At 57.5% G+C, this 112,004-nt stretch carries 113 protein-coding genes and 1 pseudogene (1 of these 114 running past the window's edge); 54 read left to right on the top strand and 60 right to left on the bottom strand.

Features of this window, described 5'->3' with window-relative positions:
* A protein-coding gene (ubiB, locus tag AC2FFA_RS18105) for a 2-polyprenylphenol 6-hydroxylase (RefSeq protein ID WP_496852632.1) crosses the window boundary here: on the top strand, window positions 1-208 show its end. The gene continues 1,322 nt to the left of window position 1, outside the view; the window shows 208 of its 1,530 coding nt (coding positions 1,323-1,530); its start codon lies off the left edge, out of view; it ends in the stop codon at window positions 206-208.
* 96 nt (window positions 209-304) lie between these two features.
* Here ubiB and AC2FFA_RS18100 read toward each other — a convergent pair whose 3' ends face one another.
* Window positions 305-1,480 (bottom strand): acetyl-CoA C-acyltransferase family protein, encoded by a 1,176-nt coding sequence (locus AC2FFA_RS18100; RefSeq protein ID WP_496719428.1) that lies wholly within the window; start codon window positions 1,478-1,480, stop codon window positions 305-307.
* Window positions 1,481-1,596: 116 nt separating this feature from the next.
* On the opposite strand from AC2FFA_RS18100, the gene AC2FFA_RS18095 reads away from it, so the two are divergent.
* From AC2FFA_RS18095 to AC2FFA_RS18070, 6 genes are all read left to right on the top strand, one after another.
* Window positions 1,597-2,160, top strand: a complete 564-nt coding sequence (locus AC2FFA_RS18095) for a helix-turn-helix domain-containing protein (protein ID WP_496852631.1) — start codon at window positions 1,597-1,599, stop codon at window positions 2,158-2,160.
* A 110-nt stretch (window positions 2,161-2,270) separates the two neighbouring features.
* Entirely contained in the window at window positions 2,271-3,458 is a 1,188-nt protein-coding gene (locus tag AC2FFA_RS18090) for a glycine C-acetyltransferase (protein ID WP_496719429.1), read from the top strand.
* Window positions 3,455-4,405 (top strand): PLP-dependent cysteine synthase family protein, encoded by a 951-nt coding sequence (locus tag AC2FFA_RS18085; RefSeq protein WP_496852630.1) that lies wholly within the window; start codon window positions 3,455-3,457, stop codon window positions 4,403-4,405. Before AC2FFA_RS18090 ends, AC2FFA_RS18085 begins: the two co-directional genes overlap by 4 nt.
* Window positions 4,406-4,424: 19 nt before the next feature.
* Entirely contained in the window at window positions 4,425-5,453 is a 1,029-nt protein-coding gene (gene tdh, locus AC2FFA_RS18080; RefSeq protein ID WP_496719489.1) for an L-threonine 3-dehydrogenase, read from the top strand.
* A 64-nt stretch (window positions 5,454-5,517) separates the two neighbouring features.
* Window positions 5,518-6,402, top strand: a complete 885-nt coding sequence (locus tag AC2FFA_RS18075) for a tryptophan 2,3-dioxygenase (protein ID WP_496852629.1) — start codon at window positions 5,518-5,520, stop codon at window positions 6,400-6,402.
* Between the two features lie 3 nt (window positions 6,403-6,405).
* Complete coding sequence (locus AC2FFA_RS18070; RefSeq protein ID WP_496852628.1) at window positions 6,406-7,233, top strand: alpha/beta hydrolase; 828 nt, start codon at window positions 6,406-6,408, stop codon at window positions 7,231-7,233.
* A gap of 68 nt (window positions 7,234-7,301) precedes the next feature.
* Here AC2FFA_RS18070 and infB read toward each other — a convergent pair whose 3' ends face one another.
* The 6 genes from infB to pip all read right to left on the bottom strand — a co-directional run bounded on the left by infB (window position 7,302) and on the right by pip (window position 14,595).
* The gene (gene infB, locus AC2FFA_RS18065; RefSeq protein WP_117870935.1) at window positions 7,302-9,776 is read right to left on the bottom strand and encodes a translation initiation factor IF-2; all 2,475 of its coding nucleotides are present in this window, start codon (window positions 9,774-9,776) and stop codon (window positions 7,302-7,304) included.
* 8 nt (window positions 9,777-9,784) lie between these two features.
* Window positions 9,785-10,408 (bottom strand): RNA-binding protein, encoded by a 624-nt coding sequence (locus AC2FFA_RS18060; protein WP_496852627.1) that lies wholly within the window; start codon window positions 10,406-10,408, stop codon window positions 9,785-9,787.
* A 22-nt stretch (window positions 10,409-10,430) separates the two neighbouring features.
* Entirely contained in the window at window positions 10,431-12,050 is a 1,620-nt protein-coding gene (gene nusA, locus AC2FFA_RS18055) for a transcription termination factor NusA (protein WP_117870939.1), read from the bottom strand.
* On the bottom strand, window positions 12,050-12,640 hold the full coding sequence (gene rimP / locus AC2FFA_RS18050; RefSeq protein WP_117870941.1) for a ribosome maturation factor RimP: 591 nt from the start codon (window positions 12,638-12,640) through the stop codon (window positions 12,050-12,052). Before rimP ends, nusA begins: the two co-directional genes overlap by 1 nt.
* 159 nt (window positions 12,641-12,799) lie before the next feature.
* Window positions 12,800-13,621: an ABC transporter substrate-binding protein gene (locus AC2FFA_RS18045; RefSeq protein WP_117870943.1), complete on the bottom strand. Its 822-nt coding sequence runs from the start codon at window positions 13,619-13,621 to the stop codon at window positions 12,800-12,802.
* Window positions 13,618-14,595 carry a prolyl aminopeptidase gene (gene pip / locus AC2FFA_RS18040; RefSeq protein WP_496852626.1) on the bottom strand — a complete coding sequence of 326 codons (978 nt, stop codon included), beginning with the start codon at window positions 14,593-14,595 and terminating at the stop codon, window positions 13,618-13,620. The genes AC2FFA_RS18045 and pip overlap by 4 nt, the downstream gene beginning before the upstream one ends.
* A 48-nt stretch (window positions 14,596-14,643) precedes the next feature.
* On the opposite strand from pip, the gene ubiG reads away from it, so the two are divergent.
* Window positions 14,644-15,390, top strand: coding sequence for a bifunctional 2-polyprenyl-6-hydroxyphenol methylase/3-demethylubiquinol 3-O-methyltransferase UbiG (gene ubiG, locus AC2FFA_RS18035; RefSeq protein ID WP_496852625.1), 747 nt, complete (start codon window positions 14,644-14,646; stop codon window positions 15,388-15,390).
* 10 nt (window positions 15,391-15,400) lie between these two features.
* Window positions 15,401-15,982: a hypothetical protein gene (locus AC2FFA_RS18030; RefSeq protein WP_496852624.1), complete on the top strand. Its 582-nt coding sequence runs from the start codon at window positions 15,401-15,403 to the stop codon at window positions 15,980-15,982.
* A 100-nt stretch (window positions 15,983-16,082) separates the two neighbouring features.
* Here the strand turns inward: AC2FFA_RS18030 and AC2FFA_RS18025 are convergent, their stop codons facing one another.
* Genes AC2FFA_RS18025 through AC2FFA_RS18010 form a run of 4 tightly spaced genes read right to left on the bottom strand, consistent with a single transcriptional unit; the run spans window position 16,083 to window position 18,426 of the window.
* Window positions 16,083-16,523: a MarR family winged helix-turn-helix transcriptional regulator gene (locus tag AC2FFA_RS18025; protein ID WP_117870951.1), complete on the bottom strand. Its 441-nt coding sequence runs from the start codon at window positions 16,521-16,523 to the stop codon at window positions 16,083-16,085.
* A gap of 12 nt (window positions 16,524-16,535) precedes the next feature.
* Window positions 16,536-17,366, bottom strand: a complete 831-nt coding sequence (locus AC2FFA_RS18020; protein WP_496852623.1) for a carbon-nitrogen hydrolase family protein — start codon at window positions 17,364-17,366, stop codon at window positions 16,536-16,538.
* Window positions 17,366-17,623, bottom strand: a complete 258-nt coding sequence (gene grxC / locus AC2FFA_RS18015) for a glutaredoxin 3 (protein WP_117870955.1) — start codon at window positions 17,621-17,623, stop codon at window positions 17,366-17,368. Before grxC ends, AC2FFA_RS18020 begins: the two co-directional genes overlap by 1 nt.
* 38 nt (window positions 17,624-17,661) lie before the next feature.
* Complete coding sequence (locus tag AC2FFA_RS18010) at window positions 17,662-18,426, bottom strand: double zinc ribbon domain-containing protein (RefSeq protein ID WP_496852622.1); 765 nt, start codon at window positions 18,424-18,426, stop codon at window positions 17,662-17,664.
* Between AC2FFA_RS18010 and AC2FFA_RS18005 the strand changes: the two genes are divergently transcribed.
* Window positions 18,407-19,237, top strand: a complete 831-nt coding sequence (locus tag AC2FFA_RS18005) for a methyltransferase domain-containing protein (protein ID WP_496852621.1) — start codon at window positions 18,407-18,409, stop codon at window positions 19,235-19,237. The two genes, AC2FFA_RS18010 and AC2FFA_RS18005, sit on opposite strands and share 20 nt — an antisense overlap.
* Window positions 19,238-19,293: 56 nt before the next feature.
* Window positions 19,294-20,343 carry a ferrochelatase gene (gene hemH, locus AC2FFA_RS18000; RefSeq protein ID WP_496852620.1) on the top strand — a complete coding sequence of 350 codons (1,050 nt, stop codon included), beginning with the start codon at window positions 19,294-19,296 and terminating at the stop codon, window positions 20,341-20,343.
* 72 nt (window positions 20,344-20,415) lie between these two features.
* Here hemH and AC2FFA_RS17995 read toward each other — a convergent pair whose 3' ends face one another.
* Together AC2FFA_RS17995 and AC2FFA_RS17990 are read right to left on the bottom strand one after the other, a co-directional pair.
* A complete protein-coding gene (locus AC2FFA_RS17995; RefSeq protein ID WP_117870963.1) occupies window positions 20,416-20,598 on the bottom strand; it encodes a hypothetical protein in 183 nt (60 codons plus the stop codon).
* A 139-nt stretch (window positions 20,599-20,737) separates the two neighbouring features.
* The gene (locus AC2FFA_RS17990; protein WP_496685907.1) at window positions 20,738-21,337 is read right to left on the bottom strand and encodes a L,D-transpeptidase; all 600 of its coding nucleotides are present in this window, start codon (window positions 21,335-21,337) and stop codon (window positions 20,738-20,740) included.
* Window positions 21,338-21,506: 169 nt separating this feature from the next.
* On the opposite strand from AC2FFA_RS17990, the gene dalA reads away from it, so the two are divergent.
* Window positions 21,507-22,022: a divisome-associated lipoprotein DalA gene (dalA, locus tag AC2FFA_RS17985; RefSeq protein WP_117872899.1), complete on the top strand. Its 516-nt coding sequence runs from the start codon at window positions 21,507-21,509 to the stop codon at window positions 22,020-22,022.
* 58 nt (window positions 22,023-22,080) lie between these two features.
* On the opposite strand, the gene ptsN is transcribed toward dalA, so the two are convergent.
* The 7 genes from ptsN to AC2FFA_RS17950 all read right to left on the bottom strand — a co-directional run bounded on the left by ptsN (window position 22,081) and on the right by AC2FFA_RS17950 (window position 26,863).
* A complete protein-coding gene (gene ptsN, locus AC2FFA_RS17980; protein WP_117872900.1) occupies window positions 22,081-22,545 on the bottom strand; it encodes a PTS IIA-like nitrogen regulatory protein PtsN in 465 nt (154 codons plus the stop codon).
* 58 nt (window positions 22,546-22,603) lie between these two features.
* Window positions 22,604-23,167 (bottom strand): ribosome hibernation-promoting factor, HPF/YfiA family, encoded by a 564-nt coding sequence (gene hpf, locus AC2FFA_RS17975; protein ID WP_117870967.1) that lies wholly within the window; start codon window positions 23,165-23,167, stop codon window positions 22,604-22,606.
* 252 nt (window positions 23,168-23,419) lie between these two features.
* On the bottom strand, window positions 23,420-24,178 hold the full coding sequence (lptB, locus tag AC2FFA_RS17970) for an LPS export ABC transporter ATP-binding protein (RefSeq protein WP_299900130.1): 759 nt from the start codon (window positions 24,176-24,178) through the stop codon (window positions 23,420-23,422).
* Window positions 24,178-24,669 carry an LptA/OstA family protein gene (locus AC2FFA_RS17965; protein WP_299637141.1) on the bottom strand — a complete coding sequence of 164 codons (492 nt, stop codon included), beginning with the start codon at window positions 24,667-24,669 and terminating at the stop codon, window positions 24,178-24,180. Before AC2FFA_RS17965 ends, lptB begins: the two co-directional genes overlap by 1 nt.
* A gap of 3 nt (window positions 24,670-24,672) precedes the next feature.
* Window positions 24,673-25,272: an LPS export ABC transporter periplasmic protein LptC gene (gene lptC, locus AC2FFA_RS17960; RefSeq protein WP_496852619.1), complete on the bottom strand. Its 600-nt coding sequence runs from the start codon at window positions 25,270-25,272 to the stop codon at window positions 24,673-24,675.
* Between the two features lie 11 nt (window positions 25,273-25,283).
* A complete protein-coding gene (locus AC2FFA_RS17955) occupies window positions 25,284-26,252 on the bottom strand; it encodes a KpsF/GutQ family sugar-phosphate isomerase (RefSeq protein WP_496852618.1) in 969 nt (322 codons plus the stop codon).
* The gene (locus AC2FFA_RS17950) at window positions 26,249-26,863 is read right to left on the bottom strand and encodes a ribonuclease D (RefSeq protein WP_496852666.1); all 615 of its coding nucleotides are present in this window, start codon (window positions 26,861-26,863) and stop codon (window positions 26,249-26,251) included. Before AC2FFA_RS17950 ends, AC2FFA_RS17955 begins: the two co-directional genes overlap by 4 nt.
* A 133-nt stretch (window positions 26,864-26,996) precedes the next feature.
* Here AC2FFA_RS17950 and AC2FFA_RS17945 point away from each other — a divergent pair, with 133 nt between their 5' ends.
* From AC2FFA_RS17945 to AC2FFA_RS17910, 8 genes are all read left to right on the top strand, one after another.
* Complete coding sequence (locus AC2FFA_RS17945; protein WP_117870976.1) at window positions 26,997-27,254, top strand: metal-sensing transcriptional repressor; 258 nt, start codon at window positions 26,997-26,999, stop codon at window positions 27,252-27,254.
* A 3-nt stretch (window positions 27,255-27,257) separates the two neighbouring features.
* Entirely contained in the window at window positions 27,258-28,577 is a 1,320-nt protein-coding gene (locus tag AC2FFA_RS17940; RefSeq protein ID WP_496852617.1) for an MFS transporter, read from the top strand.
* 52 nt (window positions 28,578-28,629) lie between these two features.
* Window positions 28,630-29,058: an Lrp/AsnC family transcriptional regulator gene (locus AC2FFA_RS17935; RefSeq protein WP_496675185.1), complete on the top strand. Its 429-nt coding sequence runs from the start codon at window positions 28,630-28,632 to the stop codon at window positions 29,056-29,058.
* A gap of 73 nt (window positions 29,059-29,131) precedes the next feature.
* On the top strand, window positions 29,132-29,830 hold the full coding sequence (locus AC2FFA_RS17930) for a transglycosylase SLT domain-containing protein (RefSeq protein WP_496852616.1): 699 nt from the start codon (window positions 29,132-29,134) through the stop codon (window positions 29,828-29,830).
* Window positions 29,831-29,899: 69 nt separating this feature from the next.
* Window positions 29,900-31,927 (top strand): flagellar biosynthesis protein FlhA, encoded by a 2,028-nt coding sequence (gene flhA / locus AC2FFA_RS17925; protein ID WP_496852665.1) that lies wholly within the window; start codon window positions 29,900-29,902, stop codon window positions 31,925-31,927.
* Entirely contained in the window at window positions 31,924-32,697 is a 774-nt protein-coding gene (locus AC2FFA_RS17920; protein WP_496852615.1) for a flagellar biosynthetic protein FliR, read from the top strand. Before flhA ends, AC2FFA_RS17920 begins: the two co-directional genes overlap by 4 nt.
* Complete coding sequence (flhB, locus tag AC2FFA_RS17915; protein WP_496852614.1) at window positions 32,694-33,782, top strand: flagellar type III secretion system protein FlhB; 1,089 nt, start codon at window positions 32,694-32,696, stop codon at window positions 33,780-33,782. Before AC2FFA_RS17920 ends, flhB begins: the two co-directional genes overlap by 4 nt.
* Window positions 33,779-34,165 (top strand): hypothetical protein, encoded by a 387-nt coding sequence (locus tag AC2FFA_RS17910; RefSeq protein WP_496852613.1) that lies wholly within the window; start codon window positions 33,779-33,781, stop codon window positions 34,163-34,165. Before flhB ends, AC2FFA_RS17910 begins: the two co-directional genes overlap by 4 nt.
* A 33-nt stretch (window positions 34,166-34,198) precedes the next feature.
* Here AC2FFA_RS17910 and AC2FFA_RS17905 read toward each other — a convergent pair whose 3' ends face one another.
* Genes AC2FFA_RS17905 through AC2FFA_RS17865 form a run of 9 tightly spaced genes read right to left on the bottom strand, consistent with a single transcriptional unit; the run spans window position 34,199 to window position 38,743 of the window.
* Window positions 34,199-34,705 carry a flagellar basal body-associated protein FliL gene (locus AC2FFA_RS17905; protein ID WP_496852612.1) on the bottom strand — a complete coding sequence of 169 codons (507 nt, stop codon included), beginning with the start codon at window positions 34,703-34,705 and terminating at the stop codon, window positions 34,199-34,201.
* Window positions 34,706-34,714: 9 nt separating this feature from the next.
* Entirely contained in the window at window positions 34,715-35,446 is a 732-nt protein-coding gene (gene flgH / locus AC2FFA_RS17900; RefSeq protein ID WP_496852611.1) for a flagellar basal body L-ring protein FlgH, read from the bottom strand.
* Window positions 35,446-35,862, bottom strand: a complete 417-nt coding sequence (gene flgA, locus AC2FFA_RS17895) for a flagellar basal body P-ring formation chaperone FlgA (protein ID WP_496852610.1) — start codon at window positions 35,860-35,862, stop codon at window positions 35,446-35,448. The genes flgH and flgA overlap by 1 nt, the downstream gene beginning before the upstream one ends.
* Entirely contained in the window at window positions 35,862-36,647 is a 786-nt protein-coding gene (gene flgG / locus AC2FFA_RS17890) for a flagellar basal-body rod protein FlgG (protein WP_496852609.1), read from the bottom strand. Before flgG ends, flgA begins: the two co-directional genes overlap by 1 nt.
* A gap of 21 nt (window positions 36,648-36,668) precedes the next feature.
* Complete coding sequence (locus AC2FFA_RS17885) at window positions 36,669-37,379, bottom strand: flagellar hook-basal body complex protein (protein ID WP_496852608.1); 711 nt, start codon at window positions 37,377-37,379, stop codon at window positions 36,669-36,671.
* A complete protein-coding gene (locus tag AC2FFA_RS17880) occupies window positions 37,379-37,651 on the bottom strand; it encodes a flagellar biosynthetic protein FliQ (protein ID WP_496852607.1) in 273 nt (90 codons plus the stop codon). The genes AC2FFA_RS17885 and AC2FFA_RS17880 overlap by 1 nt, the downstream gene beginning before the upstream one ends.
* Before the next feature lie 4 nt (window positions 37,652-37,655).
* Window positions 37,656-37,946: a flagellar hook-basal body complex protein FliE gene (fliE, locus tag AC2FFA_RS17875; RefSeq protein WP_117871007.1), complete on the bottom strand. Its 291-nt coding sequence runs from the start codon at window positions 37,944-37,946 to the stop codon at window positions 37,656-37,658.
* Between the two features lie 12 nt (window positions 37,947-37,958).
* Window positions 37,959-38,345 carry a flagellar basal body rod protein FlgC gene (gene flgC, locus AC2FFA_RS17870; protein WP_496675207.1) on the bottom strand — a complete coding sequence of 129 codons (387 nt, stop codon included), beginning with the start codon at window positions 38,343-38,345 and terminating at the stop codon, window positions 37,959-37,961.
* A gap of 11 nt (window positions 38,346-38,356) precedes the next feature.
* On the bottom strand, window positions 38,357-38,743 hold the full coding sequence (locus AC2FFA_RS17865) for a FlgB family protein (RefSeq protein WP_117871011.1): 387 nt from the start codon (window positions 38,741-38,743) through the stop codon (window positions 38,357-38,359).
* Window positions 38,744-38,848: 105 nt separating this feature from the next.
* Between AC2FFA_RS17865 and AC2FFA_RS17860 the strand changes: the two genes are divergently transcribed.
* The 6 genes from AC2FFA_RS17860 to AC2FFA_RS17835 all read left to right on the top strand — a co-directional run bounded on the left by AC2FFA_RS17860 (window position 38,849) and on the right by AC2FFA_RS17835 (window position 46,065).
* The gene (locus tag AC2FFA_RS17860; RefSeq protein WP_496852664.1) at window positions 38,849-40,168 is read left to right on the top strand and encodes a FliI/YscN family ATPase; all 1,320 of its coding nucleotides are present in this window, start codon (window positions 38,849-38,851) and stop codon (window positions 40,166-40,168) included.
* 85 nt (window positions 40,169-40,253) lie between these two features.
* Entirely contained in the window at window positions 40,254-41,093 is an 840-nt protein-coding gene (locus AC2FFA_RS17855; RefSeq protein ID WP_496852606.1) for a flagellar motor protein MotB, read from the top strand.
* A 91-nt stretch (window positions 41,094-41,184) separates the two neighbouring features.
* A complete protein-coding gene (locus AC2FFA_RS17850; protein WP_496852605.1) occupies window positions 41,185-42,480 on the top strand; it encodes a flagellar hook protein FlgE in 1,296 nt (431 codons plus the stop codon).
* 32 nt (window positions 42,481-42,512) lie between these two features.
* Complete coding sequence (flgK, locus tag AC2FFA_RS17845) at window positions 42,513-43,964, top strand: flagellar hook-associated protein FlgK (RefSeq protein WP_496852604.1); 1,452 nt, start codon at window positions 42,513-42,515, stop codon at window positions 43,962-43,964.
* A 2-nt stretch (window positions 43,965-43,966) separates the two neighbouring features.
* Entirely contained in the window at window positions 43,967-44,974 is a 1,008-nt protein-coding gene (locus tag AC2FFA_RS17840) for a flagellin (RefSeq protein WP_496852603.1), read from the top strand.
* Window positions 44,971-46,065 carry a flagellar basal body P-ring protein FlgI gene (locus tag AC2FFA_RS17835; protein WP_117871024.1) on the top strand — a complete coding sequence of 365 codons (1,095 nt, stop codon included), beginning with the start codon at window positions 44,971-44,973 and terminating at the stop codon, window positions 46,063-46,065. Before AC2FFA_RS17840 ends, AC2FFA_RS17835 begins: the two co-directional genes overlap by 4 nt.
* 54 nt (window positions 46,066-46,119) lie before the next feature.
* Here the strand turns inward: AC2FFA_RS17835 and AC2FFA_RS17830 are convergent, their stop codons facing one another.
* The 7 genes from AC2FFA_RS17830 to AC2FFA_RS17800 form a co-directional block, all read right to left on the bottom strand.
* On the bottom strand, window positions 46,120-46,764 hold the full coding sequence (locus tag AC2FFA_RS17830) for a DUF1523 family protein (protein WP_496852602.1): 645 nt from the start codon (window positions 46,762-46,764) through the stop codon (window positions 46,120-46,122).
* A gap of 10 nt (window positions 46,765-46,774) precedes the next feature.
* Window positions 46,775-47,041: a hypothetical protein gene (locus AC2FFA_RS17825; RefSeq protein WP_117871028.1), complete on the bottom strand. Its 267-nt coding sequence runs from the start codon at window positions 47,039-47,041 to the stop codon at window positions 46,775-46,777.
* Window position 47,042: 1 nt separating this feature from the next.
* Window positions 47,043-48,380 carry a DUF6638 family protein gene (locus AC2FFA_RS17820; protein WP_496852601.1) on the bottom strand — a complete coding sequence of 446 codons (1,338 nt, stop codon included), beginning with the start codon at window positions 48,378-48,380 and terminating at the stop codon, window positions 47,043-47,045.
* Window positions 48,377-49,210, bottom strand: coding sequence for a hypothetical protein (locus AC2FFA_RS17815; protein ID WP_496852600.1), 834 nt, complete (start codon window positions 49,208-49,210; stop codon window positions 48,377-48,379). The genes AC2FFA_RS17820 and AC2FFA_RS17815 overlap by 4 nt, the downstream gene beginning before the upstream one ends.
* 4 nt (window positions 49,211-49,214) lie before the next feature.
* Window positions 49,215-51,146 carry an AAA family ATPase gene (locus tag AC2FFA_RS17810; RefSeq protein ID WP_496852599.1) on the bottom strand — a complete coding sequence of 644 codons (1,932 nt, stop codon included), beginning with the start codon at window positions 51,144-51,146 and terminating at the stop codon, window positions 49,215-49,217.
* A 53-nt stretch (window positions 51,147-51,199) separates the two neighbouring features.
* Window positions 51,200-52,318 (bottom strand): hypothetical protein, encoded by a 1,119-nt coding sequence (locus AC2FFA_RS17805; RefSeq protein WP_496852598.1) that lies wholly within the window; start codon window positions 52,316-52,318, stop codon window positions 51,200-51,202.
* 277 nt (window positions 52,319-52,595) lie between these two features.
* Entirely contained in the window at window positions 52,596-53,675 is a 1,080-nt protein-coding gene (locus AC2FFA_RS17800) for a coiled-coil domain-containing protein (RefSeq protein ID WP_117871040.1), read from the bottom strand.
* 284 nt (window positions 53,676-53,959) lie between these two features.
* Here AC2FFA_RS17800 and AC2FFA_RS17795 point away from each other — a divergent pair, with 284 nt between their 5' ends.
* Window positions 53,960-55,435, top strand: coding sequence for an NAD-dependent succinate-semialdehyde dehydrogenase (locus tag AC2FFA_RS17795; RefSeq protein WP_496852597.1), 1,476 nt, complete (start codon window positions 53,960-53,962; stop codon window positions 55,433-55,435).
* Between the two features lie 109 nt (window positions 55,436-55,544).
* On the opposite strand, the gene AC2FFA_RS17790 is transcribed toward AC2FFA_RS17795, so the two are convergent.
* The 7 genes from AC2FFA_RS17790 to AC2FFA_RS17760 form a co-directional block, all read right to left on the bottom strand.
* Window positions 55,545-57,770 (bottom strand): HEAT repeat domain-containing protein, encoded by a 2,226-nt coding sequence (locus AC2FFA_RS17790; RefSeq protein WP_496852596.1) that lies wholly within the window; start codon window positions 57,768-57,770, stop codon window positions 55,545-55,547.
* A 144-nt stretch (window positions 57,771-57,914) separates the two neighbouring features.
* A complete protein-coding gene (locus AC2FFA_RS17785; RefSeq protein ID WP_117871046.1) occupies window positions 57,915-58,382 on the bottom strand; it encodes an Hsp20 family protein in 468 nt (155 codons plus the stop codon).
* Between the two features lie 123 nt (window positions 58,383-58,505).
* A complete protein-coding gene (locus AC2FFA_RS17780; RefSeq protein WP_496852595.1) occupies window positions 58,506-59,321 on the bottom strand; it encodes a trypsin-like serine peptidase in 816 nt (271 codons plus the stop codon).
* Window positions 59,318-60,109: a trypsin-like serine peptidase gene (locus AC2FFA_RS17775; RefSeq protein ID WP_496852594.1), complete on the bottom strand. Its 792-nt coding sequence runs from the start codon at window positions 60,107-60,109 to the stop codon at window positions 59,318-59,320. The genes AC2FFA_RS17780 and AC2FFA_RS17775 overlap by 4 nt, the downstream gene beginning before the upstream one ends.
* A 119-nt stretch (window positions 60,110-60,228) precedes the next feature.
* Window positions 60,229-61,542: a glycolate oxidase subunit GlcF gene (glcF, locus tag AC2FFA_RS17770; RefSeq protein ID WP_496852593.1), complete on the bottom strand. Its 1,314-nt coding sequence runs from the start codon at window positions 61,540-61,542 to the stop codon at window positions 60,229-60,231.
* A 4-nt stretch (window positions 61,543-61,546) separates the two neighbouring features.
* Entirely contained in the window at window positions 61,547-62,647 is a 1,101-nt protein-coding gene (gene glcE, locus AC2FFA_RS17765; RefSeq protein ID WP_496852592.1) for a glycolate oxidase subunit GlcE, read from the bottom strand.
* Between the two features lie 29 nt (window positions 62,648-62,676).
* Window positions 62,677-64,119 (bottom strand): FAD-linked oxidase C-terminal domain-containing protein, encoded by a 1,443-nt coding sequence (locus AC2FFA_RS17760; protein ID WP_299900229.1) that lies wholly within the window; start codon window positions 64,117-64,119, stop codon window positions 62,677-62,679.
* Window positions 64,120-64,199: 80 nt separating this feature from the next.
* Between AC2FFA_RS17760 and AC2FFA_RS17755 the strand changes: the two genes are divergently transcribed.
* A complete protein-coding gene (locus AC2FFA_RS17755; RefSeq protein ID WP_117871054.1) occupies window positions 64,200-64,910 on the top strand; it encodes a DUF599 domain-containing protein in 711 nt (236 codons plus the stop codon).
* A 35-nt stretch (window positions 64,911-64,945) separates the two neighbouring features.
* Window positions 64,946-65,293 carry a hypothetical protein gene (locus tag AC2FFA_RS17750; protein WP_496852663.1) on the top strand — a complete coding sequence of 116 codons (348 nt, stop codon included), beginning with the start codon at window positions 64,946-64,948 and terminating at the stop codon, window positions 65,291-65,293.
* Between the two features lie 3 nt (window positions 65,294-65,296).
* Here AC2FFA_RS17750 and AC2FFA_RS17745 read toward each other — a convergent pair whose 3' ends face one another.
* From AC2FFA_RS17745 to AC2FFA_RS17730, 4 genes are all read right to left on the bottom strand, one after another.
* A complete protein-coding gene (locus tag AC2FFA_RS17745) occupies window positions 65,297-65,782 on the bottom strand; it encodes a flavodoxin family protein (protein WP_299900233.1) in 486 nt (161 codons plus the stop codon).
* A gap of 1 nt (window position 65,783) precedes the next feature.
* Window positions 65,784-66,254 (bottom strand): 23S rRNA (pseudouridine(1915)-N(3))-methyltransferase RlmH, encoded by a 471-nt coding sequence (gene rlmH / locus AC2FFA_RS17740; protein ID WP_496852591.1) that lies wholly within the window; start codon window positions 66,252-66,254, stop codon window positions 65,784-65,786.
* A gap of 44 nt (window positions 66,255-66,298) precedes the next feature.
* The gene (gene rsfS / locus AC2FFA_RS17735; protein ID WP_496852662.1) at window positions 66,299-66,661 is read right to left on the bottom strand and encodes a ribosome silencing factor; all 363 of its coding nucleotides are present in this window, start codon (window positions 66,659-66,661) and stop codon (window positions 66,299-66,301) included.
* A gap of 161 nt (window positions 66,662-66,822) precedes the next feature.
* Window positions 66,823-68,175 carry a mechanosensitive ion channel family protein gene (locus AC2FFA_RS17730; protein ID WP_496852590.1) on the bottom strand — a complete coding sequence of 451 codons (1,353 nt, stop codon included), beginning with the start codon at window positions 68,173-68,175 and terminating at the stop codon, window positions 66,823-66,825.
* 13 nt (window positions 68,176-68,188) lie between these two features.
* Between AC2FFA_RS17730 and AC2FFA_RS17725 the strand changes: the two genes are divergently transcribed.
* The 6 genes from AC2FFA_RS17725 to AC2FFA_RS17700 all read left to right on the top strand — a co-directional run bounded on the left by AC2FFA_RS17725 (window position 68,189) and on the right by AC2FFA_RS17700 (window position 73,261).
* Window positions 68,189-68,386: a hypothetical protein gene (locus AC2FFA_RS17725; protein ID WP_496675251.1), complete on the top strand. Its 198-nt coding sequence runs from the start codon at window positions 68,189-68,191 to the stop codon at window positions 68,384-68,386.
* A gap of 43 nt (window positions 68,387-68,429) precedes the next feature.
* The gene (leuC, locus tag AC2FFA_RS17720; RefSeq protein WP_496852589.1) at window positions 68,430-69,833 is read left to right on the top strand and encodes a 3-isopropylmalate dehydratase large subunit; all 1,404 of its coding nucleotides are present in this window, start codon (window positions 68,430-68,432) and stop codon (window positions 69,831-69,833) included.
* 37 nt (window positions 69,834-69,870) lie between these two features.
* Entirely contained in the window at window positions 69,871-70,425 is a 555-nt protein-coding gene (locus AC2FFA_RS17715; RefSeq protein WP_299900241.1) for an HdeD family acid-resistance protein, read from the top strand.
* Window positions 70,426-70,467: 42 nt separating this feature from the next.
* Window positions 70,468-71,073, top strand: coding sequence for a 3-isopropylmalate dehydratase small subunit (gene leuD / locus AC2FFA_RS17710; RefSeq protein WP_117871067.1), 606 nt, complete (start codon window positions 70,468-70,470; stop codon window positions 71,071-71,073).
* Between the two features lie 332 nt (window positions 71,074-71,405).
* Window positions 71,406-72,236 carry a hypothetical protein gene (locus AC2FFA_RS17705; RefSeq protein ID WP_117871069.1) on the top strand — a complete coding sequence of 277 codons (831 nt, stop codon included), beginning with the start codon at window positions 71,406-71,408 and terminating at the stop codon, window positions 72,234-72,236.
* Window positions 72,233-73,261 (top strand): endonuclease/exonuclease/phosphatase family protein, encoded by a 1,029-nt coding sequence (locus AC2FFA_RS17700; protein WP_496852588.1) that lies wholly within the window; start codon window positions 72,233-72,235, stop codon window positions 73,259-73,261. The genes AC2FFA_RS17705 and AC2FFA_RS17700 overlap by 4 nt, the downstream gene beginning before the upstream one ends.
* Here AC2FFA_RS17700 and AC2FFA_RS17695 read toward each other — a convergent pair.
* Entirely contained in the window at window positions 73,253-74,161 is a 909-nt protein-coding gene (locus AC2FFA_RS17695) for a Rossmann-fold NAD(P)-binding domain-containing protein (protein WP_496852587.1), read from the bottom strand. The genes AC2FFA_RS17700 and AC2FFA_RS17695 overlap by 9 nt on opposite strands.
* 84 nt (window positions 74,162-74,245) lie before the next feature.
* Between AC2FFA_RS17695 and AC2FFA_RS17690 the strand changes: the two genes are divergently transcribed.
* Window positions 74,246-75,139 (top strand): LysR family transcriptional regulator, encoded by an 894-nt coding sequence (locus AC2FFA_RS17690; protein ID WP_496852586.1) that lies wholly within the window; start codon window positions 74,246-74,248, stop codon window positions 75,137-75,139.
* Window positions 75,140-75,142: 3 nt separating this feature from the next.
* Here the strand turns inward: AC2FFA_RS17690 and AC2FFA_RS17685 are convergent, their stop codons facing one another.
* On the bottom strand, window positions 75,143-75,670 hold the full coding sequence (locus AC2FFA_RS17685; protein ID WP_496852585.1) for a peroxiredoxin-like family protein: 528 nt from the start codon (window positions 75,668-75,670) through the stop codon (window positions 75,143-75,145).
* 91 nt (window positions 75,671-75,761) lie between these two features.
* On the opposite strand from AC2FFA_RS17685, the gene leuB reads away from it, so the two are divergent.
* Window positions 75,762-76,865, top strand: coding sequence for a 3-isopropylmalate dehydrogenase (gene leuB, locus AC2FFA_RS17680; protein ID WP_117871079.1), 1,104 nt, complete (start codon window positions 75,762-75,764; stop codon window positions 76,863-76,865).
* A gap of 74 nt (window positions 76,866-76,939) precedes the next feature.
* Here leuB and AC2FFA_RS17675 read toward each other — a convergent pair whose 3' ends face one another.
* Window positions 76,940-79,114: a transglycosylase domain-containing protein gene (locus tag AC2FFA_RS17675; RefSeq protein ID WP_117871081.1), complete on the bottom strand. Its 2,175-nt coding sequence runs from the start codon at window positions 79,112-79,114 to the stop codon at window positions 76,940-76,942.
* 257 nt (window positions 79,115-79,371) lie between these two features.
* Here AC2FFA_RS17675 and AC2FFA_RS17670 point away from each other — a divergent pair, with 257 nt between their 5' ends.
* The 3 genes from AC2FFA_RS17670 to AC2FFA_RS17660 all read left to right on the top strand — a co-directional run bounded on the left by AC2FFA_RS17670 (window position 79,372) and on the right by AC2FFA_RS17660 (window position 81,540).
* On the top strand, window positions 79,372-79,710 hold the full coding sequence (locus AC2FFA_RS17670; RefSeq protein ID WP_117871083.1) for a P-II family nitrogen regulator: 339 nt from the start codon (window positions 79,372-79,374) through the stop codon (window positions 79,708-79,710).
* A 34-nt stretch (window positions 79,711-79,744) separates the two neighbouring features.
* Window positions 79,745-81,067 carry an ammonium transporter gene (locus AC2FFA_RS17665; protein ID WP_496852584.1) on the top strand — a complete coding sequence of 441 codons (1,323 nt, stop codon included), beginning with the start codon at window positions 79,745-79,747 and terminating at the stop codon, window positions 81,065-81,067.
* 104 nt (window positions 81,068-81,171) lie between these two features.
* Window positions 81,172-81,540 carry a hypothetical protein gene (locus AC2FFA_RS17660; RefSeq protein ID WP_496852583.1) on the top strand — a complete coding sequence of 123 codons (369 nt, stop codon included), beginning with the start codon at window positions 81,172-81,174 and terminating at the stop codon, window positions 81,538-81,540.
* A 22-nt stretch (window positions 81,541-81,562) separates the two neighbouring features.
* Here the strand turns inward: AC2FFA_RS17660 and AC2FFA_RS17655 are convergent, their stop codons facing one another.
* From AC2FFA_RS17655 to AC2FFA_RS17640, 4 genes are all read right to left on the bottom strand, one after another.
* Entirely contained in the window at window positions 81,563-82,747 is a 1,185-nt protein-coding gene (locus AC2FFA_RS17655) for an amino acid aminotransferase (RefSeq protein ID WP_117871087.1), read from the bottom strand.
* Entirely contained in the window at window positions 82,747-83,601 is an 855-nt protein-coding gene (gene sseA, locus AC2FFA_RS17650; protein ID WP_299900267.1) for a 3-mercaptopyruvate sulfurtransferase, read from the bottom strand. Before sseA ends, AC2FFA_RS17655 begins: the two co-directional genes overlap by 1 nt.
* A gap of 93 nt (window positions 83,602-83,694) precedes the next feature.
* Window positions 83,695-83,964, bottom strand: coding sequence for a CBU_0592 family membrane protein (locus AC2FFA_RS17645; RefSeq protein WP_299900269.1), 270 nt, complete (start codon window positions 83,962-83,964; stop codon window positions 83,695-83,697).
* Entirely contained in the window at window positions 83,961-84,524 is a 564-nt protein-coding gene (locus AC2FFA_RS17640; protein WP_299900271.1) for a helix-turn-helix domain-containing protein, read from the bottom strand. Before AC2FFA_RS17640 ends, AC2FFA_RS17645 begins: the two co-directional genes overlap by 4 nt.
* A gap of 107 nt (window positions 84,525-84,631) precedes the next feature.
* Here AC2FFA_RS17640 and ilvD point away from each other — a divergent pair, with 107 nt between their 5' ends.
* Window positions 84,632-86,464 carry a dihydroxy-acid dehydratase gene (gene ilvD / locus AC2FFA_RS17635; protein ID WP_496852582.1) on the top strand — a complete coding sequence of 611 codons (1,833 nt, stop codon included), beginning with the start codon at window positions 84,632-84,634 and terminating at the stop codon, window positions 86,462-86,464.
* Window positions 86,465-86,663: 199 nt separating this feature from the next.
* On the opposite strand, the gene AC2FFA_RS17630 is transcribed toward ilvD, so the two are convergent.
* Window positions 86,664-87,482, bottom strand: coding sequence for a sulfotransferase family protein (locus tag AC2FFA_RS17630; protein WP_496852581.1), 819 nt, complete (start codon window positions 87,480-87,482; stop codon window positions 86,664-86,666).
* A 143-nt stretch (window positions 87,483-87,625) separates the two neighbouring features.
* Between AC2FFA_RS17630 and AC2FFA_RS17625 the strand changes: the two genes are divergently transcribed.
* Window positions 87,626-89,203: a DUF5928 domain-containing protein gene (locus AC2FFA_RS17625; protein ID WP_496852580.1), complete on the top strand. Its 1,578-nt coding sequence runs from the start codon at window positions 87,626-87,628 to the stop codon at window positions 89,201-89,203.
* A 391-nt stretch (window positions 89,204-89,594) separates the two neighbouring features.
* The gene (locus AC2FFA_RS17620; RefSeq protein ID WP_496852579.1) at window positions 89,595-93,119 is read left to right on the top strand and encodes a flavoprotein; all 3,525 of its coding nucleotides are present in this window, start codon (window positions 89,595-89,597) and stop codon (window positions 93,117-93,119) included.
* On the opposite strand, the gene AC2FFA_RS17615 is transcribed toward AC2FFA_RS17620, so the two are convergent.
* From AC2FFA_RS17615 to AC2FFA_RS17605, 3 genes are all read right to left on the bottom strand, one after another.
* Entirely contained in the window at window positions 93,116-94,279 is a 1,164-nt protein-coding gene (locus tag AC2FFA_RS17615) for a hypothetical protein (RefSeq protein WP_496685692.1), read from the bottom strand. The two genes, AC2FFA_RS17620 and AC2FFA_RS17615, sit on opposite strands and share 4 nt — an antisense overlap.
* A 20-nt stretch (window positions 94,280-94,299) precedes the next feature.
* On the bottom strand, window positions 94,300-97,575 hold the full coding sequence (locus AC2FFA_RS17610) for an adenylate/guanylate cyclase domain-containing protein (RefSeq protein ID WP_299900286.1): 3,276 nt from the start codon (window positions 97,573-97,575) through the stop codon (window positions 94,300-94,302).
* A 108-nt stretch (window positions 97,576-97,683) separates the two neighbouring features.
* Window positions 97,684-98,577, bottom strand: coding sequence for a LysR family transcriptional regulator (locus AC2FFA_RS17605; protein ID WP_496852578.1), 894 nt, complete (start codon window positions 98,575-98,577; stop codon window positions 97,684-97,686).
* A 102-nt stretch (window positions 98,578-98,679) separates the two neighbouring features.
* On the opposite strand from AC2FFA_RS17605, the gene AC2FFA_RS17600 reads away from it, so the two are divergent.
* The 6 genes and pseudogenes from AC2FFA_RS17600 to AC2FFA_RS17575 form a co-directional block, all read left to right on the top strand.
* Window positions 98,680-100,122, top strand: coding sequence for an aldehyde dehydrogenase family protein (locus AC2FFA_RS17600; protein WP_205511855.1), 1,443 nt, complete (start codon window positions 98,680-98,682; stop codon window positions 100,120-100,122).
* Window positions 100,122-101,096 (top strand): membrane dipeptidase, encoded by a 975-nt coding sequence (locus AC2FFA_RS17595; protein ID WP_496852577.1) that lies wholly within the window; start codon window positions 100,122-100,124, stop codon window positions 101,094-101,096. The genes AC2FFA_RS17600 and AC2FFA_RS17595 overlap by 1 nt, the downstream gene beginning before the upstream one ends.
* A 4-nt stretch (window positions 101,097-101,100) precedes the next feature.
* Window positions 101,101-102,789, top strand: a complete 1,689-nt coding sequence (locus AC2FFA_RS17590; protein ID WP_496852576.1) for a hypothetical protein — start codon at window positions 101,101-101,103, stop codon at window positions 102,787-102,789.
* A complete protein-coding gene (locus tag AC2FFA_RS17585) occupies window positions 102,786-103,415 on the top strand; it encodes a DUF3726 domain-containing protein (protein WP_496852575.1) in 630 nt (209 codons plus the stop codon). Before AC2FFA_RS17590 ends, AC2FFA_RS17585 begins: the two co-directional genes overlap by 4 nt.
* An 11-nt stretch (window positions 103,416-103,426) precedes the next feature.
* Window positions 103,427-104,443, top strand: a complete 1,017-nt coding sequence (locus AC2FFA_RS17580) for an Ldh family oxidoreductase (RefSeq protein WP_496852574.1) — start codon at window positions 103,427-103,429, stop codon at window positions 104,441-104,443.
* Between the two features lie 63 nt (window positions 104,444-104,506).
* A pseudogene (locus tag AC2FFA_RS17575) lies at window positions 104,507-104,803 on the top strand (transposase); the annotation flags it as partial.
* 61 nt (window positions 104,804-104,864) lie between these two features.
* Here AC2FFA_RS17575 and AC2FFA_RS17570 read toward each other — a convergent pair.
* Together AC2FFA_RS17570 and AC2FFA_RS17565 are read right to left on the bottom strand one after the other, a co-directional pair.
* Window positions 104,865-106,082: an HlyD family secretion protein gene (locus AC2FFA_RS17570; RefSeq protein WP_496852573.1), complete on the bottom strand. Its 1,218-nt coding sequence runs from the start codon at window positions 106,080-106,082 to the stop codon at window positions 104,865-104,867.
* Window positions 106,079-106,459, bottom strand: coding sequence for a hypothetical protein (locus AC2FFA_RS17565; protein WP_496852572.1), 381 nt, complete (start codon window positions 106,457-106,459; stop codon window positions 106,079-106,081). The genes AC2FFA_RS17570 and AC2FFA_RS17565 overlap by 4 nt, the downstream gene beginning before the upstream one ends.
* A gap of 396 nt (window positions 106,460-106,855) precedes the next feature.
* On the opposite strand from AC2FFA_RS17565, the gene AC2FFA_RS17560 reads away from it, so the two are divergent.
* The 5 genes from AC2FFA_RS17560 (at window position 106,856) to AC2FFA_RS17540 (ending at window position 111,190) form a co-directional block, all read left to right on the top strand.
* On the top strand, window positions 106,856-107,863 hold the full coding sequence (locus AC2FFA_RS17560; protein WP_496852571.1) for a helix-turn-helix domain-containing protein: 1,008 nt from the start codon (window positions 106,856-106,858) through the stop codon (window positions 107,861-107,863).
* Between the two features lie 152 nt (window positions 107,864-108,015).
* Window positions 108,016-108,306: a hypothetical protein gene (locus AC2FFA_RS17555; protein WP_496718691.1), complete on the top strand. Its 291-nt coding sequence runs from the start codon at window positions 108,016-108,018 to the stop codon at window positions 108,304-108,306.
* Window positions 108,307-108,708: 402 nt separating this feature from the next.
* The gene (locus tag AC2FFA_RS17550; RefSeq protein ID WP_496852570.1) at window positions 108,709-110,091 is read left to right on the top strand and encodes a cytochrome ubiquinol oxidase subunit I; all 1,383 of its coding nucleotides are present in this window, start codon (window positions 108,709-108,711) and stop codon (window positions 110,089-110,091) included.
* Entirely contained in the window at window positions 110,091-111,092 is a 1,002-nt protein-coding gene (gene cydB, locus AC2FFA_RS17545) for a cytochrome d ubiquinol oxidase subunit II (protein WP_496852569.1), read from the top strand. Before AC2FFA_RS17550 ends, cydB begins: the two co-directional genes overlap by 1 nt.
* Window positions 111,089-111,190: a DUF2474 family protein gene (locus AC2FFA_RS17540; RefSeq protein ID WP_496718694.1), complete on the top strand. Its 102-nt coding sequence runs from the start codon at window positions 111,089-111,091 to the stop codon at window positions 111,188-111,190. Before cydB ends, AC2FFA_RS17540 begins: the two co-directional genes overlap by 4 nt.
* Window positions 111,191-112,004 lie beyond the last annotated feature (814 nt).

Below are 112,004 nucleotides of genomic sequence, written 5' to 3'. Positions count from 1 at the left end.
CCGGGCGGCCCTGCGGGATTTGGGAAAAACCGCGATGGTTCTGGCCCGCTTCGGCCCACGTCTGCCGGCCCTGGTCGAAAACGCACTGATCGCGCAAACCCAGAAAGACGAACCGCAGACGCCCAACCTGTGGTCCATTGTTCTGCCTGCCACGATCGGAGCCGCGGCAGGTGCAGCGCTGGTCTTACTGATCAGCGCGCTCAACTAAAACCAACCCGCCTGCTTCATCTGGCCAAAAATATCCTCGGGGGGAATCGCGCCTTGCGCGATGGGGGGCAGACAGCCCCCCCGGGCCACTTGCGGATCAAAGCCGTTCGATGGCGATGGCAATCCCCTGACCGCCCCCGATGCACATCGTGACCAGCCCTTTGGACCCTCCGGTACGTTCCAACTCATACAGCGCTTTTAGCGTGATGATCGCACCCGTGGCACCCACCGGATGACCCAACGCAATCGCACCGCCGTTGGGGTTCACCTTGTTCGCGTCCAATCCAAGTTCCTGATTCACGGCCAGAGCCTGCGCGGCGAAGGCTTCATTGCTTTCAATCACGTCGAAGTCTTCTGCTGACAAGCCCGTCTTCTTCAACAGGTTTTGCACTGCCGGAACAGGGCCAATGCCCATGACTTCCGGCCGCACTCCTGCATGCGCATACCCAATGACACGCGCCTTCGGTTTCAACCCAGCCTTTTCGGCCGCATCCGCTGTCGCCAGCACCATCGCCGCCGCACCGTCATTGATGCCAGAGGCATTGCCGGCCGTCACACGCCCATCCTTTTTGAACACCGGGCGCAGCCCCGCCAGCGCTTCAGCGGTCGTCGCCTTTGGATGCTCGTCGACTTTAAAGTCGACCATGTCCCGTTTGACCTTGACCTGTATCGGTGTGATCTGACTTTCGAAGTATCCAGCCTCGATCGCCGCAGCCGCTCGTGTCTGGCTGGCCATGGCGAACGCATCCATCTGATCGCGGCTGATCTGATGCTCATCCGCCACGTTTTCCGCCGTCACCCCCATATGTCCGGTGCCAAAGGGGCAGTTCAGCGCGCCCAGCATCATGTCCAGCGAGGTAACGTCGCCCATCTTCGCGCCCCAGCGCGCCTGCGGAACGATATAGGGGCTTCGTGACATGCTCTCTGCTCCGCCCGCTACCGCGAAGTCAGCATCGCCCAGCATCAGTGACTGCACGGCTGACACAATCGCCTGCGCGCCGGATCCGCACAGGCGGTTCACGTTCATGGCCGGTGTGCCGTTGGGAATGCCCGCCTGCATCGCGGCGACGCGCGACAGATACATGTCACGCGGTTCAGTATTGATCACGTGACCGAACACCACATGCCCGATTTGCGCCCCCGCAACCCCCGAGCGCTCAAGCGCCGCTTCGGTCGCGACAGTGGCCAGATCTATCGGCGCGGTTGAAGCCAGCGCACCACCAAAGGTGCCAATTGCGGTGCGGGCACCGTCGAGAATAACAATATCGCTCATGAGTTACTCCTCCTGAATTTCGCTGCATTATGCATGCGCAGAATGGTACTGTCGCCCCAGACGTCCCGTCACGGCGGCAATTGACATTGCATTGCGCAGCACGCATGGATTCCGTCATGACGGAAGACACAGACGATATCCTGAACCTCCTGCCCGCCCGCTTGAAAGAGGCGCGTCGGGCCAAGGGCCTTTCCCTGGAAGCGGTCGCCAATCTCAGCGGCGTGTCCCGGTCCATGGTCAGTCAGATCGAACGCGGAGAAAGCAGCCCTACGATCTCGACCTTGTGGAACCTGACGCGAGCGTTGCAGGTGGATTTCGCCGGTCTCTTGGAGGGCACAAAGGCCACTGACCAGATCGAGGTGCTCAGAAACCCCGAAGTGCCCAGCATCGACAATATGGGGCAGAACTGCCGAATTCGCATCCTGTCACCGCCAGAAGAGGCCGGAGGTCATGAAGTCTATGATATCGAATTCGACGAGGACGGGGCCCTGAACAGCCAACCCCACGCCCGCAGTGCCCGTGAACAGCTCACCGTGCTGGAAGGCGCGGTCAAAGTCACTTCAGGCAATGCAGTGACCGAGTTGAACCAGGGGGACACGGCCCGATATGCCGCCGACATTGCGCATTCCATCTGTGCCATAGGACCGGCCCGGGTATTCCTGATCGTAAAGAACGCCTGACATCCGCAAAATTCCGCCTTCACGGATATTTTTCCTTCATATTGAATTTCCCCTATTTGGGAATTTCATCCGCTATGTTAGATGTGCGACTCAGATGAACGGAGGTCGCAATGGCAGATGCATTCCTGTCCCATATCACGGACACACTTGCGCAGATCGAATCTGAGGGTCTTTACAAACGCGAACGAATGATCACCTCGCCTCAGGGCGGTGAGATCACTGTGGGCGGCAAGCAGGTGATCAACCTCTGTGCCAACAACTATCTGGGTCTGGCGGATCACCCGGCGCTGATCGAGGCCGCGACACAAGCGATGGGGCCCAAAGGGTTCGGCATGGCGTCGGTTCGGTTCATCTGTGGTACGCAAGACATTCACCGCGAACTGGAACAACGTCTTGCCAATTTCCTGAACAAGGACGACTCCATCCTTTTTGCCGCCTGTTTCGACGCCAATGGCGGGTTGTTTGAACCCCTTCTGGGACCGGAAGACGCCATCATTTCGGACAGCCTGAACCACGCCTCGATCATCGACGGCGTGCGGCTGTGCAAGGCCAAACGCTATCGCTATCTGAACAACGACATGAATGACCTCGAAGCCTGGCTGAAACAGGCGCGTGAGGACGGGGCGCGGCATATCATGATCGCCACCGATGGCGTGTTCTCGATGGACGGCTATCTGGCCAACCTGCCGAGAATCCGGGAACTGGCCGATAAATACGATGCGATTGTCATGGTGGACGATTGCCATGCGACCGGCTTCATGGGGCCGAACGGGGCCGGCACACCGGATCATTTCGGCGTCGATGTGGATATTCTGACGGGAACCTTGGGCAAGGCACTGGGGGGGGCAATCGGCGGCTATATCGCCGGGCCGCAGCCAGTGATCGACCTGCTGCGGCAGCGGGCGCGGCCTTATCTGTTCTCAAACTCGCTGCCGCCCTCCATCGTCGCTGCCGGATTGGAGGCGATCCGTCTGGTCGAAGAAGGCGACATGCTGCGCGCGCAACTGTTCGGCAACGCCAAGTACTGGCGCGCTGGCTTGGAAAAGCTTGGTTTTGACCTGCTGCCCGGGGAACACCCGATCATCCCGGTGATGCTGGGTGAGGCGACGCTGGCTCAAGACATGGCCTCACGGCTGTTCGACGAAGGCGTCTATGTTTCGGGTTTCTTCTTTCCGGTCGTCCCACGCGGGCAAGCGCGGATCAGAACGCAGATGAATGCGGCTCTGACCAAGGATGAACTGGACCGCGCCCTGTCCGCATTTGGCAAGGTCGGCAAAGAACTGGGGGTCATCGAATGATCCTTCCATCGGTCATTGATGTGATCGACGACACCCCCATGGTTGAACTGTCGCGCGTGTGTGCCCAGCAAAAGCTGAACGGGCGTATCATCGCCAAGCTTGACTACTTGCTGCCGGGATTTTCAAAAAAGGACCGCGCGGCAAAGTCCATCATCCAAACGGCGCGCGCAGACGGTACTTTGTCACCGGGGCAAACGGTGGTCGAACTGACCTCGGGCAATATGGGCACCGGGCTGGCCATTGTTTGCGGTATTCTGGGCCATCCTTTCGTGGCGGTCATGAGCGCCGGAAACTCGGTCGAACGCGCACGTATGATGCGGGCCCTGGGGGCCGAAGTTGTCATCGTGCCCCAGGCCCCGGGCAGCAAACCCGGCGAAGTCTCGGGCGCCGATCTTGAACTGGTCGATGTCGAGGCAAAACGCATCACAGCTGAACGTGACGCATTTCGTGCGGATCAATTTGGTCATTCGGGAAATCCCAAAGCCCACGAAACCGGGACCGGACCAGAGATATGGGCGCAATCCGAAGGCACCGTCACGGCATTCTGCGACTTTGCAGGATCCGGTGGAACACTGGCTGGCGCGGCAGAGTATCTGAACCGGCACGGCGTACGGTGTTATGCCATAGAACCCGAAGGCGCACGCGCATTGGCCGGTGAACCAGTTTCGATCCCGGATCACCCCATTCAGGGCGGTGGTTACGCCATGGGTGATCTGGTGCATCTGAAGGACACCCAATTGGCCGGACACCTTGCTGTTTCGGGAAAGGCCGCGCGGGATTGTGCCCGGCTTCTGGCCCGGACCGAGGGGATATTCGCCGGCTACTCGGCAGGCGCGAACCTTGCTGCGGCAATTGAACTGCTTCGCGGTCCCGAGGAAGGCGGCTGTGTCGCAATCGTCACGTGTGACAGCGGCTTGAAATACCTGTCGACCGATTTGTGGGAGTAAGTGCATGCGACCCAACACAATGAAAGCACTGGAAAAGTCCAATCCCGAAGAGGGGCTGTGGATGGTGCAGGCCCCGATCCCCGAAATCGGCCCGGATGAGGTGCTGATCCGTATCCACAAGACGGGCATCTGCGGCACCGACATCCATATCTGGAACTGGGACGAATGGGCCTCTCACACCGTGCCAGTTCCGATGATCACTGGCCATGAGTTTGCCGGAGAGATCGTAGAGATCGGGCGCAACGTGACAGGGCTTGAAATCGGCCAGCGGTGCTCGGGCGAAGGCCATCTGATCACCACCGACAGCCGCCAGAGCCGCGCGGGAAAGTTTCATCTGGATCCGGGCACTCGGGGCATTGGAGTGAACGAACAGGGCGCATTTGCCGAGTATCTGAAACTGCCTGCTTTCAACGTGGTTCCCTTGCCCGACGACATACCGGATGAGATCGGAGCCATCCTCGATCCGCTGGGCAACGCGGTGCATACTGCCCTCAGCTTTGATTTGCTGGGCGAGGATGTTCTGATCACGGGTGCAGGCCCCATCGGCATCATGGCCGCTGCCGTTGCTCGTCACGCGGGTGCGCGCAACGTGGTCATCACCGACATCAACGCTGACCGATTGAAACTGGCGGAACATGTGGTTCCTTCGGTGCGTACCGTCGATGTATCCACCGAGGATTTGCAGGACGTCATAGCCAAGCTTGGGATGAAAGAGGGGTTCGATGTCGGGCTTGAAATGTCCGGCTCGCAAGCCGCCCTTGACCAGATGGTCGAAGCGTTGGTGATGGGTGGAAAAATCGCACTGCTGGGGATTCCACCGGGCAAATCTCCGGTCGACTGGTCGCGCATCGTCTTCAAGGCGATCACGATCAAGGGCGTCTATGGGCGTGAGATGTTCGAGACGTGGTACAAGATGATCGCCATGCTGCAAAACGGTCTGGATGTGTCCCGCGTGATCACGCACCGCTTTGCGGTTGATGAATTCGCCAAAGGGTTTTCCGCGATGAAATCAGGCCTGTCCGGCAAGGTTGTTCTGGACTGGACCTAACGCGCTGGAAAGTTGCAACCTCAGCCCCTAGACAGGTGCAGAACTTGCACAAGGGAGGCATGAGATGGGCGAGGACAAAGACGATCGTCTGTTGCAGCGGGGGGTAGAAGACACCCTGGTCACTGATTTCGCTGAAACGCACCGCAAAAGCTATGGCGACTTCCTGCAACTGAAGACGCTGCTGAACCTGCAAAAGACCTTTCAGGACCCCGCACAACCTGACGAGATGCTGTTCATCATCATTCATCAGGTTAGTGAGCTGTGGCTGAAACTGATGCATCACCAACTGGTCGAGGTCCGCCGGTTCCTGCAAGAAGATGAATTCGGACCCGCCATGAAGAACCTCGACCGCATAAAGGCCATTCAACGGCAATTGATTGCGGCCTGGGAAACCCTACTGACCATGACGCCGGCCGACTATATGACGTTTCGGCAGGCCCTCGGCAATTCTTCCGGGTTTCAAAGCTATGGGTACAGGCAGATCGAGTTCATTCTGGGCAACAAGGATGCCTCGACCCTGAAAGTGCACGAGCATGACCCTGAGGTGATGGAGATGCTGAACGCCGCCCTGACCAAACCGTCCCTGTATGACGAAGTGTTGCACATGCTGGCCCGACAGGGGTTCGACGTTCCAAGTGATTTGGTCGAGCGGGACTACTCCGAACCATATTCCGGCGATTCGCGAGTGGTTCGAATCTGGGTCGAAGTGTTCCGCAACACGAACAAGTATTGGGATCTGTATGCGCTGGCCGAAAAACTCATGGATGTGGAAAGCCTGTTTCAACGCTGGCGCTTTGACCACGCCACCGCAGTTGAACGTGTGATCGGAATGCAACCCGGTACCGGAGGTTCCAGCGGCGTGGCTTTCTTGCGAAAAGCGCTTGAGTTGCGGTTCTTCCATGACCTCTACGATGTGCGGACGGAACTGATGTACAGCGGACAGGGCTGAGGCATGCTGTATCGTGGATTTTCACAAGCCGAACTGGAGCGGGAGTACTCTCCCAGTTCGATGATCGGTGGTGACCTGGCCCCCTATCTTGCCAGTTATCAAGCGCTCAGTGCGCAGGCCCGTACCAAGCTCCCCGTTCAAGAAAACCTGACTTATGGCGACAGCCAGACCCATGTGCTGGATTTCTTTCCCGCGCAAGGGGCTGGCGCAGCGTTGCATGTCTTTATTCACGGAGGCTATTGGCAGGACCTCAGCCAGCGCGAATCGGCCATGATGGCCCCGGCGCTGATCGAAGCTGAACAATCTTTCGCAACCTTGAATTACACGCTCGCCCCGGATGCGCGGCTGGATCAAATGGTCAACGAATGCCGCGACGCGCTTCTGTGGCTTGCATCAAAGGCCGAGGCATTGGGATTCGATCCGACACGGATCACCTTGTCAGGGCACAGTGCCGGTGCCCATCTGGCAAGCATGGTCATGGCAACCTCGGCCGGCGCATTGGCCCGCGCCGGGCTGCGCGTGCGTGACGTGCTTCTGATCAGCGGCGTTTACGATCTGGAACCCATCAGTATGACGTCTGTGAATGACCCGCTGCACCTGACCCCGGTCGAGGTGAACGATCTGTCTCCGATCCGCAACCTGCCCCCACCAGGCCCCCGCTATCATGTGTCAGTGGGGGAACGGGACACGAGCGAATTCATTCGTCAAAGCCGCGACTATGCGGAACGACTGCGCAAGGCCGGGCATTCGGTCAGCTTTGCCCTGGAACAGGGAATGCATCACTTCGATATCATCATGCATTCCGGTACATTCTTACCCGACACGAAATAGCTGATTCTACAAAAGAAAACAGCGGCCCAATCTGAGCCGCTGTTTTCTTGTTTCTATCCCGCTTCGGATCAATCCAAGGTGCGGGTAACTTCTTCGCGCTCGAAAATCTCGATCACATCGCCCTCGCGAATATCGTCGTAGTTCTCGAACGCCATACCGCATTCCTGGCCAGACTGAACTTCGGCCACTTCGTCCTTGAAACGCTTCAGCGTCTTCAGCGTGCCTTCGTGAATAACCACGTTGTCGCGCAGCAGGCGGACGCCTGCGGAGCGACGCGCAACGCCTTCGGTCACCAGACAGCCAGCAACCTTGCCGACACCAGTAACCTTGAACACTTCGCGAATCTCGGCATAACCGATGAACTTCTCGCGGATCTCAGCGCTCAGCAAGCCGGATGCAGCAGCTTTCACGTCGTCGACCAGATCGTAGATCACCGAGTAATAGCGAATCTCGACACCCTTCTGGTTTGCGGTGTTCCGGGCAGAGGCGTTGGCACGGACGTTGAAGCCAAAGATCGGAGCGCCCGAAGCTTCGGCCAGACCGACATCCGTTTCGGTGATGGCACCCACGCCCGAGTGCAGTACACGCACGCGAACCTCGTCGTTCCCGATCTTCTCCATCGCCTGAACGATGGCCTCGGCGGAACCCTGAACGTCTGCCTTCATCAGGATCGGCAGCTCGGTGACGTTTTCGTCTTCCTTGGCCTTCTGCATCAGCTGTTCGAGTGTGGTCGCAGCACCAGCGGCGGCGCGTTTGTCCTTGGCAGCCTGCTCGCGGTATTCAGCGATCTCTCGGGCTTGTGCTTCGGTCTCGGTCACGTTCAGAACGTCGCCTGCTTCGGGCGTGCCATTCAGACCCAGAACCTCAACCGGAACTGACGGGCCCGCTTCCTGGACGCGGTCACCCTTGTCGTTGATCAGCGCACGGACCTTACCGTATTGCTCGCCCACGACAAAGATATCGCCCTGGCGCAGCGTGCCGTTCTGAACCAGAACAGTGGCCACAGGACCACGACCCACATCCAATTGGGCCTCGATCACTGCACCCTGAGCGGCGCGGTTGGGGTTGGCTTTCAGCTCCAGAATCTCGGCTTGAAGCGCGATGGCTTCCAGCAGCTCGTCCAGCCCCTGACCGGTGATGGCGGACACTTCGACGTCCTGAACCTCACCCGACATTTTCTCGACGATGACTTCATGCTGCAACAGATCGGTGCGTACCTTGTCCGGATTTGCATCCGGCTTGTCGACCTTGTTGATCGCTACGATCATCGGCACTCCGGCCGCCTTAGCGTGGTTGATCGCTTCGATCGTCTGAGGCATCACCGCATCATCGGCGGCGACAACCAGAACCACGATATCCGTTACCTGAGCACCGCGTGAGCGCATCGAAGTAAAGGCCGCGTGACCTGGCGTATCCAGGAAGGTCAGCGTCGTGCCGCCATCGGTTTTTACCTGATAGGCACCGATATGCTGCGTGATGCCACCGGCTTCACCCGCCACAACCCGCGCGTCGCGAATTGCGTCCAACAACGAAGTCTTACCGTGGTCAACGTGACCCATGATGGTAATGACAGGCGGACGTGGCTGCAGATCTGCTTCGCTGTCTTCGACTTCCTTGATGACGTCTTCAACATCCGAATCAGAGACACGGGTAACCTTGTGGCCGAATTCTTCGATGATCAGCTCGGCAGTGTCGGCGTCGATGGTCTGGTTCTGCGTGACCATCATGCCCATGTTCATCAGCGATTTGACCACATCTGCCACACGCTCGGCCATACGGTTGGCCAGTTCCGAAACAAGAATAGCTTCGGGCAACTGAACGTCACGGATGACCTTTTCCCGCTCGACAGTGCCGCCCATGGCTTTCTGACGCGCACGCTCCTGCTTGCGCTTCATCGCTGCCATCGACCGGTGCCGGTTGCCTTCGCCACCGGTGGCCTGACCCAGAGTCAGCTTCCCCGAACGGCGGTTGTCGTCGCGACCCTTGCCACGACCACGTTGTTCACGTTCGCGATCCTGTTTGCGCGGTGTGGCCGCAGGCGCAGGTTTACTCGCCGGGCTGCGGGCCACTTTGGGCTCTTCCGGAGCAGGCGCCGTAGCAGCGCGCTTGGCGGCTTCTTCCGCCTCTTTGCGCTTGCGCTCTTCATCCTCAGCCTTCTGTCGCGCACGCTCTTCAGCTTCGCGCTGTTCGCGTTCTTTGGCCTCAAGTTCCGCACGGCGGCGGGCGCGCTCTTCTTCGCGCGCTTTTTCAGCTGCCTCGCGGGCGGCGGCCTCTTCGACCTCGCGGGCCTTAGCAGCCTGCAGCGCCTTCATCCGGCGGGCCATTTCCGCATCGGAAATTCCCGCGGGACGACGCGACGGATCACCCGAAGGTGCAGTACCGCCACCCGGCTTTGCTGCGCCCGGCTTGGGGACCACCACGCGTTTGCGTTTGGTTTCCACCACGACATTCTTGGTGCGTCCGTGGCTGAAACTCTGTTTCACATTTCCGGGACGTGTCCCGCCACGAAGACCCAATGTCTTTTTGCCGTCATTATCGCTCATAAAGCTATTTACCCTTCCGTGCGGCCCCTGCCGCCGTCATCCGTTTCGCGCAAGCCACGCAGGCGCTGCGCTTCCTCTACAACACGTTTGGCGAGTCCGCCAGAGGCCAACGCAGCATGAATCACCGTTTGGCGCCCAAATGCCTGCCCTAATTCGTCTGCGGTTAGCCAACCTATGTATTTTCCGAAGTGCGGCGTACTCAGCTTGGACTTACCGCGCCCCGATCCATCCGCGGCCTGAATCAGCACCTGTGCTTCTTCCCGGTCCAGCCACGTCTTGACCTTTTCGTACCCGGCAACCGCATCACCGGACTTGCGCGCCAGGCTGAGCAGCTCAACAACACGGCGTGCGATCTGCTTTTCAACCTCATCTGTCAAGTCCGTGGGCACGGTCACTTGTGCCTTGAACCCCCGCGCAAACAGTTTCTTGCCAATGGCCTTTTCCAGAGCGGCACGATCCGCCGCCACATAGACCCCTCGTCCCGGCAGCTTCGCCGCGACATCCGGAAAAACTTGACCGTCCGGCCCTGCCACGAAGCGGATCAGCCCGTACTTGGGCTGAACCTCGCCTGTGGCGATGCACTTACGCTCGGGCCCCTCGGACCGATCCCTATGGACGCCACCGCGACTCATACGCGCCACCCGAAGCCTGAGATCAGGCCTCGACCTCCTCGCCTGTTGCGTCGCCGTCGACGTCTTCTTCCGCCTGTTCCAGCTCTGCGGGATCAACCCAACCCAACAGGATACGCGCAGTCATGACCATGTCTTGCGCTTCTTCCAGCGTTACACCGAAAGGCTCCAGTACGCCGTCATCCTTGACGCGTTCACCATCGACGGTCGTCCAGCCACCAGCCAGTTCCCAGTCGGCACAAGTTGCAAAGTCTTCCAGGGTCTTCACATCGTCCTTGGCCAGTGCCTCCACCATCTGGGGTGTCAGACCTTCAAATTCAATGAGGCTGTCCTCGGCACCCAGTGCACGCGCTGCATCCAGTGCAGCCTTGGCCTGTGCCTCCAGATACTCACGCGCACGTGTTTGAAGTTCCTGCGCGGTGCCTTCGTCAACACCGTCGATGACCAGCAGTTCGTCAATCTCGACATAGGCCACTTCTTCGAGGTTGGTGAACCCTTCAGAAACCAGCAACTGAGCAAAGAACTCGTCCAGATCCAATGTTTCCATGAACAGTTGGGTACGGGCTTCGAATTCTTTCTGACGACGCGCCGATTCTTCGGCTTCGGTCATGATGTCGATGTCCAGATTGGTCAGCTGGCTGGCCAGACGCACGTTCTGGCCGCGGCGACCAATGGCAAGGCTCAGCTGCTCTTCGGGAACCACAACTTCGATCTTGCCGGCTTCTTCGTCCAAAACCACCTTTGACACCTCGGCGGGTTGCAGCGCGTTCACCAGGAAGGTCGGCTGATCTTCGTTCCATGGGATGATATCTATTTTCTCGCCCTGCAACTCGTTCACAACAGCCTGCACGCGGCTGCCGCGCATACCAACGCAGGCCCCGACAGGGTCGATCGAGTTGTCATACGAGATGACGGCGATCTTGGCGCGCGAACCGGGGTCGCGGGCTACGGCCTTGACCTCGATAATGCCATCATAGATTTCCGGCACTTCCATCTTGAACAGCTCGGCCATGAATTCCGGCGCAGTGCGCGACAGGAAGATCTGGTGGCCACGTACTTCGCGGCGCACTTCCTTGATGTACGCGCGCACACGGTCATTCGGGCGATAGCTTTCGCGACCGATCTTGTCATTGCGGCGCAGAACGGCTTCGGCACCGCCCAGATCAACGATCACATTGCCGAACTCCTCGCGCTTGACCGCACCGTTGATGATGGTGCCTGCGCGATCCTTGAATTCTTCGTACTGACGATCCCGCTCGGCCTCACGAACCTTTTGCAAGATGACCTGCTTGGCCGATTGCGCCGCGATCCGGCCCATTTCAACCGGAGGCACTTCTTCGACATAGACATCGCCAACTTGGGGCGCTTCCATGTATTGCTTGGCCTGCTCGACGGTCATCTCGGCCTGGTAGTTCTCTAGCTCTTCATCCTCGACCACGGTGCGAACACGGGTGAAGGTTGCCTTACCGGTTTTGCGGTCGATGCTGACGCGGATGTCCATCTCGGCGCCGTAGCGGCTCTTGGCGGCACGGGCGAGCGATTCCTCCATCGCTTCGACAACCAGACCGGGGTCGATCATCTTTTCGCGGGCCACGGCCTCGGCGGTCTGCAGCAGCTCCAGCTGGTTGGCTGAGGTGATTGCCATCAGTTCGTCTCCTCTTCGGACCCTTCGGTCTCAATCTCGTCGAAAGCGTTTTCGTTCAGGGCACCGGCATCCTTGCGCTGGCGCAGCATTTCCTTGATCAGATCATCGGTCAGGACCAGCTTGGCGTCGCTCAGCCAGTCGAATTGCAGACCGATGGTGATTGTCTCATCCCCCTCGGGGATGTTGATCAGAACCTCTTCCCCTTCGATCCCGGCCAATTCACCCTTGAAACGGCGGCGGCCATCAATCAGTTCGGCGGTCTCAATCTTGGCTTCATACCCTTCAAAGTTCTCAAAATCCTTGAGACGGGTGAGAGGGCGGTCGATACCGGGGCTGGAGACCTCAAGCGTATAGGCGTCAAGAATCGGGTCCTCGACATCCAGCGTGGCGCTGACCGCGTTGGAAATTTCAGCGCAATCATCCACTTCGATTCCGCCATCGGGCTTGTCGGCCATGATCTGCAGTGTGGTCAGCTTGCCGCTCATCAGTCGGATGCGAACCAACTCATACCCCAGATCTTCGATCACGGGGGTGATGATCTCGGCCAGTCGCCGGTCGATGGCAGCTTTGGCTATCAAGTCGTTTGTCATCTGGTGCTCTACCCTTCAAACGGGCACAAAAAAACGGGCGCGCGGCCCGTCGAATTTTCCGGTGGAGCCTTGGACCAGAAGTCCAACGCGCCGCTGTTGAAACTGCATATACGCAGGATGGTCCGAGTCTGCAACCCCCAGCGGGAATTGCGATCGGATTTACATCATCCACCACCGTTCGGCGATACGGCCATCGTCCAGTACGGCGTTCCCGGCAATCTGCCGCGGCATCCCGACAGCACCTGATACGGCAAGGGCCATGTCAGCCTCGGACGGGTGGAACCGGACACCGCGCTTGCCTCGAATTCCTGCCTGATCCGGGAGCGCGGCTATATCGACATACCCGTCCCGCAGCGCCTCGGCCCGTACAGCAGAGTCCGGAATCACTATGACCTCAACCGCGTCAGCCCATCCGGCCTCACCATCTTTGTAATGCCCCTCCACACGACGCCCCAGGAAATGGCGACCATCCTCAGCCCGTTCGACACGATAGCAGCCGGTGCCGTTGGCAGTGCGCAACGGTGTTACGGTTTCACCGGCGCGCGTAACAACAAAGTGGCTGTCTGCCAGCATGAAAGGCAGCCCCGGGTTTGCCTCGGCAAGCTCAAGCCGCAGGCGGTTGGAGGCAAGTGCCTCGGTTCTTCCGACTTCAGCCAAAACGGCCAAGACGTCGACAACATGCAAAGGCTCACCATCATGGAAGACCGCGTCATCACGCAGATCAAAGCTCCAGACCCGTGCGTCGGCGTCGGTTTGCCAGCCTGTCGCAAGCTCACCACGCAATGTACCATCCGGGGCGATCTCGGTCAGCGTATCGAACACGGCGCCACGCGCGACGCGCTCAAGGCTGTCATCGCGCGGAACGGCCAGACGCAATGTACCGCCTTTTTTGGGCGTATCCGCAAGGGATGCACCTGTCGCTGCCAGCAATGCAGCCGCGGCACCAGAGGCAAAGAGAGCGCGGCGGTCAATCCGGGTCATGCGATACCCTCCGCCACACGATCCATGATCCGTACCAGCTCTGCGCTGATGCCCGGCTCTGACAATGCGTGCCCCGCCTGACGAACCATCTTCAGCTCGGCATTCGGCCAGCGTTCTGCCAGCGACCACGCGGCCTGGGGCGGGCAGATCATGTCATAGCGCCCTTGCACGATGTGGCCGGGAATGTGCGCAATTCGATCCATCTGATCCAGAATGTGCCCATCCGTTTCCAGAAACGCCTTGTTGGTGAAATAGTGATTCTCGAGCCGCGCAAAGGTGCGCGCGTATTCGCCGGGGCTTTCTCCAACTGATCCGTTGGTGTGGATCGAAGCCAGCGCATTCTCCCAATGCGACCAGGCCCGCGCGTACAGGACTTCTGTCGCACGGTCTCCCGAAAACAGACGTTTGTTATAGGCGGCAATGGTGTCCTCAAGCTCAACTTCTGGCAGCAGTGAGGTGAACTTCTGCCATTGCTCGGGCCAGAACCGCCCGGCGCCGCCGCCATAGAACCAGTCAAGCTCGGCCTGAGTCGCCAGAAACACGCCGCGTAAGACCAACCGGCTGACCCGGTCGGGATGAGTCTGGGCATAGATCAGCGCCAGAGTCGCACCCCAGCTGCCACCAAATACAATCCATTCTTCGATCTCGAACAGTTTGCGCAGCCGCTCTATATCGGCCACCAGATGCCACGTTGTATTGTCTTCGACCGAGGCTGTGGGGCGCGATCTTCCACATCCGCGCTGATCGAACAGAATCACCCTGTACGCCTGCGGATCAAAATACCGCCGCATGGCTGGGCTGCAGCCACCCCCCGGCCCCCCGTGCAGGATCACGACGGGTATGCCGTCAGGATTGCCGCATTGTTCCACATAAATACGGTGCCCATCGCCCATATCGACCATCCGCTGATCGAAAGGATCGATCGGCGGGTACAGATATTGAACTGCGCGCTTTTGGTCCGGGTACTTGTCCATTATGGCCCTATATAGTCCTTAAGCGTAAAAGAGCACACGGAGACAGGAATGCAAGCGCATCCGAACACGGTGGACCCGTCCGAGATCGCAAAATTCGAGGCGATGGCGGCTGAATGGTGGGACCCGCACGGGAAATTCAAACCATTGCACATGCTTAATCCGTGCCGGCTGGATTATATCACGCAGCAGATCGCTGGTGACTTCGATCGCGACCTAAAGTCGCCGACGCCGTTCGAAGGCCTGCGCCTGCTGGATATCGGCTGTGGCGGCGGGCTGCTGAGCGAACCCATGGCGCGACTCGGTGCTACGGTGGTGGGCGCCGACGCCGCCGAGGGCAACCTGCCCGTGGCCCGCATTCATGCCGAGCAATCGGGGCTGCAAATCGACTATCGCCACACCACGGCCGAGGACATGGCCGCTGCGGGCGAGCAGTTCGATGTGGTACTGAACATGGAAGTGGTCGAACACGTGGCTGATCCTCTGTCCTATCTGACCGCGACACAACAGTTGCTTAAGCCCGGCGGTTTGGAGATTTGTTCAACCATCAACCGCAACCCGAAATCCTATGCGATGGCGATTTTCGGAGCCGAGGTCGTCATGCGCTGGCTGCCGCGCGGCACGCATGAGTGGAACAAGTTCATCACCCCGGATGAACTGCTCGACCTACTGCGTCAGGCCGGGCTGGACCCGGTGGACCGCAAGGGATTCGTGTTCAACCCGATCCTGTGGAACTGGTCCATCTCGGACCGCGATCTGAGCGTGAACTACGTGACGGCCAGTGTGAAGCCGGGGTGAGGTAGGTTTTTTGATTCGATCTTTAAGTTACGCGCCGTGGCGCGCGGTATTTTTTGGTGCGGCAATTTCCGCTGCTACCTTGTTCGATAACACACTAGCCACAGCAGAAGAGAATGCGGGCGTGTTCGTGTACGAACATGAAGGCGTTCCGCTGTATGGCTATGTAAGCGATCCTAAGGTTTCTGAGGCGACTCAGGAAATAGCAGATCGTTACTTGGGTTCGAACTCGAACAGCTATGATCTGGTAAGGGCGTTGTATTTTTTCGTCTTTATTGACCCCGAGATAGTTTCGGATGGCAAGTTTGTGAAACCAGTCGAAATAGAACTGACGGAGGAGACGACAGAACCATTTTCCAAACACGAACTCTCTGACGAAGGATGCAATGTAGGGAGAATATTCTCCACGAATGAAGAAGAAAAAGGAGAGTATTTGGTATGGCTTGTTCATGGTGGGCAATATGAGGGCAAAGAAGGAATTGAATCTTGTCTTCTTTTCGCGGCGGCGGCTTCGGCCGGAATTTGGTTGGGTGATTTTCCAGCTTTGGATCCCCGTGATTTACGGCAGCTTCTGGATAGAATGCTCTTAGAATGAAGTGGCCGTTTAGTCCGCGGCACATTGCATGAGCATCAAGCCTGCCAGCGCCCGACCACACCAGTCCTGGATCCACCTTGGGACAACGGTTCGCTGATCCCTACTCCCCCTCCAACTGCAACCGCAAATCCCGCAGCACTGGCAGGGCGCTGCGGACCCGCTCCAGCCCCAGCTCTCCGACCACGCGGTTGATCAGCGGCGCGATTGACGAAATCGCCTGATCCCGCGCGCGGCGACCGGCGGGGCTGATCGCGACCATCTTGCGACGGGCATCGTCCCAGTCGGGGCGGATGTGAATGTATCCGGCCCATTCCAACTTGGCCAAGGTGTTGGTCATCGCGCCTCGGGTCACGTGGAATGTGCTGGCCAGTTGCGCGGGGCTACGCTCGTCGCCGACAAAAACCAGATGATTCAGCACCGAGAAATGCGAAATTTCCATACCCTTGGGCAGCACCCGGCTGAGCCGGTTACGCAACAACTGGTCTGCGGTCAGGATCTCGCTGAACAGCGTGACCGCAAGGGCATTGGTGTCTTCTGTCATTGTTCAGTTCTGTCAGGGTCCAGTGAAAGACCGGGTGTGTGTCAACGACGGCACGCGACGGCGCGCCTCGGTCACAGAACTATCATCCAAATCGAAAATGTGAATGCCTGGATCTGTCCCTGCGTCGATCAGCACCTTTCCCCAAGGGTCCACAACCATGCTGTGCCCATGGGTAAAACGTGTCTTTCCACGCGTCGTCGGGTGTTCCCCCGTTTGTGCCGGAGCCAAGACCCAACAGCCCGTCTCAATCGCCCGTGCCCGCAATAGCGATTCCCAATGTGCGGCGCCCGTTACCGGTGAAAACGCCGCCGGCACAGTCAAAACCCGTGCGCCTGCCTGTGCCAAAGCCGCGTGCAGGTATGGAAACCGGATGTCGTAACAGATGGCCAGACCCACCTTGCCAAAGTCGGTTTCGGCTATGACCGCCTTTTTGCCGGGGCGGTAGTTCTTTGATTCGCGGAACGTCTCGGTTTCCGTGACCTGCACGTCGAACATATGGATCTTGTCGTAACGCGCCACGATCTGACCTTGCGGATCGATCATGAAAGAGCGGTTGGCAAACCGCCCGTCGGCGTCATGAGTTTTGATGCCCAGTGATCCGATCAACACCCAAACGCCCAGTTGGGCGGCCTGATCCCGCAGGCCGACCAAGGTGATGTCGTCTTCTTCGTGTTGAAGAACCTCGTTTTGCCGCGTCGTACTGTTTGACACGCAATTCGTGACCTCTGGCGTCAGGATTAAGCGCGCACCCTGCCCTGCCGCGTCGGCCGCCATGGCGCGCACCATGTCCAGGTTTTCGACCGGATCATCCGACGAGGTGATTTGCAGCAGCGCGGTCTTCATCAGGCCGCAAGCAAACGGTCAAGCTTGCCTTGCCGCTCCAGTTCATAAAGGTCGTCGCAGCCGCCTACATGCTGTATCCCGATAAAAATCTGAGGCACGGTGCGTTTACCACCGGCACGCTGGATCATCTCAGGTTTGCGCTTGGGGTGCATCAGAACGTCAACCTCCTTGAACTCAACGCCTTTCTGCTTCAGCAGGCGTTTGGCTGCATGGCAATAGCCACAGAGCGGCGAGGTATAGATTTCTACCGACTTCATTTTCCGTTCCCCTAGGGTTTCGTGCAATCTTGGGCGAATTAGGCATCCTTGGCAACGCGCGCCAGTGCCAACACGAAAATATGATTTGCCCCTGCGACCTGACACGCACGCGTGCACGCCGCCAGCGTCGCGCCGGATGTCATCACGTCATCCACCAACAGGATATCGCGCCCCTTCAAATGCAGTGCGCGCCTTGGGTGGACGCCAATTGCGCCCTCCAGGGCTTCGCCCCTCTCCTGCGCAGTCTTCCCGTCCAGCACCGGGGTCCGACGTTTGCGCACCAGCAGATCCGGTACGCACTCCAACCCGGTTTCTCGCCCCAGGTTTCGTGCCAACAGTGCAGACTGGTTGTAACGCCGTTTCAGCAGGCGCGACCAATGCAACGGCACCGGAGCAATCACCATCTCCGGCCGCAACAGCTCGCGTCCGGCCTGTGCCAGCCAACGTGCAACCGGACGCGCCAACTCGGTCCTGTCGCCGTGTTTCAAAGCCAAGACAAGTGACCGCGCCTTCCCATCATACAGCAACGCAGCGCGGCCCGCTTTCCAGGGCGGTGGGGCTTTCAGGCAATCGTCGCACTCCGTCCGAAACCTTTCCGCGCTCCCGATCACGGGCACACCACAGCTTTCACAAATCGTACCACCGATGAACGGCGTATCCCGCCAACACGCCCCACACAGGCCAAAATCGGACTCGGTCAACTCTCCACAGCCCATGCAACGCGGCGGATAGATCAATGCAAGGGCAGTTTGAATCCGCTGCGCAATGCGATACTTGCGACCTATGAAACTACCCGAGTCCACCGCACCCTCTCTTTTCGACCGCGACGCCATTCTGAATCATCGCGCCCGCGCGAAGGACGACGCCTTGTTCTTGCATCGCGCCGCCATTGACGAGGTGCAGGATCGGCTCTCCATGGTTAACAAAACCTTTACGGCTCCTGCGGTTGTAACCCCTTTCCCACAGCTTTGGGCGGACGTTTTTCCTGATGCCGCCATTGTCGCGGATGACGATGTGCTGGCACTGCAACCCGGTGCTCATGACCTGGCGATTCATGCGATGGCGCTGCACTGCGCCAATGACCCGGTCGGCCAACTGATCCAATGCAAAAGGGCTTTGAAGCCAGACGGGCTGGTGCTTGTCGTATGCCTTGGGGGAGAGACCCTTCACGAATTGCGCGCCGCGCTGGGTCAGGCCGAAATCGAGGTCACGGGCGGGCTCAGCCCCCGCGTCGCCCCTATGGCCGAGCTGCGCGATCTCGGCGGATTGCTGCAACGGGCCGGTCTGGCATTGCCAGTGGCCGATGCCGTACCGCTGACGGCGGAATACCGCGATGTCCGGCACCTGATGCACGATCTGCGGGACATGGGCGAGGCCAACGCTTTGACGGCTCGGTTGAAATGCCCGACCCAACGCAGAGTGTTTGAAGCCGCGCAACGCATCTATTCGGATCACTTTTCGACGGGAACAGGCCGCCTTGCCGCTACGTTCGAACTGATTTGCCTGACCGGTTGGTCCCCCGATGACAGCCAACCAAAGCCGCTGCGCCCGGGGTCAGCCCAAATGCGTCTTGCAGATGTCTTGCGCACGGAAGAGGGCAAACTGCCGGATTGACGCGCAACCAAATCCCTTTATCTCAAGTCGGAACACGATAACTCAGGAATGCCCACATGTTTGATGCCACTCGCCCCGCTCATGCCCCTGCCGACCACCCGAAGGTCAAGATGGGCCGCGTTGGCATTTTGCTGGCCAATCTGGGAACGCCGGATGATTACACCTACTGGCCCATGCGCCGCTATCTGAACGAGTTCCTGTCGGATCAGCGGGTCATCGACTATCCGAAGTGGAAATGGCAACCGATTCTTCAGGGGATCATCCTCAGCAAACGGCCGTTCAGTTCGGGTGAAGCCTATAAATCGATCTGGAATCACGAAAAAGGCGAAAGCCCGCTGATGACGATCACCAAGGACCAGACTGCCAAGCTGCGCGACGCGATGCAGAATCGTTATGGCGATCAGGTGATGGTCGATTTCTGCATGCGCTACGGCAACCCGTCAACAAAGTCCAAAGTGCGCGAGATGGTTGCCGCGGGCTGTGACCGTATTCTGTTCTTCCCGCTTTACCCACAATACGCGGGCGCAACCACGGCCACCGCCAATGACCAGTTCTTTCGTGCACTGATGGATGAGGCCTGGCAGCCCGCCTCGCGAACCGTACCCGCCTATTTCGACCAACCCGCCTATATCGACGCCTTGGCGCAATCCGTTGAACGTGCTTATGCAGCGGCGGAGACAAAACCCGATATTCTGGTCTGCTCGTATCACGGGATGCCGGAACGGTATCTGCAACAGGGTGACCCCTATCATTGCCAGTGCGCCAAGACGACACGGCTGCTGAAGGAACGGCTGGGATGGTCAGACGATCAACTGGTTTCAACGTTCCAGTCACGATTCGGCCCCGAGGAATGGCTGAAACCCTATACAGTGGATCATGTGGCGGATTTGGCCAAGCAGGGCAAAAAGAACTTAGCGGTCATCGCGCCGGCATTCTCGGCCGACTGCATCGAAACGCTGGAAGAAATCAACGAAGAGATCAAGGAAAGCTTCGAAGAAGCGGGCGGCGAAACCTTCACCTATATTCCATGCCTAAACGACGACCCGGCGCACATAGCTGCATTGGGCACGGTGATCGAATACAATTTGCGCGGCTGGCTGGACTGACCGGCACAGCCTTGGGAAAACAAAAAAGGCGGTGGATTGCTCCACCGCCTTCTTCGTGAATTCCGCGTCGAATTAGCTTGCAGCAACAGCAGCAGCAACAACGACCAGCAGGATCAGCGGCAGCAGGATGCCCTGCGACGAACCCTGAGTTTCTTCTACAACAACAGGTGCTTCAACAACCGGCTCTTCCAGGTTACCTGCATAAGCGGTCGAAGCAGCAGCAGTCAGTGCAGCAGCGAGAACGAGTTTCTTCATATTAACCTCCAGAATTTGCGCAGTTCCAATGCCCGGAACCGCACATCTAAGACTTACCTCGTGGTTTTTTCTAATCAGCATTGGCGCTGGAATGCAATTGCAACTTGACCGGTAAGCAGGTTCCCACACGAAAATGTCGTCAAATTAGCAACACTTGCGTGCCGACCTTCGTCATCGAGAACAGCTCAGCAATGTCTTCGTTGAACAGACCAATACAGCCATTCGACGACCGTCGCCCGATTTTGCGCGTATCGTGCGTTCCGTGAATACGGTAGTATTTCCAGCCCAGGTACAAAGCGTGTGTTCCCAGCGGGTTATCAGGACCCGGAGGGATATGGTCAGGCCATTCCGGGTTTCGCTTTTTCATCGATGGCGTCGGGGACCAGCTGGGGCCTTCTACCTTGCGAATAACGCTGGTGCGACCGCGGCGGGTCATTTCCTCGGTCAGCGGAACCGATGACGGGTAGAGTTTGTATACGGATTGATCATCTGACCAATAATGCAGCGCGCGCGACACGGTATCGACCAGAATGGCTCCGTTTCTGGTGTTCGAAAAGTACGGCTGCCAATCCAGCGCCCGAAAACCCGATACGTTCCGGCGCACGGATGCCTCGGGCTCGGGTGCGGGACGCAGCGGATCACCGGGGATGTATTGCGCCAGTGCCGGGGTTGCCAGCGTCGCGGTAGCCCCTGCCAGAAAACCTCTGCGTGTGGACGAGTGAATGCGCTTTTTGACCATGACAACGGGTCCTGTGTTTAGATGAGGTCTGAAATCTATGACATTCTATTGCCAGAATGCTTCAGTCGCAAATCAAACCGGCAGAATCACGCAAGTTTAGGCTATTGCGCGTTTGCTCAGAACTGTCAGGCGCGCTATGCCCTGTATTGACACAATAATCAGGTCGATCATGACGCGCATCGTTTCTTTACTCTTGACTTGCTTTGTCGCGCTAGCGGCATGTACAGACACCGGCACCACAACCATTGGTGCGGACGGCCGCCCGCTGCCAACGGTTTATAAGATTCGCGGCAACCCGGAAAAACTGCAGTTTCGTATGGTTGATTCGGTCAATGCCCTGCGACAGGCCCAAGGTTTGCAGCCTGTCCAGCTGAACGCGCAGCTGAACGCGGCTGCGGCGACTCATTCCAAGGACATGGCCCGGCAGAACCGGCCCTGGCACTTCGGGTCGGACGGGTCCTCTCCGATTGATCGGGCTGCACGGGTCGGCTATTTCGGCACGTTCCTCGGTGAAGCCATTTCCGAGACCTATGAAACCGAAACGGAAACCCTTGCCGCGTGGATGCAGGAGCCCGGGCCGCGTGCAGTCATCATGGACCCCAAGGCCACTCAGATGGGGTTCGCCTGGCATCAGGAAAACGGCGGCAAAATCTGGTGGACGCTGGAAATGGGTACTGGCGGCTGATGCTGAATATGGATTCAATGAATAGGCCCCCGATTTTCGGGGGTCTTTTTTTTGCAGTTTATGCCGCTTGCATAGATTGTGCTTCGGTTAGGATCGCATAGAGTTTGACCGGATCAGGGTTTGCCCGAAGCTTGGTGCACACCGAAGTGTCCCTCAGCGTGCGCGACACAAGGGCCAGCGCTTTGAGGTGATCGACCCCGGCCTCTTCCGGTGCAAACAGTGCAAAGGCAATGTCTACGGGTTGACGATCCACCGATCCGAAGTCGATGGGCTTTTCCAGCATGACGAATACGCCCGAAACCGAATCAAGCTCGGGCAAACGCGCGTGCGGAAGCGCCACGCCATGCCCCACGCCGGTTGGGCCCAGGCTTTCCCGCTCAAGCAGACAGTCGACGACTGCCTGAGAATCGAGGCCCAGATTAGCGGCCGCGACATCGCCGATTTCCTGAAACAACCGCTTCTTGCTGGAAGCGGCGGACAATACACGTACTGCTTCGGGCTTCAGTATGCTCGAAAGCTCCATGATAACGCTCCATGGCACAGCACCCGCCTCGGCGGGTGCGGCGCCGTATTCCTGCCTGTCAAGGATCAATCCAGCCGATGTTACCGTCTTCGCGACGATACACGACATTCAATCCATCCTTGTTCTCATTTCTGAACACCAGCACCGGGGCACCGGCAAGTTCCATTTGCATCACGGCTTCACCAACGCTCAAAGATGGGATTTTTGTTTCCATCTCAGCCACAATCATGGGCTGCAGCGATTCGGGTTCATCGGCCGTGTCCGATTCGTCAGAGGCGAGGATATAAGAGGACGCCCCAAAGAGTTCAACCGGTTCGGACCGATCCTTGTGGTGGTCCTTCAAACGACGCTTGTAGCGCCGCAGTTGTGTTTCCATTTTGTCGCAGCATGCCTCGAATGCCGCATATATTTCGGTTGCGTGCGCCTTGGCCTGGGCGGTCAGCCCGGTAGACAGGTGCACTGTTGTTTCGCATACATATTCATGCGCTGAACGGGAAAAGACGACGTTGGCATCCGTAGGCCGCTGGGCATATTTGCCCACAACCTCGCCCAGTTCGGTCTGCACGTGTGTCTGCAGCGCCGCACCGATGTCGATCTGTTTTCCGCTGATTTGGTAACGCATGTGATCTCCTTCACAATTCACACCCATTCTGACGTCACGTTACGCGACGAACTTGTTTTTATCGGGTGGGGGGTCGAGACACTTTCCGCGGTTGCCTTAAAACCAGCCCTTCAACGAAGGGACATCGATCTCCAGACTGGAACCGGGTAAATGCCATGGGACAATTGAGGCAAGAGACGACGGAAGAGTCAATCAAAACAGGTGTGTATATACGCGATTTCCGTCATGCATCCGGCGCAGGCCAACACAAGCCTATGAAATACGGAAGTTTTCGCCCAGATAGACCCGGCGTACATTTTCGTTCTCGACGACTTCATCCGGTGTGCCGGACATCAGAACCTGCCCGTCATGCAGAATGTAGGCGCGGTCGACAATTTCCAGCGTTTCCCGCACGTTATGGTCGGTGATCAGAACACCGATTCCTCGTTTTTTCAGGTCGGCAACCAGATGCCGGATATCGCCGACACTGATCGGATCAACGCCTGCAAACGGTTCATCCAGCAGAAGGTATTTCGGGTCTGCGGCCAAACACCGCGCAATCTCAACGCGGCGACGCTCACCGCCGGAAAGGGCAAGGGCCGGCGCGCGGCGCAGGTGTTCAATCGAGAAATCCGACAACAGCTCTTCCAGCCGTTCTTTCCGCCTGTGTGCATGAGGGACAGTGATGTCCAGTACCGCAGCGATATTGTCCTCGACGCTCATGCCGCGAAAGATCGACATCTCCTGCGGCAAATAACCAATGCCCATCCGCGCGCGCCGGTACATCGGCAAAGTCGTAACGTTCTGGCCATCTATCGTGACTTTACCGGCCTCAGGGAAAACGAGCCCGGCCACGGAATAAAATGTTGTGGTTTTACCCGACCCGTTGGGTCCCAACAGGGCAACGACTTCGGACCGGTCCAGCGTCATCGAGACGTCGCGGATCACCGTTTTTTTCCGGTAAGACTTCCGCAGCTTCTCAATTCGCAGCCCGGAACTGCCTTCGGCCACTGACAGGTTGGGTCGCGCCATCAATTGTTTCCCTGTTGAAGGATCGTTTTGACGCGTCCGGTCATTGTGGCTGTGCCCGTCGTAAGATTGGCGTTCATCTGGTCGCCGCTGATGATGCTGGGGCCTTGCGTCAGCAGGACATTACCCTTCATGACGATCACACCGGAATCGATTGTGTATTCTGCCCAATCGCCTTCCGCCGCATCCGGCGGGCTGACCAGAACAACATTCTCGGTGGCTTCCATCCGTTCGATGGCCGAGCGTTCCTCGTTATAAATCACCAGAACCCGTTCGGCAGTAAGCCGCATTTCGCCCTGAACTACGATGACATTTCCGAGGAATTCGGCAGACCCGTCCTCCTGATTGACGTTCAATGTCTCGGATGTCACCTCGACCGGAAGGCTCGGGTCGGCATTAGCAGAACCAAAAGCCACCTGCGCCTCTTGCGCAGTTGCGGGAACGGCACCTGCAACCAGAGCCAGGCACAAAGGAACAAATCGAAAATCGAACACAGGTTATCTTTCTGCTTTTTCAGGCTCGTATACCAGCTTCACACCGTCTGTAAAAACAATATGGACCGGTTCGCCCTTTTTTTCAGCCCCGAAGGTCATGCGTCCGGCGGAAAAGTTGCCGATCGGCCCGGTTCCATTTACCCGCCCCGGAGTGTCGCCCCGGATTTCGTCCAGCGACGTGTTGAGCAGATCCGTTGTGACCTTAATACCGTCGGCGGTTGTAATTACCACATCGCCAACGAAAGTTGCCCTGCCCTCATCTGGGCGGATCAAACCTGAATTGGAGTCCAGAAATATCGTTCCGCCACTGAGAAGCCCCAGACGCCCCCGAAACTCGGATGCGGTCGGGGTTTCGTCTTCGCTGCCCTGCTTTGCTTGGGTGGCCTCGATCTGAACATCTTCGCCTTTGCGGGTTGTCCCGCGATATTTCGGCTGAGTGACCACCTGCTGCGCCAGCCGCTCGTCAATGTCTTTCTCAGCAAATGGCACCGTCACGTTGGTTTCGATGCTGCGGGACAGTAGGAATACTGTGGACAGCATCAGAATGGCCGCAAGCGGCAACAGAACCTTCAGGAACTGTACCATGCGGGAATACCTGTCCACTTCAGTCTCCCTCAGCCCAGACCGACGCGCAGGCAGTCGTGGATATGCAGAAGGCCCAGGGGCTGACCTGATGAAGCCTCGTCAACCACGAACAGAGATGTGATTTTGCGATCATTCATGATCGCCACCGCCTCTTCGGCCAATGCGCCCGGTGTTATGGTGGTCGGGCTGGCCGTCATGACCTGCTCGGTCGTTTTATCCAGAAGACCGTCCATGTGCCGGCGCAAGTCACCGTCAGTAATGATACCCGACAACTGCCCCTGCGCATCCGTTACACCGGCCACGCCGAAACCCTTTTGGCTGATTTCGATCAGCGCATCGCTCATCGGGGTGTTCGCTGCGACCAGAGGCAGGGCGTTGCCGGTATGCATCAGGTCACCCACTGTGCTCAGCCGCGCTCCCAACTTGCCGCCGGGGTGGAAGGCACGGAAATCCTCGGGGCGGAAATCGCGATACTTCATCAACGCAATGGCCAGCGCATCGCCCATGGCAAGAGTCAGCGTCGTAGAGATCGAAGGTACCATGCCAAAACCGCAGGCCTCACCCATTGATGGGATCAGCAAATGCACATCCGCCTGTTTCATCAACGTGCTTTCTGGCTTGCTGGAAAGCCCGATCAGCGGAATGCCAAAGCGGCGCGTAAAGGCCAGCAGGTTGGCCAGTTCAGGCGCTTCGCCGGAATTCGAAATCGCCAGCACCACATCGTCTTTGGAAACCATCCCCAGATCGCCATGGCTGGCCTCGGCCGGGTGCACGAAATAGGCAGGCGTTCCGGTACTGGCCAGAGTGGCGGCAATCTTGTGGCCGATATGGCCCGATTTTCCGATACCACTGATGATGATGCGCCCGGTGGCTTTCAGGATCAGATGCACGGCCTCGGCAAAATGTTCGTCAAGGCTGTCGGACAGAACGTCCAGCGCACGGGCTTCATCGGTGACGACCTGGCGGGCGGTTTTCAGAAATGCTTCGGTATCGGTCATGAGTGCGCAAAAATATCCGTTTCGGGCCAACCGGCGAGGTCCAGTTTCGCACGCATCGGCAGGAAATCAAAACAGGCCTGCGCCATCTCGGTCCGGCCCTCGCGCGCCAGCCGCTTGTTCAACTCGTCCCGCAGGCGGTGCAGATAAAGAACGTCCGAGGCCGCATAGTCCAGCTGCGCATCCGTCAGGATTTCAGCGCCCCAATCGCTCATCTGCTGTTGTTTCGATATATCCACGCCAATCAGTTCCTGACACAGGTTCTTCAACCCGTGCCGGTCGGTGTATGTGCGCACTAGCCGGCTGGCGATCTTGGTGCAGTAAACCGGTGCGGCCAAGGCGCCAAAGGTGTGATACATCGCGGCGATGTCGAACCGCCCGAAATGGAACAGCTTCAGGACATCGGGGTTTTCCAGCATGGCACTCAGGTTCGGGGCCTCGGTCTGGCCCTTGTCCACCTGGATGATATGGCTGTTTCCGTCACCTCCTGACATCTGGATCACGCACAGGCGGTCGCGATGCGGGTTCAGCCCCATGGTTTCACAGTCAATGGCCACAACCGGGCTCAGATCCAGCCCATCCGGCAGATCGTTTTTGTACAAATGGTTCGCCACGCGACTATTCCTTTGTGCGATATCGCCCCCGAGATAGGCGGTTTGGTCCCCAAACTCAACGCCGTCCAAAAGTTGCGGGCCATTCAATGCCAAATCCTTGACCTTATCCCCATCGGGGGGATATGGATAAGCCATGTCAAATCACGCCCACCAGTCACATCCACAGATCACGGCCCGGCTGAAGCGGGCCCATGGGCACCTGGCCAAGGTCATTGCCATGCTAGAGGGGCAGGCTCCCTGTTCGGACGTCGCACAACAGCTGTTTGCTGTTGAAAAGGCCGTCACCAATGCCAAACGCGTTTTGATTCATGATCATATCGAACACTGCCTGTCCTCTGACGACGATGGTAGCGGGATCGAAGATTTCAAAGCGATCACAAAGTACCTCTGAGCCATGCTGAGTATTCTGAGAAACCGCACCTACCGCCACCTTTTCGCGGCCCAGATCGTCGCCCTGACCGGAACCGGGCTGGCCACGGTCGCCCTTGGGTTGCTCGCTTTTGATCTGGCCGGGAATGCTGCGGGCCTTGTCCTTGGCACGGCACTGACGATCAAGATGGTGGCTTACGTCACCGTTGCCCCTCTCGCTGCTGCATTTGCCGAGCGTCTCGATCGGCGCAAGATGCTGGTCGTGTTGGACCTGATCCGCGCTGCTGTTGCAGTGTGCCTGCCGTTCGTAACCGAAATCTGGCAGATCTATGTGCTGATCTTCGTGCTGCAATCGGCCTCGGCAGGCTTCACACCCGCCTTTCAGGCAACGATTCCGGATGTGCTGCCGGACGAAGCAGAATACACCCGTGCATTGTCGCTGTCGCGTCTGGCTTACGATATGGAAAGCCTGCTGAGCCCAATGTTCGCCGCAGCATTGCTTCTGTTGGTCAGCTTCAACAGCCTGTTCTGGGGCACTGCGCTGGGTTTTGTTGCATCGGCAATGCTGGTTGTCTCGGTTGTGCTCCCGTCACCCAAACCAAGCAAACCCCGCGGCATCTATGACCGCACCACACGTGGCATTCGTATCTATCTGAAAACACCCCGGTTGCGCGGGCTGCTTGCTCTCAGCTGGAGCGCGGCCGCGCTCAGTTCGATGGTGATCGTCAATACCGTGGTCATCGTGCGCGCCAATCTGGGCCTCTCGGAAAGCGCCGTGGCCATTGCCCTGGCCGGGTTCGGAGGCGGATCAATGCTGGCGGCCTTTACCTTGCCCCGCCTTCTGGATCGGATCGAGGACCGTCGGGTCATGGTCGCCGGCGCCGTTTTTGCCACAGGCTCCATGGCCGTCGCCGCGATGCTGGCCGCAACTGTTCCCATGTCGCTCGGTCTGCTGACCGTGTTGTGGGCACTTACCGGTTTTGGATACTCCACCACACTTACACCTTCGGGCCGCCTTTTGACCCGGTCGGCCCATCCCGAGGATCGCCCTGCCGTCTTCGCCGCGCAGTTTACCCTGTCGCATGGTTGCTGGCTGGTTCTTTACCCGCTGGCGGGGTGGCTGATGACCGTGTTTGGTCCGACCGTGACACTCAGCAGCATGGCGACGCTGTCCGTGGCGGGCGTCGTCGGTGCAATCAGCCTTTGGCCGCGCCTCGATCAAGAGCCGATCACCCACGATCACCCCGACCTGCCGCCCGATCACCCGCATCTGGCCGGGTCAGGCCCACACGCGCATCCAATCATCATCGACGATCTGCACCCGCGCATCCCACGCGAACCTTGAGCAAGGGCTTCTATCTGATCTAAACCCGGAATGACCACGAACCGGAGCCCCAATGGACCAGCTTGACCGTCGCATCATCGCCGCCCTGCAGGCCAATGCACGCGCCTCGACCACGCAGATTGCGACCACGCTGGGTGTCGCCCGGACAACCGTGCACGAGCGAATCAACCGGATGGAACAGCGCGGCCTGATCGAAGGGTATTCCGTGCGTCTCGGGTCCACGGAAGACACACCGAAAGTGCAGGTCATCGTCATGCTCGAGGTACAGCAGAAGGAAACCACCCGGATCATCAGGCGGCTCGAGGCCTACCCGGAGGTCAAACTATGCCTTTCGATCAACGGAGAATTCGACCTTATGCTGTCGGCAGAGGCGCCCAGGCTGGAAGATCTGGACATTCTGGTCGACGACCTGGCGAAGATTCCCGGTGTCCTGCGCACCAATACCAGTGTCGTGTTCGGGCGCAGGATCGACCGAAACTGAAACGGCGATAACTCTCTGTAAACCGATCGTTGGCTAGCTTGGCCGGGATAGATCAGAATCCCGGACCGGCAGAATGCCAAATCAAAAGATCTCGCTTGTTCTCATGTTGTCGCATGTGCTTTTGGCACAGGCAGGATTTGCCATGCCAGATGCCAAAGCCGGTGACCTGTGCGATCAGGCCGCGCGCCGCGCCGCTCTGTCCGAAGGCGTGCCCTTGGACGTGCTGCGCGCCATCTCGCGCGTTGAAACCGGGCGCGCACTGGACGACCGGTTGCAGCCCTGGCCCTGGACGATCAATGTCAACGGTCAGGGGTACTGGTTCAAGTCCGAGGTCGAAGCCAAGGCCTACGTGTTCAAAATCTTCAAAACAGGCAAGCGTAGCTTTGATGTGGGCTGTTTTCAGATCAATTATCGCTGGCACGGGAAAGCCTTCCGTTCGATAGACGCGATGTTCGATCCCGATGAGAACGCAACCTACGCCGCCCGGTTCCTGAATGACTTGCATGCCGAGCTTGGATCGTGGCCCGCGGCCGCGGGGGCATATCATTCCCGCACGACATCCCTTGCCGAAGCTTACAAAGGGCGATTTCAAACGGTGCTGGCACAGCTCGAAGGCACGTCCCAAACCCGGGTTGCGGCCACGCCCCGCGATCCGTTCACCGGGGCCGGTCTCCCCTTGATCCCGATGCAGACCGCTACGCCCCACACCGGGGTGCTGGGGTCTCTGGTGCCAGCCGCAGGCACCGCAACCGCGTTTATCGCCTTCAATTAGGAGTTTCGCGTGCCCAAGATCGACATCCGGTCCCTGTTTTCACCAACTGTCCTGCTGGCGATTGCGCTGATGACGGTCATCGTCATGATGATCCTGCCCATGCCAGCCTGGGTTCTGGACGTGGGGTTGGCTACCTCCTTTGCGCTGGCGATCCTGATCTTTACCCTGACACTGTTCATTGAGCGCCCACTGGATTTTTCGTCTTTCCCGACGATTCTGTTGGCGTCTCTGATGTTGCGCCTGTCGTTGAATGTATCGTCGACGAAACTGATTATCGGGCAGGGGCACACCGGCCCGAATGCGGCAGGAGACGTGATCGAAGGTTTTGCCAGTTTCGTCATGGGCGGCAGCATTTTTCTTGGCCTGGTGGTGTTTGGCGTTCTGCTGATCGTGAATTTCATGGTCATCACCAAAGGCGCTGCCCGCATGGCCGAAGTTGGCGCACGCTTTGCCCTTGACGGAATGCCGGGCAAACAACTTGCGATCGACAGCGACATGTCCGCCGGGGCAATCGATCATCAGCAGGCCAAGGAACGGCGAGAGCTGGAACAGCAGGAGACGACATTCTTTGGCTCTCTCGACGGTGCGTCGAAATTCGTGAAGGGAGACGCCGTCGCCGGGCTTCTGATTACACTGCTAAACCTCGTTATGGGCCTGGTCATGGGCGTTGTCGTGCATGGAATGCCCGTGGCCTCGGCGTTCGAAACCTATGCGATTCTGACTGTTGGCGACGGGTTGGTGTCCCAAATCCCTGCAGTTATTATTTCTATTGCTTCTGCCCTGCTGCTGGCACGGGGCGGTACGCAAGGGGCCACAGACAACGCCATCTTTTCTCAACTTGGCCGCCACCCGGCAGCATTGTCTACCGTCGCGGTGCTTATGGTTCTGTTCGCGCTGGTGCCCGGCCTCCCTTTTCTGCCATTCATCCTCGGCGCAGCAATACTGGGATTTGCGGCCTACAGTGTTCATCGAAAGCAGCGAGTCACAGAGGCATTAACAAAGCTGTCTTCGACAGAAACCGAAACGCCAACATCCCAAGCCATCGGAGACATTCTGGACCTGGATGATGTCCATCTGGAGTTCGCCCCGGATCTGGTCAGCATGGTTCTGAATCCGGGCACCGGGTTGGACGCCCGTATTGCCAATATGCGCACTTATGTGGCGTCGACCTTTGGCCTGATACTGCCCGAGATCCGCTTAACTGACCGTGCCGACCTGCCGAACGGAACGTATGTGATCAAGGTTCAGGGTGTCGAACAGGCGCGCGGTGTCTTGCATCCCGATCTGATCCTGGCGCTCGTGCAGGACGGTTTTGACCTGTTACCAGAGGGCAATGACGTGACCGAGCCGGTCTATGGTGCTCCAGCACGCTGGATCCTGCCCAAAGATCAGGAGGACGCCGCGCTGAATGGTGCCACTATAGTCTCACCACCCGAGATTCTTGCCACCCATCTGCTGGAGATCATCAAACGAAACTTCTCGCGCCTGCTGACCCTGAAATCGCTCCGTCGCCTGCTGTCCGAAATGACTCGCCTGAGCGACCCGGTACGCGCCGAAGCCAACCGCAAATTGCTGGATGAACTGATCCCCGACAAAGTGCCGATCGACACCTTGCACGCAGTTCTGCGCCTGCTGCTCGACGAACGTGTGTCAATCCGCAACATGGCGCTGATCCTTGAAAGTGTTGCCGAAGCGCGGCTGACCACCACTCAACCCGAAGGCATCTGCGAACTGGTGCGTCAGCGTCTTGGCTTTCAGTTGGTCGCGGATATTAAGCGCGAGGATGGCTCAATCCCTCTGATCCAGTTGGCCCCTGAATGGGAGGACACATTCGCCTCTTACCAGATCGACGCCCCAAATGCCGGCGTGGATGTCGCGCTGCCCCCGAACCTGTTCAACAAACTGGCCGACGGTGTTGTAAGCAGCATCGCAAAATCCGCTGACAACGGCCTGTTTCCAGCCGTCGTGACCTCGACCCGGCGCCGTAGGTTACTGCGCACAATCATGCAGGCGCGCGGCGTGTCCAACCCGGTTTTGTCCTTCGAAGAAATCGGGTTGGAAGCCAAGCCAGCTTTGGTCGGAACTGTTGCCGCGTGATCGCCCTGCCACCAGAAATGCTGTCTCAGCTTGCCGAAACAATCTGGCAGGCCTTCGTTGTGTTTCTGCGTGTCTCTGCTCTTGTCTCGATGCTTCCAGCTTTCGGTGAACAAAGTATCCCGACACGGGTTAAGCTTGGTGCTTCTGTTGCTTTCACCCTGATCATATTGCCCGCTGCGCCCGCCGTCAGAATTGACCCCAGCCTGTGGGTGACCGTGCGACTGGTCGGGACCGAAGTTCTGATCGGGCTTGTCCTTGGGATAGGCTTGCGCCTTTTCGTTCTCGCACTGCAAACCGCAGGGTCCATTGCGGCTCAGTCAACGTCATTGTCGCAATTGCTGGGCGGCGCGGCGGCCGATCCGGTCCCCGCTATGGGATATCTGCTGACCCTGGCAGGGCTGACACTTGCGGCAATCATGGACCTGCACGTCCGGGCCGCACAGTTTCTGATCCAGAGTTACGCGTTGTTTCCAATAGGATTGGCACCCGGAGCTGCGGATGTGTCACGCTGGGGTTTGCACCAGGTCGCAAACAGCTTTGGGCTGGCTTTTGCACTGGCAACGCCATTCGTCATCGCTTCCTTGATCTATAACTTGGCCCTTGGGGTCATCAACCGGGCGATGCCGCAGCTGATAGTGGCCTTCGTGGGTGCTCCGGCGATTACCTTTGCTGGGCTGTTCCTGCTGTTTGCAGGCACACCGCTGATCCTTTCCGTGTGGGCTGACGCGCTGATCGCCTTCTTCACCAACCCGATGGGAGCGCAGAGATGAGCGCAGGTGATGACGACAGCGACAAGTCATACGAACCGACATCACAAAAACTGCTGAAAGCACGTGAGAAAGGTGAGGTTCCCAAATCCAATGACCTGTCGGTTGTGGCGGCATATGCCGGGTTTCTGATCGCCCTTCTGACGGTCGGGCAATACACCGTCGAGCAAATGGGCACGGTGTTCATGGTTCTGATCGACCAGTCCGACGAACTCTCGCGGCTTCTGACGGCAGGGCCTTCGCATGCTCTGGTTGCAGGGGTTTTGAAGAGTGCCCTGCTTCCGGTGGCATTGCTGTTCTGCCTTCCCGCTGCGGCTGTTCTTCTGAACTTGATCGCCCAGCGCGCGCTGATCTTTGCCCCAAGCAAACTGAAACCAAAACTTTCGCGTATCTCCCCGGTTTCAAATGCCAAGAACAAGTTTGGGCGTGGCGGCTTGTTTGAGTTTGCCAAAAGCACCGCCAAGCTGTTGATCTACGGCACCTGTCTTGCGCTTTTTCTCAAAGCCAACCTAACCGAGATTCTGTCGACCAGCGCGGCACCGGCAAAGTCATCCATTCTGCTGATGATGAACCTGCTGTTTCGCTTTCTGTTCATCGTTATCGCAGTCGCGCTGGCCATCGGGGTTGTCGATTTCCTTTGGCAATACGCCGAGCACATGCGCAAGAACCGTATGTCGCGCAAGGAAATTATGGATGAAACAAAGGATGCCGAGGGCGACCCCCATGTCAAACAACACCGGCGCCAGCGTGCACAGGAGATTGCTACCAACCAAATGTTGGCAGATGTTCCCAACGCGGATGTTGTGATCGTAAACCCCACGCATTTTGCTGTGGCGCTGAAATGGACACGGGTTGCGGGCAGCGCCCCGGTTTGTGTTGCCAAAGGTGTGGACGAAGTTGCCGCCACCATCCGCTCTGCCGCAGGAGAGGCTGGTGTCCCGATCCATTCAGACCCTCCCACAGCACGTGCGCTTCACTCGACCGTGGATATCGGTCAGGAGATTGCCGGAGAGCACTATCGTCCTGTTGCCGCCGCGATCCGGTTTGCCGAAGCAATGCGAAAACGCGCAAAGGAGCAAGTTCGATGAAACACACTCAGCTACCTGACTTGGAAAAAGTAACCAACGCCGCGTTTCAGAAGCATTTCCAGGCACTGCGACCGATCCTTGAGGCCGAGGCTCGGATCCAGCAAAAACTTGCCAGATTGGACAGTCAACTCAATCAGGCGCGCCAAGACAGCGCCAAGATCGAAGGCTATCAGGTTTCAGGGACCGACGTTCTCTGGAATGGCTGGGAGTCCGCGACGCGGAGACAATTGAACCTGCAACTTGCCCGAATGCGCGCGCAGAAACTTGCCGGAATGGCAGCTTTACGTACAGCTTTTGGGCGAAAACAAGCCGTAGAAGCATTGCGGATGAAAGTTCAGCAGGCTAACCGAAAAGCGAAGGCTATAAAACACTTCGGGCAATAGCTCGATCGGCCCGAAATATCGGGCCAATTAGCGTCAGCTATCTTGTCGGTTTACACTCAGAATCAGCACTTTGGACACGTCTTCACCAAATTCTTTGCGCGCTACTTCCAGCAAGGAATTCCGCAATACGTCCAGGTTCCCGGATTCTGTAAAAGCCCCGTCAAAACCACCCATGTTTGCATGGTCAAAAAGAACCTGAAGAAAGCCATCTCTAAGTTTAGGCTCGATTGCAAAATAGGTTTCTGTAATGGCCGGGTTCGCCTCAAGGCTCAGCGACAGCGTTACCATGGCTTCGATCTGGTCGTCTTTCACAACGGGGACGACGAATTGCTTGGTCATTTTCAGATACCCGAAGCCATCTCCCTTATCTTTTTTCTTTGACTTACCTGACTTTTTATCAACCGCCTTGACCTCTTTGACCGCTTCTTTTGCAGAAGCGGCACTTTCAGGATTTTTCGCAGGAGCAAGAACCAGACCCGCGCCAATACCCGCACCAAGCCCGACAATCAAAAAAAACACAGGTATCAATTTCGCGATCACGATCTCACCTCAGAATGGCAAAAGTGGATCAAGAACTTGCTGGCCATAACGGGGTTGCTGGACATCCGTTATCTGCCCTCTGCCGCCATACGACACCCGTGCCGACGCGATTTTGTCATAGGTGATTTCATTTTGCCGCGAGATGTCCTGCGGGCGGACGTATCCTTCCACAAGAAGCTCTCTTAGTTCGAAATTGACCCGCAACTCCTGAGATCCCTCTATCGAAAGAACTCCGTTCGGCAACACATCCAGCACTGTTGCGGCAACACGTAGAGTCAGCTTTTCGTTTCTCCTGACCGATCCCCGTCCAGAGCTTGAAGAATCCGCCTCAATCGAAACGGCTTCATCCAGCGATGCGCCCTCGGGCAAGTTCTTCTGCACACGCTGAGGCAGGCCGAAGAGGCTGGGAACTTCAAGGTTCTCGGACCCAGATCTGGATCGTCTGGTGTTGTTCGAGATTTCAGCTTTTTCATCCAGTTCGATGACAACGGTCAGGATGTCTCCTTTCTTGATCGCGCGCTGGTCGCCTAGCAGCGAATGCTGCCCGCCGCTCCACAAAGAGGACCGGTCAACATTTCGCTGGGGTTGCGTATGCAATGGCAAACCCGGCCACAACATTGCAACCTGTTCCGGGGAGTCTTCGTTTGGAGTGAAACTTGGCGGTTTGCCCAAATGATCCATTCGATGACAAGCGGACAAGACAAAAGCCGTAAGGAGAAGGGTTTTTGACAATCCGTGCATCACTTTACCTCGATTTGACCGTCCGGGCGGATTCGGCCTGTTACGGTTGTTCGGGACGAAAGGTTCATGACACGAATGCGATCCCCCGCTGCGCCACGCCCCAGGGCTCGGTCCTCTGTGGTGATCGACAAAGGTTGGCTGCTGAACACCAGCACAACCAGATCGTTTCGATCGACGATGGCAGGCGGCCCAACATCGGAGTCACGAATTGGACGACCGGGGTAGAGCGCCACTCGGGCCTCTTGTCCGATCAAACGGTCAGGATCGGAAATTGCATCGGCAATATCCGTTGGTTTAAACTCGAGATCGGCCGCGGAAATGACTTCCTTGGCCCGGATCGTACGTGTCGAAACCACAATGTCAGCCTGAGCGGCAATTGGCGCCATTAGCATCAGAGTAAATAAAAGACGTCGCATCACCGCACCTGCGTTGTCGCACTCATCATCTGGTCCACCGCCGTGATGACTTTGGCATTCATCTCATAGCCGCGTTGCGCTTCGATCAGCTCAGTAACCTCGCGCACGGCGTCGACCGAGCTGTCTTCCAGATATCCCTGCCGCAAAATTCCCAGACCATCTTCGCCCGGAGTGCCCAGAACCGGAGCGCCAGAGGCTTCGGTTTCCTTGAACAGATTGCCTCCGACGGCTTCCAGCCCTTTGGCGTTCGAGAAACTGGCCAGAGCAAACTCCCCAAGCAACTGACCTTCGGGAGAGTCGTCAAAATATGCATAGACCTCACCCGACGCATTGATCGAAACAGAACGGGCATCATCAGGAATGGTGATTTCGGGTGAAACCGCAAACCCGTCCGAAGTGACGATCAGACCTTCTGCCGACCGTTTCAGGCTGCCATCGCGCGTATAGGCGGCCTGACCGCTGGGCAGGGTCACCTCGAGATAGCCACGACCTTCGATCGCCACATCCAGATCGCTCCCGGTGGCCGACAAGGCGCCTTGCTCCAATTGCACTGTCACCGCTGCCGGTCGCACGCCCAGTCCCAGTTGAATACCCGTAGGCAGAACCGTTCCGTTCGATGCGTTCACAGTGCCGGCCCGGGCCATCTGCTGATAGTGCAAGTCGGCGAATTCCGCCCGCCGGGCGTTGTAGCCGGTGGTGTTCATATTCGCCAAGTTGTTCGAGATCGTCTCGACCCGCATCTGTTGCGCTGTCATCCCGGTGGCCGCAATTTTAAGGGCTCGCATGTCTAACTCTCCTCATCCAATTCAGCGCATCAGCGCTTTGAGTGCGCCACGCACGCGCTCATCTTCACTCTCGAGAAAACTTTGCCCCAGCTCATAGGCGCGCTGGATTTCCACCAATCGGGTCACCTGCTGAATGGCGTTCACGTTTGACCCTTCGAGAAAGCGATGCAAAACAACCGGCTCATCGACCGGATCAATTGCGCCATAAGTACGGAAACGTGTGTTCCCTTCGCGTGCAAGTTCGCTCGTGTCGGCGACGTTGAAAACGCCCAGCTGACCCAGAAGTTGACCATTCACACTCAGCGTTCCGTCGCTGCCGACATCGATTGACGCGGCATCAGGCGGGATAAACACGGGGGCGCCATTGGCATCGAGCACACGTGCGCCATCCATTGAAACCAGATCGCCATCAGCATTGGGAGAAAAGCTGCCAGCCCGCGTCAGTCGGTTGCCATCCTGGGTTTCGACCATGAAGAACCCGTCGCCTTCGATAGCGAAATCAAATTGCCCGCCGGTTTGCGTAAGCACACCCTGTTGCATCGACGTATTTCGCGCCTCGGCCCGGCTCATGGAGAGGGAGGGGCTGTTCGGCACAACCTGAATGAACTCTGAGAACACTAACCCCTGCTGGCGATAGCCGGTCGTGTTGGCATTTGCGATGTTGTTCGCAACCAGGCGCATTTCATTCATCAGCCCGGACTGGCGGGACAAGGTGACATAGGCGGTGTCCATCAGTGACCTCCTGCAATCAATGGAACAAGCGTTCCGGTGAAAAACATAACCAGGGTCTGAGTCATGAACCCCATCGAGATCCAGAACACGACGACGATGGCGATCAGTTTGGGAACGAAGGTCAGCGTCATTTCCTGTATCGACGTCAGCGCCTGAAGCAGACCGACGATCAGACCCGAAACCAGAGCAACCGCCAGAATCGGAACCGATGTGATGACCGCGATCCAGAGGGCCTGACGCACGATGTCATAGAAAAGACCTTCGCTCAGCATGGTATCAGACCGGCATCCGCAGGATTTCCTGATAGGCCTCGACCACCTTGTTGCGAACGATCACAGCTGTCTCAACGGCCAGTTCGGTCTGTGCCAGCGCCTGCACAAGCGCGTGCGGGTCGGCTTGCCCGACCATCGCGGTCTGCGACATCTGCTCGCTGTGTCTCAGCGTGGATGCAAAGTCCTGAAAACCTGCCTTCAGTCCCTGCACCATGCCCGAGTGATCGGGGTCGGCTTGGGTTGCAGGACGTGCACCGGCATAATTCTGCGCGGCGGTTAAGGATCGGATGTCCATTCTGGCTGTCCTTTATTTTCTGAGCAATTCCATCAACGACGACGACATTTGCCGTGTTTGATCGAACATCTTGAGGTTGGCTTCATAACTCTGCTGCGCCTCGCGTGCGTCAGCGATTTCGATCATCAGATCGACATTCGATCCCTGATAGTGACCACTGGCATCTGCCATCGGGTGGCCGGGGTCGAAAATGCGGGTCAGGTCGCGTCGATCAAGCTTTACACGGCCGGCTTGCACCACGTTCTGACCATCTTTTTCGATGGTCTCAAACGGCACTGTCTTGCGTCGATACCCGGGCGTATCCGCATTCGATATGTTTTCGGACACGTGGCGCAGCCGGGCTGCCTGCGCACGCAGGGCGCTGGCGGATGCAGCCAATGAGTGGGAAAAATCGCTCATCCTCGGCCTCCTTATCCACGTCCCAGACTGGTGCGAAGGATGTTCATCGAGGATTTGTAGATCGCCAACGCGCGGTCGTGCTGTCGTTTTACCTCGACCGATTTCAGCATCTCTTCTTCAAGCGATACGCCGTTGCCATTTGGATCACCCGACGGAGCGGCCTGGTGCTCTGCCCAGGGCTGCGCACCCGTGCCGCCGTGCAGATGACCACGCCGCGTGGCCACCATGGTCACTTCGCGTCCTGAGGTTTCAAGTGCTTTATGGAAGGGCTCAATATCGCGCGGCTGGTAGCCCGGCGTATCCGCATTGGCCATGTTGCGCGCAATCACCGCCTGCCGTTGCCCGGCATGGGTTGCCATTGCGTACGCGGTCTTAAGGACGTTCAAGTCATAGAACATCGGGGCTTCTCCCTCGATCAATTTCAACCAAGGCTTAACCCCGATTCCTTTAGAAACCGTTTTCAGAACCCAATTGGAGAACCTAAGATGTCCGATCTCGACCCGATGCTTCTGAAACATGAATTCGATCGGATGACTTCGATCCGCCACGTGGGTCTGGTCAGCGGCGTCGCAAAAGGGTTGATCGAGATCAGTGGCCTCAACGAACATGCGCGAATCGGAGACTTGCTTGCATTGCGGCGGCGCGCGGGGCCCGATCTGGCCGGTGAAGTGCTGCATGTGTGTGCAGACCATATCCATATGATACCGGGTGCCGCCCCGGATGGTGTCAGCCTCGGGGATCGCGTGTATCTCGATCCCTCGCCGGGATTCGCGCCCGCATTGCACTGGCTTGGGCGCGTCCTTGATCCGTTTGGCAATCCGCTGGACGGAAAACCCCTGCTGAACGGGCCACAGGATCGCGATATCATGCAGGCACCCCCGCCTGCGGTGGCGCGCAAGCCATTGGGAAAGCGGATGGCCACCGGACTATCCGTTCTCAACACCATGCTGCCGATTGTGCGCGGTCAACGCGTTGGGCTGTTTGCGGGATCGGGTGTGGGGAAATCAACGTTGCTGTCGACGCTGGCGCGCTTCATGCAGGCTGACGTGGTTGTGGTGGCTCTCGTCGGCGAACGTGGGCGTGAAGTGAACGAGTTTGTTGCCCGCGCTATCGGTCCAGAAGCCATGAAGCGCACTATCGTGGTCGCCGCAACGTCCGACCAGTCTGCATTGGCGCGCAGACGGTGCGCGTGGTCGGCCATGTCAGCGGCAGAGTTTCTGCGGGATCTGGGGCTGAACGTTCTGTTTCTGGCCGATTCGGTAACCCGTTTCGCGGAAGCGCACCGTGAAATCGCCATTGCCATGGGCGAATCTCCTTCGCTCCGAGGGTATCCACCCTCTGTCACCCCGCTGATTGCCAATCTGTGTGAACGCGCAGGCCCCGGCACGCAGGAGCAGGGTGATATCACCGCCGTGTTCAGCGTCCTGGTCGCGGGTTCCGACATGGATGAACCCATCGCCGACATTCTGCGCGGTGTATTGGACGGGCATATCGTGCTCAGCCGCGAGATTGCCGAACGCGGGCGCTTCCCGGCCATCGACCTCAGCAAATCCGTATCCCGCAGCCTTCCAGAGGCCGCGTCCGAGGCCGAAAACCTGATGATCAACGAAACCCGCAAACTTGTCGGCAGCTACGAACAATCCGAAGTCATGATAAAGGCCGGGCTGTATTCAGAAGGATCAGACCCGCTCTTGGATCAGGCCGTGCGCGTTCATGAGGAGTTGGACTCGTTTTTTAGCAAACCCGACTCCGAAGGGATTGAAAACAGCTTTAACCGCTTATCGCTGACTCTGCGCCGGGCTTCCACTGGCCTGCCGCGTTAGCGAACTCTGAGCAGTTTTAAGTATTAAGGCCGCCTTAAGACCTGCACAGCTATTCAGATAGTCGGGTGATAAAAAGGTGGTGGAGATGGGTGCGCAAACCAATGCGGCGCCAATCATCATCAAGAAGAAGCGTGTATCGGGTGGCGACGGCCATCACGGTGGCGCGTGGAAAGTCGCGTATGCAGACTTTGTTACGGCCATGATGGCCTTCTTCATGTTGATGTGGCTGCTGAACGCAACAACGGAACAGCAACGAAAAGGGTTGGCAGATTATTTTGCGCCAACAATCCCGCTGAGCCCGGAATCCGGCGGCGGCGACGGAGCCTTTGGCGGCGACAGCATGTTGTCTGAAGACACGCTGTTGCGAGACGGTCAGGGTGCCACGACCAGGCACCCGACCGAATCGCATCAAGCCCGTGGTTCAATCGGAGTGAATGCCGAAGGCGGCGGCAAAGGAAACAAAGAAGACTTCACTACGTTGGAGGCGCAACTGCTGGGGCGTACCGGTGAAAGCGAGGTCTCGGACAAACTGCTCAAGCATATCGTCACACGGGTCACCGATGAAGGTTTGGTGGTGGAACTGTTCGACACCGACGATCAGGCATTGTTCGAAGCAGACTCTGACAAACCAACCAGCTTTCTGCGGGCCCTGGCCCTGATCATCGCCCGGGCCTCGGATCTTGTTGTCAATTCGATGGCTGTCGAAGGGCATGTCAGTGCGTCTCCGGTTGTGCAGGCGCGCAACACAGCCTGGAATCTGTCCACCGCCAGGGCACAAACATTGCGTCAGTTACTGCAGGACAAGGGCGTTGAGGCACAAAGGATGGATCGTGTTACGGGCCATGCAGACAGAGAATTGTTATCCGACAATCCCATGGCTGCGCGAAACAACAGGATAGAAGTGATCTTCCTGCGCCAACCCTGAACTATAGAGCGCATTTTACATGTTAGCGCGCTGTTAAGGGGCTGTGCGTTACCTGTTGCACCAAAGACGGACGCAACAGAAGGGCGCACCCATGACCATTTCCTCTTCGCTCAATGCCGGTGTGGCGGCGCTGAAAGCCAATGCCAACAGGCTGGCGACGATATCCGACAACATCGCGAATTCTTCGACCTTTGGGTACAAACGGGTCGAGACGGATTTTCATTCAATGGTCACGTCCGGTCAGGGTGGCAGCTATTCGGCAGGCGGCGTGCGGACGACAAGCCAGCGCATGGTTGATCAGCGCGGGCCTCTGGTCACAACCAGCAACTCAACTGATCTGGCAGTACGGGGGCGCGGCATGTTGCCTGTGCGCCCCAGCTCTCAGGTCGGGAATAACTCGAACGAGATGTTGCTGACAACAACAGGGTCATTCCGTACCAATGAAGAAGGATATTTGGTCACCGAATCTGGCCTTGTTCTTCTGGGATGGCCCGCTGTACCAGATGGCACTATTCCACCGGTTTCGCGCGACACGCCTGCTGCGCTTGAACCCATTCAGCTGAGTGTCAACCAGTTATCGGGCGCGCCCACCACGCAAATGAACCTGCGTATGAACTTGCCGGCCACGGCGACAGATGCGGGTGCTCCGGGGGACGCTCAACCTTTGTCGGTTGAATACTTCGACAATCTCGGCAAATCCGAGAGCATCGATATTGAGCTGATCCCAACTGTTCCCGCATCCGGCAGCAGCAACGAATGGACCATGGTCTTGCGTGACTCGGCCTCGGGCAGCGCGATCATTGGGGAATACACGCTGGCCTTCACCGACAACCGAACGGCTGGCGGCACCTTGGCTAGCGTCACACCTGTTTCTGGCGGTGCTTATGACCCAGCAACGGGCAGTGTCATGGTCAATGTTGCCGGCGGACCGGTTGAGGTCAATATTGGCCTGATTGGGGATGCAGATGGCATAACCCAATTATCCGACACGTTTGCACCTGTTTCGATCACACGTGATGGTTCTGCCGTTGGCACAATGACCAGCGTTCAGGTCGATGAGAACGGATATGTCCACGCGTTGTACGACACCGGCGTCAGCCGCCGAATGTACCAGATTCCGCTGGCAGATGTCCCCAATCCCAACGGCCTGACCGCGTTGGACAGCCAGACCTACGCGCCATCCTGTGAAAGCGGCACGTTCTTTCTTTGGAACGCAGGCGAAGGTCCTACCGGAGATCTCGTCTCGTTCGCGCGTGAAGAATCCACCACGGATGTGGCCACCGAGCTGACATCCTTGATCCAAACGCAGCGCGCCTATTCTTCCAGCGCCACAGTGATCCAGACGGTGGACGAGATGCTGCAGGAAACGACAAACCTGAAACGTTGATCAAGCTCTGACCTAAAGAAAGGAGCGGCCTCATGAACATGTCGACAGCACTGAATAATGCATTGGGCGGGCTGACTGCGGCCAGTCGCGGGGCCGCTGTGGTGTCCGGAAACATCGCGAATGCGCTGACCCCCGGTTATGCGCGTCGGTCTCTCGAACTTACGACAAGTCCAATATCCGGAAATGGCGTCCGCACCGTTGGCGTGGTCCGGCATCAGGATCCGGTTTTGACCACCAACAGACGTTCGTCTGACGCCGAACTCACCTTTCGATCGGCCATTTCGGACTTTCACTCGCAGTTCGAACAACTGGTGGGGTCTCCTGCCGACGGCCCTTCGCTATCTACCCGTCTATCCTCGTTAGAAAACGCCTTTATCACGGCGGCCAGTCTGCCTGACTCTATCGAACGGCTGGATCAGGTTGCGCGTTCGGCCCGCGATCTGACCAATGAACTGAATGCAGCATCAGAGGGCGTGCGCCAGGCGCGCTCGGACGCAGATCGAAAAATCGGCGCTCAGATCGACAGCCTGAATCAGACTCTGAAAGATATCGAAGACCTGAATGCCAAGCTTCCCGCCATACAGAACTCTGGCGGTGACATCGGTGCCCTGTTGGATCAGCGACACGTCCTGATCGATCAGGTCAATGCCCTGATCCCGGTCAATGTCGTACCTCGCGCCAATGATCAGGTGTCGCTGTACTCAGAAGGTGGGTTGATCCTGCTGGAAGGCAAAGCCTCGGAATTCACGTTTTCTACGACCGGTGAAACAAAGCCCCACATGACAGTGGCAAATGGTCTTTTGTCCGGTCTGGAAATGAACGGCAACCCGGTACGGACAAGCGGAGACAACGCTCAAATCCGCGGCGGAGCGCTGATGGCGCAGTTCACCATCCGTGACGAATTATCGGTTGAGGCGCAGGTTCAGCTGGACACGGTTGCGCAAGACTTGATTGAGCGATTTGAAACGCCGGGTTTGGATATGTCGGTTCTTGCGACAGATCCCGGTCTGTTTACCGATAACGGCAACCGCTTTGATCCAGCATCTGTTGTCGGACTTGCATCACGGATCTCACTCAATTCTACGGTCGACCCTGACAATGGCGGGGACAGTTGGAAACTGCGCGCGGGTCTGGGTGCCGCAACACCGGGTGACCCCGGGCAGGCCGCACAACTGCGCGCGTTCGGGGACATATTAACCGACGCGCGTCCGATACCCGGCGGGCTGTTCGGTACGGGAAACATGCGCGCTGCCGAGTTGACCGAGGCCCTGTTGTCGAAAGCAGGCGCATACGCCCATGCCGCAGATCAGCGCAAGACTTTTGCAAACAGCTTCCAGCAGCAAATGGCGCAGATCGAGGCCGCCCAGGGCGTGGATTCCGATCAGGAACTGCAACGGCTCATGCAGATCGAACAGACATATGCCGCAAACGCCCGTGTCATCTCGGTTGTTGACGAGCTTCTGGAAACTCTTCTGAGGTTGTGACCATGAACATCACTTCTATCGGCGATTTGGCGCGAGGAATGACCTTGCGAACCCGCGCAACAAATATCAAAACCCAGATCGAAACCCTCTCCTACAAGATGTCCACCGGGCAGGTAAAGGACATCTCGGGTCGGCTTGGCGGGGATTATTCACAAATTCTGGATCTCGACCGCAGCCTCGCCAGACTCGACGCCTTTGGCATCGCAACGTCCGAAGCGGCCCTGTTCACCGATGCCATGCAACTGAGCCTAAAAACCTTCGGAGATTCGGTTGGAGACATGACCGCGTCTTTGCTGGCTTACGAAACCGCCAATCAGCCCGTTAATCATGAACAAGCGTCCCAACAGGCCAAAAATGAGCTGGACACGATGATCTCGGCGCTGAACACACGTGTGGGTGGACGCAGCCTGTTTTCCGGCACTGCCACTGATGTGTCGCCGCTGTCCTCTTCGGACGGTCTTTTGGCAGCGCTGAAGTCGCAGGTAACCGGGCTTGTCACCGTCTCCGATATCCGGCTGGCGGCGGATACCTGGTTCAACGACCCGGCAGGGTTTGACGCCATATTTTATCAGGGGTCAAGCAACACCCTGTCTCCGATGCAGATATCGGAAAACGAAAGCGTCACGCTGCCGATCACGGCAATGGACCCGGCGTTCAAGGCCGCTCTCAGGGATGTTGCAGTAGCCGCACTGGCCACTGACAGCACATTGGCGCTTTCTCCCGATCAACGCACCGCTTTGTTCACGCAGTTGGGTGTCGATCTGGCCAATGCACAGGATGCAACCGTGAAGCTCCGGGCAAAAGTCGGAGCAGCCGAAGCCCGCATTGAAGAGGCCGCAACACGCAATTCCGCAGCCCGAACCAGTCTGGAATTCAGCCGGAACGAACTGATCGCGGCCGATCCTTATGAGACGGCAGCGAAACTGCAAACGGTGCAATTTCAGTTGGAAAGCCTGTATTCCGTAACCGTTCGCAATGCGAACCTGTCTCTTGTAAATTTTCTGAGATGAGGGCGCTGATACTTCTCCTGATCCTCCTTCCCGGCATGGCCTGGGCAGGGGCAATCCGTCTCAAGGACCTCGTGGATTTTGATGGTGTCCGGGGCAACGATCTTGTGGGTTACGGTCTGGTTGTCGGTTTGAACGGAACCGGCGATGGGTTACGCAACGCGCCTTTCACCGAAGAGATCATGTCCAACATCCTGGAACGTCTTGGTGTCAACGTCACCGGTGAGGATTTCCGACCCAAAAACGTGGCAGCGGTATTGGTCACAGCCAGCCTGCCACCTTTTGCACGGGTGGGTGGTCAAATCGATGTAACGGTTTCAGCCATAGGCGATTCCAACAGCCTGCTGGGCGGCACTCTGATCATGACCCCGCTGAACGCGGCCGACGGACAAATCTATGCGGTTGCACAGGGCACAATCCTTGCGGGCGGCGTTTCGGCTGAAGGAGAGGCAGCTTCAGTCGTGCGCGGGGTACCAACCTCGGGCGTTATCCCGTCCGGCGCAAGGGTCGAGCGTGAAATTGACTTCGACTTGTCAACCCTCACTCAAATGCGCCTTGCACTCAGAGAGCCCGATTTCACCACAGCCGCACGTATCGAAACCGCGATAAACACCGAGTTCAACAGAGCCGTGGCGATCATGCGGGATTCCGGCACGGTTGAGCTCAACGTCGCGGCGACGCAGGCAGTTTCAACAGCCCACGCCATAGGGCGCATTGAGAACATTCTGGTTGAACCGGAATCAAAAGCGCGTGTTGTTGTCGATCAACGCTCTGGTACCATTGTCATGGGACAGGAGGTCCGTATTTCGCGTGTGGCAGTCTCTCAAGGCAATCTGACGCTGACGGTTCAGGAGGCACCGATTGCGGTTCAGCCCAACCCGTTTGCCAGAGGTGAAACAGTGGTCGTGCCACGTACAATCGCAGGGATCGAGGAAGAAGAAGGGACCGGCCTCGCCGAAATCCCCGAGGCCACCACGTTGTCCGAGGTTGTCGCCGGTCTGAACGCGCTTGGGGTCTCGCCTCAGGACATGATCGACATTCTGAAAACGATCAAGGCAGCAGGCGCGCTGCATGCGGAATTCATCGTCAGGTGAACGGCACAGCCAGTTGGATGGGCGCGCTGCTGGCACGCCCGCCAAAACTGCGGTCTATTTCGATTTCCAGCTGTCCAGCCAGCGGCGAAACTTGTTGCGCCGCTCTTCAATGGCATCACCGGCTGCATATAGCCCGTCTTCCACGTTTTCGATCATCGGATCGATCCGAGCCTGCCGGAACCTGCGCCAACGCACCCATATCGCCCAGACCAACGCGGCAAAGATCGTCAGGAAGATGATATTGAACCAGGGAATGATCCGAACATCCGGCCCTTCTACATCTTCGATGAAAATGGCGTTGGGAAAGATCGACATGAATTCGTTTCGCCAACCATAATGGGTCACGACCACCCATTTCGGGTTTTCCTTGGTCGACTTAGCATCATTGGCCTCGGTATAGAGGTTCGCTGTGTCGAACTTGAAATACGGCGGCCAGCCCCAACCGGTATCCTCGTTTCGGTACACGATGGGTTTTCCGTTGGCCCGCACCGCCTGAATGAACTGCACATCCCGGTTGGACAGGCTGGTGGACTGATCTTCCGGCTCTGACCAGAATATCCGGGTCCAATCGTTCAGATCCTGCCGTTCTTCATAGGTATTCACGATGCGCACAATGTCATGCTGCGGCAGCGAATACTGCAGGATCACGGCAATCGTACCCCAGAAAATGATAATGAACGCCCATTTCACATAGGCCATGCCTAAACCCTCACATGTAATTCACGATGTAGATCATCGCGCCAATCGCCACCCACGGCACGATATAGACACCCAAGATCAGTTTACGCCGAAACGAGTTGTCATACACATGCAATCCGCGTTCGACAAAGGCTTCCTTGTTGCCCGTCTTGCCCTTTTCGTCCCACCAGGTTTCCAGTTTGCGACGGCGCATCCCGCGCGAGTAGAAAGACAGTGCGAAATAGGTAACCGTCTGGATCACCAACAAGATCAGCAAAAGGCGCAACAATCCGAACATATCAGCCTTTCCTCACCGAACCCCACGGGCCGACCCGTGCGATTATGTCATCGCTGACCCGATCGTCGCCGTTCATATCCGGTTCATGCCCGAACAGCGCGGCACGGGCGCCTTGCTTGTCCACCTGATACTCGCGTGCAAGGAAATCGGCAACATAGGCTTTCTTGCTCTCGGGCCATCTGGAATACGTGCTGTAGAACAACTCCTTGTGGCAGATGAACATCTGGCGCGGGTCCAGCGGGGCCAGTTCGGCCAGTAACATGTTTACCAGATCACGGTTCGGCGTATTCGCGGCGCGTAACGTATAGAAATAAGCCGGATGGTCCGAAGTGATACGCGGCCACGGCCCCCCGTCACTCGCCCAGCGCAGCAGTTGCGCCAGACCGTGATAGGCATCAGGCAGGCGATCCGAGTGGTTTCGCGCCAGCCGCCGCATGTCGCTGCGGTCCAACCCGGTCAGGTCAACATCCGCATCCGCCGCTGCGTCAACGGTCAGGAAATCCATCTTCTGTTGCAGGATCGCGGCGGCATCCACGCCGCGCGCCTTGACGATCGGTTCGACAAGATCGTTGTAATCCAGAAACTTGGCGATTTGGTTCCGCTGTGACGGGTCAAACGTGTACTTGATCGGCAGGTCGTCGGGCTTTTCACCCATGCAAATCGCAGCCGGGTGGTCCAGATCGGGAAACAGGTACAGCCCGCCGAAATGTGCCGTCCAGAAATTGCGCTGCTCAAAATCTGTGTGGCGCAGACGAACCGGGTTGCGGGTGACGTCGCCGGTTTCCCTGGCCGTCTCGATCATTTTCGCGATCAGCACATCGTCGAACCAGGCGTCCTCTTCGGTTTTGAACCGTTCAACCATGCCCGCCAGTTGCTGCGCCTTGCGCAGGGTGCCGCCTGCGGTATCGGCCTCGATCTCGATCTTGCGCAGGTTCAGAAGATCGCGCGGCGTGGTGAGTTTGATGACCGAGTTCACCAGCTCTCCGGCCACCGCATCGGTGGCGGTCAGGGCAAACAGCTGCGCCTCGTTCATCTCGATAAACTCGCGCAGGATATCGCGCGAGGTCGAGAATTTGACGTTCAGCAGAGGCGCGCGTTTCTGCTCGGTCGTCAGCAGGATGAACTGCCGGTTGACCCCGTTGGGGTTGAGGTAGAGCTCGTCCTCCAGCTCAATCCCCACCTCCGGCGAATAGCCCGAGATATCGACATGAAAATCCGAAAGCTGAGTGGTCTTGCCCGCCAGATGCTGCAACGCGCGGTTATACCGCTCGACCAGAGCCGGGCTGGAAATGTGAACGAGATTGCCAAACATCAGGCCTTTTTCGATGAGGCGGATCATGAGAAATCCTCGGCCCAGATTTTTTCTTGCAACGATTGTGACAACGCATTCTTAAGTTCGGGAATCTTTGCCCTCTTAAATTTCTCTTTGTCTGCCGCCGAAAGCTCTACAAAAAGAGCCTCCAACTTTTCTAACCTTTCCATAATAGCTTCGGGAAATTCTGATCGCGATGGGCGAGTTACTATCTCATTTTCTTTTTCGATTATGTAAGGAACATTATCCTCAACTTCCCCGGCCATAAATGGAAGTGCTTTAAAAGCTGTGGTGTCGTCATTTAACCAATCATCGAAGAGAGTTATTTCATACTCTACCCGGCTTCCGTTCGTTTCTCGATAGTACTTCCATTGGATATGACCATGAGGCTCGCTTAGCTCGTGTACCGATTGTACAAGCTCACGCATTTCCTGACCTGCTCTTACTTCAATACGCTGGCGTTGTTCATCTTCGAATACCTTAGCCTGAGCAGATATTGCTCGCGCCATGTCTTGTGTGGCTTTACGCTGCTCGGCCATTTCGAGACGTGTCAGTCTGAGTTCTTCACGCTGCTCTGACAGTTCCTGGCTTTGCAACCAAACGGTCACAATTATCCAAAGAAACGCTAATACGCCGGCAACACCGGCGAACGTATCTCCAATTTCATTCGCTGGAGACATCAACAATGAGAATACTCTTAGGCTCCACCCATTTTCAGGTGTGTATTGCGGGAGAAACGCCAATACAGCTACTAGAGCTAAGAAGGCTTTAGTTAGAGCCTTGCCGAGCACTAATGGTTCCTTACTCTCCACATCCTTTCTGATTGAGCAAAAGAAGTTTCTTAGGAGCTTAATCAAAGTGTCACCCCTTCCCCTCCAGATACCGCCGCTTGGCCTCTTCCATCCGGCCCATCTCGCGGACGGCGTTTTCGATGGCGACCTCGTCGCTCTTGTCGGCATAGCGGAACTCGCTGTCGGCGTAGCGGTTGATCTCTTGTATCACCATCTCAACCGTAATCGGCTGGCGCAGGTCCTCGATCATCGCCTTCTTGGTGTCGTAGTCGCGGAACAGGAACAGGTCAGGGTTTTCCATCCACTCGTCGGGTAGTTCGAAATCCATCGCGCGGACCTTCACCGCGTCGGTGATGTTCTTGATCGCGCGGCCCGTGAAACGCTCATCCGCCTGCTGGATCGCCTTGAGGTAGGTGCCCAGCTTGGCAATCGTGTCCATCTGGCCGATATCGCCAGACACCCGGTCATAGACCTGCAGCAGCGCGTCCTCATGCGGGCGCGCATGGCTTTCGAAACTGGCGGCGACGGCTTTCTTGATCTCTTGCGCGGCATAGGCTTCGTGCGCGCCCAGCGGGATGTCGTGGTTGCGGCCCATCAGCAGGTGCAGGATGTCGATGTAATCCTCGCGCGTCTGCGGCCCGTCCACAAGGAACCGCGCGCCCGCGCGTTGGCGCAGGGCGTCGTCCACATTCTCGGGGTAGTTCGAGAACATGCCAAAGGTGCAGTTGCCGCGCACAACGGTGTTTGCGCCCGCAAAGCTCTCCATCAGAACGGCGGTGATTTCCAGTTGCCCGGCCGAGGACTGCCGGTCGCCGCGTTTGCCCGCCAGTTGGTCGATATCGTCAATGGTGCCGAAGCCGATGACCGAGGGGTCGATAATCGTGTTGATAAAGGCTTTAGCGTTCTGGCCGGATTTGCCCTGATAGCTGTCGATATTGTCGGTGCTCAGGTTTTGATAGCGAAACGGATAGCCCGCGTTCTGGCAATAGTCGTTGATCAGCCCGGCCATCATCTGGATCAGGGTTGTCTTACCGGTGCCCGGTTTGCCATCCCCCATGAAGGTGAAGATGAACCCGCCGAGTTCCGCGAACGGGTTCAGGCGGCGGTCGAAGTCATAGGCCATCACCATCTTGGCCAGCTTCATCGCCTGATATTTGGCGATATGGTTGCCGACCACCTCGTTCGGTTTTTTGAACGTCATGGTTAGGGTGGTGGATTTGGCCTTGGAGGCCGGTTCGAACCCCCGGATGGTCAGGTCATCCGCCTCGATATGCCAGGCGGCGTTCTGAAACGGGGCCAGATGGCCAGCGGACTGGGCGCGCAGAGCGGCCTTGTCCATCAGCTGTTCAGCATAGGCACTGGTGGCCGCGATCAGGTGCGCGTCGTCAGGCGCGTGTTTGGCCAGCGTCTGGTCCAGCTCCCACAACGCTCCGTGCAGGGCCAATTGACCATTGTCAGTCAAAACCTCTTCGATTTCGCCAACATCAACAGTGGTTTCGCCCAGATGCGAAGACATCAGATAGGCCAGCGCATTGCCAAACACATGCGAGGTGACCAGAGCCTCAGCCGTCAGCAACTCCGAAAACTCAGTCTTGCGCGCCGCAGGCAGGTCCCCGGCCAGATTTGCGCGTTTAAGGTCGGACAGCGGGGTTTGTTCCGCATAAGCCTCGGCCACGGCCAGAGCGATGGCAATGGCCCGGCGAATGGCCTGCTGTGTGGTGGCCTGTCGCGGCGAGACCAGCGCATCGCCATCATCCGACGCCTCAATCCGTTCGACCAGATGTACACCATCCGCGCGTGCCGTACGCCGCGTCACCAAACCCAGAGTCGTCGAGCGAAACCGCCGCCCGCTCGACACGCCCGGAGACCGTTCGACGGTGGCCGCAACGGGTTTGGCGATCCGCGGCGCGTGTTCAAAACCGTTCAGCAAGGCGGTCGCTGCCGGGTAATGCTTGCGAATATCGTCTTCGCGCAATTCCATCTGATCTGACGTCAAACTCATTTCAAAACCGCCCTTGCTTCATCTTTTCAAAAATACTCCCGCCGGAGGTCAAACTAATAGCGCAACACCTGCCCGCTCTTGCTGACCACGAATTTGCGCACATCACCAAATCCCGGCGGGTTGCGTTCAGCTAGCACCTGAAACGGGCGCTGGGGCAGAATGATTGATCGCTGAGTACGGGTCGCCCCGGTCTCGGCCCCCTGCCCGCCGAACGGGTCCAGTGCAAAAACCTCACTCTCGACGGTAGAAAACCACCCGGCGCGCTCTTCGATCACTTCTTCGCTTTGCAGCTCTTCAGTGGTCCAGGCCAGCGCCCAGTCTTCCCCCTGCGGAGATTGCGCGTCCTCCAGCACTTGCCGCAGGGGGCCGGACTGCTCGGTGTAGGCTGAGGAATACATCGGTCCCACATGAATGCGGCGCAAATGCTTGGGATGGAGGTCGTCGAAATCCTGATCGAACCCTTTGGCGATGGTCACTAGCTTCAGACCGCCTAAGCTTTGCGCCATCAGATGCGCCTGTACTTCGGGCCAGCGGCGTTGGTCCTTGGGCAGGGCGGTTTTGCCGCTGTCCTCCAACTGCATCAGGTAGATGACCGGAAGGTTGATCTGGCTGTCATAAACCGCCCAGTGGATCATGAACTTGCGCCGCTCGCCTTCATTCCCGATCCAGTGACATTCCGGATCATTGCGGGCCCAGAACAGCTGACCTTTCAGCAATTCCTCGTAATAGAGCCTTTGGGACAGCGCGAATTGCAGCTTGGTCGGGATTTCGCGGTCGCCAATGATGGTGCGAACCATATCGGTTTTCAGCTCATCCCCAGACGGCATATTCGCCAAATGCACCTGCGCCTGCTGCGCGTCATTGGCCATGGTCAGCAGCTCGGTCGCCACCGGAAACCCGCTGTCGCGCTTGTCCATGGCAAGACTGCCAAAGAACCGCCCGGTATCGCGCCCGACCAGCAGATATTTCATGCTGAGCGCGCGGAAGGTGTAGAGCAGCCCCGAGAGGTAACGCGACACGATCCGCACCTCTTGTTTCGAGATCGCGCCCTCAGCCTCCATCGTCGCGGCCACGCGCAGGAGGTGAACAGTGATCACCTCAAATTTGCGGAAATACCGTCGCGAGGCGAAAGTGTCGGTCAGGCCGACATGGTCTTGGGTGGGGTTAGTCATTATCCACGCGCTCTTTTCTTTGTCGGTGGCCGAATAACTTCTCATCAAGCTGTTCAAGCTTGATCAGACCGTTGGCGAACAAAACGCAGAGGCAGAATGTCGCCAAGAGAACACCCACTATCAGCACAAGTTTGATCACCAAGTGGTCTGGCATCCAATCGGCTGTCAGAAGAAGCAAAGTCAGGAACCCGCCGAAGACAACAAAGAGAACCCCTATCCTGAACCTGTAGCGTATTCCTTTTGGCTTGCCTTTGGAATGGAACGTCACTGAAGCGCATCACCCCCCGTACAAATTCTTATCATGCTTCTCGACAATCGAAGCAAACCGGCGGGCAAAGCGTTCATCTGCCTTGGCCTTTTTCTCCAGCACGTCGCGGGCAAAGACCATGTGGTCCTCATGCGCCTCAAGCATGTCGGCCATTTTCTGGTTGGTCGCGGTGCCGATTGAGGCCATGGCGGTTTGCGCCTCCTGATCCGTCTGCACGCCGATCTCGTTGATGCGGTGGGCCACGTCCTGCTGCTGGGCGGTTTTCAGCGATTTGGTCAGGGCGTCATACAGCACCACGCGCTGCTGGGTGTCTGTTTGCAGCTTGTTGATCAGCACCATCTGCGTCGCCGCCTGGTTCTGTAGGGAATCGACCCAGGTTTTCCCTTTTTCAATATAGCGTTCCAGCGTTTGCGACTTGGCCAGCTTGACCTGCTCTTCCTGAACCTTGGCGTTGTATTGCTTGTTCAGCTCGGCCAGTTCGGTTTCCAGCTGGGTGCGCGCGGCGGCGTCCTGTTCGACGCTGATCTTGTTTTCCAGCGTAATAATGGCCGGGTCCATGCCCTGAATCTCAGCGCGTAAGGCTTCCAGCTCGGCCACGGTCGCCTCGCGATCGTCCAGCGTGCCGGTCAGGTTGTCCTCGACCTTGACCCGTTGTTCTTCCAGCACGGCCAACTGCCCTTCCAGCAGTTTGACGATCACGTCGGATTTGGCGATCAGGTCCTGCAGCTTGTCGTCGATATTGGCCGTGCGCATGCGTTCCTGCCGCATCGACTCGGATTTGCCTTTCGAGAAGATGCCGACAAAGGTCTCCCACCCGGATTTCGAGCGCATCTCGTCAAAATCCTTGGAAAAGGCGCTGGTGACGTCGTCCAGACCCATGATCAGCTCGGCGATATTGGCGTTCATCACCTCGGTATGGGCATGCACATCCTCGAGCGTGGCGTTTTCGATGTCGATATCGGCCTCGGCGGTGCCTATCTTGGCGCGGGCGGCTTCAATACGCGAGGTCAGCCCTTCGATCTGAGACTGGCTTTCGCGCACTTTGGTTTGCGTTTCCTGAATAAGCGCTTCGAATTGCTGGTTCGACATCTCTGCTGTCCTCTTTTTCTTTAATTACCCAATAAGATAGGGAATGTTACGATGATTTACATCCCCTGGGTCTCAAAATTCACCCAGACTTTGACAAACTCCTTTGCAAAAGGAAAGGCGAGACCGCCGAATGAAAGAAACAGATATCGAGTGACTTCATTAGATTAACTTGTTAAGTAAATTTTTGATCAAATCTGGATTGATTCCACATCCAGAGTGGCCATAGACAATTGAGACATCACCTGATTGGGTGCGCGCAACCCAATTCACGCCGGAGGCTTATCATGCTGGACGCAACGACCGATCTGAAGTCAATCCTGAAGAACCCCGAATTGCTTGTAACCAAAGCCTATATCGGCGGTCAGTGGGTAGACGGTGACAATGGCACGTTCAAAGTCACAAACCCCGCTCGGGGCGATGTGGTCGCCGAGGTGGCTGACGTCAGCCGTGCTCAGGTCGCCGGAGCAATCGCACAGGCCGAAGCCGCGCAGAAAGAATGGGCCAAACTGACCGGCAAGGAACGTGCAGCCATCCTGCGGCGCTGGTTCGATCTGATGATGGAAAATGCCGAGGATCTGGGCAAGATCCTGACCGCTGAACAGGGCAAACCGCTGGCAGAGGCCATCGGTGAGATCGGCTATGGCGCGTCCTTCATCGAGTTCTTCGGTGAAGAGGCCAAGCGCGTCTATGGCGAGACAATTCCCGGCCATCAGCGCGACAAGCGGATCATGGTGATGAAGCAGCCGATCGGCGTTGCGGCCTCGATCACGCCCTGGAACTTCCCCAACGCGATGATCACCCGCAAGGCAGGTCCGGCTTTGGCCGCCGGTTGCGCCTTTGTTGCGCGTCCGGCCACCGAAACGCCCCTGTCGGCGCTGGTACTGGCGATGCTGGCGGAACAGGCCGGCGTGCCCGTGGGTGTGTTCAACGTGGTGCCCTCGTCGCAGGCCAGTGAAATCGGCAAGGAGTTCTGCGAAAACCCCGGCGTGCGCAAGCTGACCTTTACCGGTTCGACCGAAGTGGGCCGCATTCTGCTGCGCCAGGCGGCCGATCAGGTCATGAAATGTTCGATGGAACTGGGCGGTAATGCGCCGTTCATCGTGTTCGACGACGCCGATCTGGATGCAGCCGTCGAAGGCGCGATGCTGTGCAAGTTCCGCAACAATGGCCAGACCTGTGTCTGCGCGAACCGTATCTATGTGCAGGCCGGTGTCTATGACGCTTTCGCGGCCAAACTGAAAGCGGCAGTGGAAGCGCTGAAAATCGGCGACGGCTTGACCGAAGGCACCACCACCGGCCCGCTGATCAATGCCGACGCAGTCGCCAAAGTCGAGGAACATATCAAGGACGTAACCGACAAGGGCGGCGCGGTGCTGACTGGCGGCCTGCCCCATGATCTGGGCGGCACGTTCTTCCAGCCGACCATCGTGACCGGCGTGACTCAGGACATGCTGGTGGCGCAGGACGAAACCTTTGGCCCGCTGGCCCCGCTGTTCAAGTTCGAGGACGAAGACGACGTGATCGCCATGGCCAATGACACGATTTTTGGTCTGGCCTCGTATTTCTATGCCAAGGACCTGAGCCGCGTCTACAAGGTGGCCGAGGCGCTGGAATACGGCATCGTCGGCGTGAACACCGGCATCATCTCGACCGAGCTGGGCCCGTTCGGCGGCGTCAAGCAATCCGGCCTGGGCCGCGAAGGCAGCCATCACGGCATGGAAGACTATCTGGAAATGAAATACGTCTGCATGTCGGTCTGATCCAATACGGTCTCTGTCCCATTGCGGTGGGCAGAGACCCCACATCCGGAAACGAAATCGCGTCGTCTTTTGACTGTTTATGACGGTCGCCCAATCGACGCTGACACGGCTAGTCTGCGGATTTTTCGCGGATTTGTTCGATTGCACGGGTCGCGAACTTTCCCTGCAACGAACCGTCCACCATCGCTTCCAGCGCGGGCAGCGCAGACGACGCCGCGCTACCTATTTTCCCCAATGCAATAGCTGCCTCTTTGCGGACAAACACCGACGGGCTTTCAAGAAGCGCGATCAATTCCGGCACCGCTGACTCTGCCTCAGGACCAAACAGGGCCAGTGATTGGGCTGCCGCTCTCTGATCTTTTGCATCCCCCCGGGACAGATCTGCCCTGAGACTCGCTATGGTTTTTTCCGGAGGCAGCGCTGCCAGACGAAGCCCATCGTTCAGCCGGGCGTTCAGATGCTGGTTCTCACCGACCCAGCGGATGATGAAAAAGTAATTTTGAACAGCGTCCTGCATGACACCGGCGTGCTTGCCCTTTTGCCATCGGTCGATGATGGCTCTGCCACCACGGCGATCACCATTCAGGGCCAGAACCGAAGCTGCAAATGGCATCAGCTCAGTGGCCTGCGGGTTTCGGTTCAACTCTTTCTCGATCACATCTGCCGCGCCCGTCAGGTCATCCAATGCGTAAAGAGCCGCCGCTTCAAACAGCGCGTAGTGGCTGGGATAGTTGGGATCCAGCCGGGTCGCGGCCTGCACAAAGGCCAGCCCTTCCTCTGGCTCACCCGCTGCTATCAACGCCCATCCCATCGTCAGATGAGCCTCGGGGTCGCTGGGTTGCAGCGCAATGGCTTTCGCTGCTTCTCGTCTGGCTTCTTCCGTCCCCCGGCCTACCCCTTCGGTACTGTCCCAATCCGGAAGATTGAGACTGACAATAGCCCGGATGACGTGCACCAGGGCGGTGTCCTGCTCCATCACATCCCGGTAATATCTGTAAAACAGGCCGATGTGCATTTGCGCGCCTGAACCTGCAAACCCGTTCCAGTGATGAAAGATGTGCGGTCGCAAATGCGTCAGGGCAAGCGTCGCCCAAGCACGCCCATAATCCGGGTCCAGTTCCACGGCCTTTTTAAAATGCGGAATTGCCGCAAGGTTGTCCTGTTCGTTGAACTGCGAATACAGCTCCCACCCGCGTTGGAAGGCTTCGCGTGCCGCAATGGTCTGGGTTTCCACGCTTTCGATGGCCTGCCGGCTTTGAGGGTCGAGCGGAAGATCCAGCTTCTGAGCAATTGCGAGAACAATGGTTTTCTGCACTTCAAAGATATCATCGATCGCACCATCGAGTCTTTCCGCCCAGATCAATCGCCCGTTCAAAGTGTCGGTCAGGCGAATATTGATCCGGAAGTCTTCATCCGCACGTCGCACGCTGCCGTCAACGACGTAACGAACCCCCAGCTCTTCGGCAAAACGTGCGATGTCGATGTTGCTATCGCGGTATGCGAAGGATGAATTCCCAGCGATGACGAACAATCCGGATATTCGGGACAGGTCCGTGATCAAATCCTCAGAGATACCGTTGATCAGCATCTCCTTGGATGCGTCATCGGTGTAATTCGCAATCGGCAACACTGCGATGGAAGGTAGATCCGGCAAGGGGTAAACCATCTGCGCCTCTGAGGCGCGCAATTGGCCAGTCTTCCACGGTTTCGCCAGAAAAAGCCCAACGACCGCCAACGTCACCAGTAGAGCCGCCAGTGGCAGCCATAGGGATTTCCTCTTCGTGCCGCGTTTTCGCGGTGAAGGCAAAACTTCTGCTTCTATGCGAAAAGCCTGAACCGGGTCTGTGATGTTCTTGACGTTCTGTGGCCCGATCGGAGCAAAACCGTAAGGCACTTTGTTGCGCGCATAATCGACGATGGGTTGTGAAACAACGATGCCACCGGGATCTGCCAGGGCCTCGAGCCGCGCGGCAACGTTCACTCCGTCGCCAAGGATGTCACCCCCGTTTGAAACCACATCGCCGACATTCAGGCCGATGCGAAACGTGATGACGCTATCTTGATCGGTTCCCGCGTTTCTCTTTGCAAGGTCGGTCTGAATCTCCACGGCGGCGTGAACCGCATCGACGGCGCTGCGAAATTCGATCACAAAGCTGTCTCCAGCAGTGTTCGCGATGCGTCCTGAATGCCGGGCGATCGTTGGCTCTATGACTTCGCTGCGGATCAGCCGAAGCCTTGCGATGGTACCTTCTTCGTCCAGACCAACCAATCTTGAGTAGCCGGCGATGTCGGCTGCCAGGATAGCTGCTAGTCGACGTTTTGGTCGGCTCTCCATAATACCGAAGACTATCAGGCGGATAATTTGCTGGGAACCAGTTTTCGAGCACGCCAAAAACACAACACCCCGCGTCTGGAGGAACGCGGGGCGTGTGATGCGGCAGCCCGGGAGGAGTGGACTGCCGCAGGATAGTCAGAAGCCTCAGTTCACGGCTTTGGCGTCCACCACATCCTTCTCGATGGCCTTGGCCGAGGTGATCTCGATCCGGCGCGGTTTCAGGGCCTCTGGAACCTCGCGCTTCAGTTCGATGTTCAGCATACCGTTTTCGTGGCTCGCACCGGTGACGCGGACATGGTCCGCCAAGGCAAACCGACGCTCGAACGCGCGGGTGGCGATGCCACGGTGCAGATAGGTGCGCTCTTTGTCTTCAGCGGCTTTTTTGCCTGCCACGACAAGTGAATTCTCTTTCACTTCTACGGCCAGGTCGTTTTCCGAAAACCCGGCGACGGCCACCGAAATTCGGTAGGTGTCGACATCGGTTTTTTCGATGTTGTAGGGTGGATAGCTGGGCTGGGCCCCATCGTTGGTCAGAACGCGATCCATCATGTCGGCGATCTGGTCAAAGCCAATGGTGGCGCGGTGCAGCGGTGCAAAATCAAACGTACGCATGTGTCATATCCTCATTCTTGAGCGATTTGCGATAAGTGCCCTCCGATCGGACGGGCGATTTCGGATACCGAACCCCGTTGTGGCGATCCGATATACATCACATGGGTAGCGATTTCGCCGAGTTCAACCCCCGCCGGAACTGATGAATTTCGCACCAGATCCTGACTTGCCGGAACCGACCTGCAACCGGCGGATCGACGCCTTGGGCTGAGGTGCGTCGCGCCGCATGATAGCCTTGAGTTCGGCGACTATCCCGTCAAGCTCCATGCCAAACCCCACCTTTCTGCGACCGTTCGTGCCTACCGCCGAAACCACAGACAGGATCTGCCAGCGGGAACCGTTTCTCGCCAGAATTGCAGACCCGGAAGACCCGAAAGTAATGTCGCAATCAAAAGTGATCAGACCATGCCTGCGGTCGATGATACGGCACGACCGTTCTCGTGTGATCGCCTCGGACCGTCCCCGCCCGTACGAGGCGATGCTGATCTCATTGCCCGGAACACGGCCGCTGTGCAGCGCAAAGGGGTCGGCGACCGAGTACGGAATAGGCTCGTTCAGCCGCATCAGTGCCACATCCAACTGGACACCTTCGTGCGAAAGTGGGTTCTGCGAACCATAGCTGGGATGAACGACGATTTGCGTGACCTGACGCTCGGCCAAAGCGTTGCCGTTGCTGAGGCCTGCACGAAACGTGATGTCTTCGGGTACGTAAGTCTTCCCGGTACGACGATCCACCGCACAATGAGCCGCGGTCAGCACCATGTCCTGCGCGATCAACGTGCCGGTACAATACGAGGCGTCTCGGACATCCAGCCGTCCGATCGCCTCCCAACCATAAAGGTCATCCCGATCGGTCAGCCTGCGCTTGTTGGATTGCGCATGCAGCGCTGTTGCCAAGACGCTCAGGCCAAGTAACAGGCTCCAGAAGACTCTCATCATGGCCGAATGAACCTTGCGCCTATGTTCTTGTTCGTTCCCGATCCGGACGAGGAAAGCCCAAATCCCCGCCCCGCAGAAAGTTCGTCACGCAGCAATTGCAGCGAATGCTCAACCGCGGTTCCAATTGCAACACTCTGGCCGTCCATACTGGCCTTGGCCGCTACCACCGATACGATCTGAGGGCGCGCGCCCGCGAAGGAAAAAACCGGTGCCCCCGAGGACCCGAAATCAACATCGCAGGACATGATCATAACCCCGGCCTGCCGGTTCATGACCGAACAGACCTGTTGCAGAGACGGAGCTTCTGACCTGTCATGCGCATAAGACACAACGCCCACTTCAGCGCCGCGTTTGGGCTGATCGCCCGACTCAAATGGAATTACCGCGGTATTACGGATCGGCTGCCACAGCTCGATCAAAGCCACGTCCGCACTTACTCGGTCGGCCGTAGAATCGACGCCATATTGGTAATCCGGATGGATCACAGCCTGGCGCGCGGTCCGATACGCCAACGCACGTCCCAAACGCCACCCGGCCAGAAACTCGATATCTGCGGGGTTGATCCGTTGTCCGGATCTTTTGTCAAACAGGCAATGCGCCGCTGTCAGTACAAGCGTCGGCGACACCAGCGTTCCGGTGCAAAACCCTGCGCCGGCGATATCCAACCGCCCGACAGCCATCCACTCGCGCCCGGAATCCGTCGTATCCAGGCTTTCCAGTCTGGTGTCCTGCGCCGTGGCCGCCAACGGCAAGACACAGAGCACGATCGCCTTGATCCAGTTGCGCACGCGGTTCTCCGAGACTCACTTCGAAGCTTTTGTCCTACGTGCCGCGTTGGGCGAAAATAGGGCGGTCAGGCACCAAAGGAATTTCCGTGGAAAATGATGCGCGCTGGCATCAGCATGATTTACCGCAAGACGGGAACCGGGTTCCCTGTTCTGTGCAAGGCCGGTGGCTTTGGCCCGCCCGTCGCCCAGTCCAGCAACTCTACCGTATGAACGATCGGCAGTTGCGTACCAGAACCGATCTGCATCATGCACCCGATATTGCCGGTGGCAATGATATCAGGCTTTTTCGCCTCAAGTGTTCTGACTTTTCGCTGTTTCAACTGGCCCGATATTTCCGGCTGCATCAGGTTGTACGTTCCCGCGCTGCCGCAGCACAAATGGCTGTCGGTAGGTTCGACAACCGTGAAACCCGCGTGGTTCAGCAAATCTTTGGGGTAAGACTTAATCTTCTGCCCATGCTGCAACGAACAGGCGGCATGATAGGCGACGGTCAGGTTTTGGTTTTCGCCCGTCGGCAGGTCCAGCTTGAACAGAAGTTCACTGATATCCATAGCGATTCCAGACACACGCTCCGCATCTTCGGCAAGCGGGTCATTGCGAAACATGTGCCCATAATCTTTCACGGTGGTGCCACAACCGGAGGTATTGATGATTATGGCGTCCAGTCCTTCACCGTCCATTTCGCGATTCCAGGCTCTGATATTGGCGGTTGCCGCCATATGACTGTCTTGCACCTTACCCATGTGATGGGTCAAAGCTCCGCAACACCCGGCACCGTCAGCGACCACAACTTCGCACCCCAATCGAGTCAGCAGGCGGATCGTGGCGTCATTGATATCGGTGTTCAGCGCCCTTTGCGCGCAGCCCGTCATCAGCGCCACCCGCATTTTGCGTTCACCGCCGGGCGCAAATCTCTGCGGATCATCGTTACGGCTGACAGGCGGGATATGCCTGGGCGCCATGTCCAACATCGCGCGCAGCCGGGCATCAGGCATCAGGAACCTGAAAGGACGGCCCAGCCTGGCCCCGATCAGGGCCCAACGGAATCGCATCGGATAGGGCAGGATCTGCGCCAAAACCCAGCGCAACACACGATCCGTCAGCGGGCGCTTGTAGTTGGCCTCGATATATTCACGCGCATGATCGACCAGATGCATATAATGCACGCCTGACGGGCAGGTGGTCATGCAGGCCAGACAGGACAGGCAGCGGTCGATGTGCCTGACCGTCTTTTCGTCGGGCACACGCCCGTTTTCCAGCATGTCCTTGATCAGGTAGATGCGCCCACGCGGACTGTCGAGCTCATCTCCCAGCACCTGATATGTAGGGCACGTGGCCGTGCAAAATCCGCAATGGACGCAGTTGCGCAGAATCTCGTTCGACCGCTGGATTGCCGGGTCTTGCAATTGCTTTTCCGTGAATGTTGTCTGCATCGCCCTATCCCATCAGTCCCGGGTTGAACAAACCACGAGGATCAAATTTCGCACGCAAACCCTTTGTCAGAGCCGATAGTGTTGTTGGTTCCGGTTGAAACCGCCCCAGCTTTGTGATCGTTGCGTGGTCAGAACGCACCAGCGTGGCATGACCAGAAAACTCACCAAGCCGGGCACGCACATCCGTGCCGGCCGGGACCCGCAGCCAAACAAGACCGCCGCCCCAATCAAACAGCACTTGATCCGCTTCGACCCGCGCGGATGTTTCGGCCGCGTCACCAGGTTTGACAGACAGCCGCCAGATATCTCCGCCTTTCCCTTGGAACGGATGAACGTCGCGGATCCCGGTCCAAAGCGCGGCGGCATCTCCTTCGTCTGTCACTTCTCCGAAACCTGACAGTACGGCGGTCAACCGACCGATCCGATATGCAACCGAATCTGCAAAGCCTTCGACCCTAAGTATGGCTTTTCCGTCCTCAGGGTTATAGACGGCACCGGTCACTTCAAAGGGTGATTTCAACGCAGTGGAAAGAACTTCCACCGCACTCCCGACGTCCTGCACGGCGACGGATAAGGTCGCCACGCTTTCCGGCTTGGGCAACACCTTCAACGACACTTCGGTCAGAATGCCCAATGTCCCCCAAGACCCGGCCATCAATTTGACCAGATCATAACCGGTAACGTTTTTCATCACCCGCCCGCCGTTCTTGACCACCTGTCCACGCCCGTCGACGAAACGCACGCCCAGCAGGAAATCCCGGCATGCACCGACCTGAATCCGCCGCGGGCCAGAGATATTGGCCGCCACAACACCGCCAATCGTTGGTTCACCCTGAGTTTCAAGCAAACTGCGGTGGTCCATCGGCTCAAACGCCAGCTGCTGACCTTCCGCCTCAAGCACGGCCTGGATCTCTGCCAATGGCGTTCCGGCCTTAGCCACAAGAGTAAGCGCCCCGGGTTCGTAAAGCGAAATGCCACGCAGAGCCCCGGTTTCGATATTCGCTTCAGGACCGGAGATTGCGCGCGTACCGCCACCGACGATGCGAACAGGGTCTCTCAACCCGGCCACCATGTCGGCCAGTTCAGATTCTGTTTCTGGTTTCATGGCAAAATCCATTATTAGAGCCTGATATTTTAGACAATCCGTGCATCGCGGCGGGTTTCCGACACGTTCAGAGGGAACACTTTGGCAGGGTTCAGAAGCCAATCGGGATCAAAAACGTCCTTGACCGCCATCTGCGCCTCAAGATCGGCAGGGGCATATTGATGCGACATGAGATCCCTTTTCTCGATACCCACGCCATGCTCACCGGTGAGGCAACCGCCTTCGTCCACGCATAGTTTCAGAATTTCGGCCCCGAAGGCCTCGCATTTTTCCAGATCACCCGGTTTATTGGCATCGAAAAGGATCAACGGATGCATGTTCCCGTCACCTGCGTGAAAAACGTTCCCGACAGGCAGCTCAAATTCTTCACTCAACTCGCCGATGCGGCGCAGCACCGTTGGCAGGGCCGACACCGGGATCGTACCGTCAAGGCACATGTAATCGTTCAACTGCCCCATGGCGCCGAATGCAGATTTCCGACCAAGCCAGATTTTTGCGCTTTCTTCGGCTGACTGGCTTTCTCGCAGTTCGACCGGGTTGTGGCGTTTGGCGATCTCGATGATTTTCGACAGCTGATGGTCGATTTCGGCTTCCGACCCTTCCACTTCGACAATCAACAGCGCATGGCAGTCGGGGTATCCGGCGTGCGCAAAGTTCTCGCAGGCCTTTATGCACAGCGTGTCCATGAACTCGATCGCGACCGGCAGAATGCCCGATTTGATAATGTCCGAGACACACCGGCCCGCGACTTCATTGTCGTCGAACCCCATCAGAACCGGCCGCGCGCCTTCGGGTTTGCGCAGAATGCGCAGCGTCGCTTCGGTCACCACGCCCAGCTGACCTTCCGAGCCACAAATAACGCCCAACAGGTCCAGACCGGGCGCATCCAGATACGCACCGCCGATTTCAACGACATTGCCATCCATCATCACCATGGTCACGCCCAGAAGGTTGTTCGTTGTCACACCATATTTCAGGCAATGTGCACCACCTGAATTCATCGCGATATTGCCGGCAATGGCACAGGCCAGTTGCGAGGATGGATCAGGCGCATAGAAAAAGTCCTCTTCCTCGACCGCGCCGGTAACGCTCAGATTTGTGCGGCCAGTCTGCACCCTGATGAAACGGTTGTCATAATCTACCTCCAGCACCTCATTCATCCGCGCGACACCCAGAATGACGCAATCGGCAGTCGGCAACGCCCCACCGGCCAGCGACGTACCCGCACCGCGCGGAACGACCGGCACGCCTTCGTCATGGCAAATGCGCAAAACATCCGAGACTTCCTGCGTGCTTGACGGCAACACGGCTAGCATCGGAGGACATTTGTACGCCGTCAGCGCATCACACTCATAGGCCCGGGTTTCAACCGGATCATGAATGATTGCATCTTTTGGCAGGACCTGCGCCAGCCGGGCGACAACCTTACTTTTCCGGCTCAGAACATCCGCACTTGGCTTTGGCATTTCCATGGCGTTTCTCCCTTTGGTAAAATAATATTACCAATTTACCGCACTGGCAAGTTCCGATCCCCGGTCGTACTGTCGCGCCCATGACCTGGATCGAACGTGCCGCCCTTTTTTCCCCTCTGGATTATTCCGCCATGGCAATATTGCTGGGTGCGTGGCTGTGGATCGGATGGAAGATCGAACATCCGTCGCCACGGAAACGGTCCGTCGCCCTTATGATGGATGGCTACCGCCGCGACTGGATGCACGAGATGGTGACGCGCCAGCCACGCATGTTCGACGCTCAGGTCGTGGCCGCCATGCGGCAAGGCAGCACCTTTTTCGCCTCAACCACGATGATTGCAATCGGGGGCGGTCTGGCCCTGTTGGGTAATACCGAGCGATTGGCCGGGGTGGCTACGGATCTTGCCATCGGCAGTGCACCGGCGATGGTCTGGGAAATCAAGATACTTGTCGTCGTCCTGCTGCTGGCCAATGCTTTCCTGAAATACGTCTGGGCACATCGTCTTTTTGGCTACTGCGCCGTTTTGATGGCCTCGGTCCCGAACGATCCCGAACACCCGCAAGCCTATCCTCGGGCCGGTCAGGCGGCCGAGATCTGCGTGACCGCCGCCCGAAGCTTCAACCGTGGTCTCCGTGCCACCTATTTCGCCCTTGCTTCGCTGGCGTGGTTTCTTGGGCCGATGGCATTGGTCTTAGGCACCGTGATTGCATTCGGTGTCCTGTATCGCCGCGAGTTTGCATCGCAGTCCCGCGCGATCCTCATGGCCCAAACCTCAAACACAGAGACGTGATCCCCATGCACCGCGTTAAACCGTACGTTCGATCCATGCGATATGTGATTCTCAGTGCCCTGCTGGCTGCGCCTGCCCTTGCGAACCCGCCGACAATCGAACAGGTCCGCGCCAGTTCCAATGGTGATGCCTGGCGGTTTGACGTGACGATCCGGCATCCCGATACAGGCTGGGATCATTACGCCGACGGCTGGCGCGTTCTGGACATGGACGGGAATGAGTTGGGAATGCGTGTGCTGCACCATCCGCATGAGACCGAGCAGCCTTTTACACGCTCGCTTGGTGGCGTGGTCATTCCTGAAAACGTTTCTCAGGTGCAGATTCAGGCGCGGTGCAATGTGGATGGCTGGAATGAAGACACCACATTGATCAAATTGGACTGACCTTCAGAATATCCCCATGGCCAGGCCCGCACCCAGTGCGGAACCGATCTCGCGGCTCTGATTCAGTTGATCATTCGGGATGGTCTTTTCGGCCAAAATGGCCTCTGGCGTTTGTGCATGGGTGCAGATGATCAATGGAGGCTGAACCTCTTTCAATCGCCAGCCAGTGGCAATCCGGGCAATCTGGCGGGCGGCATTCTGTCCGTCTGATCCGGCGCAAACCATCTGCGCATATGGGCGGCCCTCGATCTTTCCCAGCACAGGATAATAGCAGCGGTCAAAGAACTCCTTCATCAGGCCCGAGATCGCCGCCAGATTTTCTGGCGCGCAGAAGATGTAGCCGTCGGCGGCCAGTACATCTTCAGGCCCGGCCTGATCCGCGGGAGCGAGTTTCGTGTCCGCCTCACCTCGCGCTGCTTCAGCAGCCGCTTCGGCCATCTGCCGGGCACCGCCTGTGCGCGAGTGGTAAACGATCAGAAGCTGCGCCATGTCAGACCCGGTGATAGGGACCGCCCGACAGAATGGTCGCGGCCCGATAAAGTTGCTCGGCCAACATCACACGGACCAGCATATGTGGCCAGACCATCGATCCGAACGAGATGGAAAAATCAGCCTCGGCCCGCAGATCAGGGTCTATTCCGTCTGCTCCGCCGATGATCAGCGCCAGATCCTGCCGCCCCGCATCACGCCAACCGCCCAGCTTTTTTGCGAAGTCGGGCGAAGACATGACTAGCCCACGCTCATCTAACGTACAGATCACAGCGCCCTTGGGCAGTACCTTGCGCAGCAGCGCGGCTTCGGCACCCATGCCTGCGTTTTTCTTGTCTTCGACCTCGATCAGCCGCGCAGGACCAAGGCCCTGGCCACGGCCGGTCCGGTCAAAGCGGGTCAGGTAATCGTCAAGCAGGGATTTCTCCGGTCCGGCTCGCAATCGCCCGACCGCAACTATGCTGATACGCATATCTCTCTCGCCTCCGGCCCCTCAATGCAGGCCGGGATGGCGCCTCAGTTTGCCGAGGCGCTGCCGCCCTGAGACAGCCACATCTTTTCCAGCTGGTAGAATTCGCGCACTTCGGGGCGGAAGATATGGACGATCACATCGCCCGCATCGATCAGCACCCAGTCGCCGACATCCTTGCCTTCGACCTTAGATGTGAAACCGAATTCCTGCTTGATGCGATCCGTCAGCTTTTCCGCCATGGCCGAGACCTGACGTGTTGAACGTCCGGATGCAATGACCATGTGATCCGCGACGGACGACTTGCCTTGCAGGTTGATCTGCACGACGTCTTCGGCCTTGTCATCGGAAAGTGAGGAAAGGATACGCTCAAGCAGCTTGTCGCTGATTGACTGAGAGTGGGCCATCATGTTGGCCCGGTCATCGGCGGGCAAACCCGCCTGTGTATGTAGAGACAGGACATAGTCCTCCTTTGCTGCGCGCCGCAAAACCCCGGCGCCGGGGTACTAGTAAGGTAGCAAGGGGATTGCAACATTTCAATGAAAGCACATCCAGCCCCGCGCAATGGTGATCACTCTTCGGCGATCTGTTGCAGGTTTGCGTTTTCGGGCAAAAGCCGAACCTCGCGCTGCGGAAAGGGGATCGCGATGCCTTCTTCTTTAAATGCATCCCATAACGCAAGGTAAACGTTACCCCTTATATTGGTCAGCCCTTTGGTGGGATCACTAATCCAGAACCGCAGGACGTAATCCACGCTGCTGTCACCAAAACCGGTAATATGGCAAACCGGTTCATGTTTTCCGCCACTCAGCACGCGGGTCACAGCCTTCACAGCCCGGATCGCCGTCGCACGCACTTTGTGAGGGTCATCCTCATAGCTGGTGCCGAAATCCAGATCCAACCGCACGAATTTGTCGGAATGCGACCAGTTGACCACCTGGTTGGTGATCAGGTCCTCGTTCGGGATCAGGTATTCCCGCCCATCCCGCGTGACAACCGAGACATAGCGTGCGCCCAGCGCGTTGATCCAACCGAACGTGTCACCAAGCGATATCACATCACCCGGCTTGATCGAGCGATCCATCAGGATGATGATCCCGGAAATCAGGTTTGACACTACTTTTTGCAGGCCGAACCCGATGCCCACACCTATTGCACCGGACAGCAGCGCTATGCCGGTCAGATCGAAGCCCAGCGTGCGGATCGCGGCCAGAAAAACCGCGCCGTACAGCAGCACCTGTATACCCTTGGCCAATAGCACCTGCATGGACGGGGTGATGTCATCATTGCTCTGCAATCCGCGCTCAGCCGCGCGGGTGCCGATACGCGCCAGCGTCAACAGGACGCCAATCAGCAGAACGGCCTTGAGAATACCCAGCACCGAAATGTGCAGGTCCCCAATGGAAATCGCGACACCATCAAGGAATTCGGCCACGTCATCCGTCAGATTCAACGCAACAAGCGTTGCATAGACCCACATTGCCCACTTGAATATCCGTCGCAGCGTCCGATTGCGGACAAGCCTCGCGACCAGTGCAATCGCCAGCCACGCGGTTGCCAGAGTGGCAATGACCCCAATGAGGTAACTGCGCGACGGCCAGGTGACATGCTGCATAACCTGATACAGGAACCAGGACAGCAGTACGAAATAGACCAGCGTCAGCCGCTGCATCATCTGCACCATGATGCGAAGCCGCCATTTGGGCCATCCGGTGCGGGCACGCGTCCAAGCGTCCCACCCCGGCTGTGTCAGAACTTTCAGAAGGAAAGCCAGCGCCCAAAGGAAAAGGATGATGATCAACTGATACTGCCGCCAGCCTGGCGTAACCACCAACTCGATCAGGTCTTGAATTTCCGAAGAGAACCCCGCGACCATGTTGTTGTAAAGGTCAGACAGTGAGCCGGGGATCAGGTCTTGGTTCATACACGCCTCCTACATGACAGCTTGGACAGCAACGCCGGGCGTTGCAAGCCTGACACCGGTTTTGAACCTTGATTGCAGCGAAGGCGCAGTATATCTGGACCGCATGAGACTCAATGTGGCCCAAGAACAGAATTTGGAAGATCGTGCCCGCTTGCGCGAACGGTTCTTTGGGGCCGCCCGCTCGGTCCTGGCACGCCTACCCGTCGCCTGAGCCAACTCGCCAGCCATTTCTCATTACATACGGGAGAGGACCGATGTCCCCCAAAACACTCTATGACAAGATCTGGGATGCCCATGTCGCGCACGAAGCCGATGATGGCACCTGCCTGCTTTATATCGACCGCCATCTGGTTCACGAAGTCACCAGCCCGCAAGCCTTTGAAGGGCTTCGCATGGCGGGTCGTCCAGTACGCGCGCCGGAAAAGACCATCGCCGTGCCGGACCACAACGTTCCGACCACAGCGGATCGGGTGAACGGGATCGAAAACCCCGAATCACGCATTCAGGTCGAAGCGCTGGACAAGAACGCCCGGGATTTCGGCATTCACTATTACCCGGTGAATGACGTTCGTCAGGGCATCGTGCACATCGTCGGCCCCGAACAGGGCTGGACCCTGCCTGGCATGACCGTTGTTTGTGGCGACAGCCACACCGCCACCCACGGCGCGTTTGGTGCTTTGGCCCACGGCATCGGCACGTCCGAGGTTGAACATGTTCTGGCCACGCAAACCCTGATCCAGAAGAAATCCAAGAACATGAAGGTGGAAATCACCGGCAAGCTGCAGCCGGGTGTGACCGCCAAGGATATAACTCTGGCCGTGATTGGTGAAACCGGCACTGCTGGCGGTACCGGCTATGTCATCGAATATTGCGGCGAAGCCATCCGCAACCTGTCGATGGAAGGCCGAATGACCGTCTGCAACATGGCCATCGAAGGCGGCGCACGCGCGGGCCTGATCGCACCGGATGAAACCACGTTCGAATATGTCAAAGGCCGTCCGCATGCCCCCAAGGGCGCGCAGTGGGAGGCCGCTCTGAACTGGTGGAAAACGCTCTATACCGATGAAGACGCGCATTTCGACAAGGTCATCACCCTGCGCGGCGAAGACATCGCGCCTGTCGTCACCTGGGGCACCAGCCCCGAGGATGTGCTCCCCATCACAGCAACCGTGCCGCAACCCGAGGATTTCGAAGGCGGCAAGGTCGAGGCGGCCCGCCGATCAATCGAATACATGGGTCTGAAAGCCGGTCAAAAACTCAGCGACGTGGAAATCGACACGGTGTTCATCGGTTCCTGCACCAATGGCCGGATCGAAGACCTGCGTGCCGCGGCAAAGATCCTTAAAGGCAAGAAGATCAAGGACGGCATGCGCGCCATGGTCGTGCCAGGATCAGGCCTGGTCCGTGCTCAGGCCGAAGAAGAAGGCCTGGCCGACATCTTCAAAGAGGCCGGCTTCGAATGGCGTCTGGCAGGATGTTCGATGTGTCTGGCGATGAACCCGGACCAGTTGCAACCGGGTGAACGCTGTGCCGCCACCTCGAACCGCAACTTCGAGGGCCGTCAGGGTCGCGGCGGGCGCACACATCTGCTGAGCCCGGCGATGGCTGCCGCAGCGGCAATCACGGGACGGCTGACAGACGTCCGTGACTTGATGTAAGCTGCCCTCATATCTAGATATTTGAGGGACTGAAAACATGAGTGACTGGATTAAATGGCTCCTGCTGGGGTTTCTATCGATAGCGTTTGGCGTCTTTGCGCTGGGCAATGCGATTGCGGCTTCGCTTGCCGTAACTGTCGTGACCGGCGCGCTACTGCTGATTGCGGGCGCGATGCAGGTGGTCGGCGGTTTCACCGTCGAAGGCACAGGCAACAAGATTCTGTCACTCATCATGGGTGTAGTCATGCTGTTCCTGGGCTGGTCCTTTCTGGATCACCCGTTACAGGGAACGCTGACGCTGGCGACCGTGATGCTAATCCTGTTCATGGCAGGCGGCATTGCACGGGTCATTCTGTCGTTCCAGATGAAAGGAACACAGTTTTTCTGGCCCACGATGATCTCGGGCATATTGTCGATCATCCTCGCAGGTATCATCTGGTCTTACGCAAGCAGCGAACCCGCCGCTTTGCTGAGCCTTCTGGGTATCCTGCTGGGCATCGAGATGCTGTTTAACGGGTTCGGATTGGTGTTCATGGCGCTCTTCTTAAAAAGCGCACCCATGGGCGAAACAACAGAAGCGAAAGAAGCTTAATCGCAGGACACGGGCGCGGCCCTCTCCTGCAGGAGTGTAGACATGGAAAAGTTTGAAAAAGTCCACGGGGTGGCCGCCCCGATGCCATTGATCAACATCGACACCGATATGATCATTCCCAAAGTGCATCTGAAAACCATCAAACGGTCCGGCCTCGGCGTCGTGCTGTTTGATGAAATGCGCTATCATGATGACGGGCAGGAGAATGAAGAGTTCGTCCTGAACATGCCCGCCTATCGTGAGGCCGAGATTCTGGTCGCCGGCGACAATTTCGGCTGCGGCTCGTCTCGCGAACACGCGCCTTGGGCAATCAGGGATTTCGGCATCAAGGTCGTGATCTCAACCAGCTTCGCCGACATCTTCTTCAACAACTGCTTCAAGAACGGCATCCTGCCGATCGTGGTCGAAGAAGAACATCACGCGATCCTGATGGAAGACGCACATAAGGGTGAGAACGCCCGCATAACCGTACACCTGGAAGATCAGCAGATCACCACTTCGGACGGGGTTGTGATCGAATTCGACATCGACCCGCACCGCAAGCACTGCCTGCTGAACGGGCTGGACGATATTGGTCTGACCATGGAGAAAGATCACCACATCGACAAATTCGAAGATCACGCAAGTCAGGCCCGCCCCTGGGTGTGATTCCCAAACCGATTCTTCGGACACTCAACCTAACGGGGTCGCCAAGACGGCCCCGCTCTCATTCTTGGGGTTGATTTTTGGGAAACCACTACATCTTGGTCTCACATTGAGATACACGTCGGATTTGCGTCGAAAATGATGCAATCCCGCACCAGTTGCGCCATCATTTTGCCCGAAATCACGTGTTTTCTGCACCCTGTCTTGAGCGAAATGCCGCTTATCGTCCATGTTGGCGCTAAAGAGGCATCCGTCAAAAACTCGAGACGATGGGCACAAGTTGGAATGTAAGTCGGCGAAGATCGACTTATCCGGTTTGAAAAAGGGTTCGGATAGTGATTGCGCGCACAACAGGGGCGGCGATACGTGGAATACTTGTGGCACTGATGGTGCTGACACCCGCGTTGTACCTGCCTGTATCATCGACGAACGGGACCGAGATCCTGGTCTTCCTCGCGATTCTCGCGTTCATCCTGACGTTCGCCGAGTACAATTCTGCCTTTCCCAGCTTTATTGAATTTCGCGATGCTCCACCGGTGAACCGCCTGCGGTTTGTCGGGTTGATGTCGATGGTCACCTTTCTGACGCTGGTTTGCAAAAACGCCTATGAACCGACTGAACTGACCACGTTTGCCTACGCTGTGGGTCTGGCCGTCGCGAATGTCGCGGACTTCCCCTACTCCCCGGTTCGACTGATCGTGCTGATGCTGCCCGTTGATGCCGGCCAGCCGTTGATCGAACTGGTTCGGATCGCAGCCAGCGTAGCCTACGTGGCCGCCTTGGTCACTGTCGCCAGCTTTGCCTATGCGGTCAAGGTGCGTGGCTGGCCCACTGGCAATGGCGCCTTCAACGTGTGGACCAATCTACCGCTGTTTGATCCCACCAAGGGCGGCGATGTTGTTACCCGCCTGCAACGTGACGGACGCCTGAATATCTGTATTGGTGTTCTGCTCCCCTTCGTCATCCCCGCTGTCATCAAGCTCATGAGCAGCGTTGTCGCCCCGATCTCGCTGAGCAATCCGCAGACGCTGATCTGGACCATGAGCGCCTGGGCCTTCCTGCCCGCCAGCATGATCATGCGCGGCATGGCGACGCTTCGCATCGCAGGTCTGATCGTAGAAAAGCGCCGCGCCTATTCGACAAGCGAGACAACGCAAGCCGCATGATCCGTGCCCTTGCTTTGCTGCTGCTGCCTTTCTCGGCACAGGCAGAGGTTTATCGCATCGCCACCTACAACACTGAACTCAGCAGAAATGGACCCGGTCTTCTGCTGCGCGACATCCAGCGGGACGATGCGCAGGTTCGCGCCGCCGTCGATGTCATTACAGCGGCACGACCTGACATAATTGCCCTGCAGGGCATCGACTGGGATCTGGACGGCGCAGCCCTAAGCGCCCTGTCCGAGAAACTGCGTGATGCGGGTCTGGATTTCCCCTATCACTTTTCCGCTCGACCAAATGCAGGGTTGGAAACACCGCTGGATCTGAACGGCGATGGCCAAACGCAAGGTCCCGGCGACGCGCAGGGCTGGGGGAAGTTCACGGGCCACGGAGGAGTGGCGGTGTTGTCCCGTTTCGAAATCCTGACCGATCACGTTCAGGATTACTCCGATCTTCTGTGGAAAGACCTGCCTGGGGCCACTTTACCAAGCAAAAACGGCCTTCCCTTCCCATCTGAAGCGGCGCACGAGATTCAGCGCCTGTCCTCAACTGTGCATTGGGTGCTTCCGATCAAAACCCCGCATGGGCGCCTCAGCCTGATGACCTTTCACGCTACCCCACCCGTTTTTGACGGCCTCGAAGATCGCAATGGTCTGCGCAACAGGGATGAAATTCGCTTTTGGTCGGTTTTGCTGAACGGCGGTCTAGGGCCAGTTCCCAGAGGCCCGTTCGTGATCGCTGGAGACGCCAATCTCGACCCGACCCGCGGAGAAGGCCACAACCAGGCCATTCGCACCCTTTTGACCAGTTCCCATGTGCAAGATCTGGTGCCGGCAGACCCGTTGGGTTCATCAGCTACAGTCGATTGGAAAGCCACCGGAGAAATGCGCGTTGATTACGTGTTGCCGTCCAGCGATCTGCAAATCTCTGAAACTGGTGTTGTTTGGCCCGAGAAAGGCGACAGGTTAAACGACAGCGCCCAACGCGCCAGCAGGCATCGATTGGTCTGGGTTGACATAATCCTACCCTAAAACCTCGCCCATATTCCCAGCTTTTGTCGATGATGCGGCACATTGGGGGGGAATTGCCGAACGCAAGGCATCCTCCAAGTTCGATTTGGGAAACGAGCCCAGCAATTCTCTCATATAGCCGGCATCCAGTTGATGTGGCACGCGCCAGAGGTATCGCATCTCAATCAAGCAGGGGGCCAAACGCCAGAAAGGGCGCGCCACCTGCAAAGGCCACCATTTCATGCGCTGTACAGAAACCGTCCGACCCGTAACCTGCGAGAGGGTTTGTGCGATCTGAACCCCGGTCAATGTAAACCCGTCGAATGGAACATCGCAGAAACGGGGGAGATCTTCGCGAATCTCAGCCAGTGCGACGGCAGCGCGGGCCAGGTCAGGCAGAAAAGCCCAAGCGTGCGGCGCCTCCGGATCACCGGGATAAACGAACTGACTACGCGAAAGGCGCTTGATCATGACCTGATCGAACCAGTTCCCGGACGCATTGGTGTCAATGAAGTCCCCGGCACGCAACAGGATGGTGCGCACCGTCGACGCGCGATAGGCCTCTTCCATGTCGATCCGGATCCGGCCCAGAGGATTGGTGGCCTTATGCGGGGTCCCGCCCGACCATGGGCCCGGCGTATCCTCGCCAAATACGTAGACATTCCCCGGCACAATCACGGTCGCCCCCGTATCTGACGCCGCATCTATCACCCGCTTGGTCATTACAGGCACATCGCGCGCCCAATCGGGATAGGGCGGGTTCCATCCGTTCACGATGACATCCATGCCGCGCGCTGCCTGTGACAGCGTACCAGACCTGCGGTCAAACTCTGTCACATCCCAGCCCGCGTGCCTGAATGCCAGTGCTGCATTGCGTCCAAAGCGCCCCGATGCGCCCAGTACCAGTGCTGTTTGTGCCATGTCTGCCTCCTGTCTGAGGTCAATCTACCCATTCACGTCGCGCAGGGAATTGCCGTAAATCGCAGAATGTGTATTCATTTCTGAATGGACAAAGCACTGACACATGCAGATTGGTCTCTGATCCAATGCTTTCTGGCCGTGGCCGAGACGGGATCGCTGTCTGCCGCCGCACGACATCTCAATCGCAGCCAACCCACTTTGGGGCGGCAGGTCCAAAACCTCGAGGACGAGTTGGCTGTCTCCCTTTTCGATCGCCACGCCCGCGGTCTGAAGCTCAGCGAAGCGGGTTCACAGCTTTTGCCGATGGCCCAGCAGATGCACAGCGCCATGACCGCGTTCAGTCTTGCCGCTGCGGGGCAATCGCAACAGCTTGAAGGCTCGGTGCGTATCACCGCATCGGTCTTTGCCTCGCATCACCTGCTGCCACCGATACTGGCGTCCATCCGCAGGCAGGAACCCACGATTCAGCTTGAGCTCGTGGCCACCGACACCACCGAGAATCTGCTCTATCGCGAGGCGGATATCGCCGTGCGTATGTATCGCCCTGCGCAGGTGGATCTCATTTCCCGCTATCTCGGGGATGTGCCGCTGTGTTTTTGTGCCGCCAAGTCCTATCTGGACCGGAAGGGGCGCCCCAAGACGCCGGAAGAACTGTTTACGCATGACCTGGTGGGATTTGACGCGAACCAGGAGATCATCAAGGCCATGCGGGAAAAGGGATGGCCAGCCAGCCGGGACAGCTTTGCCACCCGCTGTGACCTGCAAAGCGCCTATTGGGAACTGATCCGGGCGGGCTGTGGCATAGGTTTCAGTCAGGTACAGGTTGCCGAAGCCGACCCCGACGTGGAAATTCTGCCGCTGGATGTGGACATCCCGATTCTACCCGTGTGGCTGGCCGCACCTCAGGCCATGCGCCAGACCCCGCGCATCCGCAGGGTCTGGGACTTGTTGGCTGAAGGGCTCAAAGCCGCTCTTTGAGCGTCAAAGCAGGCCAGTATAAGTTCCACGCGCTGGATAGTTGTTGCCCAGTGTGAATTTCAAGCCACCTGAAATATCCGACATCGACGGGCGACCGAAAGGCGTGGTCTGTTGCCACGCGTAGTACAGCGTCCGGTCGGGTGCGATGTAGAAATGTCCGGGCTCTGCGAACAGGTCCGGTTCGGCGCTGCCTTCGCGCTTGATCGAGATGTTCAGTCCCCATTCGCCCCGCGCTGCAGACAGCGGCAGGCTGTGACCCACACGCAGGCGCGACGCTCCGGCTTTTTCGGCGGTTTCCGCCGCGTGCTCGGCTGTATCGGTGGTGATCATGATGACCTCGACGCCCAGCGCCGCGAAATCATCCAGCGCCGCTTCGACCTCGGCCATCTGCCTGATGCAGATCGGGCAATGCAGCCCGCGATATTGAATCACCAGCGTCCCGTTTTCGCCCTTGTCCGCGTCAAGATCGAAGCTGCCATGGGCAACAGTTTCGATTTTCAGCGCAGGAACCGGATTTCCAGGTGTCAGCATGTGATTTCCTTCTGTTTTGGCAGGTTCGTCTCATTGACCCGATGCAACGCAGACGCTAGGCCCTGTGCAACAAAACGCAAGGAGACCCTTCATGTCCAACCCTTCGCTCCTTATCCTGCCCGGAGACGGAATTGGCCCGGAAGTCATGGCCGAAGTGCGCAGAATCATCGATTGGTTCGGCACCAATCGCGGTCTTCAATTTGACGTGAGCGAGGATCTGGTCGGCGGTGCGGCCTATGACGCCCACGGCAAGCCTCTGTCCGATGAGACGATGGCCAAGGCGCAGGAGGTTGACGCGGTTCTGCTGGGCGCTGTCGGCGGTCCGAAATACGACGATCTGGATTTCAGCCTGAAGCCCGAGCGCGGGTTGCTGCGCCTGCGCAAGGAAATGGACCTGTATTCGAACCTGCGCCCGGCTCAGTGCTTTGACGCGCTGGCTGACTTCTCTTCGCTGAAAAAAGACATCGTTGCCGGTCTCGATATCATGATCGTGCGCGAACTGACCTCGGGTGTTTATTTCGGGGAACCGCGCGGCATCTTCGAAGAAGGCAATGAACGCGTTGGCATCAACACCCAGCGCTACACCGAATCCGAGATCGAACGGGTTGCGCGCTCGGCCTTCGAACTGGCGATGCGCCGGAACAAAAAACTGTGCTCGATGGAAAAAGCCAACGTGATGGAATCGGGCATCCTGTGGCGCGAAGTCGTCAACCGCGTTGCCGCTGATTACCCCGAGGTCGAACTGAGCCATATGTACGCTGACAACGGTGCCATGCAGCTGGTGCGCGCACCCAAGCAGTTTGACGTGATCCTGACCGACAACCTGTTCGGCGACATCCTGTCCGACTGCGCCGCGATGCTGACCGGGTCTCTTGGTATGCTGCCGTCAGCGTCGCTGGGCGCTCCGATGGCCAATGGACGCCCCAAGGCGATGTACGAGCCCGTACACGGGTCTGCCCCCGATATCGCAGGTCAGGGCAAAGCCAACCCGATCGCCTGTATCCTCAGCTTTGCGATGGCTCTGCGTTACAGCTTTGATCACGGCGAAGAAGCAGATCGTCTGGAAGCAGCGATCGAAAAAGTTCTGGCCGACGGTGTGCGCACCGGCGACCTGCTGGCGGATGAGGGCGTTCAGCCCGTGTCGACCACCGAAATGGGCGACGCGATCCTCGCAGCTTTGGACGCAAGCGTCTAAGTCACGAATAAAGAATGACAAAAGGCGGTGCCCGGTGCACCGCCTTTTTCTTGTTTCGGCTTTTCGAGTTTGCTTTAGTTGCCGCCAAAAATGTTCTTCAGCAGGTTATTGATGTCATCGGCAAAACCTCCGCGCTTGCGGCGGGGCTGCGGCTGGGCGACCTGAACGGGTGGTTCCGGCGCCATCATCGGCAAGGGTGTGGGTGTCATCCCCTCGGTCACGCGCAGCATGGTTTCCTTCCAGATCTCGGCAGGCAACCCGCCACCGGTCACGCCGGACAAGGGCGTGTTGTCATCATACCCCATCCAGACGCCAGTTACGTAATCCGCCGTGAACCCGATGAACCACGCATCGCGCGCGGCCTGGGTCGTTCCGGTCTTGCCCGCCACCTGCCAGCCGGGCAATTTGGCCCGCCCGCCGGTCCCTTCAGAGACCACACGTTCCATCATCCAGGTCAGCTGTTTGGCGGCCGTTTCATTGATGACTCTCTCACCAATACCGGTCGTCGTGACCATGACAGGTGTTTCGTCGCCCAACAGCTTCAGTTCGGTCAGCCCATAAGGTTCAACCTGTGACCCGCCATTCAGGATGCCTGCATATGCGCCGGTCATCTCGATCAACGTGCTTTCAGATGCACCAAGCGCCAGCGCAGGCCCCTGTGCAAGATCGCTGGCAATCCCAAAGCCGCTGGCGATCGTCCGAACATTGTCCAGCCCGGAAATCTCAGCCACTTTCACCGCCGGTATGTTCAGCGAGTTTTTCAGCGCATCCGCCAAGGTCACCCGACCATAATACTTATTGGTATAGTTTTTGGGACACCACTGGCCTGACCCCGGAATATCGACGCAATAGGGTTCATCCATCACCGTATCCAGTGGCGAATAGCCAAGTTCCAGCGCGGTGGCATAGACGAACGGCTTGAACGACGATCCCGTCTGACGCAACGCCTGTGTCGCCCGATTGAACGCGCCAGACACGCGTGTCTTGCGCCCACCAACCATGGCACGTACCGCACCGTCTGCCGACATCACGACAATGGCAGCCTGCGCTTTTGAGCCTTCACGGACTTTTTCCTGAAAGATGAACTTCAGCGCTTCTTCCGCAGAAGTCTGGATGCGCTGATCCAAGGTCGTACGGATCACCACATCTTCGGTCGTGTTTCGGGTAAAGAACTCGGGCCCGCTGGCCATGACCCAATCCGCAAAGTATCCCCCGGCCCGCGCAGCCGCCGCCTCGGACAGTTGGGCAGGTCGCGCTCGTGCTTCGCTGGCCTGCGCGGCGGTCAGATAGCCCTGATCCTCCATCAGACCGATCACAAGGCGGGCCCGGTCCTGAGACCGTTGCAGGTTGTTCGTCGGCGCATAGCGCGTGGGTGCAACCAGCAGGCCGGCCAGCATCGCTGCCTCAGCTGGAGACACTTCAGCTGCGGACTTTCCAAAGTATCGCTGGCTTGCGGCCTCGAACCCGCGCGCGCCTGCACCAAGGAACGCCCGGTTCAGGTAAATCGTCAGAACCTCATCCTTGGAGTATTTCACCTCCATGGCAATTGCGTAAATGGCCTCCTTGGCCTTGCGCCACAGTGAACCCTGACGGCAATCGGCTTCATAGGCAGCCTCTGATTCCCATTCAGCCGGATCATAAGGCTCGCCCAGACACAGCAGTTTGGCCGTTTGCTGCGTAATGGTGGACCCGCCATGCCCGGACAACGGGCCGCGCCCTTCGCTCAGGTTGATGCGTACGGCGCTCGCGACGCCACGCGGGCTTACGCCGAAATGGCGATAGAAGCGTTTGTCCTCGGTGGCAATGACGGCGTTTTTCAGATGCGGGGACACCGTATCAGCCGTGATCACCCCGCCAAACTGGTCACCGCGCCAGGCGAACACTTTGCCGTCCCGGTCCAGCAGCGTGACCGACCCCCGCGCGCGCCCGTCCAACAACGCGTCCAGGTCCGGCAAAGAGGTATAGACGACGCCCACTGCCAAAGCGATCAAAATGGCCACAACTGCGCCAACCCGCCAGGTCAGACCCCAGACCATACGCCAGACCCAGCGGAAAAAGCGACGCAGGATCCCACCACCCTTGCCGCCCGATCTCTTGCGCGTCTTCTTGCGCGCGGTTTTGCGCGTGGTTGTCTTGCGGGCCGTCGCCTTCTTGCCCGCCGGGCGCTTGGACGCCGACGGTTTACGGCCCTTTGACGGGTACCTTCTATCCGCAACCAATTTCGGCTTGCGTCGCTTGGACTCAGTCATGCTCAAACTCTGCCCGGTTTTTCTTTTGCGCCACCATACCCCGCTGACCTGAGTATGTAGAGGTCCGATTTTCCAAAAATTCCCCTCACAACACTGCCCGATATTTAATCAGCTCGCCAAATTTGTGCAAAAAATGTGCAACTTTACGCCATTTTACGGCCCATTGGCGCCCAATAACCGTTTCTTCCCACGCTCAGTCGCGCATTTTCTGCAGGTGCAAACAAACCGGTTCCGCCGGAGAACCAGAGGGGAAAGACGTGAAACTGATCATTGCGACAATCAAGCCGTTCAAGCTGGAGGAGGTGCGCGAGGCACTGACCGAGGCCGGCGTGCGCGGCATGATGGTAACCGAGATCAAGGGCTTCGGCTCGCAATCCGGTCACACCGAAATCTATCGGGGGGCCGAATATGCTGTGAATTTCGTACCCAAGATCAAGCTCGAGATCGTGGTGCCCGCGACAATGGCCGACCAGATCGTCGAGACCATCACCAAAACAGCCAAAACCGGCAAAATCGGCGACGGCAAGATTTTCGTCCTCGATGTCGAGCAGGCGCTGCGCGTGCGGACCGGGGAAACCAACGAGGACGCGCTTTAAAGCGCGCCCACTCACACTCATTCGAGGAAGACACATGAACCTGATGAAATCTCTCATCCCTGCCGCCGCGATTGTCGCGCTGCCGCAGATGGGCCTTGCGCAAGAGGCCGCAGGCGAGGCCGCACAGCACACGCAATACATCCTGACCTCACTGCTGTTTCTGGTCGGCGGTTTTTTGGTATTCTGGATGGCCGCGGGCTTTGCCATGCTCGAGGCCGGTCTGGTGCGTTCGAAAAACGTGGCCATGCAGCTGGTCAAGAACATTGGCCTGTTTTCCTTTGCGGCCATCATGTACTGGCTGGTGGGATTTAACCTGATGTACCCCGGTGATGGCTGGACCATCACAGGCATACTGGGCGCGTTCTCGCCAACGTCACTCGAGCCGGTTGGTTTGGCCGACACCGAAACCGCGCTGGATTATGCTTCCGTCGGTTCAGACTTCTTTTTCCAACTGATGTTCTGCGCCACCACCGCGTCCATCGTATCGGGCACCATGGCCGAGCGCGTCAAACTGTGGCCCTTCTTCTTCTTCGTGATCGTCCTGACAGGCATCATCTACCCGATCGAAGCGTCTTGGCAGTGGGGTGGCGGCTGGTTGTCCGAGATGGGCTTCAGCGATTTCGCCGGCTCGACCCTGGTGCACGCCGCAGGTGGCTTCGCGGCTCTGGCCGGTGCCATCGTACTTGGCCCGCGCATCGGCAAGTACAACAAGGACGGCAAGGTTGTTCCGATCCCCGGTTCGAACCTGGCGCTGGCAACCTTGGGGACGTTCATCCTGTGGTTGGGTTGGTTCGGTTTCAACGGCGGCTCGCAGCTGGCAATGGGAACCATCGGTAACATGGCCGATATCAGCCGTATCTTCGCAAACACCAACATGGCCGCTGCCGCCGGTGCCGTCGCCGCCTTGATCCTGACGCAGGTGATGTACGGCAAGGTTGACCTGACCATGGTTCTGAACGGCGCGCTGGCCGGTCTGGTGTCAATCACCGCTGAACCCTTGGCGCCGTCGCTGTTTCAGGCGCTGATCATTGGTGCAATCGGTGGTGTGATCGTTGTCCTGACCGTTCCGATGCTGGACCGCATGAAGATCGACGACGTGGTCGGTGCGATTCCGGTTCACCTGATCGCAGGCTTCTGGGGTACCTTCATCGTGGCATGGACCAACGGTGACGCGTCCTTCGTGACCCAGATCATTGGCTTCGCTGCCATTGGGATCTTCGTCTTCGTCGTCAGCTTCATCCTGTTCTCGGTCCTCAAGGCAACAGTCGGCCTGCGGGTCGGTGAGGAAGAAGAGATCAACGGGCTCGACATGGGTGAGTTGGGGATGGAAGCGTATCCCGAGTTCTCGAAAGGTTGAGATCGTTGAATAATATAAGCGGCCCTAGCCCTGTGCTGGGGCCGTTTTTTGTGCGGCAGTCGTTTTTGGGTTAGAATCTGCGTGTCAAAATAGGGGGGAGTGCAATGCCGAACGCACCGCACACACTTGTTGGCACAAGCCTGAAATGGACTGGGGTCCACCACTCCGGACATGGCGATTTCGAAGACTTATCGACACACACGGTCAGTTACGAAACCGAAAACACCTGCTATGTCACCGCGAACGGCATGCTGGTAGGCGAGGCGGATTACACATATCGCCGCCTTGATGAACACGTCGGCATATGTATCTACCACCCGCGAGAGTATCAGGGCAGAACTGATGTCGTGCTAAACGCCATATTCGACTTTCGCGCGATGAAAGATCGGGCCGTGATAACCGCAGGTGGAAACCCATTCGCCGTGGCGGACGGGGATATGCAGTTCGTCAAAACTCCGCCACGCCCGGGCTGAACCAGACGTGACGGTTGTCCGGTCAAACCCCGACGTCGACAATCGCCTTGGCCAGGATCGGCACGGTGGTCGCGTTCAGACCGGCGATGTTCAGGCGGCTGTCGCCGACCATATAGATGCCGTGATCGACACGCAGTTTCTCGACCAGTTCCTGTGCCGCCCCCAAGCGTGAGAACATGCCACGGTGTTGGGCGATGAAACCAAAGCGGTCCGAGCCGCTCAGACGCTGCAGCTCGTCGGCCAATTGCTGACGCAAATCCAGCATGGACAGGCGAACCTCTTCCAACTCGATGGCCCAGTCTGCGCGCAACGCTTCATCCATCAGAATGGTCGTCACAACACGTGCGCCGTGGTCAGGTGGAAACGAATAGTTTTGGCGGTTCAGGAATGACAGCGTCCCTTGGTTCAATGCGGTCTGCCCGGCATCGGCGCTGATGGCCATCAGCAAACCAGTGCGTTCGCGGTACACGCCGAAATTCTTCGAACACGACGCCGCTATGAGGCATTCCTTGACCGAAGATGCGACCAGACGTGTTGCTTGCGCATCCTCTTCCAGACCGTCGCCGAAGCCCTGATAGGCGATGTCGATCATCGCTACGAGGCCAAGTGCGTTGATCAGGTTCACGACTTCCTGCCATTGAACGATGTTGAGGTTGGCACCGGTCGGGTTGTGGCAGCAACCGTGCAGCAGAACCACGTCACCCGCCTTGGCGGTCTTCAGGTCTTCGATCATGCCGTCGAAATCGACGCCACGTGTGTCACCATCGAAATAGCGGTATTGAACCGTCTCGATCCCCAGATAGTTCAGGATCGACAGGTGGTTCGGCCATGTCGGGTTCGACACAAACACGCGGGCTGACGGGTTGGCCATGCGGATCATCTCGAACGCCTGACGGCAGGCGCCGGTGCCGCCCGGTGTCGCCACAGCTGCGATATTGCCGCGCTTAACCGACGTGCCGAGGATTAACCCGATCATCGCATCCGCATAGGCCGGGTCGCCGGCCAGCCCGGTATAAGCCTTGGTGTCCTGCTCTTCCCAGATGCGCCGCTCGGCCGCTTTGACGGCGCGCATGACCGGGGTAATGCCCTCTGCGTTTTTATAAACGCCAACACCCAGGTCGATCTTCTGATCGCGCGGGTCTTCGCGGTACATCTGCATCAGCGCCAGGATCTTGTCGGCAGGCTGCGGTTTCAGGTTCTCGAACATCAGGTCTCTCCGGTTGCGACGGGCAGGGTCGGGAAGGCACCCCATTCAGCCCATGAGCCGTCATAAAGCGAGTGGTCTTTCTTACCCATGCGCTCCAGCGCAAGGCTCAGGATCGCGGCAGTCACGCCAGACCCGCACGAGGTGATCGCCGGTTTCGACAGATCGACGCCCGCAGCCTCGAATATGGCGCGGCACTCTTCCGGCGACTTCATGGTGCCATTGGCGTTCAGCAACTGGCCAAAGGGGACATTGCGTGAGCCCGGAATATGGCCCGAACGCAGACCCTCGCGCGGCTCGGCTTCGGCCCCGGCAAACCGGCCGGCAGAGCGGGCGTCGATAATCTCATGATCACCAAGCTTGGCGGCGGCGGACACTTGCGTGACGTCCCGGACAAGCTGGTTTTGTACCCGAACGGTCATATGACGATCACGGATGACCGGCGGCAGATCTTCAACCTCGCGCCCTTCCGCCTGCCATTTGGGGAACCCACCATCCAGAACCGCGATGTTTTCCTGCCCCATCAGACGGAACAGCCACCAGACGCGTGCAGCCGACATCAGCCCAGCGCCATCATAAACCACGACCTGATGACCATCGCCCACACCCATCGCCCGCAGGCGCGACATGAATTTCTCGACCGGAGGCGCCATGTGCGGCAAGTCGGAACGGTGATCTGATATCTCATCAATATCAAAGAACCTCGCACCGGGGATGTGGCCTGCATCATATTCGGCCTTTGCATCACGATTTTGTGCGGGCAAGTACCACGACCCGTCCAGAATCCGCAGATCCGGGTCCTTCATATGCGCGGCCAGCCATTCGGTAGATACGAGGGTTTTTGGATCGTCCTGCATCAAAGCCTCCCCAAAGCGAGCTTGGAATTTCCCTATACCCGGCAGCTTGGGGGTTCAAGACTGGATAGCGCTAGCGCCTGTTAACCGCTGGATTTATCGCACCCGGCGCAGGCGGACGTGCTGAATGATACCGATGATACTGATCACGATCCAGAATCCCTCGATCAGCATCGAGGCCAGATTGAAATTCTGCAGCAGGGAATAGACGATCAGGACGGATCCCAGCAGGTTGATCACCGGAAAAGCCAGATCATCCGAATTCATCATTCGCATCTGCGTCGCGAAATATGCGGCCACCACGATCAGTGCTCCGAACGAGCCGATGACGTCCACGATGGTCAGGCTGTCGAAAAATGCGGTCATGTAGGGTTCCTGCCGTTTTCAGGAAACTCTGTGTCTTGGGCGTAATGATGCATGTTCAGAAATGCAGCGCCGTGCACACCGGCACGGTATCCGTGCGGCACATCTGCCGCAAACCGCAGACCCTGCCCTGCCTGCAAGGAAACCCATTCCCCATCACGAAGAATTTCCAAAGTGCCGCTAAGGACAAACACTTCCTCGGTCACCCCGGCAGCATGCGCGGGCGAGTCGTGACTCTGGTTTGGGTTAAGACTCACGTGAAAGGTTTCGGCCCCCAATGCAGGATCGAAGGGGAAGACGATCTTTACCTCGATACTGCCGGGGAAAGTCACGGTCTGAAAGACCGATGGGTCGCCCTGCATTGTGTCGATCAACGCGCTCAAGGGCACCTGGAACCCTTTGGCGATCTTCCAGAGCGTGGCAATCGTCGGGCTGGATTCGCCCCGTTCGATCTGACCCAGCATGGCTTTGCTGACACCCGTCATTTCCGCCACCTTGGACAGGCTCAGCCCAGATGCCGCGCGTACATCCCGTAACTTCAGCGTAATGTCGTCCATTGCCATCGTGTCGTCTTTCGAATCCTCTTGTGCGTTATAGCGCACATGTGATACGTGCGCTATAACGTACGAACCCCAAGACATGCAACCCGAGGCAATAGGGAAACAGCATTATGCCATTGTACCGATCCAGAACCTCAACCCATGGCCGCAACATGGCCGGCGCACGTGGCCTTTGGCGTGCCACAGGCATGGGTGACGATGATTTTGGCAAACCAATCATTGCCATCGTCAACTCGTTCACCCAGTTCGTGCCCGGTCATGTTCACCTGAAGGATCTGGGCCAGATGGTTGCGCGCGAGGTTGAAGCCGCTGGTGGTGTTGCAAAAGAGTTCAACACGATCGCGGTTGATGACGGCATCGCAATGGGCCATGACGGCATGCTGTATTCGCTTCCTTCCCGCGAAGTCATTGCGGACTCGGTCGAATACATGGTCAACGCGCATTGCGCGGATGCGATGGTCTGCATTTCGAATTGCGACAAGATCACCCCCGGTATGCTGATGGCTGCTATGCGCCTGAACATCCCGGCCATTTTTGTCTCGGGCGGGCCCATGGAGGCCGGCAAGATCGATATCGCTGATCTGGATGCCAAAAAAATCGACCTCGTCGATGCGATGGTGGCCGCGGCAGACGACAAGTTCACGGACGAACAGGTTCAGCACATCGAAGAGAATGCCTGTCCGACCTGCGGGTCCTGTTCGGGCATGTTCACCGCGAACTCGATGAACTGCCTGGCCGAAGCGCTGGGTCTGGCCCTGCCGGGTAACGGCTCGACACTTGCTACACATGCCGACCGCAAAGAGCTTTTCCTGGAGGCAGGCCGCCGGATCGTTGAGATCACCAAGCGCCATTACGATCTGGACGAAAAGGGTTTCTTGCCACGCGAGATCGCCACCTTTGACGCGTTCGAAAACGCCATGAGCCTCGACATCGCCATGGGAGGGTCGACCAACACGGTTCTGCATCTGCTGGCGATCGCGCATGAGGGTGAGGTTGATTTCACCATGACCGACATGGACCGCCTGAGCCGCCGTGTTCCCTGCCTTTGCAAAGTCGCGCCCAACACCGAAAACGTGCACATGGAAGACGTCCACCGCGCCGGTGGTATCTTCTCGATTCTCGGAGAGCTCAGCCGCGCAGGCCTGCTGCACGAAGAATGCAGCACGGTACATTCGGCAACGATGGGCGAGGCAATTGCCAACTGGGACATCAAGGTCGCCAATAACCCTAAGGCACAAGAACTGTTCAAAGCCGCCCCTGGTGGTGTGCGTACCACACAAGCGTTCAGCCAGTCCAACCGGTACAAGGAACTGGACACCGACCGCGAAGGTGGCGTGATCCGTTCGAAAGAACACGCGTTTAGTCAGGATGGCGGTCTGGCCGTTCTGTTCGGTAATATTGCCCGCGACGGCTGTATCGTGAAAACTGCTGGCGTAGACGCAAATATCCTGAAATTTACTGGCTCGGCTTACGTGTGCGAAAGCCAGGATCAGGCAGTCAACGACATTCTCACCGGCAAGGTGAAAGAAGGCGACGTGGTGGTGATCCGCTATGAAGGCCCGCGCGGCGGCCCGGGGATGCAGGAAATGCTGTATCCGACGTCATATCTGAAGTCTAAAGGACTGGGTAAAGCCTGCGCCCTGCTGACCGATGGTCGTTTCTCGGGCGGCACATCCGGTCTGTCGATCGGACATGTATCACCCGAGGCGGCCGAAGGCGGTGAGATTGGTCTGGTGCAGAACGGTGACACGATCGAGATCGACATCCCCAACCGCACCATTCATCTGGCGGTTTCGGATGAAGAGCTGGCAGAGCGTCGCAAGGAACAGGACGCAAAGGGTTGGGAGCCTGCCGCGCCGCGCAAACGCAAGGTGTCCACTGCGCTCAAGGCCTACGCCAAGCTGACGACCAGCGCGGCGAAAGGGGCAGTACGTCAAGTCTGAACATCTGCGGGACCGGTTTGCTGACTCAGCAGACCGGTAAATCGGCCGCCCACAGGAACTCCCGCTCCCAAATCGCACCATCAGCTTCGCTGAGGCAGCATTTGGCTTTGGGCCCGGCGCCGCGCAATGCGCGGCGCCGGGCCCAACCAGAGGAGATGTTTCGCAAGAAATATCGACGATGGGCGGAAGCACCCTACCGTCAGCCGCCCAACTTGGCGTGAATTTCGTTCAGATCAATTTCGCCGATCGGCATCTTGTTGGCCGGGTTTTCGAAGTCGTATTTGAACAGCTCGAAATCCTGCTTGTACATCTCATAGACCAGATGCATCGACAGATCGTCGAAGTAATCCTCGACCGGATGCGCACGTTTTGGTCCGTGGCCTTCTGATTCATTGAACCGTGGGATCTCGGACAATGTAACCGAGTGCTTCAGCTCGACATTGTCCAGAACATACTGCATCCCGTCGTTGAACGCTTCGGTCCAGAAAATCCGGTCATAATGACCGCCGTTCACGATGAAAGTAGACACGTGGCCTGACATCGCAGACCAGTGAATGTCCGGGTCCATCGGACGCCGCCACCGGATCGTATCGCGCGCAAACAACAGAAACCGGCGGAAGCTGGCGATCTGGTCAAACTCTCCTTTGCCGTCGTCACCGCCCACTTCGATCCCATAGTTGTAGATCAGCGTCGGAACCAGATTGCCGCGGTATCGCTTACCGTTGCGCTGAATGCCGCAGATCTTGTCAAAGAATGAGCTTAGGATGCGGGTATAAGGATTGCGCACGCAAGTAAAAGAATACGACGCGTGATTGCGCACATTGTTCGATATCAGGCCCTGACTCTGATCAAACGCCCATTTATGCATGCCGTCCTTGGCGTCATGGATATCACCATCGAAAAACTGACCATGGTCCGAATAATACATGATCTGACCAATGGTCGAGCAGGCACATTTGGGCACCACACGGTACACCATGCTTTCGCTCTCGGTCATCCAGGTACCGGGAAACCCCATCTGCTGCGCCTCCTTCGCTGGCCTGGTCTCGATCCGATACACCAGCTTTTGGTAACAAAGAACCAAAATTATTCTGTTTATTCAATCGTTCATCCTCAGTATCACGGTTGAAATCAGGCAGAAACGGATATTGCGTTATCTCTATGGCAAAAGTCGCCTATATATTGCTGTGTCACAAGGACCCCGAGGCCATCATTGCTCAGGCCGAACAACTGACTGCAGCTGGCGATTGCATGGCCATCCATTTTGACGCCAGCGCCAGCACCAAAGCATATGAACGCATTCGGTCCGCGCTGGATCAGAACCCCAATGTGACCTTTGCGAAAAAGCGCGTCAAATGCGGCTGGGGCGAATGGTCTCTGGTGCGGGCCACGCTGAACGCCCTGCAAGCCGCCGTCGAAACTTTCCCCCGCGCCACTCATTTCTACATGCTGTCCGGTGACTGCATGGCGATCAAAACGGCAGAATACACGCACCGTTTTCTGGATGAGCACGACAAGGATTTCATTGAAAGCCACGACTTTTTTGCCAGCAACTGGATCAAGACCGGCATGAAGGAAGACAGGCTGATCTATCGCCACTACTTCAACGAGCGTACGCAGTCCAAGCTGTTTTATGCGGCTTATGAAATGCAAAAGCGCCTTGGTCTGACACGGGACATCCCCCAGGACATTCAGATGATGATCGGCAGCCAATGGTGGTGCCTGCGTCGCAGAACAGTCGAAATGATTCTGGATTTCCTGCGTCAGCGCCGGGATGTGATACGGTTTTTCTCGACCACGTGGATACCTGATGAAACCTTCTTTCAGACCCTGGTGCGCCACCTGATCCCGAAAAGCGAGATTGAAAACCGAACGCTGACATTCCTGATGTTCTCGGACTATGGAATGCCGGTCACGTTCTACAACGACCATTATGACATGTTGCTGGGCCAGGACTATCTGTTCGCGCGCAAGATCAGCGCAGAGGCGCTTGAGCTGAAAGACCGTCTCGGCTCGCTGTATGCGAGCGAGGGTGTTGATTTCCCTGTCTCGAACGAGGGGCGCAATCTGTATGCGTTTCTTACCGGTCGAGGGCGCATCGGCCGCCGGTTCGGACAACGCTTTTGGGAGGCTGGAAGTACGCTCGGCCCTGAACGAGAACTGTTTGTGATCGTCTGCAAGAAGTGGCATGTCGCCAAACGTCTTGTCGACCAGATCGCGTCGGAAACGGACATCCCCTGTGTTGAATACCTGTTCAACGAAGAACATACTTTGCTGCCGGAATTGGGCGGGATCGAATCCACCTTGGCCAAGCGTTCCCGTCACCGGCGCGCCGTTCTGGGCCTGTTGTTCGACAGTTTCGGGTCAAATCAGCTGTCGCTGTGCCTAGACCCAGCCAATCTGGACGCACTTGAGGATTTTTGCAGCGACCAGGCCAAAACCCATGTGCTTGAGATCGAATGCGAATACTCGGACGAATATCTGATCGGCCACGCGCGTCGCGTCGGGCTTGCCGGAGACAACAGTCCAACGGAAACCGTTGCATCTCTGCTGCCGACTCTTCGCAACGATCTGAGTTACGAATCCGAACAGATCCGTGCCGCTCGGCTGGGCAATTACCTGCGCCTGCGGGAAACGGCACCGCGCGCCGACAATGAAGCGGTTATTGCCAAGTTTCTTGGGGTCGACGAAAAAACAGCCCAGGCCATTATGCGGTTGGACTACCTTTTCCTCGACTAAACCAAAAAAAGCCATTCATTGATTGCTACCTGCGAGCAGGCACCGTTGGCCCGTGCATTCCATATCTCGGATGGCAAATGTTCCGCCACGCAAGGCACCCTCAGCCCCTGTAACTGCACTCGTGATTTTTATTCAAAAATCAGATACTGTGCAGCCAATTGGGCCATTTTGTTCAAACTTTTTCCGTCAGCAATACGGCCCTTGCCAGGAAAAGCACGGAAAGCAGACAGGTCTTTTATTCTGAATGGCCGGTATCTGAGCTTCGAAGAACCAGAAAAACTGGCTGATCGAAGATTGAAGTATTGAAACGCAACTCCGGGGGGAAACAGTTGTGCCCATAGATCAAATTTCAAAATCAAGATCATACATCCCAAATGACGCAGACTGGAAGGTGATATATGATGTCCTTCCGGGGAACCCAGCCGTAATCAACCCGCATTTCGAGTGCATCGAGGTGACCGGAAACACGGTTCTGCCAGCGAACGGCATGTATATCGTGCTGCGCGGCGTGGTTCAGTTGCGCCAGAACGGAAATCCATTGGCCAGTGCGGATGTCGGCGATTACTTCTATGAAGAACACCTGCAGATCTCGGATATCCCCGTCAGCCTGGAAGCGCTTGCGCTGGACGGAACCCGGCTGGCGTACCTGTCCAGCAAGAACTGGCTTCAGATACCAGAAAGCATCCGGCAACCCTGTTTTGCAACGATGTTTGGTGATCTGGTCAGCGTTCAGTTGCATAATTTTCAACAGCCAATCAATTGTTGCAGTGTCACCGCGGCCGCCCTCAGCATGTCGGCGCTGGGGTTCAGCTGCGAAGTGAATGACATCTTCCGCGAATGCGCATTGCCTTCGTCATTTGTCGTGAACGATGGAATCTCGCTGGGCGAGCTTTTTGACGTCGCCTGCACTTACATCCACACACAAGGGCTTCGCGAGAGGGTTCAGGTTCAGGCCTATTTCATGGACGCAGACACAACCAGTGTGCCGCTGTTGCTTGAGGCGATCGACGAATCCAACCGCCTGGGCGGTGACAACGACATTCTGGTGGCGAATTTCCAGGTCGGTGTCGCCCATGGCAAAGACAATATGCTCGGCGGCCACTTTGCCGTCATCGCCAAGTGCAACCCAAGCACGGGGCTGGTGCATATGATGGATGTGCATCCTGAAAAATACGGCAAGCTTTGGGTAACAACCGTGGAGCGGTTGTGGCAAGCCATGTCAGATCGAGACGGAACCTCGATGCGGTCCCGCGGCCTATTGCGGTTTTCGGCAAGGGCAGCGGTCAAGACGCATCTGAAGACGTTCAAGCAGCGGTGCAATTACGTCGACAGCACGCGTTACCTGGCAAAAGATCCCAAGAAACGCCGCAACCTGTTCCGCCGGGCCACGCCCAATATGAACTCATTGGGTGTGTTGGCGGAAAGCCTCGCCATTCACGGCGACAACAGAGTGGACGAGGACGAGCTGCTGCGGGCGACAGAGGCATCGTTTACGGATGCCGTCAGCCGGGTCGCCACTGCCGAAGACATGCATGACATGGCGCAAAAATACCTTAGCCAGTCCGAGAACGTGCATCTGAGCAGTTCGTTTCAAAGCTTTGAAACCCGTAACGATACATCGATCCAAACCCCGCAAGACTGGTTCAAGGCACTCTTGAAAAGCCTGAACACCAACAAAGATCGTCACCTGATGATCAATATCGATTTCAATCGCGTCACCGGGATCGAAGCGATCCGCCCGCCGGACAACGTGTACCGGGAAACCGCCCTGCTGGAAGAGTTCTGGTGTCTTTGCATTGCTTATGACGAGGACCAGGACGTTGTCACCATAGTCGACATGAGCCCTGCGACATCGCAGGTCTGGCAGGCACCGCGCGGCAACATCTTCCGCGGGTTGCGCGATCTGGAAGACCCCGCATTGGTGATGATCGAAGAGATCGACCCGCCCGAAGACCCAAGCGATGTTGCCAGTATCATCAAGCACAATAAGATGGTTCTGTTCTACGAAGATGAGGACCCCTGGTCCTACATGCTGCGCAGCGTTCTTTCGAATATCGGGGCAACAACCGTCAAGCAGATCGATGTGGGTGGACGCGATCCCAATATGATCAGGATGCGGCGGCAATTGGTGACACTCGGCGAAAGACCAGATCCGCCATATTTGTTTTTCAAAGGCGGGTGCATCAGCAAAAGCGATGAGCTGGAAGACATTGTGGACATGATCAGGGCCGGTGAATTGCAGGCTAAGATGCGCACGGAAGGGTTGCCTGTATCAGAGCTGAATGAGACCCCTAGCCTTGAAAAGAACCCGTTCGGCTATCCCAAAGGAGTTATGAATCAGGTCAACGCCGGCAAGCGAAACGTATTGTTGTGCGCCTGCGGGTCGTCGGCGGCAGACAAAATCCCGGAACTCGTCGAACGCATCGTCGATGCAGGGCATAACGTGAAACTGATCCCCTCCGTCTCGGCCGAGAAGTTCTTTCGCGATTTCGGGGCCGAGCGGATCGACGCCAAGATCACCCATCATGACTATTATCGCGACGATGATGAGTGGAATTTCCGCTACTTGAAATTTGACATGCCGGTGCGGGCATCGCATCTGGCGCTGTGCGACTGGGCCGATTGCGTCATCGTGGCGCCCATCACCTGCAACACGATGGGCAAAGTGGCCAACGGTATTGCCGACAACCTTCTGACCTCGGTCTTTGTGGCGTGGCAGTATCAGAAGAAACCGGTGATCCTTTGCCCCGCCTGCAACACGAACATGTGGAACAACATCACCACGCAGAACAATGTCGACAAGCTGAAAACGCTGGGTGTCGACTTCATCGGGCCGCGCGAAGGTCGCCTGTCAAACGGCCGGATGGGTATCGGCATGATGGCAACTCCGGACCAGGTCATGGAAGCTTTGGCGGACGCCTTCGAGGAGTTGGACGATCAAAAATATCGCGTCTGCAAATGGGCGCGCGAAGCTGCCGCCGCCGATGACATCAACGAATGGAAACGCGTGTTCCGCGCCATCGACGAAGAGATCGTCGGCGTCAACATCGTGGACGAAGCCCATGGCGATTCCCTGCTGCACTATGCAGCCGGTGGTGAAGGTGAGCTGAACGAAAGCGGCCATGATCTGGGCAAGCCGGATTATGAAGCTGCTCAGGACCTGATCGATCGTGATATCGACGTCAACATTGTCAACGATCACGGGTTCACGGCATTGCATGTGGCGGTGATGAACAAGGCGCCGAAGATGGTCGAGATTCTGCTGGGTGCTGATGACATGGATGCGACCTCGTGCATCGAATTCGTTCAGGGCATGCAGATCGAACCCGAAATCCGAACCATGCTGGACGCTTGGGCGCAAGATCACAACCTGAAGATGGCCGACCCTGAACAGGATCGTGACGAAAGCTTCGTGGCCGTCAAAGAACCCTCTTACCTGTATTTCACCTATGGGTCCCTGAAGCAGGGGTTCCCCAATCATGACGCACACAGCAAAGTTCTGAACGACTTCGTGGGAATGGCGCGCACCCGGCAACCGATGCCCCTGATCATCCCGAAGGAACCATTCTGCGACAATCCCAACTGTGGGTATCTGCATCGCATGGCAACGCTTGTGGATCAGCAGGGGATGGGCAAGCAAGTGGGTGGAGAAGTCTACCGTGTCACCGAATCCGGCCTCAGCGAACTGGACCGGCTGGAGGGGTATCACGGCCCCGGCTCACCCCAGAATGTCTATGTCCGCAAGAAGATCAACGTCGTCGTCGAGGGTGTAATGAAACCTGCCTACGCCTATGTGATCGCGGATCCGGAAAAGTACCTGAAAAGCTGGCGCGAGGGCACATCTGAAGTGGTAAGCGACTACACGCTGGATATGGCGCAGGGCGAACCCAAACCCGGGTTTGAACCCGTGGTCTAGCATTCTTGCGTGCTGATCGGTGGCGGTTCGGAACTGTTCTTGATGCTGAGATTATAGGCCGTGATCGCCACCATGCACAGCAACACGAAAGGCCAGAAACTGGCCTTTGGAATCAGGTTGTCCCGATAGTGGATGATCCGCAGCGACGGCACCGCCTCTGAGGCGAAAAGGTAGGTATTGATCGAAACCGCCAGCAGCAAGAAATACATAAGGAAAAAGAACGACTCCATGTAGATCACAGGTGAGCCTGCAAATCCTTCGCGCAGCTGCACATGGGCCAGCAGGATCACGAAGAACAGAACCGAACAGGTGCCGATCACGCTGGACGTGCTGAAGTCATGTCGCTCCACCAGACCCTCGCGGCGCGTGACGGTCATGACCGCACCGAACAGCAGCATCACCACAACAAGCAATGGAATCATGTGAACGATGAACGCGTTTGCGAAATTGCGCTTGATAACGAAGTTGTAATGCAACTCGGGTGCGTTGGTTTGGTATGCGTTCTGTCGTATGCCCAGCGTCGTATCCAGATTTGACAGCTTGTAATCGAAATAGGTGTTTTCACGCTCCCACGTGCCCATCACGATCCGGTTGTCGATCCCAAAGATGTCATCCGGTCCGGTCGCCGGATAAGCCTCAAAGTCGGGCACCAGCGCGACATTGACCTCAAAAGAGGCCGGCCAGAACCGTACCCAAACCGTTTTGTGATCGAAGGGGTAACTGGTGTAGTCGAAGCTCTGGCGCAGAGTTTGTTCGAAATACCAACCAATCAAAACGCCGTCGGGTTGCGGCAACCGATAGGCCTGTTCGATAAGGCCGTTTGCCGTATCGACCGCTTCGGGCAGAAGAAACCCAGCCTCACCTTCGGCAGGAATGATCGCATCATGTTCACCTGCTTTGTAGTGCTGCCAGATATAGCCGGTAAGCTGTATATCGCTGGCGCCAAGAAAGCTGAAAGACTTTATGAAAATCCCCGTTCTCAAACGGTAGTCCGGTGCAACGTCCAGCTTGCACAGATATGCATCTACCGCAGCCTGATCAGGCAGTTGTGTCGGGTCTCCTTCGAAATGGTTCAGTTCGATCCAAAGCTTGAGCAACAAAGCGGCCAACCCAAAGGTCAGCAAACCCGAGATAAGCCACACCTTTCTTTCGACGCTCATTCAGCCACCTGCCTTGCCGCCTATTCTGCCAGAAAATCCGCTCGGCCCAGCAACGATTGCGTGATGCCCATCGCCGCAAACTGCTCATTCAGATCGGCAAATCCGCTATGCTGTGACGGTGGGATATTCTGCTTCCCGCTCTCGGCCAATAGTCGTGCTTGACGAATGGACAGGTCAACCATTGGCAAAGGCTCATTCTTGGTGAACGCGGCAAGCCCATCCGCATATTCAATTGCGGCATCCCAATCACCGCGCGCCAGCATGACAACGCTGGCATCGGGGTAAAAGTGCAAATGGCTGTGGCCGACACATCCCTCGGCGATGATCTCAGAGCCCAGCTTCAAAAGGCGTGTTTGCTCATCCGGGTCCGTTTCGGCCATCGCAAGGGCTGACAGGGCCTTGGGTCCAACAAAACTCCGGCCATGTTCAAGCGCAATTTCGACTGCTCGCAGACCAGTTTCACGTGCGCGCCCCGCTTGACCGGCATACACCTGCGTTCTGGCCAGGTGTTCCAACGCCTGCGCTTCAAGGCGTTTTGCCCCCACGCGCTCTGCGATTTCGGCAGAGACACCAAAGGCTTCAAGCGCACGGTCGAGACTGCCCAGAAAGGTCTCGGCCACACCAAGGCATGTTTGCGCGACGCATTCCGGAACGAAGGCAAAATACGTCTGCGAGATTTCAATCGCCTCGTTGGCATCTGCTCTGCCCTGCCCGACATCCCCCGTATAGCTGCGCGCAACACTGAGATTGTGCAGGTTGGCCGCAAGGTCTCGAACCAGCCCTTTTTCACGCGCCCGTTCAACGGCTTGAGTGTAGAATCCTGTCGCCGTCTTCATCGTGGCATTCATGAAATTGGCGTCGCCAAATCCACTTAGGGCGCCGACTTCCAGACGAGCAGACTCGAGCTTGCGAGCCAGCGAGAGGGCGCGTTCGTTGGCCTTCAGCGCTTCGGTGTTCCGACCCAGCGGGAAGTAAACGTTACCGCGCACGTAGTTTATCTGAGCCACATCTTCTTCAGACCCGCAGCGCTCTGCCGCTGCCTCAGCAATGTCGAGCGCTTCCAGCGCGTCCTGATACAGGCTTGCTTGCCGCGCCGCCTGCGCCAACCCGGTATGCGCCCTCGCGACTTGTTCATCGGTTTCCGCCAAACTGGCCGCGTCCTTGAACTCCTCCAAGGCTTCGTTTGACAACCCCTGCAACCGATGCGTTTCACCCCGCGCGCACAGCAGATCAAATCGGACACCCGCCGGGGACGGCAATTCCAAAGCACGCTCGATCAATGGGCTGGCGTCGTCGAACCGGAAGGCTTGGATCAATTTATCCGCAGCCTCCAGATAGGCTTGCGCTGCGTTATTGGCTCCGGCCCGGTCCAGATGTTGGGCGCGCAAGGTGGCATCTCGATCCTCAAACCACTGAGCCGCCTGTCGATGCAGACGGGCCCGTTCGGATTTGACCAAAGTGGCATAGGACCCGTCCCGGATCAGCGCGTGGGCAAACATGAGATCAGGTCCGGCCTCTCGGATCAACGCCGACCGGATCAGGTTACTTGTGTCCAGATGTCCTTCGCCCAGAATGAAATTCAGAACTTCGGGCGAGAACCTTTGACCCAGAACCGATGCGGCCTGAAGGGCGGTTCGACTGGTGCGATCCAATGCATCCAATCGCGACTGGACGATACCTTGAATACTTCCGGGCACACTTTCCTGCTTGAGTACGTCTGTGTTGCGCAACAGCTGTTCCAGAAACAACGGGTTGCCGCCCGCCCGTTGCACACATGTTTCCAGCAAGTCCTGATCGATGGCCCGGAACTCTTCGACCAGTTGCCTGACATGCTCCTCTCCCATAGGCGCCAGTTCCAGCTTTGACACCAGCGCGCCGTCCGTCGCCATCTGCCAGTCCCTGTCGATCGGATCGCCCTCGGCCCGACTGGACATCATCAACACACAGGGAATATTCCGCGTCGCTGCGGCGATATGCGAACAGGCCGTCAGGATGTCAGGGGTCGCCCAGTGGATGTCCTCAATCTGAATAAGCAGGGGCGATTCCTGGCTGCTGGCCGAAAGCAGTTCCTCAAGAACCTGACGCCGACCCCGCAGGCGGGTCTTGTTGTCCATCACGGCATAGACCTCGGCCAGACCCGGGTCTTGCTCAAGCTCAAGCAAGGCATTGAGATGCGCGGCGTTGGAAGGACTGACCCAGCCCCTGCTGATCGCGTCTTTTGCGACAGCCGCCCCTGTTTCCGCCCCATCCGACGCTTCAAGTCCCAGAATGCTGCGGGCGACGGTCTGAATCGCTGAATGACCTTCGCGCGCACCGAAATCCACCACAACGCCGTTGTGGATCGTGTAGGACAGGCTGGTGGCCAGTTCCGCCACCTGCTCGGACAGGTGGGTTTTTCCAATTCCGGGTTCGCCCAGAACGATATGTACTTCACCTTTGCCATGGCGCTGGCACCGGTCGAAAGTGGCTGAGAAAATCGACATCTCACGCTCGCGCCCAATGAATTTGTGCCGTCTCGTTCGAATGTTCCTGGCCAACCGGTCCAGACGCCAGACCTCAACCGGTTCGTTCAGCCCCTTGATCGCCTTGACCCCGATGGAGTCGCCCACGAACAACGGACCCAGCGCGCGTTGAATGTCATGTGAGACCAGCGTTTCCCCTGCCGCTGATATGTCCGTGAGACGGGAGGCCAAGTTTACGCCATCTCCTGTCACCGTGTATTCCGTATGTGACTGGCTGCCGGTTGAACTGGCAATGACCTGACCCGAAGAGATGCCGATATGGCAGGAAAGCGGCGGCGATAACGTCGGAAGAACCGCGTGAATTTCAGCCGCAGCGCGTGCTGCCCTTTCCGTGTCGTTGGTATGTGAGATCGGCGCCCCGAAAACAGCCATGACCGCATCACCAATATGCTTGTCGATGCGACCCCCGTATTTTTCGACCACATTGTCCACTTTGCTGAAGAACTGATTGAGCAGCGCGTGCAGATCCTCGGCATCCAGTTCGCTGGAAATTTTCGTGAACCCGGTCAGGTCAGCAAACATCACCGTGACCTGCCGCCGCGCGGGTTCATGCGGTGCCGTTGGTTCAGGCTCTGCCGCGGTGTGGGCGGAATCAAGTTGCTCGATAGCACGCAACAGCCGCCGACGATCGCCGACAGCAGTAACACCGATTTCGATCAGATCCTCTGCCGTCAAATCTGGCAGAATGGAAAAGTCGATCTTGTTGTCAATGAAGGCCTGCGCGTACTCGTTCAATCCATTTGCGCTCAACCAGCCCCTCAGGTCTTGAGACATATCGCCCCTCTGAAGTCCCCCACTTCAAGCGGGAACCTAGCATGGCAGCGGGCCCGAGTCTGCAAAAACCAAATTAATTCGTGATTTTGAGCAGGGTTAATCCATTTTTCATGCGTTCACCTGGCTTGCATTTCCAAACCCGCTCGACAGGACAAATGAACGGCAGGCCTCGGAGATTTCTCGAAATCGCGCTCTTTCCCTTACATAAAGATACACCTCGCGCCTGTCCGGCAAATCCGTAATCGGACGAAAGGCAACTGCGTCCGGGATGAATTGCGCGACGGTCTGCGGCAGGACCGTGATCCATTGGCCTGCTCTGACCGTCGTGATCAGGGAATGCGTGTTGTGAATGGTAACCTCGGCCCCGTCCAGAATCTCTCTAAAAGGCGCGGACTCGATAAAGTCACACAGGGCGTTTCGAACGAAAGGCTCAGCCACCAGATCCGAAATGGCTGGCGGTTCTGCCCGTGTCATCAGCGGATGATCGGACGCTGCAACCAACCCGAAGCGATCCTGAAACAGCGGCTCTGCACTGACCCCGTTTAGTGGATGATGGCCGGACGCAATGCCGATATCAGACGTGTCGCCGGCAACCGCATCCAAAACCTGCTGCGAATCTCCGTCACGCAACTCGATCTTCAGGCCGGGAAAGCGAGAAGTCATATGATCCAGCAGGGCAGGAAAGACCAACGCCCCCACGGACGGCACCGATACGATACGGATCAACCCATGCTCGGCCTGTGCCGCCAGTTCAATATTCTGAACGGCCTGGTCAAAATCCCGCACCTGTTTGAGTGAGAGGTCAAGAACTTGCTGACCCAGCGGCGAAAGGTGGTTTTTCCGTTCCCCTTCAAACAGCTTCTTGCCCAGATGCTCTTCGAATTGCTTCAGCATCATTGAGACGGCAGATTGTGTCCTGCCCAGACGGCTGGCTGCCTCGGCAAGATTTCCGGTTTGTGCCACGGTGCAAAAGCACCGCAGCATTTCTACTTTCACGGCCATACTTCAATCTTTCTGAAGTTTACTAAAGTTATTTGAGTTTGACTGATATCGCCAGCAAGTTCCATTCTTTCGCAAACTGAACTTACGTAGTTGGGGCCTGACGTGACCAAACTGAATCTGATTGCCGGCGAATGGCTGGCGGGTGAAAGCGAAATTGAAAACCGCAATCCATCGGACCTGAGCGATCTGGTCGGTATGTTCGCGCAGGCCAGTGCCGATCAGCTTGAGGCAACGCTGGACCAGGCGCGTGTGGCACAGTTGGAGTGGGCTGCCTACGGGTTAGAGCGCAAGCAGGCCGTACTGAACGCCATCGGCAACGAACTGATGGCCCGTGCCGAGGAACTTGGCACATTGCTGAGCCGCGAAGAAGGCAAGCCGCTGGCCGAAGGCAAGGGCGAGGTTTACCGTGCCGGTCAGTTCTTCACTTACTATGCTGCCGAATGTCTGCGACAGATCGGTGAGAACGCCGATTCCGTGCGCCCGGACATCGAGGTTGACGTGCGCCGCGAGGCTGTTGGCGTGGTTGCCATCATCAGCCCGTGGAACTTCCCCACCGCAACGGCCTCGTGGAAGATCGCCCCGGCGCTTTGCTATGGCAACGCGGTTGTGTGGAAACCCGCCAATATCACCCCTGCCTCGGCCGTGGCACTGACCGAAATCATCACGCGGCAAGACATCCCCAAGGGTTTGTTCAGCCTGGTGATGGGCTCGGGCCGTTCCATCGGTCAGCGTCTGGTGGAAAGCCCCAAGGTCAATGCGATTTCATTCACCGGATCGGTTCCCGTGGGTAAAGGCATTGCTGCTGCGGCGATCCAGAACCTGACCAAAGTGCAGATGGAAATGGGGTCCAAGAACGCGCTGGCCGTGATGGACGATGCCGATTTGGATCTGGCGGTGACGCTGGCACTGGGCGGGGCCTTTGGTGGTACCGGTCAGAAGTGCACCGCTTCGTCGCGTCTGGTCGTCCACGCGGGCATCCATGATGCCTTCGTCGAAAAACTGGTGGCCGGTGCACAGGCCATGAAGGTTGGCCACGCGCTGGAGGACGGGGTTCAGATGGGTCCGGTCGTCAGCCAGCAGCAGTTGAATGAAAACCTCGCCTATGTCGATCTGGGCAAATCCGAAGGCGCCGAACTGGCCTGTGGTGGTCAGCGGCTGGAGATGCCCCATGACGGTTTCTACATGTCGCCGGGCGTATTCCTGAACACCACCAACGATATGCGCATCAACCGTGAAGAAATGTTTGCGCCTCTGACATCCGTCATCAAGGTCGGTAGCTATGACGAGGCGCTGAGCGTGGTCAACGACACGAATTTCGGCCTGACCTCGGGCATCGTGACCAAGTCGCTGGCCCGCGCCACCCATTTCCGTCGCAATGCACGCACCGGCGTCGTGACAGTCAATCTGCCCACCGCTGGTACTGACTATCACGTGCCTTTCGGCGGTCGAGGTGACAGCTCGTACGGACCACGCGAACAGGGCAAGGCGGCGGCTGAATTCTACACGACCGTCAAAACCGCCTATATCAGCGCGGGCCCTGTCTGATGCGAATCGACGGCCTGCAATATGCCAACTGGTCGGAAAAGATCTTCCGCCAATTACGCGAAGGGGGCGTGGACGCGATCCACGTCACCATCTCCTATCATGAGAATTTCCGCGAAACGGTTCTGAACTTCGAGAAATGGAACCGCTGGTTCGAGCAATACCCGGACTTGATCATGAAAGGCCGGTGGGCCAGCGATATCGACACAGCTCGTGAAACAGGCCGAACCGCAGTGTTCTTCGGATTTCAAAACCCGTCACCCATCGAAGACGATATCGGACTGGTCGAAATCCTGCACGATCTGGGCGCGCGGTTCATGCAATTGACCTATAACAACCAATCCCTGCTGGCGACCGGTTGTTACGAGGCCGAAGACACCGGCATCACACGTATGGGCAAGCAGGTCATCAAAGAGATGAACCGCGTGGGCCTTGTGGTCGACATGAGCCATTCGGCAGACCGTTCCACGATCGAGGCGGCTGAAATCTCGGACCGGCCCATCGCGATTACACACGCCAATCCGCACGAATGGTCCCCGGCCCTACGCAACAAGCGGGAAGACGTCATCCGCGCGGTAACGGAAAAAGGTGGGATGCTGGGTTTTTCGGTCTACCCTCACCACCTGAAGGACAAGTCCGATTGCACGCTGGAGAGCTTCTGCGAAATGATCGCCCGCACTGCCGATAAATACGGGGCCGAACACCTGGGGATCGGTACTGACTTGTGTCAGGATCAGCCCGACAGCGTCGTTGAATGGATGCGTGTGGGGCGCTGGACGAAAGAAATCGACTATGGCGAAGGCTCGGCCTCGGCTCCGGGCTTCCCACCAATGCCGGGCTGGTTTCAGGACAACCGAGACTTTGGCAACATCGAAAAAGGGTTACGCGCGACCGGCCTGAACGATGACGAAGTGGCCGGGATCATGGGCAGGAACTGGTATCGGTTCTTTGCCGAGAACTTCGTCCCACAAAGGTAACCAAATGGAACCACACGCGCAGACAGAGATCGCCAGACGTGACCCAGCCACGGTCATGCGGCTGTCACGGTTGGGATCGCTACACCAATGTCGGCTAAGCTTTATGCGGCAACTGACCCGCCGCATGGCCGAAGAAAACTGGAGCTTTTCACGTCCCGCGTTTGAAATTGACGACAGAGGTGTAGGTCATGCGGTCTATACCGCGCAAGGCCCCGATCGGGCATATTCGCTGGTCGCCTTTGCCCACGACCTGCCACCCGAACAACGATCCGACCGGGTGATCGCCGAGGCCTGGGATGCCACCTTCACCTTGTTTGACGGCATTCCAACGGCGAAAGATATCGATCGTCTATCGCAGAACGTTCCATTGCAAGAAGCCGGACGTGTCAGCGAAGCCGAACTGTCCCTGTCCCGAGCCAACCGTTCCGTGCGGCTTTGGGCTCATGTGGTGGATCGTCTCGCGGCGGGGCAGCAACCCGATCTCGAACAGATCTACAAGGTCGGCTATCTGATGCGGACCACGGCAGTTTATGGGTCAGGCAAATTTGGCGCAGCAGACCGTGAAAAGACAGCCTGCCGGGCTGAAGTCAGCGGTCCATTCCAGATCGAGATGCTGTCGGTCTATCTGACCCGCGCCTTTGTGCGCGATCTGGTGCAGCATATGGCGCAGGTCAAAGGCGGGGATCGGACCGCAGAGCTTGATCCAGACATCGCCCGTTGGTTGGGCATCGGAAATTCGACTGGTCTGGGTATGGCTCCATTCATCGTCAATCACCCGGTGTTGTTCAACAACTGGATCATGGTGCGGGAAGAGGCAATCTCGCGCGTTCGGTCCATTGGGGCGGCTTCGGTTAAGGAGGCCCGCAGATTCCGCGATATCTTTACGCGCAGCAAACAGTCAATCGCATGGTGGCAGTCTGAGCATCCCGTTCAGATTAGAAAGCTGGCGGCCCTGAATTCGGATCTGCAAAAAATCGAAGAGTATCTGGCCAAGGATGACCTGACACAGGACCACCCCTGGAACCGTCTGATCTGTTGGTCCGAAACCACGCTGACCGAAGAAGGCCAAGAGCTGCTGGCCTCTCTGATCCTTGAACCTTATGGCACGCTTGTTGACGGGCTTGCGAGTTGCATGGCGGACACCAACACGGCCGCGCAGGTGATTGATGGGAAAATGCCGGTATCGGCGGTGCGTGCGTTGATCCGGAACAGTTTTGACTGGGCCCAGAACCTTGATTGGACCGCCGCCGAAAACTGCGCGCGCGCGTGGTACGTATCCGAAGAAAAGCTGGAACCCCGACTAGGGGAACGGTTCGAAGAACCGATCTCGGATTATGAACAACCTCTTGCACCGGCACGGGATGCGACCTTGGCTTTCGAAGCAATGCAGGACTGGCCTGATGACACTCCGATAGCAGAGTTTCTGTTGCGCCATCCGGAACACCGCCATACCGTGCGCCGCGCACAAATCAGCGGCATCGCACCGTACGGTGAAATTCGTGACAACACGATCAGCGCGCAGGTGATGCCCATTGATATGCTGCGCGCCAAACTGTCCTTCTTTGGTGCAACGCATTTTGACCCGCGTTCGGATCGGTGGGTGCGTATCTGCATGTATGCAGGTGCACCCTACCCGGATGAGCTGAACACCGGGAACGCCGATCTTTGGGTTTATCCGGAGGTTGTGCAATGACCTTCTCGTTGAACGAAGTAGAAGCCACCGCCAAACGCGCAACCCGTGGGGCCGGATATGCCTGGGGTGTGGCGGAAGAAGCCGCAAAAGCAACCCGATGGCTGTGCGCCCAGGGGTTCGACGGGCCCGCGATCTTGGCTCAGCTGCTCCGGCGCGAATTTGCACCCGGCCTGGAACATCACGTTCCAGAGGTCCAGAACGGTATGTGGACCGGTGAACAGGACCTATGCCCGCTGATGACCGGAACGGCTTTGTCGGACTCTCCGACTGCGCTGTCCCAAGGCGCGGTTTCGGTTTCAAACGTTGCCGCACCGCTTCTGCTGCTTCCCTTTGTCGCCACTATGGCTAAAAGGCGAAAGACAATCCTGGAAGTCACGATCGACGGTGTTTCCGCGAAAACAGATGGTATTCATCTAAATTGTGAAGACTTCGGAACGGACCAGGCTGACCGTGTCGTGATAGCCGAAGTTGACCACATTCAATCCGCTCGTTCCATGCATAGCCGCGCTGCTCCAAATCCTGAGGCCTGGCAGCTCCTCAACACCGTGGCGCATCGCACCTACGCTCCCGCAACTGAAGAATCCCGACTGCTTGGCGCTGGTTCAGGCTTGTCAGACAACGATTGAAGGATGATCCGATGACTGAAACCAGAACTCTCTCGCTTGCCGAAATCGAAGAGCTGTCATTCAATGCGCTGGTTGCCGCCGGCACAAGCGAAGAAAACGCACGCCCTTTGGCTGTTGCCACAGCCGCGACCGAGGCAGACGGCGTTGCCAGCCATGGGCTGGCGTATATCCCGATCTATTGCGAGCATGTTCAGTGCGGCAAGGTGGACGGTCAGGCAAAACCGGCCCTTGAAACCCAGCGTCCCGGCCTCGTCCGGGTCGATGCCAAAACCGGGTTTGCACATTCGGCCATTGATCTGGGTTTTGAGGCGTTGATCCCGGCGGCACGAGAACAGGGTATCGCCGCATTGGCAATTACCAACAGCTACAATTGCGGTGTTCTCGGCTATCACACTTATCGGCTGGCCCAGGCAGGGCTGGTTGGATTGGGGTTCACCAATGCGCCAGCATCCATCGCACCTTCGGGCGGATCGAAACCTGTTGTTGGTACCAATCCGTTCTCCATCGCTGCACCGGGTACGGATGGTCAACCCGCGCTGCTGATTGATCAAAGCGCCAGCACCATCGCCAAGAGCGAAGTGATGAAGCATGCACGGGAAGGAAAGGCCATTCCCGTCGGATGGGCGCTGGACGCTGACGGGAACCCGACAACGGACCCTAACGTTGGTCTGAAAGGCAGCATGGCCCCTTCGGGCGGCTACAAAGGCGTGGGTGTTGCTTTGCTGACCGAAGTCATGGCCGCTGCCCTTACGGGATCAACACTTGGGTTGAACGCTTCGCCTTTTTCCGGAACTGCCGGTGGCCCCCCAAAGACCGGGCAGTTTTTCATTGCGATTGATCCCGCAGCGTCGTCCGGTGGCGCGTTTTCGAACGCCATGGCGACTTTGGTTGAATCGATCAGAGCTCAGGACGGTGCGCATCTGCCCGGCGATGGCCGCCGCATGAGCCGACTTTCATCAAGCAAAGCGGGTGTCGCAGTGAATTCCGCAACCCTGTCAAAGATTGAAGGAATTATCGGGTCAGACTAGGGTCAGGCTGCATTGATTTTCGGTGCGCCGCGTGATTCTCGGCTGTCAAAACCGAGCGGTGACCTGAGCGACCTTTGTTGGCTAACCGACGAGCAGATGGCGAAGCGCGCGCCCTTCTTCCGGAAGTGGCGCGGCAAGCCTCGGGGTGATGACAATCGGGTGTTGAGTGGGATTACCTTCATCAATCGCAATGGTTTGCGCTGGCGAGATGCCTCTGGCAAATACGGGCCTCACAAGACGATTTGCAGCCGATGAAAGCGTTGGAGCCAGAAAGGCATCTTCGCGCGGATCTTGGCCGGTCTGACCACCGTGCACGGCGAAGAGAAGACGGTCCTGATTGACGCAACCTACGTAAGTAGTGGAAGCGGCTCCCAACGTTAGTCGGGAGCCGTGTTTATTGAATAGGGGGGTCTTTGGGAAATCAGGCGTGTCCACCACCGATCAAGCCGATACCAGAGGTCAGACCGAACCAAGCTTTCACCCGTAGACCAACCGCCTTGATGATACCCATGGCCTGAATCCCGTGGGCGACAAGTGTTCCTTCCATTTCGCCTTCAAAATTGGTGGTGTAGGATTGGACGATGCAACCGCTACCTGGCACCAGAAGATCGCGGTGCTCTGGATGCACCAGATCGAGATGCACAACGATCTGACCCCGTTTCGCCTTTTCACTGGGTTCAATCAGGCGACCGCTGGGCGCAAGCTGACCGGAAGAAATCTGCTCCTGAATTCGGACGATCCTTGCCGGGAGAACAGTATTCCGCATCGAGATGTTGAAGTTGCTTTCGCACGCCACCTCTGCGGCCATTCCCTCGTACAGTTCGGTGCGAGAAACCTGCGAGAAACCAGCAACGATACGTCCTTTCTCTGCATCTTTCCGTTCCGGTACAATCAGCATGGCTGGGCTCATTGCGGCTTGCGCTGCGCGCGAACCAACGTTCAGGGTGACTTGTTCAACTACACCGTCGACTGAGCTGAGAGTCAGAGTTTTTGACAGCTCCACTTGTGCCTGCTTCAACGATGCACGCGCTGATGCAAGTTGGGCGGGCAGAACAGCCGTTGCCTGAACTTGTGCCACACCAAGTTGCGTTTCAGCAGCCTCAACCTCTGCCTCTCTTGTGCTCAAGGTTGACTGGGCTCGTTCCAACTGGCTCACTTGAAATGCCGCCGAGCCTTTTGCTTGAAGTGCCTCGTGATCCATAAGTACCAATTCGGCCTGCTCTCTGGCGGTGATCGCGGCATCTAGAACGGCCTGCGCGGTCTGGACTTGCAATTCAGCAGCCAGTTTCGCGCTTTCTATCTCTTCAACTTTGCGAGTCGCGAGTTCTACGGCGGCTTGTTCAGACGCGTTCTCGACGGCAAACAGCGGATCGCCCGGTTCTACCCGATCACCGCCCTTTACAAAGATATCTGTAACGGTTCCACCGTTCTCGGCAACGACCGGAACAGTTCTGAAAGGCACGAGACCAGTGTAGGATTTGGGGTAGTAGTAGAACACGGCAAAGAACACGATCAGGGCCAGGACGAACCACATGAAGAGCGCCCGGTGAACATTGTACAGGGTAACTGGCAGCCCGCGCCATTTCAGATAGATCACGCGCAGGACAAACGGAAAAGATGTGACGAGAAGCTCAATCATTTTACCAACTCCTCTTTCGATGGACGCCACCACAACATGAAGTCGCGGGCGATTGCGGTCAGGATTAGGGCGCCCGGCAGTAGACTGCTGAAGTGGCTCAGGGCAGGCATCAACTCATACGCCAAGGCGACAGTGAGCATCGTCGGAATTGTTGTGCGCAGCGGAGTGCCGATTGACTTGTGTTCGGTGTAGCGTTCGAAGCGCGCATAGAGGTGTACGACCAACAGGATCGCAAGGGCGAGAACGACCAAGCCGACCCATGCATAGGTGTCGGTTTGATTGGGCGCGACCCACCATCTGGGGTCGCCGCCAGCGGCAAACGCCGGAGTTGAGATGACGCCAAGTATTGGCGCCATCAGGTACGCGGGTGGTTTCATATTTCAGCTCCTTTTGCAGCGCAGCCAAGCTGCGCGTGTAGATTTTCAGTGTCTTGAAACGTCAATTCTCGGTTGGTTGTTGTGCGGGTTCCGATGGCTTTTCCTGCGGGGCGTAGGGTGGATCCCAACGACGCCCGTTCGGTGTTTTCTCGCCAAGTGACGAAGTGCGCAGACCGTGGATGTTCCCCCCGGACCACTCTTGTTTGGCGGAGTTTTGGATTGCCCTCAGTAAGCGGTAGTACCTTGCGTAGTAGATCATGGTCGTTTCCTTTCTGATGACCCGGACCTAACCGTCATCGCACCAGCGATCCTGAGGGTTCTGGACATTTGTTGTTGGCTTCTGGACAATTGCAGTGACTGCAGGGAGTTGCGTGCAAGTTAGGGGAGGACGTAACAGTGCCACGCATTAGCGCTTACAGACTGCAAAACGTTGGGCTGCGTTATTCGCAAGAACCTGGCGCGCGAATTCCGTTTCCTGAAGTTCTGGAAATGGCTGGAGCGCCTTCGGATGTACTCGACAGCCCCGACGCCACTGTCGAGTTGCTTCATGAGGCGGGCGCGGTTGAAACTGCGTGCCGGGTTTTGGAAGATAAAACCTTTGCCGCGCGGGTCGGGCTTTCGGCGCAAGGTCCCGGGACACTTTTGGCTTACATCGTACGGGCAGCCGAAACGGTGAAAGGCGCGCTGGTACTCACGCAGCGCTTTTATGCAATGCAGGACCCTGACCTGCGCTTAGACGTCGTGGGTGCACCTGATGAGCCAAAAATCACTCTGGAGAGCAGTGTTATCCCGGCGCATCAATACCCTCGCCACCGTGAAATGCTGATATTCGGTCTTTATAAGCGAGTTCAACAAATCACCTCTGGCGGGCTTGCAGCAATCTCTATCGAGTTGGAAACGGACGATGCCGAGCACTGCCGGCTGCTGGCCGAATTGGCCGGATGTGAAGTCTTAGGCTTCAAGTCCGGATACGCCTTGGCTTTGCCCCCAAACGGCATGAGCTTTCGGATACCAACGGCAGACCCCACCTTATTGGGGCATTTACGTAGGCACGGGGAAGAACAACTGAAGGCGCAGCCTGATGCAGTCCGTAGTCTGTCCGACCGTATTGTGGGCATGCTCGGGGAGCGTCTTCCCGGACCGATACCAAACGGCGACGATATAGCCGAAGAGCTTGGACTGACGCGGCGCACTATGACCCGGCACCTGTCAGCCGAGGGAACAAGCTTTAAAGCACTTTTAGAGGGGGTGTTGTGCGACCTGTCCAAACGGATGCTTCGTAGTGGTGAGGGTGTTGCCCGCGTTGCCTTCATGCTTGGATTTGCGGATCAGGCGGCTTTTTCAGTGGCATTCAAGCGATGGACAGGTGAAACGCCAGCCAGGTTTCGTAAAGCTGGCCGCTAAGTCTGCTGACCGCTGCAGCGCGCGGGGCCGTAAGATGTCCAAGATCCACAAAACCTTGTCCTGTCCCCAATAGAAAGCAGGCCATGGGGTCACCTAGTTCAATGGCACACAGCAGCCGCGGTGGTTGCTGACCCAGAACAAGGATGAACCCTATGAAAACCTCGAAGAAATTCTTTATCGCCCCGATCTCCGGCGCACTTCTGATCACCATGGCAGCCACAGCTCATGCTGATTATGTCACTGATAAAGCGATCAAAGGAGCGGTTGTCGGTGCCACTGTCGCCGGTATCGCTGGCGAAAGCATCGTAGGTGGCGCGGCCGCCGGCGCTGCGGTTGGTGCCGTGGGCGGTGCGATCCAGAAGGACAATTTCGAAGACGCGCAGGACGAAGCTCAAGAACGTCGCGACGACTTCAAAGAAGAGCATAAAGACTGGAACGACTAAAGCTCGAACGCCAACGAAACAGAAATAGGAGAAACACAGCCGAATAAACTTGACCGGTCAGCCTGCCTGCTAGCATCCAGACGCAGTTTGACTGACCATCCCGCACAGAACTCGCACAGTTTCTGATAGGTTGCCATCCGGCTCACAAACGAGCCGGGTGGCAACTTTGTTTGGGGCGCTTGAACACCAGCCGTGCCCTGACTCCGCGTTTCAAATTCCGCTTCCTTTCTTGCCCTTCTGACTTGGGTTTGTCCAAAATCCAAAAACAACCGTCCAGAACCCAAACGAACTGAAACGCCCTCCGCCCCAAATCCTGCTCATCTGAATAACATCGACGAGCTGGCAACCGAAGCAACCCTGGTGACTGCCGCTCTTTGTAATCCGACGCCAAAGGAAACGGCAATGAACCTACTAGCAAACTTTGACGCAGAGACCCTGGCACGCATCCAGTTTGCCTTTACTGTGTCGTTCCACATCATCTTCCCGGCCTTTTCCATCGGCCTGGCAAGCTTCCTGGCCGTCCTCAATGGCCTTTGGCTTTGGCGCAAGGACAAGGCTTACCTCAATCTCTTCAACTATTGGAAAAAGATATTCGCTGTCGGCTTCGCGATGGGTGTCGTGTCCGGCATCGTGATGTCTTACCAATTTGGCACGAATTGGAGCACATTCTCGGATACCGCCGGGCCTGTGATCGGGCCCTTGATGGCCTACGAGGTGATGACGGCCTTCTTCCTTGAGGCAGGCTTCCTAGGCATCATGCTTTTCGGTCGCGAACGCGTGGGTCCCGGCTTGCACATGATGGCCACGGCGATGGTTGCCCTTGGCACGCTGATATCGGCCACGTGGATTCTTTCGGTCAATTCTTGGATGCAAACCCCGGCTGGGTTCGACATCAACGAACTGGGGCAGTTTATTCCCGTTGACTGGTGGTCGATTGTCTTCAATCCGTCCTTCCCCTACCGCCTGACACACATGGTTCTTGCCGCTTACCTCACCACTGCTTTCGTGGTGGCCGGGGTTGCGGCCTGGCACTTGTTACGCCGCAATCGCACGGCTGAGGTCACCCGAATGTTCTCGATGGCAATGTGGATGGCCGTTCTGGTCACCCCTCTGCAGATCGTCGCGGGCGACCTTCATGGTTTGAACACGCTGGAGCATCAACCGCAGAAAGTGATGGCGATGGAAGGTCACTTTGACAGCCACCCCGAAGGTGCACCGTTAATCCTGTTCGGCATTCCAAACGAAGATGAAAAGCGCGTGGACTATGCCATCGAAATCCCGAAACTATCCTCGCTGATCCTGAAGCATGACCCCAACGCACCGCTTGACGGGCTGGACACTATCCCCGACGACGAAGAACCCCCGGTCGCGATTGTTTTCTACAGCTTCCGCATCATGCTCTCAATCGGCTTTGCAATGCTGGGCGTCGGTTTGTGGTCGCTTGTTCAGCGTGTTCGGGGCCGCCTCAACGAAGATTGCTGGTTGCACCGGGCATCGGTCCTTTTGGCGCCCAGCGGATTTGTGGCGGTGCTGGCCGGTTGGATCACCACCGAAGTGGGGCGCCAACCTTACACGGTGTACGGGCTGATGCTGACATCGGACTCCCTTTCCCAAGTGGGTGCGCCTGCAGTTGCGGCGTCTCTGATTGCCTTCATCGTCGTGTATTTCGCGGTATTCGGAGCGGGAACGTTCTACATGCTGCGTCTCATGGGAAAACCGCCTGTCGAAGATTTCCAGCAAAGTCGCAATCCCATTGGAATCTCTAACTTGGCGGAGGCAGCATAATGCTTGAGCTCTCGACAATCTGGGCAGGCATCATTGCCTTTGCCGTTCTGACTTATGTGATCCTGGACGGTTTCGATCTTGGAATTGGAATCCTCTTTCCATTCGCGAAAACCGACAAAGATCGCGATGTCATGATGAACTCGGTCACGCCTGTATGGGACGGGAACGAGACCTGGCTGGTCATGGGGGGCGGAGGTTTGTTCGCTGTTTTCCCGCTGGCCTATTCTGTTGTGATGCCTGCGATCTATATTCCCGTCATCATCATGCTTCTTGCGCTTGTCTTTCGCGGTGTTGCCTTCGAATACCGATGGCGAACGGTACGCGGGCACTGGCTTTGGGATATAGCGTTTCACGGTGGTTCAACCGTGGCTGCCTTCTGCCAAGGTATCACGCTTGGCGCGCTGGTCCAGGGCATCCCGGTCGAAGATCGGCTGTACGCAGGTGCACAGTGGGATTGGCTGACGCCGTTCTCAGTCCTAACGGGTGTGGCTTTGGTGATCGGGTATGCCTTGCTGGGCGCGACCTGGCTCAATATGAAAACAACGGGTGGAATACAGCACCAGATGCGTTCCTATGCACGTCCACTGATGCTCATGACGCTCGGGTTGATTGGCCTCGTCAGTCTTTTGACCCCGTTCCAAGATCCGATCTATCTGATCAGATGGTTTTCGTGGCCCGGTGTCGTTTTCTCTGTGTGTGTGCCGGCTGTTGTTGCTCTCATTGCTTGGATGCTTCATCGCGGCCTGAAGACACAGCGCGACTATCAGCCTTTCTTCTGCGCCATTGCCTTGTTCGTCGTGTGCTTCATTGGCATCGGGATCAGTTTCTACCCCTATATGCTACCCCCAAGCCTCACGATTGCCGAAGCCGCAGCGCCGGGCAGCAGTTTGGCCTTTGCTCTGGTCGGAGCCGTCATTCTGCTGCCTGTGATCCTGGCCTACACCGCCTACACCTACTGGGTTTTCCGCGGAAAGATCGATCCAGAGGAGAGCTTCCATTGAAACTGCTAAAGCAAGTTTTCTGGTTCAGCGCAATCTGGTTCGGCAGCGTCTTGTGCTTAGCCACTGTCGCTTACGTAATCAGGTTGTTCATCACTTGAAATAGCAAGGATACCAATGCTTGCGCCTCGGTATGTGCAGTTCGCGCAAACATTAGTCCAAGCGCCGAAAGATACTCCGTTCCAGCTTACCAGATTCCCAATAACACGCGGCTTGCTGGGTCGTTTCATATTTAACAATTCAAAGGGGCTGTGATGTTCTCTCGTCCAGAATCAATGTCGTTGCACTGGGATCAGACCGATTCGGCTTTGCCCACTCCACCTAAGCAAAAGAAATGTGGCGCTAGCCGCTCGTCTGGCATATTGCCAAAGTTGCTAACTGGGCTCCTTGCTGCAGGGCTCGCGACCTTCGTTCTGTTGCCCTTCACCTCGGCCCTTACAGGAACTGTCACGAAAGACCTGTCCCCTATTGTGGAGATGTTACTCGCCCTGCTCTCTGCGCTTGTCGTTTTTTCTTCCACGGCCGCAATAGTACTGAAAGGGTCAACACTTCGGGCCGTCTTCGGCCGAGGATTGACCTCTCTCGGCGCGGCGCTAATCATTTCGCCCGTAGGGATCGCGGTCCTGTTCGCACAATACCTACAAGACTGGGTATCAGTCGTAGCAGACACGTCTATCGAACAGGCGGGAAGAACAGCGGCATCCCTGTTTGGCGGTCTGTTCGCCATCAATGCCCTCGCAATGGGATTGGCTTTAGGATGCTTATCTCTGCTACTTGGGATCAGGCTAATGCAAAAGCGTCCAAAACCACTCTTTTCGCCTTAGGCGAGTGAACTTCCGCTTTGGGCTCGGTGCGGTCATTCGGTGTATTGGGTTCAATGTCTGCTCTAGCGGCAAAGCGACCGGTCACTCGGCA

Source organism: Ruegeria sp. YTSB088 (genome assembly GCF_059609825.1).
Note: the sequence above shows the minus strand (reverse complement) of the source record. Positions and strands in the feature narration are given on the sequence as shown.

Bases quoted from the DNA above. Each gene is read 5' to 3' on its own strand.
- AC2FFA_RS17685 (WP_496852585.1), bottom strand. From the start codon at position 75,670: ATGCTGACACCTGGAAATCCGGTTCCTGCGCTGAAAATCGAAACTGTT.
- AC2FFA_RS17785 (WP_117871046.1), bottom strand. From the start codon at position 58,382: ATGCGTACGTTTGATTTTGCACCGCTGCACCGCGCCACCATTGGCTTT.
- glcF (WP_496852593.1), bottom strand. From the start codon at position 61,542: ATGCAGACAACATTCACGGAAAAGCAATTGCAAGACCCGGCAATCCAG.
- AC2FFA_RS17695 (WP_496852587.1), bottom strand. From the start codon at position 74,161: ATGGCACAAACAGCACTGGTACTGGGCGCATCGGGGCGCTTTGGACGC.
- flgA (WP_496852610.1), bottom strand. From the start codon at position 35,862: ATGCGACGTCTTTTATTTACTCTGATGCTAATGGCGCCAATTGCCGCT.
- AC2FFA_RS17730 (WP_496852590.1), bottom strand. From the start codon at position 68,175: ATGAACCAAGACCTGATCCCCGGCTCACTGTCTGACCTTTACAACAAC.
- AC2FFA_RS17860 (WP_496852664.1), top strand. From the start codon at position 38,849: ATGCTTCTGAAACATGAATTCGATCGGATGACTTCGATCCGCCACGTG.
- AC2FFA_RS17995 (WP_117870963.1), bottom strand. From the start codon at position 20,598: ATGAAGAAACTCGTTCTCGCTGCTGCACTGACTGCTGCTGCTTCGACC.
- AC2FFA_RS17910 (WP_496852613.1), top strand. From the start codon at position 33,779: ATGAAACACACTCAGCTACCTGACTTGGAAAAAGTAACCAACGCCGCG.
- AC2FFA_RS17800 (WP_117871040.1), bottom strand. From the start codon at position 53,675: ATGTCGAACCAGCAATTCGAAGCGCTTATTCAGGAAACGCAAACCAAA.
- AC2FFA_RS17570 (WP_496852573.1), bottom strand. From the start codon at position 106,082: ATGATTGAGCTTCTCGTCACATCTTTTCCGTTTGTCCTGCGCGTGATC.
- AC2FFA_RS17665 (WP_496852584.1), top strand. From the start codon at position 79,745: ATGAACCTGATGAAATCTCTCATCCCTGCCGCCGCGATTGTCGCGCTG.
- flgG (WP_496852609.1), bottom strand. From the start codon at position 36,647: ATGCGAGCCCTTAAAATTGCGGCCACCGGGATGACAGCGCAACAGATG.
- AC2FFA_RS18075 (WP_496852629.1), top strand. From the start codon at position 5,518: ATGGGCGAGGACAAAGACGATCGTCTGTTGCAGCGGGGGGTAGAAGAC.
- AC2FFA_RS17610 (WP_299900286.1), bottom strand. From the start codon at position 97,575: ATGTCTCAAGACCTGAGGGGCTGGTTGAGCGCAAATGGATTGAACGAG.
- AC2FFA_RS17880 (WP_496852607.1), bottom strand. From the start codon at position 37,651: ATGCTGAGCGAAGGTCTTTTCTATGACATCGTGCGTCAGGCCCTCTGG.
- AC2FFA_RS17585 (WP_496852575.1), top strand. From the start codon at position 102,786: ATGACCTTCTCGTTGAACGAAGTAGAAGCCACCGCCAAACGCGCAACC.
- nusA (WP_117870939.1), bottom strand. From the start codon at position 12,050: ATGGCAATCACCTCAGCCAACCAGCTGGAGCTGCTGCAGACCGCCGAG.
- AC2FFA_RS18070 (WP_496852628.1), top strand. From the start codon at position 6,406: ATGCTGTATCGTGGATTTTCACAAGCCGAACTGGAGCGGGAGTACTCT.
- infB (WP_117870935.1), bottom strand. From the start codon at position 9,776: ATGAGCGATAATGACGGCAAAAAGACATTGGGTCTTCGTGGCGGGACA.
- AC2FFA_RS17945 (WP_117870976.1), top strand. From the start codon at position 26,997: ATGTCAAATCACGCCCACCAGTCACATCCACAGATCACGGCCCGGCTG.
- hemH (WP_496852620.1), top strand. From the start codon at position 19,294: ATGTTTGATGCCACTCGCCCCGCTCATGCCCCTGCCGACCACCCGAAG.
- AC2FFA_RS18060 (WP_496852627.1), bottom strand. From the start codon at position 10,408: ATGAGTCGCGGTGGCGTCCATAGGGATCGGTCCGAGGGGCCCGAGCGT.
- AC2FFA_RS17805 (WP_496852598.1), bottom strand. From the start codon at position 52,318: ATGACTAACCCCACCCAAGACCATGTCGGCCTGACCGACACTTTCGCC.
- AC2FFA_RS18025 (WP_117870951.1), bottom strand. From the start codon at position 16,523: ATGACAGAAGACACCAATGCCCTTGCGGTCACGCTGTTCAGCGAGATC.
- AC2FFA_RS17755 (WP_117871054.1), top strand. From the start codon at position 64,200: ATGACCTGGATCGAACGTGCCGCCCTTTTTTCCCCTCTGGATTATTCC.
- AC2FFA_RS17645 (WP_299900269.1), bottom strand. From the start codon at position 83,964: ATGACCGCATTTTTCGACAGCCTGACCATCGTGGACGTCATCGGCTCG.
- flhB (WP_496852614.1), top strand. From the start codon at position 32,694: ATGAGCGCAGGTGATGACGACAGCGACAAGTCATACGAACCGACATCA.
- flgC (WP_496675207.1), bottom strand. From the start codon at position 38,345: ATGAGCGATTTTTCCCACTCATTGGCTGCATCCGCCAGCGCCCTGCGT.
- AC2FFA_RS17625 (WP_496852580.1), top strand. From the start codon at position 87,626: ATGGCAAAAGTCGCCTATATATTGCTGTGTCACAAGGACCCCGAGGCC.
- AC2FFA_RS17745 (WP_299900233.1), bottom strand. From the start codon at position 65,782: ATGGCGCAGCTTCTGATCGTTTACCACTCGCGCACAGGCGGTGCCCGG.
- flhA (WP_496852665.1), top strand. From the start codon at position 29,900: ATGACGGTCATCGTCATGATGATCCTGCCCATGCCAGCCTGGGTTCTG.
- AC2FFA_RS17855 (WP_496852606.1), top strand. From the start codon at position 40,254: ATGGGTGCGCAAACCAATGCGGCGCCAATCATCATCAAGAAGAAGCGT.
- AC2FFA_RS17555 (WP_496718691.1), top strand. From the start codon at position 108,016: ATGAAAACCTCGAAGAAATTCTTTATCGCCCCGATCTCCGGCGCACTT.
- AC2FFA_RS17830 (WP_496852602.1), bottom strand. From the start codon at position 46,764: ATGGCCTATGTGAAATGGGCGTTCATTATCATTTTCTGGGGTACGATT.
- flgH (WP_496852611.1), bottom strand. From the start codon at position 35,446: ATGCACGGATTGTCAAAAACCCTTCTCCTTACGGCTTTTGTCTTGTCC.
- hpf (WP_117870967.1), bottom strand. From the start codon at position 23,167: ATGCGTTACCAAATCAGCGGAAAACAGATCGACATCGGTGCGGCGCTG.
- AC2FFA_RS17630 (WP_496852581.1), bottom strand. From the start codon at position 87,482: ATGGGGTTTCCCGGTACCTGGATGACCGAGAGCGAAAGCATGGTGTAC.
- AC2FFA_RS17930 (WP_496852616.1), top strand. From the start codon at position 29,132: ATGCCAAATCAAAAGATCTCGCTTGTTCTCATGTTGTCGCATGTGCTT.
- flgK (WP_496852604.1), top strand. From the start codon at position 42,513: ATGAACATGTCGACAGCACTGAATAATGCATTGGGCGGGCTGACTGCG.
- ptsN (WP_117872900.1), bottom strand. From the start codon at position 22,545: ATGGAGCTTTCGAGCATACTGAAGCCCGAAGCAGTACGTGTATTGTCC.
- dalA (WP_117872899.1), top strand. From the start codon at position 21,507: ATGACGCGCATCGTTTCTTTACTCTTGACTTGCTTTGTCGCGCTAGCG.
- glcE (WP_496852592.1), bottom strand. From the start codon at position 62,647: ATGAAACCAGAAACAGAATCTGAACTGGCCGACATGGTGGCCGGGTTG.
- AC2FFA_RS17885 (WP_496852608.1), bottom strand. From the start codon at position 37,379: ATGGACACCGCCTATGTCACCTTGTCCCGCCAGTCCGGGCTGATGAAT.
- AC2FFA_RS17655 (WP_117871087.1), bottom strand. From the start codon at position 82,747: ATGTTCGAGAACCTGAAACCGCAGCCTGCCGACAAGATCCTGGCGCTG.
- AC2FFA_RS18005 (WP_496852621.1), top strand. From the start codon at position 18,407: ATGAAACTACCCGAGTCCACCGCACCCTCTCTTTTCGACCGCGACGCC.
- AC2FFA_RS17615 (WP_496685692.1), bottom strand. From the start codon at position 94,279: ATGAGCGTCGAAAGAAAGGTGTGGCTTATCTCGGGTTTGCTGACCTTT.
- AC2FFA_RS17865 (WP_117871011.1), bottom strand. From the start codon at position 38,743: ATGTTCTATGACTTGAACGTCCTTAAGACCGCGTACGCAATGGCAACC.
- AC2FFA_RS17700 (WP_496852588.1), top strand. From the start codon at position 72,233: ATGATCCGTGCCCTTGCTTTGCTGCTGCTGCCTTTCTCGGCACAGGCA.
- AC2FFA_RS18095 (WP_496852631.1), top strand. From the start codon at position 1,597: ATGACGGAAGACACAGACGATATCCTGAACCTCCTGCCCGCCCGCTTG.
- ilvD (WP_496852582.1), top strand. From the start codon at position 84,632: ATGCCATTGTACCGATCCAGAACCTCAACCCATGGCCGCAACATGGCC.
- AC2FFA_RS17565 (WP_496852572.1), bottom strand. From the start codon at position 106,459: ATGAAACCACCCGCGTACCTGATGGCGCCAATACTTGGCGTCATCTCA.
- AC2FFA_RS17590 (WP_496852576.1), top strand. From the start codon at position 101,101: ATGGAACCACACGCGCAGACAGAGATCGCCAGACGTGACCCAGCCACG.
- lptB (WP_299900130.1), bottom strand. From the start codon at position 24,178: ATGGCGCGACCCAACCTGTCAGTGGCCGAAGGCAGTTCCGGGCTGCGA.
- AC2FFA_RS17955 (WP_496852618.1), bottom strand. From the start codon at position 26,252: ATGACCGATACCGAAGCATTTCTGAAAACCGCCCGCCAGGTCGTCACC.
- AC2FFA_RS17760 (WP_299900229.1), bottom strand. From the start codon at position 64,119: ATGGAAATGCCAAAGCCAAGTGCGGATGTTCTGAGCCGGAAAAGTAAG.
- AC2FFA_RS17795 (WP_496852597.1), top strand. From the start codon at position 53,960: ATGCTGGACGCAACGACCGATCTGAAGTCAATCCTGAAGAACCCCGAA.
- AC2FFA_RS17715 (WP_299900241.1), top strand. From the start codon at position 69,871: ATGAGTGACTGGATTAAATGGCTCCTGCTGGGGTTTCTATCGATAGCG.
- AC2FFA_RS18020 (WP_496852623.1), bottom strand. From the start codon at position 17,366: ATGAAGACCGCGCTGCTGCAAATCACCTCGTCGGATGATCCGGTCGAA.
- AC2FFA_RS17550 (WP_496852570.1), top strand. From the start codon at position 108,709: ATGAACCTACTAGCAAACTTTGACGCAGAGACCCTGGCACGCATCCAG.
- AC2FFA_RS17810 (WP_496852599.1), bottom strand. From the start codon at position 51,146: ATGAGTTTGACGTCAGATCAGATGGAATTGCGCGAAGACGATATTCGC.
- AC2FFA_RS17660 (WP_496852583.1), top strand. From the start codon at position 81,172: ATGCCGAACGCACCGCACACACTTGTTGGCACAAGCCTGAAATGGACT.
- grxC (WP_117870955.1), bottom strand. From the start codon at position 17,623: ATGAAGTCGGTAGAAATCTATACCTCGCCGCTCTGTGGCTATTGCCAT.
- AC2FFA_RS17675 (WP_117871081.1), bottom strand. From the start codon at position 79,114: ATGACTGAGTCCAAGCGACGCAAGCCGAAATTGGTTGCGGATAGAAGG.
- AC2FFA_RS17725 (WP_496675251.1), top strand. From the start codon at position 68,189: ATGACAGCTTGGACAGCAACGCCGGGCGTTGCAAGCCTGACACCGGTT.
- ubiG (WP_496852625.1), top strand. From the start codon at position 14,644: ATGCAAGCGCATCCGAACACGGTGGACCCGTCCGAGATCGCAAAATTC.
- AC2FFA_RS17940 (WP_496852617.1), top strand. From the start codon at position 27,258: ATGCTGAGTATTCTGAGAAACCGCACCTACCGCCACCTTTTCGCGGCC.
- rlmH (WP_496852591.1), bottom strand. From the start codon at position 66,254: ATGCGTATCAGCATAGTTGCGGTCGGGCGATTGCGAGCCGGACCGGAG.
- fliE (WP_117871007.1), bottom strand. From the start codon at position 37,946: ATGGACATCCGATCCTTAACCGCCGCGCAGAATTATGCCGGTGCACGT.
- rimP (WP_117870941.1), bottom strand. From the start codon at position 12,640: ATGACAAACGACTTGATAGCCAAAGCTGCCATCGACCGGCGACTGGCC.
- rsfS (WP_496852662.1), bottom strand. From the start codon at position 66,661: ATGATGGCCCACTCTCAGTCAATCAGCGACAAGCTGCTTGAGCGTATC.
- AC2FFA_RS17780 (WP_496852595.1), bottom strand. From the start codon at position 59,321: ATGATGAGAGTCTTCTGGAGCCTGTTACTTGGCCTGAGCGTCTTGGCA.
- leuC (WP_496852589.1), top strand. From the start codon at position 68,430: ATGTCCCCCAAAACACTCTATGACAAGATCTGGGATGCCCATGTCGCG.
- AC2FFA_RS17825 (WP_117871028.1), bottom strand. From the start codon at position 47,041: ATGTTCGGATTGTTGCGCCTTTTGCTGATCTTGTTGGTGATCCAGACG.
- AC2FFA_RS17835 (WP_117871024.1), top strand. From the start codon at position 44,971: ATGAGGGCGCTGATACTTCTCCTGATCCTCCTTCCCGGCATGGCCTGG.
- leuD (WP_117871067.1), top strand. From the start codon at position 70,468: ATGGAAAAGTTTGAAAAAGTCCACGGGGTGGCCGCCCCGATGCCATTG.
- pip (WP_496852626.1), bottom strand. From the start codon at position 14,595: ATGGACAAGTACCCGGACCAAAAGCGCGCAGTTCAATATCTGTACCCG.
- AC2FFA_RS17935 (WP_496675185.1), top strand. From the start codon at position 28,630: ATGGACCAGCTTGACCGTCGCATCATCGCCGCCCTGCAGGCCAATGCA.
- AC2FFA_RS17640 (WP_299900271.1), bottom strand. From the start codon at position 84,524: ATGGCAATGGACGACATTACGCTGAAGTTACGGGATGTACGCGCGGCA.
- AC2FFA_RS18090 (WP_496719429.1), top strand. From the start codon at position 2,271: ATGGCAGATGCATTCCTGTCCCATATCACGGACACACTTGCGCAGATC.
- AC2FFA_RS18085 (WP_496852630.1), top strand. From the start codon at position 3,455: ATGATCCTTCCATCGGTCATTGATGTGATCGACGACACCCCCATGGTT.
- AC2FFA_RS17595 (WP_496852577.1), top strand. From the start codon at position 100,122: ATGCGAATCGACGGCCTGCAATATGCCAACTGGTCGGAAAAGATCTTC.
- cydB (WP_496852569.1), top strand. From the start codon at position 110,091: ATGCTTGAGCTCTCGACAATCTGGGCAGGCATCATTGCCTTTGCCGTT.
- tdh (WP_496719489.1), top strand. From the start codon at position 4,425: ATGAAAGCACTGGAAAAGTCCAATCCCGAAGAGGGGCTGTGGATGGTG.
- AC2FFA_RS18045 (WP_117870943.1), bottom strand. From the start codon at position 13,621: ATGACCCGGATTGACCGCCGCGCTCTCTTTGCCTCTGGTGCCGCGGCT.
- AC2FFA_RS17605 (WP_496852578.1), bottom strand. From the start codon at position 98,577: ATGGCCGTGAAAGTAGAAATGCTGCGGTGCTTTTGCACCGTGGCACAA.
- sseA (WP_299900267.1), bottom strand. From the start codon at position 83,601: ATGCAGGACGATCCAAAAACCCTCGTATCTACCGAATGGCTGGCCGCG.
- AC2FFA_RS17840 (WP_496852603.1), top strand. From the start codon at position 43,967: ATGAACATCACTTCTATCGGCGATTTGGCGCGAGGAATGACCTTGCGA.
- AC2FFA_RS17990 (WP_496685907.1), bottom strand. From the start codon at position 21,337: ATGGTCAAAAAGCGCATTCACTCGTCCACACGCAGAGGTTTTCTGGCA.
- AC2FFA_RS17790 (WP_496852596.1), bottom strand. From the start codon at position 57,770: ATGGAGAGCCGACCAAAACGTCGACTAGCAGCTATCCTGGCAGCCGAC.
- AC2FFA_RS17690 (WP_496852586.1), top strand. From the start codon at position 74,246: ATGGACAAAGCACTGACACATGCAGATTGGTCTCTGATCCAATGCTTT.
- AC2FFA_RS17850 (WP_496852605.1), top strand. From the start codon at position 41,185: ATGACCATTTCCTCTTCGCTCAATGCCGGTGTGGCGGCGCTGAAAGCC.
- AC2FFA_RS17820 (WP_496852601.1), bottom strand. From the start codon at position 48,380: ATGATCCGCCTCATCGAAAAAGGCCTGATGTTTGGCAATCTCGTTCAC.
- AC2FFA_RS18100 (WP_496719428.1), bottom strand. From the start codon at position 1,480: ATGAGCGATATTGTTATTCTCGACGGTGCCCGCACCGCAATTGGCACC.
- AC2FFA_RS17580 (WP_496852574.1), top strand. From the start codon at position 103,427: ATGACTGAAACCAGAACTCTCTCGCTTGCCGAAATCGAAGAGCTGTCA.
- leuB (WP_117871079.1), top strand. From the start codon at position 75,762: ATGTCCAACCCTTCGCTCCTTATCCTGCCCGGAGACGGAATTGGCCCG.
- AC2FFA_RS17750 (WP_496852663.1), top strand. From the start codon at position 64,946: ATGCGATATGTGATTCTCAGTGCCCTGCTGGCTGCGCCTGCCCTTGCG.